The organism is Pedobacter sp. V48 (assembly GCF_000523515.1).
In the GTDB taxonomy this organism is placed as follows: Bacteria; Bacteroidota; Bacteroidia; order Sphingobacteriales; family Sphingobacteriaceae; genus Pedobacter.
Genome location: NZ_AWRU01000023.1, coordinates 230988 through 344199, shown reverse-complemented (window position 1 = coordinate 344199; position 113212 = coordinate 230988). Strand labels below are relative to the sequence as shown.

General features: G+C 39.5%; 108 protein-coding genes, 1 tRNA gene, 1 other RNA gene and 4 pseudogenes (1 of these 114 running past the window's edge). 65 read left to right on the top strand and 49 right to left on the bottom strand.

What is annotated here, in order from left to right; translation table 11 throughout:
* Positions 1-182 precede the first annotated feature (182 nt).
* Positions 183-2777, bottom strand: coding sequence for an ATP-dependent chaperone ClpB (clpB, locus tag N824_RS19165; protein WP_048906749.1), 2595 nt, complete (start codon positions 2775-2777; stop codon positions 183-185).
* A gap of 181 nt (positions 2778-2958) precedes the next feature.
* Here clpB and N824_RS19160 point away from each other — a divergent pair, with 181 nt between their 5' ends.
* The 4 genes from N824_RS19160 (at position 2959) to N824_RS19145 (ending at position 6000) form a co-directional block, all read left to right on the top strand.
* Complete coding sequence (locus N824_RS19160; protein ID WP_048906748.1) at positions 2959-3303, top strand: DUF1801 domain-containing protein; 345 nt, start codon at positions 2959-2961, stop codon at positions 3301-3303.
* A 313-nt stretch (positions 3304-3616) separates the two neighbouring features.
* Positions 3617-4519, top strand: a complete 903-nt coding sequence (locus tag N824_RS19155) for an MFS transporter (RefSeq protein WP_235207211.1) — start codon at positions 3617-3619, stop codon at positions 4517-4519.
* Between the two features lie 56 nt (positions 4520-4575).
* A complete protein-coding gene (locus tag N824_RS19150; RefSeq protein WP_048906747.1) occupies positions 4576-4878 on the top strand; it encodes a helix-turn-helix transcriptional regulator in 303 nt (100 codons plus the stop codon).
* 21 nt (positions 4879-4899) lie between these two features.
* Positions 4900-6000 carry an NADH:flavin oxidoreductase gene (locus tag N824_RS19145; protein WP_048906746.1) on the top strand — a complete coding sequence of 367 codons (1101 nt, stop codon included), beginning with the start codon at positions 4900-4902 and terminating at the stop codon, positions 5998-6000.
* Positions 6001-6192: 192 nt separating this feature from the next.
* Here N824_RS19145 and N824_RS19140 read toward each other — a convergent pair whose 3' ends face one another.
* Positions 6193-6591 carry an SRPBCC family protein gene (locus tag N824_RS19140; protein ID WP_048906745.1) on the bottom strand — a complete coding sequence of 133 codons (399 nt, stop codon included), beginning with the start codon at positions 6589-6591 and terminating at the stop codon, positions 6193-6195.
* Positions 6592-6598: 7 nt separating this feature from the next.
* Positions 6599-7258 (bottom strand): orotate phosphoribosyltransferase, encoded by a 660-nt coding sequence (gene pyrE, locus N824_RS19135; protein WP_048906744.1) that lies wholly within the window; start codon positions 7256-7258, stop codon positions 6599-6601.
* 336 nt (positions 7259-7594) lie between these two features.
* Between pyrE and N824_RS19130 the strand changes: the two genes are divergently transcribed.
* Positions 7595-8251, top strand: coding sequence for an NUDIX hydrolase (locus N824_RS19130; protein ID WP_048906743.1), 657 nt, complete (start codon positions 7595-7597; stop codon positions 8249-8251).
* Here N824_RS19130 and coaD read toward each other — a convergent pair.
* The 3 genes from coaD to N824_RS19115 are packed head-to-tail and all read right to left on the bottom strand — an operon-like array spanning position 8235 to position 10071.
* Complete coding sequence (gene coaD, locus N824_RS19125) at positions 8235-8696, bottom strand: pantetheine-phosphate adenylyltransferase (protein ID WP_048906742.1); 462 nt, start codon at positions 8694-8696, stop codon at positions 8235-8237. The genes N824_RS19130 and coaD overlap by 17 nt on opposite strands.
* 11 nt (positions 8697-8707) lie before the next feature.
* Positions 8708-9250 carry an RsmD family RNA methyltransferase gene (locus tag N824_RS19120; RefSeq protein ID WP_048906741.1) on the bottom strand — a complete coding sequence of 181 codons (543 nt, stop codon included), beginning with the start codon at positions 9248-9250 and terminating at the stop codon, positions 8708-8710.
* Entirely contained in the window at positions 9241-10071 is an 831-nt protein-coding gene (locus tag N824_RS19115; RefSeq protein WP_048906740.1) for a DUF3822 family protein, read from the bottom strand. The genes N824_RS19120 and N824_RS19115 overlap by 10 nt, the downstream gene beginning before the upstream one ends.
* A gap of 52 nt (positions 10072-10123) precedes the next feature.
* Here N824_RS19115 and N824_RS19110 point away from each other — a divergent pair, with 52 nt between their 5' ends.
* Genes N824_RS19110 through N824_RS19095 form a run of 4 tightly spaced genes read left to right on the top strand, consistent with a single transcriptional unit; the run spans position 10124 to position 14459 of the window.
* Entirely contained in the window at positions 10124-11560 is a 1437-nt protein-coding gene (locus N824_RS19110) for an ATP-dependent RecD-like DNA helicase (RefSeq protein WP_048906739.1), read from the top strand.
* A 22-nt stretch (positions 11561-11582) separates the two neighbouring features.
* The gene (locus N824_RS19105) at positions 11583-12269 is read left to right on the top strand and encodes an MCP four helix bundle domain-containing protein (RefSeq protein WP_048906738.1); all 687 of its coding nucleotides are present in this window, start codon (positions 11583-11585) and stop codon (positions 12267-12269) included.
* A gap of 60 nt (positions 12270-12329) precedes the next feature.
* Positions 12330-12740, top strand: coding sequence for a GtrA family protein (locus N824_RS19100; protein ID WP_048906778.1), 411 nt, complete (start codon positions 12330-12332; stop codon positions 12738-12740).
* A gap of 12 nt (positions 12741-12752) precedes the next feature.
* Positions 12753-14459, top strand: a complete 1707-nt coding sequence (locus tag N824_RS19095) for a glycosyltransferase family 39 protein (RefSeq protein WP_048906737.1) — start codon at positions 12753-12755, stop codon at positions 14457-14459.
* Positions 14460-14589: 130 nt separating this feature from the next.
* Here the strand turns inward: N824_RS19095 and N824_RS19090 are convergent, their stop codons facing one another.
* Positions 14590-14886 carry a Dabb family protein gene (locus tag N824_RS19090; RefSeq protein ID WP_048906736.1) on the bottom strand — a complete coding sequence of 99 codons (297 nt, stop codon included), beginning with the start codon at positions 14884-14886 and terminating at the stop codon, positions 14590-14592.
* Positions 14887-15192: 306 nt separating this feature from the next.
* Between N824_RS19090 and N824_RS19085 the strand changes: the two genes are divergently transcribed.
* The 8 genes from N824_RS19085 to N824_RS19050 are packed head-to-tail and all read left to right on the top strand — an operon-like array spanning position 15193 to position 23417.
* Positions 15193-16155, top strand: a complete 963-nt coding sequence (locus N824_RS19085) for an AAA family ATPase (protein ID WP_373419291.1) — start codon at positions 15193-15195, stop codon at positions 16153-16155.
* A 3-nt stretch (positions 16156-16158) separates the two neighbouring features.
* Positions 16159-17034, top strand: a complete 876-nt coding sequence (locus tag N824_RS19080; RefSeq protein ID WP_048906735.1) for a DUF58 domain-containing protein — start codon at positions 16159-16161, stop codon at positions 17032-17034.
* A gap of 4 nt (positions 17035-17038) precedes the next feature.
* Entirely contained in the window at positions 17039-18010 is a 972-nt protein-coding gene (locus N824_RS19075) for a BatD family protein (RefSeq protein ID WP_048906734.1), read from the top strand.
* Positions 17997-19001, top strand: coding sequence for a VWA domain-containing protein (locus N824_RS19070; protein ID WP_200869908.1), 1005 nt, complete (start codon positions 17997-17999; stop codon positions 18999-19001). Before N824_RS19075 ends, N824_RS19070 begins: the two co-directional genes overlap by 14 nt.
* Positions 19002-19004: 3 nt before the next feature.
* The gene (locus N824_RS19065; protein WP_048906733.1) at positions 19005-20042 is read left to right on the top strand and encodes a VWA domain-containing protein; all 1038 of its coding nucleotides are present in this window, start codon (positions 19005-19007) and stop codon (positions 20040-20042) included.
* Complete coding sequence (locus N824_RS19060) at positions 20042-20797, top strand: tetratricopeptide repeat protein (RefSeq protein ID WP_048906732.1); 756 nt, start codon at positions 20042-20044, stop codon at positions 20795-20797. Before N824_RS19065 ends, N824_RS19060 begins: the two co-directional genes overlap by 1 nt.
* A 27-nt stretch (positions 20798-20824) precedes the next feature.
* A complete protein-coding gene (locus N824_RS19055; protein WP_235207206.1) occupies positions 20825-22651 on the top strand; it encodes a BatD family protein in 1827 nt (608 codons plus the stop codon).
* 4 nt (positions 22652-22655) lie between these two features.
* Entirely contained in the window at positions 22656-23417 is a 762-nt protein-coding gene (locus N824_RS19050; RefSeq protein ID WP_235207204.1) for a tetratricopeptide repeat protein, read from the top strand.
* A 29-nt stretch (positions 23418-23446) separates the two neighbouring features.
* On the opposite strand, the gene N824_RS19045 is transcribed toward N824_RS19050, so the two are convergent.
* The gene (locus N824_RS19045; RefSeq protein WP_048906729.1) at positions 23447-23848 is read right to left on the bottom strand and encodes a c-type cytochrome; all 402 of its coding nucleotides are present in this window, start codon (positions 23846-23848) and stop codon (positions 23447-23449) included.
* A 121-nt stretch (positions 23849-23969) separates the two neighbouring features.
* Between N824_RS19045 and N824_RS19040 the strand changes: the two genes are divergently transcribed.
* The 3 genes and pseudogenes from N824_RS19040 to N824_RS19030 all read left to right on the top strand — a co-directional run bounded on the left by N824_RS19040 (position 23970) and on the right by N824_RS19030 (position 30830).
* A complete protein-coding gene (locus N824_RS19040) occupies positions 23970-25679 on the top strand; it encodes a glycoside hydrolase family 26 protein (RefSeq protein ID WP_048906728.1) in 1710 nt (569 codons plus the stop codon).
* Positions 25680-25789: 110 nt separating this feature from the next.
* Positions 25790-27067 (top strand): annotated as a pseudogene (locus N824_RS19035) (glycoside hydrolase family 2 TIM barrel-domain containing protein).
* Positions 27042-30830: a glycosyltransferase family 2 protein gene (locus N824_RS19030; RefSeq protein WP_048906726.1), complete on the top strand. Its 3789-nt coding sequence runs from the start codon at positions 27042-27044 to the stop codon at positions 30828-30830. Before N824_RS19035 ends, N824_RS19030 begins: the two are co-directional and overlap by 26 nt.
* Positions 30831-30878: 48 nt before the next feature.
* Here N824_RS19030 and ssrA read toward each other — a convergent pair.
* From ssrA to N824_RS19020, 3 genes are all read right to left on the bottom strand, one after another.
* Positions 30879-31245, bottom strand: a transfer-messenger RNA (tmRNA) gene (ssrA, locus tag N824_RS29240).
* 71 nt (positions 31246-31316) lie between these two features.
* Positions 31317-32519 (bottom strand): pyridoxal phosphate-dependent aminotransferase, encoded by a 1203-nt coding sequence (locus tag N824_RS19025; protein WP_048906725.1) that lies wholly within the window; start codon positions 32517-32519, stop codon positions 31317-31319.
* A 64-nt stretch (positions 32520-32583) separates the two neighbouring features.
* Complete coding sequence (locus tag N824_RS19020; protein ID WP_048906724.1) at positions 32584-32973, bottom strand: DUF1573 domain-containing protein; 390 nt, start codon at positions 32971-32973, stop codon at positions 32584-32586.
* 131 nt (positions 32974-33104) lie between these two features.
* Between N824_RS19020 and N824_RS19015 the strand changes: the two genes are divergently transcribed.
* The gene (locus N824_RS19015; protein WP_048906723.1) at positions 33105-35528 is read left to right on the top strand and encodes a thiamine pyrophosphate-dependent enzyme; all 2424 of its coding nucleotides are present in this window, start codon (positions 33105-33107) and stop codon (positions 35526-35528) included.
* Between the two features lie 130 nt (positions 35529-35658).
* Here N824_RS19015 and aroC read toward each other — a convergent pair whose 3' ends face one another.
* The 6 genes from aroC to N824_RS18985 form a co-directional block, all read right to left on the bottom strand.
* Positions 35659-36750, bottom strand: a complete 1092-nt coding sequence (gene aroC, locus N824_RS19010) for a chorismate synthase (protein ID WP_048906722.1) — start codon at positions 36748-36750, stop codon at positions 35659-35661.
* A gap of 24 nt (positions 36751-36774) precedes the next feature.
* Entirely contained in the window at positions 36775-38028 is a 1254-nt protein-coding gene (aroA, locus tag N824_RS19005; protein WP_048906721.1) for a 3-phosphoshikimate 1-carboxyvinyltransferase, read from the bottom strand.
* A 2-nt stretch (positions 38029-38030) separates the two neighbouring features.
* Positions 38031-39170, bottom strand: a complete 1140-nt coding sequence (locus N824_RS19000; RefSeq protein ID WP_048906720.1) for a chorismate mutase — start codon at positions 39168-39170, stop codon at positions 38031-38033.
* A gap of 54 nt (positions 39171-39224) precedes the next feature.
* On the bottom strand, positions 39225-40058 hold the full coding sequence (locus N824_RS18995) for a prephenate dehydratase (protein ID WP_048906719.1): 834 nt from the start codon (positions 40056-40058) through the stop codon (positions 39225-39227).
* Positions 40059-40355: 297 nt separating this feature from the next.
* Positions 40356-41435: a 3-dehydroquinate synthase gene (gene aroB, locus N824_RS18990; RefSeq protein ID WP_048906718.1), complete on the bottom strand. Its 1080-nt coding sequence runs from the start codon at positions 41433-41435 to the stop codon at positions 40356-40358.
* Positions 41435-41641 carry an RNA-binding S4 domain-containing protein gene (locus N824_RS18985; protein ID WP_048906717.1) on the bottom strand — a complete coding sequence of 69 codons (207 nt, stop codon included), beginning with the start codon at positions 41639-41641 and terminating at the stop codon, positions 41435-41437. The genes aroB and N824_RS18985 overlap by 1 nt, the downstream gene beginning before the upstream one ends.
* Positions 41642-41763: 122 nt before the next feature.
* Between N824_RS18985 and N824_RS18980 the strand changes: the two genes are divergently transcribed.
* Positions 41764-42948: a proline dehydrogenase family protein gene (locus N824_RS18980; protein ID WP_048906716.1), complete on the top strand. Its 1185-nt coding sequence runs from the start codon at positions 41764-41766 to the stop codon at positions 42946-42948.
* A gap of 116 nt (positions 42949-43064) precedes the next feature.
* Here the strand turns inward: N824_RS18980 and N824_RS18975 are convergent, their stop codons facing one another.
* The 5 genes from N824_RS18975 to N824_RS18955 all read right to left on the bottom strand — a co-directional run bounded on the left by N824_RS18975 (position 43065) and on the right by N824_RS18955 (position 46529).
* On the bottom strand, positions 43065-43289 hold the full coding sequence (locus N824_RS18975; protein ID WP_048906715.1) for a CDGSH iron-sulfur domain-containing protein: 225 nt from the start codon (positions 43287-43289) through the stop codon (positions 43065-43067).
* Positions 43290-43367: 78 nt separating this feature from the next.
* On the bottom strand, positions 43368-43868 hold the full coding sequence (locus N824_RS18970; protein WP_048906714.1) for a DinB family protein: 501 nt from the start codon (positions 43866-43868) through the stop codon (positions 43368-43370).
* A 75-nt stretch (positions 43869-43943) separates the two neighbouring features.
* A complete protein-coding gene (locus N824_RS18965; RefSeq protein WP_048906713.1) occupies positions 43944-44912 on the bottom strand; it encodes a glycosyltransferase family 2 protein in 969 nt (322 codons plus the stop codon).
* A 179-nt stretch (positions 44913-45091) separates the two neighbouring features.
* On the bottom strand, positions 45092-45868 hold the full coding sequence (locus N824_RS18960; RefSeq protein WP_235207203.1) for a type 1 glutamine amidotransferase domain-containing protein: 777 nt from the start codon (positions 45866-45868) through the stop codon (positions 45092-45094).
* A 94-nt stretch (positions 45869-45962) separates the two neighbouring features.
* A complete protein-coding gene (locus N824_RS18955; protein ID WP_048906712.1) occupies positions 45963-46529 on the bottom strand; it encodes a Crp/Fnr family transcriptional regulator in 567 nt (188 codons plus the stop codon).
* A 100-nt stretch (positions 46530-46629) separates the two neighbouring features.
* On the opposite strand from N824_RS18955, the gene N824_RS18950 reads away from it, so the two are divergent.
* From N824_RS18950 to N824_RS18935, 4 genes are all read left to right on the top strand, one after another.
* The gene (locus N824_RS18950) at positions 46630-47181 is read left to right on the top strand and encodes a hypothetical protein (protein ID WP_048906711.1); all 552 of its coding nucleotides are present in this window, start codon (positions 46630-46632) and stop codon (positions 47179-47181) included.
* A gap of 84 nt (positions 47182-47265) precedes the next feature.
* Complete coding sequence (locus N824_RS18945; protein WP_048906710.1) at positions 47266-48159, top strand: NAD(P)H-binding protein; 894 nt, start codon at positions 47266-47268, stop codon at positions 48157-48159.
* A 455-nt stretch (positions 48160-48614) separates the two neighbouring features.
* Positions 48615-49106 (top strand): AraC family transcriptional regulator, encoded by a 492-nt coding sequence (locus N824_RS18940; protein ID WP_084498393.1) that lies wholly within the window; start codon positions 48615-48617, stop codon positions 49104-49106.
* Positions 49107-49247: 141 nt separating this feature from the next.
* Positions 49248-49706 (top strand): MaoC family dehydratase, encoded by a 459-nt coding sequence (locus N824_RS18935; protein ID WP_048906709.1) that lies wholly within the window; start codon positions 49248-49250, stop codon positions 49704-49706.
* Positions 49707-49716: 10 nt separating this feature from the next.
* On the opposite strand, the gene N824_RS18930 is transcribed toward N824_RS18935, so the two are convergent.
* The 5 genes and pseudogenes from N824_RS18930 to N824_RS18910 all read right to left on the bottom strand — a co-directional run bounded on the left by N824_RS18930 (position 49717) and on the right by N824_RS18910 (position 53673).
* Positions 49717-51246 (bottom strand): FAD-dependent monooxygenase, encoded by a 1530-nt coding sequence (locus N824_RS18930; protein WP_048906708.1) that lies wholly within the window; start codon positions 51244-51246, stop codon positions 49717-49719.
* Positions 51247-51285: 39 nt separating this feature from the next.
* A pseudogene (locus tag N824_RS18925) lies at positions 51286-52104 on the bottom strand (helix-turn-helix domain-containing protein).
* Positions 52105-52210: 106 nt separating this feature from the next.
* Positions 52211-52549, bottom strand: a complete 339-nt coding sequence (locus N824_RS18920; RefSeq protein ID WP_048906706.1) for a hypothetical protein — start codon at positions 52547-52549, stop codon at positions 52211-52213.
* Positions 52550-52610: 61 nt separating this feature from the next.
* Positions 52611-53378, bottom strand: a complete 768-nt coding sequence (locus N824_RS18915) for a helix-turn-helix domain-containing protein (RefSeq protein ID WP_084498399.1) — start codon at positions 53376-53378, stop codon at positions 52611-52613.
* A 221-nt stretch (positions 53379-53599) separates the two neighbouring features.
* Positions 53600-53673: transfer RNA gene (locus N824_RS18910), tRNA-Ile, on the bottom strand.
* A 52-nt stretch (positions 53674-53725) separates the two neighbouring features.
* Between N824_RS18910 and N824_RS18905 the strand changes: the two genes are divergently transcribed.
* Positions 53726-54379 (top strand): HAD family phosphatase, encoded by a 654-nt coding sequence (locus tag N824_RS18905; protein ID WP_048906704.1) that lies wholly within the window; start codon positions 53726-53728, stop codon positions 54377-54379.
* A 13-nt stretch (positions 54380-54392) separates the two neighbouring features.
* The gene (locus N824_RS18900) at positions 54393-54713 is read left to right on the top strand and encodes a DUF962 domain-containing protein (protein ID WP_048906703.1); all 321 of its coding nucleotides are present in this window, start codon (positions 54393-54395) and stop codon (positions 54711-54713) included.
* A gap of 85 nt (positions 54714-54798) precedes the next feature.
* Here the strand turns inward: N824_RS18900 and N824_RS18895 are convergent, their stop codons facing one another.
* On the bottom strand, positions 54799-57321 hold the full coding sequence (locus N824_RS18895) for a beta-L-arabinofuranosidase domain-containing protein (protein WP_052334215.1): 2523 nt from the start codon (positions 57319-57321) through the stop codon (positions 54799-54801).
* 218 nt (positions 57322-57539) lie between these two features.
* On the opposite strand from N824_RS18895, the gene N824_RS18890 reads away from it, so the two are divergent.
* The gene (locus N824_RS18890) at positions 57540-59201 is read left to right on the top strand and encodes a glycoside hydrolase family protein (RefSeq protein WP_048906702.1); all 1662 of its coding nucleotides are present in this window, start codon (positions 57540-57542) and stop codon (positions 59199-59201) included.
* Between the two features lie 3 nt (positions 59202-59204).
* Here the strand turns inward: N824_RS18890 and N824_RS18885 are convergent, their stop codons facing one another.
* Entirely contained in the window at positions 59205-59489 is a 285-nt protein-coding gene (locus N824_RS18885; RefSeq protein WP_048906701.1) for a hypothetical protein, read from the bottom strand.
* 172 nt (positions 59490-59661) lie between these two features.
* On the opposite strand from N824_RS18885, the gene N824_RS18880 reads away from it, so the two are divergent.
* From N824_RS18880 to N824_RS34440, 6 genes are all read left to right on the top strand, one after another.
* Positions 59662-60492, top strand: coding sequence for an ATP-binding cassette domain-containing protein (locus tag N824_RS18880; RefSeq protein WP_048906700.1), 831 nt, complete (start codon positions 59662-59664; stop codon positions 60490-60492).
* A gap of 7 nt (positions 60493-60499) precedes the next feature.
* A complete protein-coding gene (locus tag N824_RS18875; RefSeq protein ID WP_048906699.1) occupies positions 60500-61279 on the top strand; it encodes a hypothetical protein in 780 nt (259 codons plus the stop codon).
* Position 61280: 1 nt separating this feature from the next.
* A complete protein-coding gene (locus N824_RS18870) occupies positions 61281-61658 on the top strand; it encodes a GntR family transcriptional regulator (RefSeq protein ID WP_048906698.1) in 378 nt (125 codons plus the stop codon).
* Positions 61659-61660: 2 nt separating this feature from the next.
* A complete protein-coding gene (locus N824_RS18865) occupies positions 61661-62386 on the top strand; it encodes a hypothetical protein (protein ID WP_048906697.1) in 726 nt (241 codons plus the stop codon).
* Positions 62387-62478: 92 nt separating this feature from the next.
* Positions 62479-64692: a PQQ-binding-like beta-propeller repeat protein gene (locus N824_RS18860; protein WP_052334213.1), complete on the top strand. Its 2214-nt coding sequence runs from the start codon at positions 62479-62481 to the stop codon at positions 64690-64692.
* Positions 64693-65087: 395 nt separating this feature from the next.
* On the top strand, positions 65088-65258 hold the full coding sequence (locus tag N824_RS34440) for a sigma factor-like helix-turn-helix DNA-binding protein (protein ID WP_235207202.1): 171 nt from the start codon (positions 65088-65090) through the stop codon (positions 65256-65258).
* A gap of 79 nt (positions 65259-65337) precedes the next feature.
* Here the strand turns inward: N824_RS34440 and N824_RS18855 are convergent, their stop codons facing one another.
* Entirely contained in the window at positions 65338-66576 is a 1239-nt protein-coding gene (locus tag N824_RS18855) for a HAMP domain-containing sensor histidine kinase (RefSeq protein WP_048906696.1), read from the bottom strand.
* Entirely contained in the window at positions 66576-67250 is a 675-nt protein-coding gene (locus N824_RS18850; protein ID WP_048906695.1) for a response regulator transcription factor, read from the bottom strand. The genes N824_RS18855 and N824_RS18850 overlap by 1 nt, the downstream gene beginning before the upstream one ends.
* Before the next feature lie 141 nt (positions 67251-67391).
* On the opposite strand from N824_RS18850, the gene N824_RS18845 reads away from it, so the two are divergent.
* The 5 genes and pseudogenes from N824_RS18845 (at position 67392) to N824_RS18825 (ending at position 74818) form a co-directional block, all read left to right on the top strand.
* Positions 67392-68492 carry a DUF4856 domain-containing protein gene (locus N824_RS18845; protein ID WP_048906694.1) on the top strand — a complete coding sequence of 367 codons (1101 nt, stop codon included), beginning with the start codon at positions 67392-67394 and terminating at the stop codon, positions 68490-68492.
* A 78-nt stretch (positions 68493-68570) separates the two neighbouring features.
* Positions 68571-69659, top strand: a complete 1089-nt coding sequence (locus N824_RS18840; protein WP_048906693.1) for an imelysin family protein — start codon at positions 68571-68573, stop codon at positions 69657-69659.
* Positions 69649-70998, top strand: a pseudogene (locus tag N824_RS18835) (HTTM domain-containing protein). Before N824_RS18840 ends, N824_RS18835 begins: the two are co-directional and overlap by 11 nt.
* Positions 70988-73411 carry a TonB-dependent receptor gene (locus tag N824_RS18830; protein ID WP_084498392.1) on the top strand — a complete coding sequence of 808 codons (2424 nt, stop codon included), beginning with the start codon at positions 70988-70990 and terminating at the stop codon, positions 73409-73411. The pseudogene N824_RS18835 and the gene N824_RS18830 overlap by 11 nt, the downstream one beginning before the upstream one ends.
* A 207-nt stretch (positions 73412-73618) precedes the next feature.
* On the top strand, positions 73619-74818 hold the full coding sequence (locus N824_RS18825; RefSeq protein ID WP_048906691.1) for an alpha/beta hydrolase-fold protein: 1200 nt from the start codon (positions 73619-73621) through the stop codon (positions 74816-74818).
* Positions 74819-74928: 110 nt separating this feature from the next.
* Here the strand turns inward: N824_RS18825 and N824_RS18820 are convergent, their stop codons facing one another.
* A complete protein-coding gene (locus N824_RS18820) occupies positions 74929-75288 on the bottom strand; it encodes a helix-turn-helix domain-containing protein (RefSeq protein ID WP_048906690.1) in 360 nt (119 codons plus the stop codon).
* 139 nt (positions 75289-75427) lie between these two features.
* On the opposite strand from N824_RS18820, the gene N824_RS18815 reads away from it, so the two are divergent.
* From N824_RS18815 to N824_RS38530, 4 genes are all read left to right on the top strand, one after another.
* Entirely contained in the window at positions 75428-75958 is a 531-nt protein-coding gene (locus N824_RS18815; RefSeq protein ID WP_048906689.1) for an NAD(P)H-dependent oxidoreductase, read from the top strand.
* A 143-nt stretch (positions 75959-76101) separates the two neighbouring features.
* Positions 76102-76260, top strand: coding sequence for an addiction module protein (locus N824_RS31390; RefSeq protein WP_161662338.1), 159 nt, complete (start codon positions 76102-76104; stop codon positions 76258-76260).
* On the top strand, positions 76260-76448 hold the full coding sequence (locus N824_RS18810; protein WP_048906688.1) for a hypothetical protein: 189 nt from the start codon (positions 76260-76262) through the stop codon (positions 76446-76448). The genes N824_RS31390 and N824_RS18810 overlap by 1 nt, the downstream gene beginning before the upstream one ends.
* Positions 76379-76558 (top strand): type II toxin-antitoxin system RelE/ParE family toxin, encoded by a 180-nt coding sequence (locus tag N824_RS38530; protein WP_084498391.1) that lies wholly within the window; start codon positions 76379-76381, stop codon positions 76556-76558. The genes N824_RS18810 and N824_RS38530 overlap by 70 nt, the downstream gene beginning before the upstream one ends.
* Positions 76559-76561: 3 nt before the next feature.
* Here N824_RS38530 and N824_RS18805 read toward each other — a convergent pair whose 3' ends face one another.
* From N824_RS18805 to N824_RS18790, 4 genes are read right to left on the bottom strand one after another with little or no spacing between them, the layout of a single operon-like run.
* On the bottom strand, positions 76562-76882 hold the full coding sequence (locus N824_RS18805; protein ID WP_048906687.1) for a MazG-like protein: 321 nt from the start codon (positions 76880-76882) through the stop codon (positions 76562-76564).
* Positions 76883-76898: 16 nt separating this feature from the next.
* Positions 76899-77231, bottom strand: a complete 333-nt coding sequence (locus N824_RS18800) for a nuclear transport factor 2 family protein (RefSeq protein ID WP_048906686.1) — start codon at positions 77229-77231, stop codon at positions 76899-76901.
* 9 nt (positions 77232-77240) lie between these two features.
* On the bottom strand, positions 77241-78158 hold the full coding sequence (locus N824_RS18795) for an AraC family transcriptional regulator (protein WP_048906685.1): 918 nt from the start codon (positions 78156-78158) through the stop codon (positions 77241-77243).
* A gap of 4 nt (positions 78159-78162) precedes the next feature.
* Positions 78163-78972, bottom strand: coding sequence for an SDR family oxidoreductase (locus tag N824_RS18790; protein WP_048906684.1), 810 nt, complete (start codon positions 78970-78972; stop codon positions 78163-78165).
* 247 nt (positions 78973-79219) lie between these two features.
* Between N824_RS18790 and N824_RS18785 the strand changes: the two genes are divergently transcribed.
* The 5 genes from N824_RS18785 (at position 79220) to N824_RS18765 (ending at position 84930) form a co-directional block, all read left to right on the top strand.
* Positions 79220-81604, top strand: a complete 2385-nt coding sequence (locus N824_RS18785; RefSeq protein WP_048906683.1) for an ABC transporter permease — start codon at positions 79220-79222, stop codon at positions 81602-81604.
* Between the two features lie 160 nt (positions 81605-81764).
* Entirely contained in the window at positions 81765-82046 is a 282-nt protein-coding gene (locus tag N824_RS18780; RefSeq protein WP_306413909.1) for a Fic family protein, read from the top strand.
* 193 nt (positions 82047-82239) lie between these two features.
* Complete coding sequence (locus tag N824_RS18775; RefSeq protein ID WP_048906681.1) at positions 82240-82590, top strand: hypothetical protein; 351 nt, start codon at positions 82240-82242, stop codon at positions 82588-82590.
* A gap of 93 nt (positions 82591-82683) precedes the next feature.
* Entirely contained in the window at positions 82684-82944 is a 261-nt protein-coding gene (locus tag N824_RS18770; RefSeq protein WP_048906680.1) for a hypothetical protein, read from the top strand.
* Positions 82945-83142: 198 nt separating this feature from the next.
* Positions 83143-84930, top strand: a complete 1788-nt coding sequence (locus N824_RS18765; RefSeq protein WP_048906679.1) for a kelch repeat-containing protein — start codon at positions 83143-83145, stop codon at positions 84928-84930.
* Between the two features lie 30 nt (positions 84931-84960).
* On the opposite strand, the pseudogene N824_RS18760 reads toward N824_RS18765, so the two are convergent.
* A pseudogene (locus tag N824_RS18760) lies at positions 84961-85221 on the bottom strand (hypothetical protein).
* A 322-nt stretch (positions 85222-85543) separates the two neighbouring features.
* On the opposite strand from N824_RS18760, the gene N824_RS18755 reads away from it, so the two are divergent.
* From N824_RS18755 to N824_RS18730, 6 genes are read left to right on the top strand one after another with little or no spacing between them, the layout of a single operon-like run.
* Positions 85544-86077, top strand: coding sequence for a YceI family protein (locus tag N824_RS18755; RefSeq protein WP_048906677.1), 534 nt, complete (start codon positions 85544-85546; stop codon positions 86075-86077).
* 11 nt (positions 86078-86088) lie between these two features.
* Positions 86089-86307, top strand: a complete 219-nt coding sequence (locus N824_RS18750; protein ID WP_048906676.1) for a 4-oxalocrotonate tautomerase family protein — start codon at positions 86089-86091, stop codon at positions 86305-86307.
* A gap of 4 nt (positions 86308-86311) precedes the next feature.
* Positions 86312-87046 carry an SDR family NAD(P)-dependent oxidoreductase gene (locus tag N824_RS18745; protein WP_048906675.1) on the top strand — a complete coding sequence of 245 codons (735 nt, stop codon included), beginning with the start codon at positions 86312-86314 and terminating at the stop codon, positions 87044-87046.
* A gap of 24 nt (positions 87047-87070) precedes the next feature.
* Positions 87071-87451 carry a nuclear transport factor 2 family protein gene (locus tag N824_RS18740; protein WP_048906674.1) on the top strand — a complete coding sequence of 127 codons (381 nt, stop codon included), beginning with the start codon at positions 87071-87073 and terminating at the stop codon, positions 87449-87451.
* A gap of 44 nt (positions 87452-87495) precedes the next feature.
* Positions 87496-88074, top strand: a complete 579-nt coding sequence (locus N824_RS18735) for a Crp/Fnr family transcriptional regulator (RefSeq protein ID WP_048906673.1) — start codon at positions 87496-87498, stop codon at positions 88072-88074.
* A gap of 11 nt (positions 88075-88085) precedes the next feature.
* Positions 88086-89168: a nitronate monooxygenase family protein gene (locus N824_RS18730; RefSeq protein ID WP_048906770.1), complete on the top strand. Its 1083-nt coding sequence runs from the start codon at positions 88086-88088 to the stop codon at positions 89166-89168.
* Here the strand turns inward: N824_RS18730 and N824_RS18725 are convergent, their stop codons facing one another.
* Positions 89169-90572: a PLP-dependent aminotransferase family protein gene (locus N824_RS18725; RefSeq protein ID WP_048906672.1), complete on the bottom strand. Its 1404-nt coding sequence runs from the start codon at positions 90570-90572 to the stop codon at positions 89169-89171. It abuts the gene before it with no gap.
* A 93-nt stretch (positions 90573-90665) separates the two neighbouring features.
* Here N824_RS18725 and N824_RS18720 point away from each other — a divergent pair, with 93 nt between their 5' ends.
* Together N824_RS18720 and N824_RS18715 are read left to right on the top strand one after the other, a co-directional pair.
* Positions 90666-91109, top strand: a complete 444-nt coding sequence (locus N824_RS18720; RefSeq protein WP_048906671.1) for a GNAT family N-acetyltransferase — start codon at positions 90666-90668, stop codon at positions 91107-91109.
* Between the two features lie 36 nt (positions 91110-91145).
* Entirely contained in the window at positions 91146-92612 is a 1467-nt protein-coding gene (locus N824_RS18715; RefSeq protein WP_048906670.1) for a WG repeat-containing protein, read from the top strand.
* On the opposite strand, the gene N824_RS18710 is transcribed toward N824_RS18715, so the two are convergent.
* Both N824_RS18710 and N824_RS18705 read right to left on the bottom strand, forming a co-directional pair.
* A complete protein-coding gene (locus N824_RS18710) occupies positions 92593-93162 on the bottom strand; it encodes a GNAT family N-acetyltransferase (RefSeq protein WP_048906669.1) in 570 nt (189 codons plus the stop codon). The two genes, N824_RS18715 and N824_RS18710, sit on opposite strands and share 20 nt — an antisense overlap.
* Before the next feature lie 188 nt (positions 93163-93350).
* Complete coding sequence (locus N824_RS18705) at positions 93351-94436, bottom strand: metallophosphoesterase (RefSeq protein WP_048906668.1); 1086 nt, start codon at positions 94434-94436, stop codon at positions 93351-93353.
* A 110-nt stretch (positions 94437-94546) separates the two neighbouring features.
* Here N824_RS18705 and N824_RS18700 point away from each other — a divergent pair, with 110 nt between their 5' ends.
* Positions 94547-95437, top strand: coding sequence for an SDR family NAD(P)-dependent oxidoreductase (locus tag N824_RS18700; protein ID WP_048906667.1), 891 nt, complete (start codon positions 94547-94549; stop codon positions 95435-95437).
* Positions 95438-95457: 20 nt separating this feature from the next.
* Positions 95458-96252 (top strand): AraC family transcriptional regulator, encoded by a 795-nt coding sequence (locus N824_RS18695; RefSeq protein WP_048906666.1) that lies wholly within the window; start codon positions 95458-95460, stop codon positions 96250-96252.
* Here the strand turns inward: N824_RS18695 and N824_RS18690 are convergent.
* The 5 genes from N824_RS18690 to N824_RS18670 are packed head-to-tail and all read right to left on the bottom strand — an operon-like array spanning position 96249 to position 98608.
* Complete coding sequence (locus N824_RS18690; RefSeq protein WP_048906665.1) at positions 96249-96827, bottom strand: YdeI family protein; 579 nt, start codon at positions 96825-96827, stop codon at positions 96249-96251. The genes N824_RS18695 and N824_RS18690 overlap by 4 nt on opposite strands.
* A gap of 22 nt (positions 96828-96849) precedes the next feature.
* Complete coding sequence (locus N824_RS18685) at positions 96850-97416, bottom strand: DUF4256 domain-containing protein (RefSeq protein ID WP_048906664.1); 567 nt, start codon at positions 97414-97416, stop codon at positions 96850-96852.
* Positions 97417-97420: 4 nt separating this feature from the next.
* Entirely contained in the window at positions 97421-97804 is a 384-nt protein-coding gene (locus N824_RS18680; RefSeq protein WP_048906663.1) for a DoxX family protein, read from the bottom strand.
* 6 nt (positions 97805-97810) lie between these two features.
* Positions 97811-98278: an SRPBCC domain-containing protein gene (locus N824_RS18675; protein ID WP_048906662.1), complete on the bottom strand. Its 468-nt coding sequence runs from the start codon at positions 98276-98278 to the stop codon at positions 97811-97813.
* A 6-nt stretch (positions 98279-98284) separates the two neighbouring features.
* Positions 98285-98608, bottom strand: a complete 324-nt coding sequence (locus N824_RS18670; RefSeq protein ID WP_048906661.1) for a helix-turn-helix transcriptional regulator — start codon at positions 98606-98608, stop codon at positions 98285-98287.
* A 72-nt stretch (positions 98609-98680) separates the two neighbouring features.
* Between N824_RS18670 and N824_RS18665 the strand changes: the two genes are divergently transcribed.
* Positions 98681-99313, top strand: coding sequence for a YdeI family protein (locus tag N824_RS18665; RefSeq protein WP_235207201.1), 633 nt, complete (start codon positions 98681-98683; stop codon positions 99311-99313).
* Positions 99314-99527: 214 nt separating this feature from the next.
* The gene (locus tag N824_RS18660) at positions 99528-100967 is read left to right on the top strand and encodes an amino acid permease (protein ID WP_048906660.1); all 1440 of its coding nucleotides are present in this window, start codon (positions 99528-99530) and stop codon (positions 100965-100967) included.
* 131 nt (positions 100968-101098) lie between these two features.
* Here N824_RS18660 and N824_RS18655 read toward each other — a convergent pair whose 3' ends face one another.
* Positions 101099-102337: an MFS transporter gene (locus N824_RS18655; RefSeq protein WP_048906659.1), complete on the bottom strand. Its 1239-nt coding sequence runs from the start codon at positions 102335-102337 to the stop codon at positions 101099-101101.
* A gap of 99 nt (positions 102338-102436) precedes the next feature.
* On the opposite strand from N824_RS18655, the gene N824_RS18650 reads away from it, so the two are divergent.
* The 4 genes from N824_RS18650 (at position 102437) to N824_RS18635 (ending at position 110088) form a co-directional block, all read left to right on the top strand.
* Complete coding sequence (locus N824_RS18650; protein ID WP_048906658.1) at positions 102437-103312, top strand: LysR substrate-binding domain-containing protein; 876 nt, start codon at positions 102437-102439, stop codon at positions 103310-103312.
* A gap of 95 nt (positions 103313-103407) precedes the next feature.
* Positions 103408-105501 (top strand): hypothetical protein, encoded by a 2094-nt coding sequence (locus N824_RS18645; RefSeq protein ID WP_048906657.1) that lies wholly within the window; start codon positions 103408-103410, stop codon positions 105499-105501.
* Between the two features lie 22 nt (positions 105502-105523).
* The gene (locus N824_RS18640; RefSeq protein ID WP_084498397.1) at positions 105524-107533 is read left to right on the top strand and encodes a beta-L-arabinofuranosidase domain-containing protein; all 2010 of its coding nucleotides are present in this window, start codon (positions 105524-105526) and stop codon (positions 107531-107533) included.
* Between the two features lie 107 nt (positions 107534-107640).
* The gene (locus N824_RS18635; protein WP_048906656.1) at positions 107641-110088 is read left to right on the top strand and encodes an outer membrane beta-barrel family protein; all 2448 of its coding nucleotides are present in this window, start codon (positions 107641-107643) and stop codon (positions 110086-110088) included.
* On the opposite strand, the gene N824_RS18630 is transcribed toward N824_RS18635, so the two are convergent.
* The 3 genes in view from N824_RS18630 to N824_RS18620 are tightly spaced (at most 16 nt apart) and all read right to left on the bottom strand, a layout consistent with a single transcriptional unit that may run on beyond the window.
* Positions 110089-110496: a response regulator gene (locus tag N824_RS18630; protein WP_048906655.1), complete on the bottom strand. Its 408-nt coding sequence runs from the start codon at positions 110494-110496 to the stop codon at positions 110089-110091.
* The gene (locus tag N824_RS18625; protein ID WP_048906654.1) at positions 110486-111565 is read right to left on the bottom strand and encodes a hybrid sensor histidine kinase/response regulator; all 1080 of its coding nucleotides are present in this window, start codon (positions 111563-111565) and stop codon (positions 110486-110488) included. Before N824_RS18625 ends, N824_RS18630 begins: the two co-directional genes overlap by 11 nt.
* 16 nt (positions 111566-111581) lie before the next feature.
* Positions 111582-113212, bottom strand: the 3' portion of a protein-coding gene (locus tag N824_RS18620) for a 7TM diverse intracellular signaling domain-containing protein (RefSeq protein ID WP_084498390.1). It continues 523 nt past the right edge of the window; the window shows 1631 of its 2154 coding nt (coding positions 524-2154); its start codon lies beyond the right edge, outside the window; its stop codon occupies positions 111582-111584.

The window sequence follows — 113212 nt, the reverse complement described above, 5'->3', positions numbered from 1 at the left end:
CTTCCGATCTTAGYAATATATCAACAAAGGGCTAGCTTAACAGCTAGCCCATATTTTTTTCCGGACAACAGTGAATTTATTTCAGGACCACGCGCTCGCTAGTCTGACTTTCTAATCCAGGATCCTGAAATAAACTCAGGATGACGATCGCTTTAATAACAATTCGTTTTCTAACTTACCTCTTATTTGTTGTTTAAAAAGACAAACTTGTGGTCGAACATATCCAGTTTAATTTTACTGTCTTTATCAATCTTTCCAGCAAGAATCTCTTTTGACAATTCATTTAATATACGTTTCTGAATTACTCGTTTTAACGGACGTGCACCAAACTGAGGATCATATCCTAATTCCGAAAGCCAATCCAATGCCTCAGGCGTTGCCTCTATCTCGATCCCCATTTCAGCGAGCGTATCTCGTACATGTTTAAACTGCAAGGTAACAATGTCTCTAAGTTCGTTGCGGTTGAGCGGTGTAAACATGATCAGCTCATCAATACGATTCAAAAACTCCGGCCTTATCGTTTGTTTTAGCAACTCAAATAACTCGCTTTTAGTTTTTGCAATCACCTCATCACGGTTCTCATCATTAAGATCTTTAAAGTTATCCTGTATTAAATGAGACCCAATGTTGGAAGTCATAATAATAATGGTGTTTTTAAAGTTCACCACGCGACCTTTATTGTCGGTTAACCTTCCATCGTCCAACACCTGTAGCAATATATTAAATACATCAGGATGCGCTTTTTCAATCTCATCCAGCAATACCACCGAATAAGGTTTTCTACGGACAGCTTCAGTTAGCTGACCACCTTCATCATATCCCACATATCCCGGAGGGGCTCCAATCAACCGTGAAACTGCATGGCGCTCCTGGTATTCACTCATATCTATCCTGGTCATGGCATTTTCGTCGTTAAACAGAAACTCTGCCAATGCTTTGGCTAATTCCGTTTTACCAACACCAGTTGTTCCAAGGAATATGAATGATCCAATTGGTTTGCGTTTATCCTGTAAACCAGCTCTTGAACGACGGATGGCGTCAGATATCGCCTCAATAGCCTCGTCTTGTCCGGCAACACGTTTATGCAACTCGTTTTCAAGATTCAGTAACTTATCACGTTCGCTTGAAATTAGCTTAGTAACCGGAATACCGGTCCACCTGCCTACTACACCTGCAATATCATCAGCCGTTACTTCTTCTTTAAGCATTCTGCTTTCGCTTTGCATGCTTTCCAATTGAGCTTTTAACTTTTCAACGCTATCCTGCGATTCTTTTATTTTACCATAACGGATTTCAGCTACTTTGCCATAATCGCCTGCACGCTCTGCCTGATCTGCTTCCAGTTTATAATTCTCTATCTGTTCCAGTTCATTGTTAATATTGTCGACCAGATCTTTCTCGCCTTGCCATTTTGCTTTAATCTCGTCACGTTCGGCCGACATATTGGCAATTTCTTCGCCCAGAGTTTTAACTTTTTTACTGTCATTCTCTCTTTTAATCGCCTCACGCTCTATTTCTAGCTGCATGATCTTTCTGTTCAACTCATCAACCTCTTCTGGCACACTATCCATTTCCAAACGTAATTTGGAAGCAGCTTCGTCCATTAAGTCGATGGCTTTATCTGGTAAAAACCGATCAGAAATATAACGTTGCGATAATTCTACTGCCGCAATAATGGCCTCATCTTTAATCCTTACCTTGTGGTGAGTTTCATACCTTTCCTTTAATCCACGAAGAATAGAAATTGCATCCTGGGTATCGGGCTCATCAACCATTACCTTTTGGAAACGGCGCTCAAGTGCCTTATCCTTTTCTAGATATTTTTGATATTCATCTAACGTAGTTGCACCAATTGCACGTAACTCCCCACGGGCAAGCGCAGGCTTAAGGATGTTTGCTGCATCCATAGCACCTTCACCGCCGCCGGCACCAACCAGGGTATGGATCTCATCTATGAATAAAATGATGTCGCCATCACTATGTGTAACCTCTTTAACAACGGCTTTTAGGCGTTCTTCGAATTCACCTTTATACTTCGCACCGGCAATTAATGCACCCATATCAAGCGAGTAAACAGTTTTTGTTTTCAGGTTTGTAGGAACATCGCCTTTAATAATCCTGAAAGCAATACCCTCTGCAATAGCGGTTTTACCTACACCAGGTTCACCAATCAATATCGGATTATTTTTGGTACGTCTGGAAAGGATTTGAATTACCCTCCGGATCTCTTCATCTCTACCAATAACCGGATCCAACTTGCCTGATTCAGCATATTCATTCAGGTTACGTGCATATTTATTAAGTGCATTGTATGTTGCTTCGGCATTCTGATCAGTAACATGACTATCGCCTCTTAAGGCAATAATTGCTTTTTTAAGGTCTTTTTCATTTACACCCTGATCTTTTAAAAGTTTTGATGTATTGTCGTTAACAGATAGAATACCTAACAAAAGATGTTCTACCGACACAAATTCATCTTTAAATTCTTTAAGGTATGATTGCGCTTTTTGCAAAGCAGAATTAGTACCTGATGTTAAATAAGGATTACTGCCACTAACTTTAGGAAATTTCTCTATCTGGCTATCTAAATGTTGAGTTAGAACATTAAGATTTACGTTTAATTTTTTTAAAACGTACGAAACTACGTTTTCATCAACAGTAAGCAAACCCTTTAATAGGTGTGCTGTTTCAATAGCCTGTTGCTGATTGCCTTGGGCTATTTCAGAAGCCTGTTGAATTGCTTCCTGGGCTTTTATAGTAAAGTTGTTGAAGTTCATGTCAGCAATTAAACAAAGCAAATGCCATCTTGGTTTTTAGTTGTTAATCGGAAATTTTGTCGGTACTTTTTGTTTTACACTGCATAATTGTCTGATAAATAGTATCTTAAGATGAAAAAATGTCTGAACCTAAGATTTATGATTTAATTTTCCGTCCTTTGTAATATCTACATTTTTCTAAATGCTGACTCCGCTAGACGATTTTTATTTGCAAAAAGAAGAGCCTTTAAGAGGTTGTTTGCTTGCGCTAAAAGATTATCTATTAGCTTTTGATAAAAACATTACCCCTGAATGGAAATATAAACTGCCGTTTTTTTACTATAAAGGAAAAATGTTTTGTTATTTATGGGTTCATAAAAAATACCTTAAACCTTATATAGGTATTGTAGAAAGCAAGCATATCGATCATCCTGATCTGATTATTGAAAAGAGGGCCAAAATGAAAATAATGTTGATAGATCCTAATGAGGATTTACCGATTGAAACGATGAACGATATATTAAAACAAGCGCTTGCCTGCTATTAAATGAAGGAATTTATACGATTATACTTAGATGCTTACCGAGGGTTATCTACTCCGGCATGGATGCTTGCCCTTGTTATGCTTATAAACAGGAGTGGAGCAATGGTTATTCCCTTTTTAGGAGTTTACATGATCAATCACCTTCATTTCTCTTTAGAAGATACCKRTATRRKGYTKARMTGCTTTGGTTTGGGAGCTGTTTCTGGAAACTTTTTAGGGGGTTGGCTTACCGATAAGGCCGGGCATTTTAAAGTTCAGCTGSTTRGTTTMMYTYTWMYTSTRCCWATKYNTTTTTCTTCTTCCGCAGTTAGATACTGTGGTTAAGCTTGCTGTAGGTGTTTTTACTTTAAGCCTTGTTTCTGAAACATTCAGACCTGCCAACTCTGTGTCTATTGCTTACTATTCAAAACCTGATAATATCATAAGGTCATTTTCACTAAACAGGATGGCTATGAACCTTGGGTTTTCAATTGGCCCCGCCTTAGGCGGTTTTTTAGCTGCCATATCTTATGCGTTTTTATTTTACGGTAATGCAATAGCAGCCCTTTTGTCGGCCACACTTTTTTTCATCTATTTCCGCAATCGTAAAGGCAACGAGAAGAAGAAAGACGAATTGGTAGAAGAAGAGGGAAACCAAGCCAATTTGTCGCCCTATAAGGATGTACCGTTTATGCTTTTCAGTGTACTTTCCTGCATTTTTGCCATTTGTTTTTTACAGTTGTTAAGTACACTCCCTTTGTATTACAGAAATGTTTACAAAATGACAGAGGCAGAGATAGGAATAATACTTGCCTTTAGCGGACTAGTTGTGTTTTCACTAGAGATGCTGGTAGTTCATATTGCCGAAAAGAGATTTACTGCCCGAACGATAATAGTAGCCGGTACAGTATTGTGTGCGGTATCATTCCTGGTATTGAATCTTGCTAAAGGTATTCCGGTACTTTACCTTTCTATGTTTATAATATGCCTGGCAGAGATCCTGGCTATGCCCTTTATGGCAACGGTTACGCTTCAAAGATCATCATTAAAAAAGAGAGGTGCATATATGGGTATTAATGCTTTATCCTTTTCTGTAGCTCATATATTTTCTCCTCTGGTAGGTACAAGAGTTGCTGCCCAATTTGGATTCGAAACTTTATGGTGGGGTACGGTTGCTGCACTAACCCTTGCTTCGATAGGCTTCTTCTTTGTAATGAAAAACATGAAGTTATCAGCATAATGTCATTCTTTTTTTGTTAATAGGAATATCGGGAAAAGTCGATATATCTTTGTGCTATGGATCAGCTAGAGATTTTTAAAGCACTATCAAATAAAACACGATTGCAGATTTTGCAGTGGCTTAAAGAGCCGGAAAAACATTTTCCACCACAGGAGCATGCCGCGTTTGATGAGGTAGGGGTTTGTGTTGGGCAAATACAACAGAAGGCAGGTTTAACCCAGTCTACCGTTTCAGAATACCTATCTATACTCCAAAAATCAGGACTGCTGGAATCAACCAGGCTTGGGCAATGGACTTATTACAAGCGTAATGAGGAAGCCTTTGCCGCACTAAGCAATATCATTAAATCAGAAATATAGCATTTATTAAAATACAATTATATGAGTACAGAAACTTTGTTCAGACCATTTAGTTTGAAATCATTAAATATAAAAAACAGAATCGTGATGGCACCGATGACACGTTCATTTTCGCCAGCAGGAGTACCAACAGCTGATGTTGCTGCATACTATTCGAGAAGGGCAGCCGGAGAGGTTGGCTTAATCCTTTCAGAAGGAACGGTTATTGATCGCGTTTCATCATCAAATGATGCCAATATTCCACATTTTTATGGCGATGCAGCTTTAGCAGGATGGAAAGAAGTTATCAATAGTGTTCACCATTCTGGTGGAAGCATGGGGCCGCAAATATGGCATATGGGCATAATGGATAACCATCATTCAGGATGGGTTCCTTCGGCACCTTTTGAAGGACCATCTGATTTAAACAGACCTGGATTTTCGAATGGTGTGGCCATGACTCAGGATGATATTGAAGCAGCAATTAAAGCTTATGGAAGTGCAGCGGTAGATGCTAAAAGGTTAGGTTTTGATTGTGTTGAACTTCATGGTGCTCATGGTTATTTAATTGATCAGTTTTTCTGGGAAGGTACTAATAATCGTACCGATAGCTATGGAGGTAAAACGTTGAATGAGCGTACCAAGTTTGCTGTAGAAGTAGTAAAAGAAGTGAGAAGACAGGTTGGTGAAGATTTTACGATAATTCTAAGGTTATCACAATGGAAACCGTCTGATTACAATTTACAAATGGCTAAAACACCACAGGAAATGGAACAATGGCTGCAACCTTTGGTTGATGCTGGAGTGGATATTTTTCACTGTTCGCAGCGCCGTTTCTGGGAGCCTGAATTTGATGGTTCTGATCTTAACTTTGCAGGCTGGGCTAAAAAAATTACAGGAAAAGCAACTATCACTGTGGGTTCTGTTGGTTTATCAGGGGAATTCCTTGCCGCATTTAAAGGCGAAAGCTCTGAGCCAAGTTCATTAGAAGAATTGCTAAGAAGAATGGATAGAGGAGACTTTGATTTAGTTGCTGTAGGCAGACCATTACTTGCTGATGCTAGATGGGTTCAGAAAATCCGTGATGAGCGCACTGCTGAATTAAAAGGATTTTCAAGAGAAGCATTAATGCAGTTATTGTAACACACATATACGAAGTCCTCACATAATTCACACTTTACACGCACATTCTTCATAAAAAGGTACCCGTTTGTGGGTTTGGTGTGAATGAGGTGTGTAGAATGTGTGAAGAAACATCATAAAAAAAGCTGGCCATATGGCCAGCTTTCGGACGATTATTAAGGGTATACTACTTACAACAAGTGCAAGTATGTATTATTTTAATACCTCTGTTAATCTTTGTGTCTGATGATCAGCAAGGTTTTGCAAAGGCTTCACAGCCAGCATTTTCATCATCATATTAAGATCTGCAGAGATAATATGTTTTGCAACAGTTCCGCCGTTACCATTATCAGTCACTGTCCATTTTAATTCAACATCAAAAGGAGGTTTTTCTGTTGGTATAGCAGTTAGTTCCTTGTTTTCTACGCGATCAGATATCTTGATTGCTAGTTTAGCCATGTTCTGGATGGTAAAGCTAGCGTCATCTGTTGTAGAAGACCAGTTGTAAATGTTCTCTGGCATTAATTGCTGATGATTGTTCATGTCAGCCAAAAATGTATATACCTTTTCAACCGGTAGGTTTAACTCTACGGAGCTTTCAATAACTGTCATTATGATTTTAAGTTAATTGTTCTAATTCTTTTCCCCAGTCGGCAGGGTTTCTACGCCATTTAGTAAGCAAATCAACATCATTTTGTGCAATGAAGCTGTGCTCAGCAGCATATTCTATTAGTGTATTATAGTTAGAAAGGGTAGAGAAACGACATTTTGCTTCTTTAAAGTTTTCTTCGGCCTGATCAAAACCATAGGTAAAGATTGCAACTAATCCTGCTACAGAAAGGCCTGCATTTCTTAAAGCATCAACAGCCTGAAGACTGCTCTTTCCTGTAGAAATCAAATCTTCTATAACAACAACACGTTGTCCTTCAACTATTTCTCCTTCAATTAAACTTCCGGTTCCATGCTCTTTTGCTTTCGATCTAACATAAGCGAAAGGTAAACCAAGTTCTTGAGCAACCAATGCACCTTGAGGTATACCAGCAGTTGCAACACCAGCTATTAAATCTACAGAACCATATTCTTCCTGTATTAATTGCGTAAGCTTTTGTCTGATATAAGTTCTAACAGAAGGATGGGAAAGTGTGATCCTATTGTCACAGTAAATAGGAGATTTCCAACCTGACGCCCATGTAAACGGGTTGTTAGGTTGTAATTTTATTGCTTTTATTTGTAATAAAAATTCAGCTACTTTTAATTCAATATCACTTTTATTATACATGTCTCAAAATTACGGAATTTCTGGCGTTTTGCTTGTAAGCGTAATAAACTTTTTATTTATCGCTTATTAGAAAAATGCTGAAAACTCTTGTTTAATTCAATCTAGAACTGGCAAATATCCGTAATAAAAATCAATGCTGAAAGTCTTTTCTGTGATCGCCTGTGAATCAGTAATATCTGAGATTTATTTTTTGTTTTTTCTATAAATGTAAGAGCCGTATGTTATAATTCTGTATTTTTAAACCTCGATTTTATTACGGTAATAACCGGATTAAAAACAACGCTTTAATAGTATTGCTGCGGAGAACTAAATGATAACGAAAACCACTACCTTCTGATGAAGAATTACAGGATTTATATTAACGATAATACTTTGTTTATTGCGGACTTGATGCCTAAACAGATAAAGAAAGTTCAACAGCTTGATAAGCAGGATTTTGATTTTGAACTCTTCTATAAGAATTTAGAAAAGGTATCTGGAAAAGACTACATTCTACTTGATCCGGATCCTAAACAATTATTCAAAAAGATTAAAAAAAGCTGTGAACTTATAAAAGCTGCTGGTGGTTTAGTGAAAAATGTGAAAGGCAATTATCTCTTTATTTTTAGAAATAAGAAGTGGGATTTGCCCAAAGGTAAGGTAGAAAAAGATGAGAAAATGAAGGAAGCCGCCCTTCGTGAGGTTGAAGAGGAGTGTGGGGTAAAGATTTTAACCAACGATGAAAAGCTATGTAAAACTTATCATGTTTATACGCTTGGGAGTAAATTGGTGCTTAAGAAAACCAACTGGTACAGCATGACAGTAAAGGGAGAGCCTAAACTGATCCCTCAAAAAGAAGAAGGAATAACTAAAGCGAGCTGGCTAAGCAAACTGGAGCTTAATCAGGTATTAAAGAATACCTACCCTTCAATTGTTCAGGTAATGGAAGTTGGGGGCCTTTTAGAAGATAATATTGTAGTAAAACCAGCTTTACATGCTATAAAAAAGATATAGCTTGTGGCGGTAAAAACTTACTTACATCACCGTTGTTGCGCAGAATATCGCGCACAATGGTTGAACTTATAGCCGAATATTCTGGCTTGCTCAGAATAATTATGGTTTCTACCTCGGGCATCATCGTCTGATTGATCTGCGCAATTGCTTTCTCGTATTCAAAATCAGAAACCGAACGTACACCTCTAACCATGTATTGAGCATTGATGAGTCTGCAGAAATCAACTGTAAGTCCTTCGTATAGTTCTACTTCTACTTTTGGCTCCTGTTCAAAAACCTTTCTTACAATTTCTTCGCGTTTATCGGCCGAGAGGAATCCTTGTTTGGAGCTGTTTAAGCCAATACCCACTACAATTTTATCAAATAAAGGTAAAGCGCGCTTTAAAATATCTACGTGAGCTATGGTAATCGGGTCAAATGAGCCAGGAAATAATGCAATCTTCATGGTTAAATATACTAATTGGAGGGCTTTTCAAAAAAACTAAATGAAGAGTTGCCGTATCTTCTGGTTTCGGTGTAACCTGGCTGATTGTTTAATTTTAATAGCGATGGATGTTCTACTATAAGCAAACCATTATCTGTTAACAGGTTATTTTTCATTACCAGTTCCGGAATTAATGGAATGGTTGACAAATCATAAGGTGGATCGGCAAAAATGATCTGATAGGATTTAGTGTGACTTTGCAGAAACTTAAATACATCGGCTTTTTGCACATCAATTTCATTTAGCTGATATTTGTCTATAACAGATTTTACCCAGTAAATGCAGCCAGAGTGTTTATCAACCGCTGTAACCTGTTTAATGCCTCTTGATGCAAATTCAAAGCTGATGTTTCCTGTTCCACAAAATAGATCAAGAACGGTACAGCTATCAAAATCATAAGTGTTATAAAGGATATTGAAAAGAGCCTCTTTGGCCATATCTGTTGTTGGCCTTACCGGCAAGCTTTCGGGTGCATTAAAGCGAATACCCTTTAATTTTCCACCAATTATCCGCATTGATCAAGGGCTAATAGACTGCTGTAATAATGAGCAGGCATGTCATCTAAAATTTTGTTGTCAACTTCATTACCGGTTGTCGGGATGAAATTGATGGTTTTGAAATACTTTTCAATGCATTTGTATTGACTATCTCCGTCGTTGATGATTCCACTAAGGTAGATGTCAGTTTTTGAGGTGTCTATATTAAGCTGATTGATAATGAAAAGCAGGTAGTAGTTAAATTCCTCAGCGTTTTCGATTTGAAAGTAGTTTTGGAATATCAGTTTACCACCATCGGTATATATTACATTAAATGAACCAACAGTAAAATCAAGTATCAGGCTCAGCTTTTCATTGTCTTTGGAAAGTGCTAAAACAGGTGCTGCATGATCAAATAGTCTGCAGTTTGACAGTGAAACATTTAAGGTTTCTTCTATAAACTTATTTAGTGTAAAGATGGATGTGAAACCAAAATTGGCAAAAGGTTGGGTATAAAGATTATTAGATTGTTCTTCTGTAAAGAATTTTGCGTAGTCGTTTAAATTCTGCTCATTGAACAGGTCGTTTGGTATGGCTATTGAATTTTCAGTATGTACCGAAGCCTTAATTTCTTTAAATGGTAAACTTAAATAGCTGTCTGTTCTTAGTTTTTCGGAAAGCGCCTTGCTTACATTCTGATATTCCTGCTGGTCGTAAACTGCCTTTAACTGATTGTTGCTCTTGTCTATAATGGCATACGAAAAACTATCGGTAGTAATTTTTATTAACAGGTTGCAGTTTGCCGCTGTATTCGGGTCAAACTCCGGATCAACTAATAATATGCTATTTTTGCTGTTCATATGAACAAAATTAATCCTTTTTTCTATAACATCACCATTGCATATTTGTTAAATGGATAAAGCGACCCTAATAGCCCAGTCTTATCAATTTACTCCTACTGCAGAACAGTTTACTTTTTGCAGTGAAATGGCTTCTTTTTTGTCACGTCAATTAGATGGTCAGTGTTTCATACTAAGAGGGTATGCGGGTACAGGTAAAACTACATCAGTAGCCGCACTGGTAAAGGCTTTACCTAAGTTTACTTTACGCGCCGTTTTGTTGGCTCCAACGGGAAGAGCTGCAAAGGTTATGAGCAACTATACTGGCAGAAAAGCATTAACCATCCATAAAAAGATCTATAGAAAAAGAACCGCAGTATCTACTGATATGTCATTCCAGCTGGCCCCAAACCTGGCAGAGCATACCTTATTTATCATTGATGAGGCTTCTATGATTGCAGACGAATGGAATACACAAACAGGCTCCTCATTTTTAAAAGACCTGATGGAGTTTGTGTATAACGGAAAAAATTGTGCAGTTGTTTTTGTGGGCGATACTGCCCAGTTGCCACCGGTTGGAAGTCTGGATAGTCCGGCATTAAATAAAGAATACATTGCTTCAAATTTTGGAATGGGGGTAACTGCTGTGGAGCTAAAAGAGGTTGTGCGCCAAGAAAAGAAATCAGGGATATTGGCCAATGCTACCATGCTCAGACAACTGATTAATGATGATAGTGAAACAGAAAAGGTTGAGCTGCCAAAGTTCATTACTAAAAACTATAAAGATATTTTTAGAATGACAGGCGTAAAACTGGTTGAAGGATTGGAATATGCCTATAACAAGTTCGGGATAGAGAATTCACTTGTAGTTTGCAGATCTAATAAGTCTGCGAATGTTTATAATCAGCAGATCAGAGCCAGACTATTGTACCGTGAAGAAGAGCTGACAGGAGGGGATCAGATCATGGTAGTTCGGAATAACTATTTCTGGTTACCGGAGAATGAGTCGGCCGCTTTTATTGCAAACGGAGACATGGCCAGGATACGCAGGGTAAGAGGTATTGAGGAGCGCTATGGTTTCCGGTTTTGCGAAGTTCAGTTGGAATTTCTTGATTTTCCGGAAGCAGGGGAGGTTACCTGCAAAGTTATATTGGATACGCTGACTGCAGAAACACCAAACCTTTCTTATGAACAAAGCAATAAGCTTTTTGAAGGTCTTAACCTTGATTATGATCATATAAGCAACAAAAGAGACCGTTTAAATAAAATTAAAGAAGATCCATATTATAATGCACTACAAATTAAATTCGCTTATGCGGTAACCTGCCATAAAGCTCAGGGTGGGCAATGGGATGCTGTGTTTGTAGATCAGGGTTATTTAACTGAAGAGATGATCGATATGGATTTTTTAAGATGGCTTTATACTGGGGTAACAAGAGCGAAAAAAGAATTATTTTTAGTAAATTTTGCACAAAACCTATTCTCTTCTCCTGCTGAAGAGCAATTTTAGATGCTAACCTGAACCTACTGATATGAGATTTGCTTACTCTATTAAACAAAAAATGAAAATTGCAATGCTGTTATTCTGTATAATGGCTTGTACCATCCTGATCAGGTTTCTGGAAGATAAAAGTGTAAAAAGCATGAATGAGTCATTTGTTTCTATGTATAACGACCGTCTTATTCCAGCTACAGACTTATTTTATGTTGCCGAGAATGCTTACGCAAAGAAATCTATGATTGAAGATTTTTTGAATACTTATGAGCAATCTTTTAATGCAGCTGTCTTTAAAGAACAGCTTGCTTCGTATAACAAGGCTATAGATTCTTTGATTAAAAAGTATGAGAAAACTTTTCTGGTTAAGCAGGAAAAGGAAAAGCTGATTGTTTTAAAAGATGGTCTTGAAAGTACCGGGAAGATTGAAGATCAAATTATGACATTTGCTGATAAAAGAGATATTTCAAGTGCCAGGAAACTTTATTCGCAAGAGGGAAGGGCTTCGTCAAAAGGCACAATTCAAAAATTATCTGAGTTAATGCGAATCCAGACCCAGGTTGGAGAGGAACTAATTAAAGATTCAGCATTTATGGTTTCGGGTAGTAAACTGTACTCGACCTTACAGGTTGCATTGGCTATTCTTATTGGTATTTTAATAGTTGGAATTGTTTTTACATCGAATGTTGTAAAGATCAATAATGATAAATTTAACCTTAATTAACCATTTATTACAGGCTTTTCATTACAGATTATTATGTTTGTTTCTGCAAAAAGTAACAACATGACACCAATAGCGGCCATTGAATTTAATAGTGCTTTCTTTTTCAAGTTTTTAAAATTCGGGTTGGTAGGTTTCTCAGGTCTTATTGTTGATTTTGGTATTACTTATCTCTGTAAAGAAAAACTAAAGATCCATAAGTATATATCCAATTCATTGGGTTTTATAGTAGCAACAGGATCAAACTATACACTTAACCGGTACTGGACTTTTGATAATCATAATCCTGCAAGCATTATTCAGTTTGGGAAGTTCTTTGTGATTTCATTAGTGGGATTGGCGATTAGTAATATAATTATTTACTTGCTAAACGATAAGTTGAAATGGAATTTTTATGTTGCCAAAGCCTGTGCAATAGTATTGGTTTCATTGTGGAACTTCTTTGCGAACTATCTTTACACATTTACCGGATAAACCCTACTGCTAATGCTGCAAACAAAAAAAAGTTCTGGACAGATATTGTTTATATTTCTGGGGGTATGGACTGTACTTAATATCATTCAGGCAGGTTTTGTAGAGGTTCATGCTGATGAGGCTTATTACTGGGTTTATTCCAGGTTTTTAGACTGGGGGTATTTTGACCATCCGCCAATGGTTGCGCTGTTTATTAAAATAGGCGATGCGCTGTTGCCTTCTACCTTTGGATTGAGGATGTTAACGGTTATTACAAGCACGCTCTCTGCTTATTTGCTGTGGCAAATTGTAGGTCGTTATGTCCAAAATATAAAGCTTTTTATTTTGCTGTTTTCAGCAATAGTGCTATTCCATGTTTATGGGTTTATCACTACACCAGATTCCCCTTTGTTCTTTTTTACGGTATTGTTCCTTTATGTGTATCAACGTTACGAAGCTGAAAATAAGATTAAGTGGGCCTTACTATTGGCCTTGGTTATAGCCTGCTTACTTTACAGTAAGTACCATGGGATACTGGTCTTGTTTTTTACCATATTATCTAATCTTAAATTATTAAAAAGGCCATCTTTTTGGCTTATTGTAGTCATATCTATAGTTGCTTATCTGCCGCACATATTGTGGCAGGTTCATAATAATTACCCGTCGTTTTATTATCATGTTATAGATCGTTCTGCGGCTATTTATAAGTTCAACTTTACTTCAGAATACTTCCTTGCACAGCTTGCACTTGCCGGCCCGCTTGTTGGTTGGTTTTTATATAAATCGGCAGTGGGTTTGAAATCCTCAGATACCTTTCTTAGGGCAGTTAAATTTAATTTTTACGGGATATTTATATTCTTTTTGTTTAGTACACTAAAGGGAAGAGTTGAGGCACACTGGACATTACCTGCAATGTTATGCCTGTTTATTCTGGCTTATATTGCTATAGCCAGAAAGCCTGTGCCTAAATGGTTTGAGAAACTTGCTATCGTTAATATTGCATTAATTGTTTTGGTGCGGCTGATACTGATCATCCCGATAGAGGCTTTAATGAAGGTAAATGTTGTTGCGTATTATTTTGGAACGGAGAAATGGGCTAAACAAATCCATAAAAAGGCGGGTGATTATCCTGTGATATTTTATAACTCATTTCAAACCCCATCGAGATATAATTATTATAACCGAAGCACAAAAGGCTTTAGCTATGATTCAAGATATTACAGGAAAAACCAGTACGATATATGGCCTTTGGAAGACAGCCTTAGAAACAAGAGGGTTTATTTTGTGATACCGGATAGCCATGGCGACCAGGTTAAACAAGATACTATTAACACAAGCAAAGGCGTGTTTTATGGATCATGGATAGATAAGGTAAGGATGTATCAGAAGGTATCTGTGAATCCGCTTGTAGTTCCAGGAGATTGGAAGCGCGGAGAGGTTAAGACTTTGAAATTGAAAATAACTAATCCTTACAATGAGCCTATTTCATTGGGCAATACTGGGGAAACCTGGAAATGTTACCTGGAATACGGGTTTAAAAAGGATGATTCGCTAAGTGAGTTTAAACCTGTTGTAACGGATCTGGAGCATGTTCACATTGGAGCGGGAGCGTCTGTAGAAATAGAGGGAGAGATAAAAACGCCAGTTCAGGCTGGGAAGTATAAAATGATCTTGTCTATAAGAACAGAGCCTTTTTTAGGAGGAAGAAACAGCAACATGATTGGTGTTGAAGTGAGATAATACACTCGTCATTCACTCGTAATTTATTTCAGAATCTCGTTAAGCAGATTTAATACTAGCATGAGCGGGATTCTGAAATAAATTAGAATGACGAATGATTAATAATTCAGCATAACGAATGCGCTTTGAATTACTGTGAGTCGTATATGATTACTTTTTCAAAAAGACTACGGAATTCATCTAGAAAGGCAGTGTGCAAGTGGTGTACCTGATAAACATCGTGTCCGGCAAGATCCTCAAATAAGATGCTAAGTGAAAAGGTATAAGTAATATCAACAACTGCGCGTTCAATAGGTGCAGGTGTGCCGATGTGTAGTGTTTTAACAGATTCAACATCCTTAAGTGTTTCTAGGCTTTTTCTGAAAGCAACTTTTTGTTCTTCGGTAGTGTCGGCTTTAAGCCAGAATAAAACGTGATGAGCTAGCATATGATATTTTTTTCGGTAAATATAAAAAAGAATCGGAGATAGGTCCTAGGATCTATCCCCGAAATCTAACTAGCGTGCACAATACAAACGGGATAAGATACTGAAACGCTACAGTGCCTATAAACTAAAATAAGGAGACTAAATGCGAGTTTTAACATATTTTAACAATAAACAGGTGTCTAGGGGCTTGCGAAAGGGTTAAGGTTTGTCTAATTTTCGCAGCGAAAATAAATGGTCTAAATGGAAGAAGTAAATAATACCACTGAAAGCTTGGCGTATGGCACTGATATCCGTGCGCTGAACGAAATGATACAAAAGGAAAGCGCATTTATCGATCTGCTTTTTATAGAGATGGATAAAGTGATTGTTGGCCAAAGATATATGGTAGAGCGCTTAATGATCGGTCTGCTTGCAGACGGACATATTTTGTTAGAGGGCGTACCCGGACTTGCAAAAACACTTGCAATCAATACCTTATCTAAAACTATTGATGCAGGCTTCAGCAGAATCCAGTTTACACCAGATCTTTTGCCAGCCGATTTGGTAGGTACTATGATCTATAATCAGAAAAAAGAAGAATTTATTGTTAGAAAAGGTCCTTTGTTCTCTAATTTCATCCTTGCTGATGAGATCAACAGGGCACCGGCAAAAGTGCAGAGTGCTTTATTAGAGGCTATGCAGGAGCGCCAGGTGACTATTGGAGACACTACTTTTGAATTACCTAAACCTTTCCTGGTTTTAGCAACCCAGAACCCAATAGAACAAGAAGGAACTTATCCATTGCCAGAGGCACAGGTTGATAGATTTATGCTTAAAGTAGTGATTGGCTATCCTAAAAAGGAAGATGAAAAGTTGATCATGAGAGCAAATATCGCTCCTCAGGGAATGCCAAAACCTAAGGCTATTCTTCATCCTGATGATATCATCAGAGCAAGAAAGGTTGTAAGGGAAGTGTATATGGATGAAAAGATAGAGCAATATATTATTGATATCGTTTTTGCTACCCGTTACCCAGATCAATATAAACTGGCAGATTATAAAAACCTGATCAGTTTTGGAGCCTCACCACGCGCAAGCATAAATCTTGCTTTAGCTTCAAAAGCCTATGCTTTTATAAAAAGGAGGGGATATGTGATTCCTGAAGATGTAAGAGCTGTTTGCCATGATGTTTTAAGACATAGAATAGGTTTAACCTATGAGGCTGAGGCGGAAGATATTAATACAGAAACTATCATTACAGGAATATTGAATGCAGTAGAAGTACCATAGCTTATGGATACCAAAGATCTCTTAAAAAAAGTAAGAAAGATTGAAATTAAAACCCGTGGGTTAAGTAATCAGATCTTCTCGGGAGAATATCAATCCGCATTTAAAGGTCGGGGTATGGCCTTTAGTGAAGTCAGGGAATACCAGATGGGTGACGAGATTCGTACCATCGACTGGAATGTTACTGCCCGATTTAACCATCCTTATGTAAAGGTGTTTGATGAAGAAAGGGAAATGACAGTGATGTTGCTTGTTGATGTTAGCGGGTCTAAAAATTTCGGAACGCAGACTCAGCAAAAACAGGAATTGGCCACCGAGGTATGTGCTGTACTGGCATTTTCTGCTATACAGAACAATGATAAGGTAGGTGTATTGTTTTTTAGCGATAAGGTAGAAAAGTTCATCCCCCCTAAAAAGGGAAGAAGTCATATTTTGATGATCATCAGGGAACTGATTGATTTTAAACCTCAGAACAGAGGCACAAATGTAGCTGAAGCTTTAAGATACTTTACCAGCGCTATTAACAAAAGATGCACTTCCTTTCTGATCTCTGATTTTATGAGTAATTCTTTTGAGAATGAGCTTAAAATAGCCAACAGAAAACACGATCTTATCGCACTTAGGTTATATGACTTACACGAGGAAGAATTTCCGAATCTAGGACTTATCCCTGTTAGGGATGAAGAAACCGGTGAGTATGAGTGGGTAAATACTGGAGATAAACGTGTTAGACAGGCTTATAAAGTAGCAGCATTAGAGAGAAATGGGAAATTAGAAGATCTTTTTAAGAGATCAGGAGTAGATTTTACGAAAATTGGAACCCATCAGTCATATATTAAACCATTAATGACATTATTTAAAAAACGCGAAGCCAGAAGGTAGGGATATGAAGCAATATTTTAATTTTAGCTGGTGTTTAATACTATGCCTGGCTTGCTTTACTTATAAAAGTAATGCTCAGGATATAAAGGTAGAGGCTAAACTAGATAAGTCGACCATTGTTTTGGGAGACCAAACAATTTTACGCTTAAGTGCCCAGTTGCCCATAAATGAGAAAATCAGTTTTCCTGCATTGGCAGATACCATTTCATCTAAAATACAGATTGTAGAGGTAGGAAAAACAGATACTATAGCTGATAAGACTAATCCTAAAGTAATTACAATTAGTCGCCAATATACAATCACTTCTTTTGACGCAGGATTGCAGGCCATTCCTGCTTTCTTATTCCAGGTAAACGCGCAAAGTTTTAAAACAGATCCTTTGCCCTTACAGGTTACTGCTGTTGCTGTTGATACTACAAAGGCTATTTATGATATTAAGCAGCCCCTTGCCGTAAAATATTCCTTTTTAGATTGGTTAAGGGATCATTGGCAATGGGTAGTATTGTCGTTCCTGATAATTTTACTGACTGCAGGCGTGATCTATTACCTATGGCAGAAAAGGAAGAACAAACCGGTTAAGGTGGAGATTAAGCCATTGGTACCTGCAGATGTAACCGCATTAAATAAACTTGCCGTTTTAAGAGATAAAAAATTATGGCAGCAGGATGAGGTTAAACAATACCATATTGAACTTACTGATATACTGAGAGAGTATCTGGAAAAACGCTATCATGTTAAGGCACTTGAGCAAACCTCTGAAGAGATTTTTGCAGGTTTAAGACATATGGAAATTACGGATCAAAACAGAGGCAAATTGCGTCAGATATTAATGCTGGCCGATCTTGTAAAGTTTGCTAAAGGGATACCTTTAAACGCAGAAAACGAGCAAAGTATCGAGAATGCAATCAGTTTTGTAACCAACACTAAAGAGATTAATCAATTACCCGATAATAAAGCGCAAAATGAAACTGTTTAGTGGAATCGAATTTGCTAACCCAGGGTTTTTCTGGTTATTACTGCTAGTACCTTTAATGATTGCCTGGTACATCTGGCGCAATAAGAAGCTTCAGGGTACAATGCGCATATCATCTGTTAAGGCCTTTATGGGTGTTAAGAAAAGCGGCTATGGTGTTTTAAGGCATTATAGCATCGCATTGAAATCATTAGCCCTTATTGCAATAATTATAGGATTGGCCAGACCCCAAAGTGCATTAAGCTGGCAAAATACAACAACAGAGGGAATAGATATTGTTATTGCTACCGATATTTCAGGAAGTATGCTTTCTGAAGATTTAAAGCCAAACAGGCTGGAGGCGGGAAAGAATATTGCAATAGACTTTATAAAAGACAGGCCGGATGACCGGATTGGTCTTGTGGTATTTAGTGGCGAAAGTTTTACGCAATGCCCGCTAACCATTGACCATGATGTATTAATTAACTTATTTAAAGGAATTAATAATGGAATGATTGAAGATGGTACAGCGATAGGAATGGGCCTTGCAACAGCTGTTAATCGCTTAAAAGATAGCGAGGCAAAAAGTAAGGTGGTTATTTTGCTTACGGATGGCTCTAACACGGGTGGTTCAATACCTCCGGTAACTGCTGCAGAAATTGCCAAACAAATGAACGTGCGGGTTTATACAGTTGGGGTGGGTACTAAAGGATATGCACCTTATCCGGTAAAAACACCTTTTGGTATACAGTATCAGCAAGTTCCTGTAACCATTGATGAAGGAACGCTTTCCAGTATCGCAAAAATTACCGGGGGTAAATACTTCCGTGCTACAAATAACGATAAGCTAAAAGAGATTTATCAGCAAATTGATCAATTGGAAAAAGCAAAGATCGCTGTTACCCAGTATCATAAGAAAACAGAGCGTTTTCTGCCTTTTGCATTGATTGCGCTGGCTCTTTTGCTGGTTGAATTTGGATTAAGAAATACATTGTTTAAAGGAGCTTTAACTTAATATATGTTACGTTTTGAACACATAGCGTTTTTATGGGGGCTAGCTGCCATTCCATTGTTTATCCTGATTTTTTTTCTGGTTCGCCGGTGGAAAAGAAAGGCGCTGGCCAGTCTTGGTGATAAAGCTACAGTCAGGAAAATGATCCCCGAGGTTTCTTTTACCAGACCGGGATTAAAGTTTATCTTTTTTACCGTTGCTTTTGCATCTTTAGTTATTGGTGCTGCCAATCCGCAGATTGGAACTAAGGTGGAAGAGGGTAAAAAGAGCGGCGCTGATTTAATGATCCTGCTTGATGTTTCCAATAGTATGCTTGCAGGAGATCTTTCTCCGAACCGACTTGAAAATGCGAAAAGAGCGATATCACAATTGATTGATAACCTGCATAACGACAGGATAGGGATTGTCATTTTTGCAGGAGAGGCCTATGTTCAGTTGCCCATAACAACTGACTATTCTGCTGCTAAGTTATTCCTGAATAACATTAGTACAGATATCGTTCCAACACAGGGAACTGCAATTGGTGCTGCAATTGATATGGGTATGAAATCTTTTGATTTTGTAAATGGAACAAGTAAAGCAATGGTATTGATGACCGATGGAGAGAATTTTGAGGATGATGCTATTGCCTCTGCAAAAAGAGCAACCGAAAAAAATGTTGCGATCCATGTTATTGGCCTCGGTTCTGTAGAAGGTGCTCCGGTTCCGATTTATCAGAATGGTAATCCTACAGGTTTTAGAAAAGATGAGAAGGGGCAGACGGTTATCACCAAGCTAAATGAGCAAATGTGTAAGGAGATTTCTGAAGCTGGTAACGGTGTTTATGTAAGGGCCTCGAATGCCAATAGTGGATTGGGAATTGTGATGAATCAGATCAGTAAAATGGAGCAAAAGACATTTGACAGTAAAGTGTTTAAGAATTATGAAGACAGGTTCCAGTTTTTCCTTGGATTTTCTTTAATACTATTGGTTATAGAATTCTTTATCTCAAGTAAGAAGAACCTGAAATTAAGTGAGTTGAATTTGTTTGAAGTAAGAAAATAATGAAGCAGTTTATCATCATCATATTTATATTATTACAAGGCACTTTGCTTTTTGCTCAGAAAGAGAAGAAGTATATCCATAAGGGGAATCAGCTGTATCAGGAAAAGAAATATGCTGAGGCCGAGGCAAGTTACAGGGAATCGGTAGATAAATCGAAGGCTTCTGTAGAGGGAAACTTTAATCTTGGTGATGCTTTGTATAAGCAGAAGAAATTTGATAATGCCGCTCAGAAGTTTACAGATATTGCATCCTCATCTGAGAATAAAGCAGTTAAGGCCAAGGCATATCATAATCTCGGCAATTCACTATTAGAGTCTAAAAAGCTGGAAGAAAGTATCGAAGCCTATAAAAAATCATTGATCAATAATCCTAAAGATGATGAGACAAGGTATAATCTCGCTTATGCTCAGGAAAAGTTGAAACAACAGCAGCAACAACAGAATAAGGATAAAAACAAGGATAAAAATAAGCAGGATCAGGATAAAAAGGATCAGGATAAGAAAGACCAAAACAAAGATCAAAATAAGGATAATAAGGATCAGCAAAATAAAGATCAGCAGAACAAGGACAAAGACAAGCAGGATCAGGATAAAAAGGATCAGAAAGATGGGCAACAGCCACAACCTGATAAATTATCGAAAGAAGATGCGGAACGAATGCTTGAAGCTTTAAAGAATGAGGAAAAGAACACGCAGGATAAGCTGAAAAATAAAAAAGCAAAGGGCGTAAAAGGCCGTATTGTTAAAGACTGGTAGACTGACTATTTTTGCGCTAAAATGAAAATGAAACACTATATATTGTCGGTATTACTGCTGTGTACAAGCGCGTTGTTTGCCAATGGAATAAAATCTGGTGCCCAAGATGTAAAAGTTACTGCAACGGTAAGTAAAAGTGTGGTGGGTACAGGAGAGGCATTTGAAATTAGTTTTTCTGTAAATGGCAATATAGAATCTTTTACCCCCCCAGCCCTTAATGGCTTTCAGGTTGTTGGGGGGCCAAATCAATCCTCAAGTTATTCATCTATTAATGGAAACACAACGGCCAGCATGTCTATTAGTTATGATCTTGTTGGGGTTAAAGAAGGTGAATATTTTATAGGACCAGCACTTGTTGTTGTTAATGGAAAACAGGTTAAATCAAATTCTGTTAAAATAAAAGTAGTAAAGGGCAAGGCCGTACCTCAAGGGAATCAACGAAATGCGGCACCTCAGGGAGACAAGGTTGCAGAAGGAAATAGTACAGATATTTCAAAACGATTATTCCTTAGAGCGGTTGCAAATAAAACCAATGTTTACATCGGTGAGCAGTTTTCTGTTTCTTATAAATTATACACCAATATTGATCTGGTAGACAATGCGCTCGATAAATTGCCGGATTTTAATGGTTTCTGGAGTCAGGAGATCAAAAATAACAGCCAAAATGTACAGTGGGAAATTGAAACTTATAATGGCGAAAAATATCATGTTGCAACCCTTAAACAGATTATTCTTTTTCCGGAGCGGTTTGGCAAGCTCACGCTTGATCCCCTGGCAATGACTTTTGTAGTAAGGCAAGCTGCACCTTCAAATGATCCTATTGAGCAGTTTTTTGGAGGTTCTTATAAGGATACAAAATACAAGATTAAAAGTACACCCATTACCATTAATGTGAAACCCTTGCCGGAAGCAGGCAAACCAGAAGGCTTTAATGGTGCTGTTGGAAACTTTTCAATTGGGGCTAACTTAGATAAATCATCAGTTAAAGCCAATGAAGCATTAAATTATACACTTAAAGTTACTGGATCTGGTAATTTAAAGTTGTTAAAGGCTCCGGAATTGACCCTTCCAGCGGATATAGAAAAGTATGATCCGAAGGTAAATGACGATATTAAAGAGACCATGGGCGGAGTTTCGGGTAGCAGAGAATATAGCTTCCTACTTATTCCAAGACACGAAGGGAATTATACCATTGAGCCATTAAAGTTTTCTTACTTTAATCCGGTTACAGGAAGATATGTGAGCCTCACATCCGGATCATTTCCCATAAAGGTTGCAAAAGGTGATCCAGGTTCAAATGTTACAGCTTATGCAACAGGCGGGCAGCAGGATGTTAAAATGCTGGCAAAAGACATTGCTTATATTAAAACTGGAAACCCTGGTTTAACAAAAGATGGAGAAGGTTTTTATGGCTCAGCTTTGTATTATGTGCTCCTTTGCACAGGTCCGGTTTTATTTTTAGCGGCATTTGGGTATAGGAAATGGTATAGAGAAAATAACAGTGATGTTGTGAAAGTTAAGGGAAGAAATGCCAATAAAATTGCAGCTAAACATCTGGCCAGTGCCCAGAAGCAATTGATCAGCGGAGATAAAAAAGTTTTTTATGAGGATGTTTACAGAGGGCTCTATGGCTATTTAAGTGATAAATTAAATATCTCTGCCGCGGATTTAAATAAAGAGAATATTAGGGAACAGCTTAAGTTAAGGACTGTTAATGAATCCATAATCGATCAATTGAAGGAAACGCTAGACCTTTGTGAAATGGCGAGATATGCACCTATTTCAGGTATATCTGAGCAAGAAGTATTTGATAAGGCGAAAACTATTATTAACGATATAGAAGACAATGCATAATCGCTTGAACCACTTTTTTTACAGTTTTATACTGCTGGTAATATCACCTTTGTTTTTATATGCCAATGGGAATCCGGACGCTCTGTTTGCGAAGGGTAACAATCAGTATGCGAAAGCACAATATAAAGAGGCTGCACAATTTTATCAGGAGGTACTAAATGAGGGGTATAAATCAGCTGAGGTATATTTCAACCTCGGTAATACCTATTATAAAATGGGAGAGATGGCTCCTGCTATTCTTTACTACGAAAAAGCATACAAGATTACGCCAGGTGATCAGGAAATAAGCTTAAATCTTCAGCTTGCTAACTTAAAGATTGCCGATAAAATAGAAGTAGTACCAGAATTTTTTCTGACGAAGTGGTGGAAATCTTTCTTTCTGTTTTTTTCTGCACAAGCATTATCTGTATCTGTGGTTGTATTTTTATTGCTGGGTTTTGCTTTATTGATTGTATACCTTTTTGCCATTTCGATTTCAATTAAGAAACCGGCTTTCTACGTTGGTATAACTCTACTTGTTCTGGGACTGTTATCCATTTTTATAGTAAGTACACAAAGCCGTTACCTTAATAGTAGTAGTCAGGCTATTGTATTTAATGGGACTGTGAATGTAAAAAGTGGTCCTGATGACAAATCAAAGACACTTTTTGTGATTCATGAAGGAACCAAGGTTACCATTAAGCAAAACGACGACAACTGGATTAAAGTAGAGTTGCCTAATGGAAACATTGGTTGGATTGAGGTTATTGCCGTAAAGGAAATTTAAACCTTTCTAAAATTAACAATTAATTCATTCTATTTTGTTTCCGGATGTTCCTTTCCATTATGGCAGGTAATGCATGAAATTGCTAAAAGTGCTTTTCCATCTTTGTCTTTGCTGCCAATTGGGTGAAAATATTTTTTGTTAATCTTCATCGTCATACGCATCATATCTCTGGCAGTTTCTTTTTCAGGTTTTTCATCGCTGGCAAAATCTAGTTTTTTAGGATCGTCTTTTCTTGCAGCGTGGCAGAAGTTACATTTTACCCCTAAGGCTGTTTTAAAGCCATCCATAACTTCTTTAAGCTGATCATGACTGATGTCTTTTGGAAGAACCTTTAGGTTTGTAGGCTTTTCGTCGGCCTGCGGCATAAATGCGCTTAGCATAACGACTGTACTTAACAATACAGATAATGTGATGGTTTTTTTGTAGGTCATTTTGAGAAGTTTGATAAACTAATATACTAAATATCAATTAAAATATATTCAGGTAGAAGGGTTGAGAAGTATAATCGTTACAAAGAATTATATTTACAACGGGATTATACAGTTAAATAAAATGAAACATAAAAAACGCCTCTACTATTCTACTATATTAATTTTACTTGTACTTATTGGTAGTTTTCTATATTTCAAGCCGGCAATCAAAACAATGGTTGTTAATGAATTTAGAGATAGGTCGTATGAGAAATTAGTTGGTGTATATGATGAAAAGAAAGAAGTTCCATCTGACGTCATAGACAACGTTAAACATATTTCGGTCAAATGGAAATCTTTTGCATTAAGCTCCAATAAGAAAGCTTTGCAAAATGCAATAGTAGAAAATAAGAACGTTCTAATCACTATTGAGACCTGGCCAAGTTTTAATGCCGAAAGCACCTCTGTTCTTGATGAGGTTCTGAAAGGCAGTTATGATAAGGAGATCAAAGCATTAGCGAATGTAGTGAACCTGAGTAAAGGATCTGTTTTTGTGCGATGGAACCCGGAAATGGAAGTGCCTGTAAAACAATACCCCTGGCAGTATCAATCCCCATCAACGTATATAGATGCATTTAACTACTTTTCGGGTCATTTAAAAAAAAATGCCCCCAAAGTTAAAATTGTTTGGGCTCCTACAGGATATCCCGGTGATTCAGAATTCTGGCCGGGAAAGAATAATGTTGATTTGATTAGTATTGTACTAGGTAGTGGTGGAGAAAAATTATCAAACATATATCCTTCGGATTTATCTGATTTAGATAATTTAAGATTTAAGCTTCATAGACTCCGATTTATGGATAAGCCAGTATTTATATTGTCTGCAGATGGAATGGGAAATGTTAAAAAAACAGATTCCATTCTTAAAAAGATTGAAGTAGAAAGAAGCCTATATAAAAATACCATTTATTCGACAGAAAACTTAAAAGAGCCATTTGTTAACACTCAAATCAGAAAGAATTTGGTCTTGGGTGTATTTGACCCTATGAAGAAATTAATAGATGAACCTGAAATAGGGGTAGAACACATATTTGTGGACTGGGGCGAAATACAACAAGGTGAATTTGTAAAGAAATTTAATGAGGTTATTGCAAGAAAACATGATGTTATTTTAACAATGGAACCTTGGAAAAGCAGCAGTAACATTGAAGATCCAAATGTACTGCAGAGCACATTAAGTGGAAAGTATGATAAAGAGATTTCTAAACTTTACAGTGTAATTTCTAGTGTTAAACAAACGGTATATCTGCGTTGGGCACATGAAATGGAAATTCCTATTCATCGTTATTCATGGCAGAGCCAGGATCCGGTGGTATACATAAGTTCATTCAGGTATTTTATGAATTTCTTAAAAGAGAAGCCTAAAAATATTCAAAGAGTTTGGGGTCCAGCGGGAGACCGAGGCTCGGCAGATTGGTACCCCGGTAACGATGTGGTTGATTATATCAGTATCGCAATATATGGTTTGCCAGATAAAAATATTACTGATGAAAATATGCAGGAGGCTTTTAGTAACATATTTCAACGTAAAAGTTATAGAATGAGATTCTTCAATAAACCGATATTTATAACTGAATTCGGCGTAAAGGGTTCAGAGAAATATCAGGATAAATGGTTAATAGATGCAGCGAAAACGATTCAGAACAACAAGCAGATTTTTGGTGTATGTTACTTTAATTTATACGACAATCCAAAAGCGTGGGGTCACATAAAAGCTCCTGATTGGAGCATAAGTAAAAACTCACTAAAGAAATTCAGTTCAGAATTGAAACAAAGTTTTACTTTAAAATAATTAAGTTTTAAGTGTTTGCAGGGATTTGTTATATTTAGCGTATTATACACTTGGGATGCTCTTAACTTTAAGAAAATATTGCTTTTTTTTTCTCTTTTTAAGTACGCTGTATGCTTGCTCAGACAACCGATCAAAACGATCTGGTAAAGTTTTTATTGAGCAGAAAGACGGTAGTTTYRSWWKAKYNTMGWRWWGGGAAACCCTTTGATATTAAAGGAGCCGCTGGTTCTGAACATTTAGACCTATTGTCTGAACTTGGCGGAAATACCATCAAGACATGGGATACCACCCACATCGATTCTATATTGAAAAAGGCAAACGAGGCAAACATTGCAGTCATCATTGGCTTACCAATACCTGAAAGCAAACATATGTACTTTTATAATGACGATGCAAAGGTCGCCAGCCAATTTAAAGCGATAAAAAAGTTAGTCAATAGGGTTAAAGATAATCCTTCAGTACTGATGTGGTGCGTGGGTAATGAGCTTGTCTTTCCACATAAGCCCTCTTATAATAAATTTTATGGGGCATTTAATGATATCGTTGATATGATCCATAGTGATGATCCAGATCATCCGGTTACAACTACAATGATAAACTTTCAGCGTAAAACGATCTTTAATCTTAAAATGCGTACCAATGTAGATATCATATCTTTCAATATTTTTGGGAAAATCGGATCATTAAGTCAAGAGTTAAAAGACTTTTCCTGGTTTTGGAAAGGCCCATATCTATTAACGGAATGGGGCATTGATGGGCCATGGGACGGGACAGCTGAAACAGCATGGGGTGCTAAAATAGAACAAACAAGCACAAAAAAAGCTGAGCAATATTATTCCAGATATAAGGAGCAAATGCCTTTAAATGACGGAAGAATGTTGGGCTCATTTATCTTTTACTGGGGACAGAAACAAGAGACCACGCACACCTGGTTTAGTATTTTTGATGATGCAGGAAACAAGACTGAGGTAGTASWTSCKRYCKWAGCKATMTSNAWMKKWWRMSMMYTKACYRYYNCAGCMCCAAAATTAAACTATATGCTGCTGAACAGTAAGGGCGCAAAAGATGATATATTTCTAAAGCCGAATGAGAAAAATACTGCAGAAGTATTAATGTTAAATGGTGATGCAAATGTTAAAAGAATTGTTTGGGAAATTTATCCTGAAGATTGGTATAAAATCAATAATGTAAATAACACTAAAAAACCTTTACTTATTAAGGGACTTATTGAGCAGACTCAGGATTTGAAGGTTATCTTTAATACTCCAATTAAAGAGGGGCCATATAGAATATTTGCAACAATATATGACGACAAAGGTTATGTGGCAACATGTAATACACCATTCTACGTATTAAAAACAGATGAAGATAGTAGAGCCAGTAATTAATCCAACGAGAAAACAGACTTTCACTTTGCGCCTGATGATTGTCATTGGCATGCTTTGCATGTTTTTGTTTCTTAGGGAACTGCTGTTGACTGATGCTGAAAGTATTCCATTGTATTGGATGTTGATGGCTACGCTAATTTTTATGTGCCTGAAGATAATGCATGAATGGATACATTACTTTTATATAACCGTACCAGATACCCCAAAAACGGAAAAGATATATACAGTAGATGTATTTACAACTTTTTGTGCGGGAGAGCCTTATGAGATGATTAATGAAACGTTAATCGCTATCAAAGCAATAAAATATCCTCACAATACCTTCTTATGTGATGAAGCTGATGATCCTTATTTAAGAAAAATATGCGAGGAACTCGGCGTAATTCATGTTACCAGAATAAAAAAAATCGATGCAAAGGCAGGGAACATCAATAATGCATTAAAACAATCTTCAGCAGAACTTTGCGTGGTATTAGATCCTGACCACGTACCTTTTCCAGATTTTCTGGATCCAATAGTAAGTCATTTTAACAACCCTGAGGTTGGGTTTGTACAAATAGTACAATCTTATAAAAACTATGACCAGAGTTTAATAGCTAAAGGAGCTGCTCAGCAGACATTTCAATTCTATGGCCCGATAATGATGACCATGAATAAATACGGAACTGTACTTGCAATTGGAGCAAATTGCACTTTTAGACGTTCCGCATTGGATTCTATCGGTGGGCACGCAGCCGGATTGGCAGAAGATATGCATACCGCAATGCAGTTACATGCGAAGGGATGGAAATCAGTATATGTTCCGGCAGTATTAGCAAGAGGTTTGGTTCCAAGTACTTTATCTGCATATTATAGCCAGCAATTAAAATGGTCGAGGGGCGTTTTTGAATTATTGGTTACTTCTTATCCAAAGTTGTTTTCGAATTTTACCTGGCAGCAGAAACTGCATTATGGTATTATACCAATGCATTACTTGTCGGGAGTCATTTTTCTTATTAATTTTTTAATACCAATATTTTCTTTGGTTTTTAATACCAGTCCAATAAACATTGTTTTCTTTAATTTCATAACAATTAGTTTTCCATTGGTTATGTCCATAATCCTGATAAGGCATTTTGTACAACGATGGGTAATGGAAGAAGAAGAGCGTGGATTTCATGTAGTTGGGGGATTGCTAATGATCGGTACATGGTGGATATTCATTATAGGGTTATTTTATACCATTTTACGTAAAAAGGTTCCTTATAACCCGACCCCTAAAGATGGAAGAGATGAAAATAACTGGGGTTTAAATATTCCAAATATAGCTGTAATTGCAATTTCGCTCTTTTCAATAATATTTGGATTGTATAAAGATTGGAACCCTTACAATTTAATTATGGCGGGGTTTGCGGCAATTAATTGCGTTATATTGTCGTTTACAATTGTAGCAAGCAGACAAAGCCAATTTAGGAAGTTAAAGCGGAAAGTTCCAGTGCTAAACTCCACGATGAGTTATGTTTCGGAATTTAAAGCGCGCTTCTGGAAACTTCGGAGAAAAATATATAGCGGAGTCAGAAGTACTGCTTTAATGATTACTACCCTTATTGTTTGTGGTGCAATCTATTTTGTGAATACACGCTCTGGTAATGAGATAAAACCAGTTCCTTATAATTATAACAAAGACATATTTATTTCAGGAATATTTGCTCCTGAGAAAAGCAATGGGTTAACCTCTTTGAAGCTTGTTAAGAAATATGAAGATCAGAGTAAATTACATTTTGGTATAGTTTCTCTTTATATTCCATGGGGAGACCATGCTGAATCCCAACTGCCCATTCCACTGATGGATTCAATTTATCAATCCAATGCTGTTCCGATGATTAGCTGGGAACCTTGGCAGAGTTTGTTTGATAAATTGAAAAATATTGAAGTGGGGCAAAGAGAAGAAAAAGTATTCTCACGCATCCTTAAAGGCGATTACGATGGTTATTTAAAAACTTTTTCTGAGCAAATAAAGTCGCTTAAACGCCCCGTTTTTATCCGGTTTGCCCACGAGGCAGACAATCCGCAATATCCATGGTCAGCTAAAGGTGGGAATAGTGCGGAAGACTTTAAAGCAGGCTGGAAGTATGTTCATGACTATTTTAGCAAAAATGGTGTTTATAATGCAGTATGGGTTTGGAATCCGTGGAAACCTGATGCCGTATCTGGTTATTTTCCCGGCAGGGAATATGTGGATTGGATAGGAGTTACTAATCTAAACTACGGCACCAGAAATGGTAGCAATAGTTGGTATAGTATGGAACAGCTTTATCAACCATTCCATAAAAATCCAGTGTTTAAAACTGATTTGCCTGTTATGCTTGCAGAAATGGGGTCGTTACCATCCGAAGGCAAACAGGATCAATGGTTTCAAAATGCATTTAAAAGTATTAGAAATAAATTTCCGGAAATTAAAGCCGCCGTATTTTTTAATAGCAGCTTTGACAGAAACACAGTGGATACTGCTATAGGTAAACCTTTAAATTGGAAAATTGAAGATTTTACCAAAGTAGGTGTCGCAATAAAAAAATATAATAAAAAGCGAAGCTGGATAGAGTATACAAAGGCTGTTGAAACTCCTGTCGACAAAATAGAGAATTCTTTAAATAGCAGAAATATTCAGATTTTACCAGAGATAAGAGGGGTTAATTATGCAAAAGGGCAGAACTGGTCTACCAATTATCATGCTTTAAAGAAGAAAGAAATTGTAGCTGATATTTTGGAAATGAAAAGAGTAGGATTTAATACCATCAAGTATTTTGGGCCTAGCGTATATGACCGAAATGTATTAAATGTTGCTGAAGATAATGGACTTAAAGTAGCCTATAGTTATTGGCTGCCAGATAACAGTGATTTTATTGCCGACAGAAAAGCTTTAAATAGTTATGCTGATAAAGTATTAAATACCGTTACAGAACTAAAGGGTAGAAAAGATATCATTTTATGGAATATAGCAAATACACCTCTGCGTAAACTGGAACATGATTACTATATGCCCGATCTGTTTTTCCCGAGAGAAGCATATATTTCCTGGCTGCATAAGTTAATAAAGGAGATAAAGAAAATAGATCCAAATAGGCCGGTTACGGTAGATCTGTATGCAAATAATAACTTGAGTAAGAATATAGCCACGCTTCATAGCCGGATTCCTGATATCGACTATTTCGGTCTGGTTGCAGATAAGTACTCTGATTCTGTTGCTATGACAGAAATAAAGAATTTTAAAGAACCATATTTCTTTAGCAGGGTAAATACTTCAGATTATTTAAAGAACAAGAATAACAAAGCCGGGGTATTTATAGCTAACTGGCAAGATGAAATGACTAATCAATTCGTCACATTTGATGGTCTTAAAGATTATTCGGGAAAGAATAAGTTTGAATTTTATGAGCTGTCAAATCTATGGACCGGTTCAAAATTACCTTCAAAGATGCCAATGATAAAGGTGTTGTCGCCTTCGGTAACCATATTTGCGAATATGCCTGTAACGTACCGCGCTTTGGTGCTTAATTCAAATGAGTGGAGTCTACCAAAGCCCGAAGCAAACTTGAGGTTTAAATGGAATCTTGTGAAAACTGATTCCTATGGGAATCTTGTTAATGTGATAGAACTGGGAGAAGGAAGTAGTATGACCTTAACTATTCCAGAGAATCCCTCAAGTTATAAACTATACCTCTACGCAATGAATGATAGTGAGGTCAAGATTGTAAGCACTAAACTTAATATTCCATTGAATTAGAGATAAAACATAAAAGGCTACCGTTACAGTAGCCTTTTATGTTTTAATAGGTGGACCCGAAGGGAGTCGAACCCTTGTCCAGTTGTGTGATAAATTATGCTTTCTTCATGCTTATTTTCCAATTAATTGTAGGGATCTGGCGGGCTGGAAACCGACCTAACCTTTCACCTTAGGTACTTTATCTCACAAATGTAGCGTACCTTACAAATGCCAGCTTCGTTATTTCGATGCTCCGGATTCTAACCTAACGATGCAGCAGCTAGAGGAACAAAAGCTTATCTAATTCTAAATTAGGCAGCTAAGGCGTAGTTATTTTCGCCAATTATAGTTTGAACGTTATCTTTTAAGTGCTCTCCGTACAACGCACTGCATGCTTACATACTCAGCGCCACCCTGTCAAATCCAGAACGAGCCCATTATATGTGCTGATGGTGTATGGTTAACTACTCCTTTCCAACCATCAACTTAGATACAAAAGTACTAAAATTATGCCATAGTTCTACCAGGATATTGTTTTAATGCAATATCCAGACAATCCATAGCACTGTTAAGGTCGGTAGTATTTAAAACATAAGCCATTCTAACCTCGTTTTTTCCATAACCTTCGGTCGAATAAAACCCGGTAGCAGGAGCCATCATAACGGTTGCACCATTATGAGTAAAGCTTTCCAGTATCCACTGGCAGAATTGATCAGCATCATCTATCGGTAATTTGGCAACTACATAAAAAGCACCACCGGGATTAGGGCAAAACACACCTTCTATAGCATTTAACCTTTTCACCAGTGTATCTCTTCTTAAGGTATATTCTTTGTTTACCTCTTCAAAATAGCTATCAGGTGTGTCAACTGCTGCGGTTCCGGCAATTTGTTCAACCATACCCGGACTTAATCTGGCCTGTGCAAATTTTAATGCCGATTGAATTACTTCTTTATTCTTAGTGATAATGCAACCTAACCTTGCACCACAAGCACTGTAGCGTTTAGAAACTGTATCTATTACCACTACATTTTCATCTATTCCATCCAGGTACAAAGGAGAGATAAATTCTCTGCCATCATAGCAAAACTCTCTGTATGCCTCGTCAGAAAACAAGAAAAGGTCATATTTTAAGCAAAGTGCTTTAAGGGCTTCAAGCTCTTCTCTTGAGTATAAATAACCGGTAGGATTATTAGGATTGCAAATAATAATACCCCTGGTTTTGTCGGTAATTAACTTTTCAAAATCAGCTATTGGAGGGAGTGCAAAACCATTTTCAATATGCGATAATATTGGTTTTACAACCACATTGCTCATGCAAGCAAACCCATTATAGTTGGCATAAAAAGGCTCAGGAACAATAATTTCGTCGCCTTCGTTAATACAGGTCTGCATGGCTATCGTGATAGCTTCAGATCCGCCTACAGTTACCAGAATATCTTCAGGGGTAATGTTGTACCCAAGTTTATTATAGTATTCAGCAAGTTTAGTTCTATAGGTCAGTGTGCCTTCAGAAGGAGTATAGGCCCAAACATTGAATGTAATATTTTTGATGGCATTTAACATCACTTCCGGCGTCGCTATGTCAGGTTGCCCAATATTTAAATGGTACACCTTTTTCCCGTCCCTCTTTGCCTGATCAGCAAATGGGGTTAATTTTCTAATTGGCGAAGCGGGCATTTGTATCCCTTTCTCTGAAATCCTTGGCATGGTACAAAAGTAAAAAACCTCGTTGATTAACGAGGTTTTTTATTAGAAATATCTTTATTGGATTCTATTTAGTGCTTCCAGCTACAGTTTCGCCTTTAATGTAAAGAACTTTAGTAGTCGTTTTAGCATTAGAAGTTATAGTAATGCTTTTGCTAAATGGAAGTGCTGCAGTAGGGTTATAAGTAACTTTGATAGTTCCTGTTTCTCCTTTTTTGATTGGAGTTTTAGTGTATTCAGGTACTGTACAACCACAAGTTGTTTCAACTTTGCTAAGGATCAATGGCTGATCGCCTATATTAGTGAATTTAAAATCTACAGAAGCAGGTTTGTTCAAAGGGATTTTTCCAAAGTCATAAGTCTCTTTGTCAAATTTAAACTCCGCTGGTTTAGATTGAGCATTTGAGGCAACACTTACTCCTAAAATTAATGTAAATAGTAATAATAACTTTTTCATCTTATGTGGGTTTTAAAACAAATTTAATGTTTTAAACGATAATTCAAAAAGTATTCCAATATATAAATTAACTCACACCGTTAAGTCATACTTTAGAATTTATGTATCTTTGCCCCATAACTGATTTGCTTATGACGCCAAATAGTAAACTTACAACGAACCCAATTGATGCTTCAGAGTTAAGTTTTGATGATTTCAAAACGATTGTTATTAACGACTATAAAATAGCTTACGAGAGTAGACAGGCTAGTTTATTAGGACGTAAAGAAGTGTTGACGGGTAAGGCGAAGTTTGGTATTTTTGGTGATGGAAAGGAGATTCCTCAGATAGCAATGGCCAAAGCTTTTAAAAATGGCGATTGGCGATCTGGATACTATAGAGATCAGACTTTTGCCTTTGCAACCGGAATTTGTACACTAAAAGAGTTTTTTGCTCAGTTATACGCAAATCCAAGTGTTGAGGCTGATCCGGCATCTGCAGGGCGACAAATGAATTGCCACTTTGCTACCCGTTCACTTAATGAAGACGGTAGCTGGAAAGACCTGACGGAGATGAAAAACTCTTCGTCTGATATTGCACCGACCGGTGGTCAAATGGCCCGTTTAGTAGGTTTGGCCTATGCCTCCAAATTATACAGGCAAAATCCCGACTTAAGTTATCTTAAAAATTTCTCGGTTAACGGCAATGAAGTCGCGTTTGGTACCATTGGTAATGCCTCTACTTCCGAGGGGGTGTTTTTTGAAGCAATTAATGCGGCCGGCGTTTTACAAATCCCAATGGCTATGTCTATCTGGGATGATGCTTATGGAATTTCAGTTCCTGCCAAGTATCAAACTACTAAAGAGGATATTTCAGAAATTCTAAAAGGATTTCAAAGAGATGAAGATGCAGCCGGCTACGAAATATTTAAAGTAAGAGGCTGGGATTATCCGGCACTGTGCGAAACCTATCAGCGTGCTATAGATGTATGCAGAACTGAACATGTTCCCGTTTTGATACATGTTACAGAGGTCACTCAACCACAAGGACACTCTACTTCCGGTTCTCATGAGCGTTATAAAGATAAAGATCGTCTGGAGTGGGAGCGTGAGTATGATTGCAACCTGCAGATGCGTAAGTGGATGCTTGAATCGGCTATTATTTCGGAAGAAGAAATAACTGAACTGGAAGCGACTGCAAAGAAACTTGTACGTGAAACCCAACGAGAGGCATGGAATGAATTCTTAGCTACCATTAAAGTAGAGAAGGAAGAGGTAATCGACATGATCAACAGAATTGCTAACGGCAATCCTACTATCACAAAAATTGCTTCGTTACTTGCTGGTACACCTGATGCATTGCGTAAGGAGGTTGTTTCTTCCGCAAGAAAAACATTACGTCTTAGCATAAATAACCCTTCTCCAGAGAGGGACAAACTGATAAACTGGTATAATAGCCAGGCCTCTTTAAACGAAGACAGGTACAATTCTAAGCTATTTACCGATGGTATAGAAAGTCCGTTATTGGTTAAACAGGTGGCTCCAGAATACACTGAGGAAAGTAAAATGGTAGACGGCCGTGAATTACTGAACGCTTGCTTTGACGCTAATTTTGCACGCGATGAGCGTTTAGTAGCCTTTGGTGAAGATTTAGGCGCAATAGGCGACGTAAATCAGGGATTTGCAGGCTTGCAAGCTAAGTATGGTGATTTAAGGATCACGGATACCGGCATTAGAGAAATGACAATTATTGGTCAGGGTATTGGTTTGGCTCTACGTGGTTTAAAACCAATTGCAGAGATTCAGTACCTTGATTATTTACTATATGCACTTAATATTTTAAGTGATGATCTGGCTAGCTTATCTTATAGGACTAAAGCCGGTCAAAAAGCGCCTGTTATCATCAGAACCCGCGGACATAGGTTAGAAGGCGTGTGGCATTCAGGATCTCCAATGTCTATGATTTTGGGCTCATTAAGAGGTTTGCATATATGCGTTCCGCGTAATATGACACAGGCTGCAGGTATTTACAATACTTTATTCAGATCTGATGAACCTGCTCTGGTTATTGAATGTCTGAATGGATACAGGTTAAAAGAAAAACTACCGGAAAATGTTGGCAAATACACTGTTCCTCTTGGAGAGGCAGAGATCATCAGAACAGGAACTGATGTTACCATTGTATCTTATGGAGCTACTTTAAGGGTTGTTGAAGAAGCAGCAGAAGAATTGGCCCAATTAGGAATTTCAGTTGAAATAATAGATCCTCAAACATTACTGCCTTTTGATACAAAACAGATTTGTGCAGAATCTTTAAAGAAAACAAATAAGTTATTAGTTGTTGATGAAGATGTTCCGGGTGGGGGTGCTGCTTTTATTTTACAGCAGGTACTGGAAGCGCAAAACGGTTATTACCATTTAGACGGACAGCCAAGAACGCTTACCGCTAAAGCTCATCGTCCGCCTTACGGATCAGATGGAGACTATTTTAGTAAGCCATCTGTTGATGATATTATTGAAACTGTGTATCAAATTATGCATGATAACAACGCATCAAAATATCCTTCTATATTCTAAAAATAACTAAAAACAGACTTGCCAGAGAAGATAACTCCTCAGAGTTATCTCAGACTCTGATCAGACTCAACTTAGACTCTCCTTAGACCATGATCTAAGGAGAGTCTAAATTAACTTTGTTGATTTTCTGTTATGCTAATTTGCTTGATCTGTTTCGAAGTAGATGATCGGCTAGCACTAATGCTGCCATTGCCTCAACAATTACAACCGCACGGGGCACAACACATGGATCGTGTCGGCCTTTTCCTTTAATTTCTGCGGCTTCGCCTGCAGCATTTATGGTTTGCTGATTGTGCATAATTGTTGCAACCGGTTTAAAGGCTACTGTGAAATTGATTTCCATTCCATTTGAAATACCACCCTGGATTCCGCCAGAGAAGTTGGTAAGCGTTTTAGGCTGACCTTCATTTGCTAAAAAGATATCGTTATGCTCTGATCCCCTCATTTCGCTTCCGCTAAATCCAGACCCATATTCAAAACCATGAACCGCATTAATGCTTAGCATGGCTTTGCCCAGATCTGCATGAAGTTTATCAAATACAGGTTCACCTAAGCCAACAGGACAGTTTTTAACAATACAATTGATTTTTCCGCCTACTGTATCACCATCCTTGCGAACGCCATCAATAAATTCGATCATTTGATTTGCGATAGCTGGATCTGCGCAGCGAACAATGTTTTCTTCGCGGATAGCTAGCAAATCAGCAATGTTTTTACTTTCAAGATTAGGGGCTTCGATTTTGCCTACTGAAGATACGTGAGCAAAAACTTCGATACCGTGGTGTTTTAACAACAACTTGGCAATCGCTCCCGCTGCAACGCGGGCAGCTGTTTCACGAGCTGAGGAGCGTCCGCCACCACGGTGATCACGAATGCCGTATTTAGCATCATAAGTATAATCAGCATGAGAGGGGCGATAAACATCAGTATTGTGACTATAATCTTTACTGCGCTGATCTTCGTTTGGAATAAGCATTGCAATTGGTGTACCTGTACTTTTTCCTTCAAATGTTCCTGAAAGAATCTGCACGGTATCGCTCTCTTTGCGTTGAGTAGTAATCTTAGATTGCCCTGGTTTGCGTTTATCTAACTCTGATTGTATAAAATCAAGATCGATGGGCAATTGTGCCGGACATCCATCTAGAATAACACCAATGGCCACACCATGTGATTCCCCAAAGGTAGTAATGCGAAATAATTGCCCGAATGTGTTGCCTGCCATTTTAGAATTATTTTATGTTTTTAATTAAATCTCTGTAACTGTAAATCCTGCTTTTACTAAATCTTTCCAGAAATCAGGATAAGATTTTTCTACAACATCCATTTCTTCCAGAACAACTTCGTTTACAACCAGACTTAGCGGCGCAAAAGCCATCGCCATTCTATGGTCTTCGTAAGTTGCAAAAGATACCCTTTCAGGGAAGCTGAGCTGGTCGCAGTTCAGTGTATAAATAAAGTTGTCTTCATTTAAAGTTACACCAATCTTTGAGAGTTCATTTTGTAAAGCCAAAACACGATCAGTTTCTTTGATCTTTAAGGTTTCCAGACCAGTGAATTTAAGGTTTTTTCTTAAAGCAGCTGCGCATACAATAATGGTTTGTGCTAAATCCGGACAATCTTTTAGATCAAGAATATCATCATTAAAATTTGTTTCAGTGGTTGTCAGGTTAATTCCTTTATCAGTTTTAGCTGTTTTTACCCCAAAGGCAGTCATAATTTCTCTGATACGACTATCGCCTTGCAGGCTTTTATCTTTTAGGTAAGGCAAACCGATCTGTGCATTTTGAGCAAGAGCAGCAATGCTATACCAATATGAAGCTGCACTCCAGTCGGGTTCTACTGCAAGTGTAGCCGGTTTAAAAGTTTGCGGCTTAATGGTGATGTTGTTTCCAGACCATTCATGCGCAATGCCAGCTTCCTGAAGCATGTCTAACGTCATTTTAACATAAGGAAGAGAGGTTAACTCACCCTCAATATGTAGCGTTAAACCTTGCGGTAAAGTAGGGGCAATCATCAATAAAGCTGAAATGTACTGACTACTTATATCACCTTTAATTTTAACAGTATCAGTGCTTTGCTTTAACGGACCATTGATGTTTAACGGAGGAAATCCAACTTGTTCAAGGTAAGTAATATCAGCACCGATGTTTTTTAATGCTTCAGCAAGAATACCAATGGGGCGTTGTTTCATTCTTTCTGTTCCTGTTAATAAAAAATTACCAGGTAGGGTAGAGAGCATGGCTGTTAAAAAACGCATTGCAGTACCCGCAGGGCCCACATCAACGGTTTGTTGATGTGGGTTATTTTGCGAGATATTATTTAATATACTGTTTAAAGTAACAGTATCAGCAGCATTAGACATATTATCAACCTTTACAGTCCCCTTACTCAACGAGCTGATAATTAATGCTCTGTTACACTCACTCTTAGAGCCTGTAAGTGTAATTTCTGTATCTATTTGTTTGTTTCCTTTAAAAGAAACAAGCGCATGTTTACTCATTATTAAGACTTAACTTCTGTGTGTGCTTCTGCTGCAATTCCTTTTTCAGCTTTGCCTGCGTTCATGATCTCAGTTTGTTTACGGATAGATTCACCGTGAACAAGTTCTAAAAATTTCTCAGTAAAGTTTAAGTCTAATTTTAGTGCTTTTGCAAATGAGATACCTTTTTTAATGATGGCATCCCAACGGTTAACCTGTAAAATTGTAACCTGGTTATCGCGTTTGTACTCACCGATTTTAGCAACGATAGACATACGCTCACCTAATTTTTGTAATAAGATGTCGTCAATTTTATCGATTTGCTTACGGAATTCAGCTAATTGATCAGAGATCGCTTCATTTTTAGTTTCTGGTTCGCGAACTGTCAAGCGGTCAACCAATTCAGCTAAAGCAGCTGGAGTTACTTGTTGCTTAGCATCAGTCCATGCAACAGAAGGGTCAACATGCGACTCGATCATTAAACCTTGCATATCTAAGTCTAATGCTTTTTGAGAGATGTAAGGAATTAACTCTCTGTTGCCACAGATGTGACTTGGATCGTTAATGATTGGTAACTCAGGACATAATGTTTTCAACTGGATAGCAAGTTCCCACATTGGTTCGTTACGGAACGAGCTTTTCTCGAATGAAGAGAAACCACGGTGAATTGCACCTAATTTAGTGATACCAGCGCCATTGATACGCTCTAAAGCACCAACCCATAGTTGTAAATCAGGGTTTACAGGGTTTTTAACTAATACCGGAATGTCAACACCTTTTAAAGCGTCAGCAATTTCCTGAACTGTGAATGGGTTTACTGTTGAACGTGCACCAATCCAAAGGATATCCACACCAGCAGCTAAAGCTTCTTCAACGTGTTTAGCATTTGCAACCTCTACAGCTGTTGGTAAACCAGTTTCTAATTTAGCTCTTTTTAACCACTCTAAACCTATACTTCCAATTCCTTCGAATTCTCCCGGACGAGTACGTGGTTTCCAGATACCTGCTCTTAAAACAGATACTTTTCCAGTAGCAGCCAATAAATGAGCTGTAGTTAATAATTGTTCTTCAGTTTCTGCACTACAAGGTCCTGAGATAATCAAAGGCTCGTTGTTGATGTTAAGCCAGGTGTTAAGCGGTTGAATGTTTAATTGTAATTTCATTGTTTTGGGGTTATATGTGTTAATATTTTATTTTAATTGGATTATTTATGCTAATTATACTTTATCGTTTTTCTGATACTCGCCCATGATAGTAAAGTTCACGGTGTATTTAAGGGCCTGGCGGACAGCCTTATCATAAGCTTCCATGTTTTTCCATTCCATATCTACATAGAAGTAATATTCATTTCTTTTTCCAAGCACAGGCATGCTTTGTATTTTACTTAAGTTAACCTGCTGGTCAGCAAAGATGTTTAATACTTTAACCAGGGCACCCACATGGTTACTTACCTGAAAGCAAATAGATGCTTTATTGATTGGAGTACCTTCTTCAGCCGTTCCTTTTTTAAGAATCAGAAAACGGGTAAAGTTTTTCTTGTTAGATTCAATTCTTCTTTCAATGATATTTAGTCCGTACAGTTCAGCCGCAAGCGTATTTGCTATAGCAACTGTATCTGTAAGCTGTTCTTCTTTAATACGCTTAGCACAAGCCGCAGTATCATTACTCTCTATGATTTGGATCTGTGGGTAATCTTCAAAGAAATCAACGCATTGGCGAATAGCAATAGGGTGGGAAGTAGCATATTTAACATCCTCAAACTTTACACCAGGCAGTGCCATCAGGTGAAGTTGAATAGCCAGGTAAACTTCGCCAACTACAGCGAAATTGTATTCACGTATTAAGGTATAGTTGGGTAGAAGACTTCCGGCTATTGAATTTTCAATTGCCATTACCACGAAGTCTGCACCATCGTTCTCTAAAACCTCGCATGTGTGTTTAAAGGAAGTACATTCAATGGTTTGAATGTCTTTTCCGAAAAACTTGAATGCGGCCTCTTCGTGAAATGAAGCTTTAATGCCTTGAATTGCTACTCTTGTTCCTTTTTTCATTAGAATATTTTCCCTTTTTAATGGTTATGAAATTATCATAACTGTTATTTTCTCTAAACGAAAAAAGTCCCGGCTTTAGACCGGGACTTTTCGTATACATTTATCTTATTAGATTCTAGTGCATATTAGTCCCGGCTCTTACTAAAGTAGTAGAAGTAACCAAACCAATATGTAGTGATATTTTTCAAAATTTTCTTTTCGTTTCGCCAAATGTACTAACAAAATTTAATTTGTCAATAGTTAATTTAAAAAAATTATTTATTGTTTGTAATAAGGTTCTTGTTGTGGTTCAAAATATTAGGCATTTTCTGAGTTGGAAGTTAAGGTGTTCAGGTAAGTAAAACTATCCAAAATGTCGGTTTTTGATACTCTACAGTTAAAATCACAGGCACCAATGCGGCTCAATAAAGAGAACATAATCTGTCCGTTTTCATTCTTTTTATCGCTTTGCATAAATTCTAATAACTGGTCAAAACTTTCTTCCTTAATGTGATATTTGGGATATAGCTTTAAGATATAGGTACTGATATCGTTAAGTTCGTCCTTACTAAGCGTGTTGTTTTTGGCAGATAAGTAGCCTTCGCAAATCATACCTATGGCTATTGCCTCGCCGTGTGTTAAAGGATTTTTGTCGTTTATTAAAGAATAGGTTTCAAACGCATGACCTATGGTATGCCCGTAGTTTAATATTTTTCTTAATCCTTTTTCATGAGGGTCTTCTGTTACAACCTCATTTTTTATCTCTACCGAACGGTAAATAGCACTTGCGGCTATTTGTTCGTAATCACTGTTCTGTAACTCTGCATAATAGTCTTTGTCTACAATTAAACCATGTTTAATCATTTCAGCAAAACCAGAAAGCAGTTCTCTTTTAGGCAAGGTGTTAAGGAAAGAAGTTTCAATAAATACAGCTTGAGGCAGGGTAAAGGTTCCAACCATATTTTTTACATTGTCCACATCAATACCAGTTTTACCACCCACCGATGCATCAACCTGCGAAAGAAGGGTAGTAGGAATATTAATAAAATCAATTCCACGTTTGTAAGTCGAAGCTACAAAGCCGCCCATATCAGTAATCACGCCTCCACCTAAATTTATCATCAGGCATTTGCGGTCCGCTTCAAAATCCAATAGCGTTTTCCAGATGCCGATACAAAAATCAATGTTTTTGTTCTCTTCGCCAGGATCTGTTTCAATCAGATCAAATCCTGTAAAATCTCCCAGCATTTCCTGGAACCGGGGTAAACACAATTCTGCGGTATTGCGATCTACAAATACAAAAATCTTGCTGTATTTGCTGCTTTCTATAATTTCTACCAGAGGGGCAAGATTCGTTTCAAAATGGATGGTGTGTCCGGCACTGTTTAATTTGTTCATTAAATGATTGTTATTTTCTGACCCATAAAATCAATTACATCTCCAACCCGCACCTTCAATCGCTTGCGGTAATCAACCTTGCCGTTATATTTTACAAGACCGTCTTCAACAACAGTTTGGGCTTCGCCACCGCTTTGTACAAGTGCAGTTGCTTTTAACAACTGAATAAGGGGAATGAATTCACCTTCTAATTTAAATTGTATCATTATAAGACAAACTTAGATAAAATTTTTTACTGCCGAAATTACAATTATTTATAGGGTGTTCTACCAGTGATAGCTGTGGAATTTATACTTTTGCAAACGATTTGACTAACTGACATTCACTAATGGAGACATTCCCCAAAAAATCATTGAATTTTGATGATACTGAAGTTGCTTTCCGCAACAAATCTAACTCTGAATTAAACGCCGCCTATTGGCTTTTTAAAATAATAAGCAGTAATTTCTTAACTAAAGTTGGCCCTCCGGTTACCAATTTCTTTTTAAACATTGGCTTACCAATTAAAGGTATTATTAAAGCTACCATTTTTAAACACTTTTGCGGAGGCGAAACCATTGCCGAATGCGCAGAAACAATTACGCAGCTTCATTCAGGTAAAGTAGGTACCATTCTGGATTATTCTGTTGAGGGTGAAGATGAAGAAACTGTTTTTGATTTTACCTGCGAAGAGATTATCAGAACAATAGATGAGGCTGCTAAAGACAAACGTATTCCAATTACCGTATTTAAGGTTACAGGTATTGGCCGTTTTGCTTTGCTTGAGAAGTTGGATGCAAAACAAGCATTAACACCAGCCGAAGAAGCTGAATATGAAAAAGTAAAGCAACGTTGTGAAAAGATCTGCAGAACTGCCTTTGATAAAAAGGTACCTGTAATGATTGATGCCGAAGAAACCTGGATCCAGAAAACAATTGATGAGCTTGCAGTAGAGATGATGCGCTTGTTTAATAAAGAAACCATTATTGTTTATAACACTTATCAGATGTATCGTCATGATAAACTTGCTGATTTAAAAGCGGATCACCTTATTGCAAAGGCTGCCGGTTATATTTTAGGCGTTAAAATGGTTAGAGGTGCTTACATGGAAAAGGAACGTAAAAGAGCAGAAGAAATGGGTTATCCATCGCCAATACAACCTACCAAAGAAGCATCTGATACTGATTATGACGAGTCATTAAGATATTGCATGGCTCATATTGATGAAATCGCTTTTGTTTGCGGAACTCATAACGAAGAAAGCTGCAGGTTATTAGCAGAGTTGCTTGATGAAAATAAGATCGCCCACAATCATCCTCATGTTTATTTTGCCCAGTTATTGGGAATGAGTGATAATTTAAGCTTTAACTTATCGGATGCTGGTTATAACGTAGCGAAATACGTGCCTTACGGACCGGTTAAAGCCGTGATGCCGTATCTATTCAGAAGAGCTCAGGAAAATACTTCAATAGCTGGACAAACGAGCCGCGAGCTTGGGTTAATTATGAAGGAAAAGAAAAGAAGAAGATTATAAGTCGTCATCTCGACAATAGGAGAGATCCCTTGACCATGAAGTAGCTGCATAGCAAATAGCGTAAGCAAGAGATCTCTCCTATCGTCGAGATGACGAGGTGGTTAATTAAATTTTAATTATACCTTTTTAGGAGGAAGATCAAAGGCTACAGCCTCATGTTCGAAATGACCATTATGAGAGCCATCACAAAATGGTTTATTTTTTGAAAGTCCACAGCGGCAAATTGATAGTGTAGTTCTACCCTGTAATCCGTACACTTCGCCATTCCTGTCAACGATTTCAAAATCGCCTTCTATCTTTACCGACCCGTTATTGTTAATTGTAAGCTTCGTTTTTGACATCTATTTTTAATTTTGGCCAAAGCTAAAACAAAGTAAACAGACCGGGCAAGATCATTTCAATTTAGAAACGTTCTCTGTTTAATCCATCGCTGGCATACCCATCTCAACCCACTCCTCTTTTGATGGGCCATATATTCCCGGAACCGGTAAACCCAGCATTCTCATAATTACGGTCATCTGACCACGGTGATGACTCTGATGCGAAGCCAATACCCTTAAAATTTTACCCTTCTCCCAGGCCTCGCCATACATGGGTACTTTTTCTGACAAAGACGAATCTGTCCATTTTAAATGAACTGCCCTGCTAAGTAACGTGCTGTAATTGTTGTAAACTTCTATCAAAGCATCTATGCTTTCCGGTGCTGGTTCATGTTCCAGGGTATCCTGCTCCAACAAACCTGCGCGGGTACCCATCTCAGTAATGGTTTGGGTTAAGTGCCAGGCAAGTCGTTGCAAGGAACGTACATTTTCATGGATCTTTTCTTTACTAGTTTCTGACGTAACTACGGAAAAAACCTTAGCAGTGCCTTCGGATTCGTATTTCCAGTCGGCCAGAAAATCATTAATACTACGGTACATTTAATTTTATATTGGTGATGAAAACGAATATAAGTATTGTCTGTACTATTGGGCAATTATGTTTGTAATTTTCTTTTACGAGACGGTATCTCTTAACAATTTGGCCTTGGCTGGGGCGTAATAATATTTAAACCAAAGCTTATCTCCTAAATAAAGTGTAAAGCCAAGTGGGAGCGAGAGTAAAACAAGCGCCTTACCCCATCCGGTTCCTATGCTATTATATTGATGCAAAAAGGATGCAGAATGCATACCATAACGGGAGAGCTGGGCGGCTCTTTTAAAAAAAAATACGGGCGAGCTGAAAAACCAATGTGGCAGGTCTTCATTCACTACATCAACATCACACATAATTAAGCCTTTGGCATTTCGGATTCTGTTTGCTTTGCCACTCAGATTACCAAAACCAGAGCCTGTTGGCATAAAATAAGTTAACACTACGGTATTGATGCAGATGTACTTGTATTGGCGACCCAACCTATTCCAGATATAGCTTTCGGGTACGAATTTATAGCCATCGGCCTCGGGATATGGATTCTTTTTCAGCAATGCAGTACGCATTAAGCCAAATTTATCGCCTTGTATTTTATATTTAAACTGAAATTCCCCTCCTGTAATGGTGATGTGATCAGCAGGAAATAAATCGCCGACAATCTGTTTTGTAGCCGAATCCTCTACCAAAGCGCATACACACCAATACTTATCTCTTACATCAGGCGAGAGGCTTTCCCACTCATCAACCAAAGTTTTAAGGCCATCATCGCAAAGGGCATCATCGGAATCAAGTATCGCACACATTTCGCCGCTTGCAAGCTTTACTCCCTGATTCACAGCAGAGGGCTTGCCTCCGTTGGGCTTTTGATAATAATTAATATTTAAAGGCGACTCACGCTGCCATGCCGATACGGTTTCTGCTGTATCATCTGTAGAACCATCATCAACAATAATCCACTCAAAATTTTTAAAGGACTGTTTGCTCAACGATTCATAACAACGATGAAGCGTTTCAGCACGATTATAGGCAGGAGTGATAATCGATATAAACATAGCTATGCTAATAAATTAAAATATGGTGGTTCGTATGGTTCTGATAAATGCTTGTTACGAGGTTATCGTAACGAGCTAATCCCTATATTATCAGTGAGTTGAAATTAGTAAAAAACTAATTGATATACAAGTAATATTAATGCAGCCATGCTCCTGCCATAGCTGCATTAATAAGAGATTTATTTTGAAAGTAATGCCAAAACCGCTTCACCAACTGCATGTGCAGACTGAGGGTTTTGTCCGGTAACCAATCGCTGATCAGTTACAACATGTTCTTGCCATGGAGCTGATTTTTCATAAATACCACCCCGCTCAATCAACTTATCTTCCAATAAAAAAGGAACAACTTTATCCAATTTAACGGCTACCTCTTCCTCATTGGTAAAGCCGTTCACTTTTTTGCCGGTTATCAGGTACTTGCCATCGCTCAATTTAATGTTCACAATCCCTGCAGGACCATGGCAAACTGCGCTTACAATACCGTTGTTTTCATATATTTTAGTGGCTATTGCCGAGATTTCTTCGTTATCTGGAAAATCCCAAACCGCTCCATGGCCACCTGCATAATAAATAGCTGCATATTCTTCAGGATTTACCTCGGCAGGTTTTAAGCTATGATTGATTTTATTGTGATAGTATTGGTCGTCCCAGAATTCCTTATTTACTGCGTCACTTAAGTCCAGGCCATCAATCGGAGGCTGACCTCCCTTTGGGCTAACAAAGTCTATTTCATAACCCGCATCTTTTAGTACTTTCCAGGCATGGGTTACTTCGCCCAGGTAATAACCTGTATGCTCACCGGTGCTTCCTTTTTTATCATGGCTGGTAACCACAAACAGAATTTTCTTTTTCATAGTAGTTGTTTTAATTGTTGACTGTGCCGCAGCCGACAAGGTCAGGGATATTAAAATGGCACATGCAGCAAGTGCCATCATTCCTTTTTTGATCAAATTCATTTTATATGAGATAAAATATAATGATGCAAAGTTGGAGCAATAATACAACAGCAAAAAGGATGCTAATCACAAAATAATTGTGATTACACGCACACTATGGACGGCTTAACCGACTTAGGGTTTCTCTTGATACTCCTAAATAAGATGCCAATAAAGTTTTAGGAAGGCGTTGGAGTAATTTTGGATTCAGTTTAAAAAGACGGTTATATCTTTCCTGAGGATTTTTATTGAGCAGCAGCAAGATACGTTGTTGCAATGCTACATACCCTACATTGGATTTTTTACGAAAGAAATTGGCAATGCTATGTAATTCGTTGCAGAGCTTTTCCTTATTATCTCTTGATAGAACAAGTAATTCACAATCTTCTATACAATCTACGGCTATTGTTGCCGGGGTGCAATTCATGTAAGCCTGAAAATCGGTGATCCACCAATCTTCCATAGCAAACTGAAGGATGTGTATCTTCCCGTCTTCATCTGTATGATAGGCTTTAAGTAATCCTTTTACTACCCAATACTCGTTATGGACTTCGCTGTCTTCCTGCACCAGAAATTGATGTTTCTTAAGCTTTTTACTGCTGAACATTGAAGAAACATATTCGAATTCGGCATCGGTTAACGGAGTGATTTTTTCTATATGTTGCTTTAAAGCGCTATTCATTATAAGAAGAGGTTTTGAAGGAAAACAAATCTATTTACTTTTTTTGAATTTCTGCTCTGGCATGAAAGTAGTACTATCATTTGTACTAAACTAAAAAGGAATGAATTTACCATCGTTTAAGCGGATCAATTTTAAAAAAGTAAAAACCGATATTCAGGGAAGTTTTAAACAACTTGCGGCAGGTGGCTTTAAGCAGATTTTTAATCAGATTGACCAGCTGAACATCAAAAAAGGTGTTGATGCCATGGGGATCGATAAGTTTACCAATCAATGCGCTTTACTGGCAGCAGGCTCTGGATTAATTACAGGAGTGGGTGGTGTTGGAACCATGCTTATTGGTACACCGCTGGATGTGATTAATATTATCACTCAGCAATTTAGGGTTACTCTGGCGATTTCTTACCACAATACGGGTAAATATAAAATCAGTTTTGACGACTTTTTTAAGATTGTCGCTTCATCTGTTAAGGCCGATGCCAAATTGGCCATCAGCAAAAATATTATGGAAGAGGTTGCGGAGAAAATCCTGATGAATTTAGGATCTAAATTAAGCCGACGTTTAGTGCCGGTTGCAGGTGGCGTTATTGGTGGGACCATAAATTATTTGTTTATTAAAGGTTTAGCAAACGAATTGAGGAAGAGGGGTACTTAAATCTGGCTACAACAACAGTAGATTCGGCTACATAGCCGTACTTTATCCTGCAGACCTTTGGAGTATCAATAAAATTATACTCCGATGAAAATAACAATCACAGGTTCGTTAGGTCACATTAGCAGGCCTCTAACCAAAACACTAGTAGAACAAGGTCACGAGGTTACCGTAATAAGTAGTAACCCGGACAAAAAAACCGAGATAGCGACTTTAGGTGCAATACCTGCTATTGGCACTTTAGAAGATGTTAACTTTTTAACAGAAACCTTTACCGGCGCCGATGCGGTGTACACCATGGTACCACCTAACAATTACTTTGACCATAGCCTCGATCTTCTTGCTTACTATCGTCAACTTGGACAAAATTATGCTGATGCTATTGAGAAATCTGGCGTAACGCGTGTGGTTAACCTGAGTACCATTGGCGCCCATTTAGAGAAAGGTTCAGGAATTCTGATTGGTGCACACAAAGTTGAAGGTATCTTTAATGGGTTGTCGCCAGAAGTAGCCATTACCCACATCCGTCCTACATCTTTCTTTTATAACCTGTACGGCTATACAGATATGATCAAAAACGCTGGCTTAATAGCGGCAAACTACGGTGCAGAAAGTATTATTCCATGGGTTTCGCCGATAGATATTGCCTCGGCAGTTGCAGCGGAATTAGTGACACCATTTGCCGGCAGAAAAGTACGCTATGTAGCCAGCGAAGAACTTACAGGCAACGAAACTGCACGTATCTTAGGTGCTGCTATAGGTAAGCCTGATTTGAAATGGATGATCATTTCTGATGAAGAAACGCAAAGCAGTTTGGAGTCAATTGGAATGAACCCTCGCATTGCAGGCGGCCTGGTTGAAATGTATGCAAGTTTGCACAACGGTTTGTTGGCAGAAGACTATAATTGCAATAAGCCGGCAGTTATGGGGAAAGTAAAACTGAGTGATTTTGCAAAAGAATTTGCCACCGCCTTTAACTAAAAATGATTAATTTGTGATATGGCTAGTACAGCACCGCACAGGTTTAAAACGATCAGCGAATTTCATAAGTTCAGGGAACTACCTAAGCCCGAACATCCGCTGATTAGCGTAATTAACGTAGAGGCTATATCCCGTTTGCAAGACAGTGAACCAGTTAGTCTGGTACTCGATTTTTACTGTATTGCACTAAAAAGAAATTTTAATGGTAAAATGAAATATGGCCASYWKNGCWWANTSAYTYWGWTKWANNCWTTMYSMMTWWYNTGYCGSCRGRMMAGKWYKYYANTGTWGMSNGYGAASAANTWACRRGMAAYKAAAMYRYWCGKNATSKNTASKTKMWRTYNCRTYSCSWKTNNNTTCTTYGSWRSMYMNCATWGSSYAGAAAAATAAAGGAATATGAATACTTTGATTATTCAGTACATGAGGCGCTGTTTCTATCTGAAAAAGAAGAGGAAATGATTGCCGCCATTATGTTAAACATTGAGCAGGAGTATCGTGCCAATATAGACAAGTTCAGTCAGGATCTTATTGCAGCTCAACTGGAGTTATTGCTGACCTATGCAGGAAGGTTTTACCACCGGCAGTTCCTTACCAGAAAAATAAGCAGCCATAAAACCCTGAACAAGCTGGAAGACTTACTTACCCTATATTTTAACAGCGATGATCTGATAAAAAGAGGTCTGCCTACTGTAGCTTACATTGCCGACACATTAAACGTATCGCCCAGTTATTTAAGCGGGTTACTTAAAACATTAACGGGTCAAAGTACCCAGCAACATATACATGAAAAGCTGATTGAAAAGGCAAAAGAAAGGTTATCTACCACAACTTTATCTGTAAGTGAAATTGCCTACGCCTTAGGTTTTGAACATTCGCAGTCATTTAGCAAGTTATTTAAAAAGAAAACTAATCTTTCGCCTTTAGAATTCAGAAATGCATTTATTTAACTAAATTATCCTGAAGAAAGCCAAACAGTAAAATATTCTTAGAAAGAAGTTTTGTTCAAATCAACTTATTGTTAACTTGGCACAATTGATGCTTTTGTCTAAGGTATAGAAATGGCTCTTAATTGATAAATAAATACATATATGTTAATAATCAATAGTTTTGAAGAATATAAATCGCATTTAGGCAAAGAGTTAGGTATTTCTAATTGGCATAAAATAGATCAGGAACAGATTAATAAATTCGCTGATGCAACATTGGATCATCAATGGATCCATGTTGATAAAGAAAAAGCGGAGAGTGAAGGCCCATTTAAGGCTACAATAGCACATGGGTACCTAACCTTATCATTAATTCCATACTTATGGAAACAGATTGCCGATGTTCGCAATATTAAAATGGAAATCAACTACGGTATTGAGTCTTTTAGGTTTGGCCAGGCTGTTTTAGTTGACAGTGAGGTACAACTAAAGGCTAAGCTTAATTCCATAGCAAACTTAAGAGGTGTTACCAAAGTTGTTATTGAGGCCACGCTTGTCATTAAAGATCAACCGAAACCGGCTTACACCGGGAATGTAGTATTCCTGTATCATTTTATATAACTTCTGATCTCTAAATTGCAACAAACCAATGATCGGCTGCCTTTCGGATTTCGCGTGGATCTGGATCGTTGTCAGCAGCCCAGGCGATAATCCCATCAGGCCGTATCAGCACAGCACTCAAGCCTAATTGTTCTTTTGCGCTACCTGAAATGTATTTTATTTGATCACCATATTCACTCACTAAAGATTGTATTGAAGCATTATTATTAAAATCGATCAGTATTCCATGGCCATCATGCATTAATTCGCCCATTTTTGTACCGTCTTCGAGCTCAAAGTTGGGAACACTGTGGCCTGCCAGCGGGTGGCTGCCCACAAGATTGTAATTTGTATTAACACCCCAAACCCGTCCTGCAATATAGGTGGCGCCATCTCGGGTATCCATAAGGTCGCGTATAATGGCATTCAGCGCGCGGGCATGAGAGTCGGGTTTCATAATCGAAACCTGGGCTCTTGACCAATCCAGCACCTGTGCGCCAATTGGGTATCGCTCGCTATAGTAGCTGTCCAACAAGGCTTCCGGGGCTTTTCCATTAATGGTTGCAGCAAGCTTCCAGCCTAGGTTCATGGCATCGCCTAGCCCAAGATTAAGTCCCTGGCCTCCCAAAGGCGAGTGAATATGTGCGGCATCACCCGCTAAAAATACCCGTCCGCTTCTATAACTTGTTGCCTGGCGTGCCCGGTCGGTCCATGTGGTTGCTGTGTGCAAGGCATTAATGGTAACATCGGTATTTGAGATGCGGCGTAACACCTCCTGCACTTGATCTAAAGTAAGCGGTTCGGCAGAGTTGTGAAATGCCCCGCTATCAAAATCCTGTATCAGTACATAACCTGGTTGTGATTGCATGTACATCCCTCGTGGTGTCACATTTCGTCCCGGGCTGAGTTTTTCTGGATCGACCAGGTCAACCCGGGTAGAGTAGCCGGTAAATTCTGGCTCTGTACCTGCAAATTCAAAACCACCAGCCTTGCGAACAACACTACGGCTTCCATCGCAACCTACGAGCCATTTACCCTGAAAAGATCGGTCGCCAGACTGAACAGTTACCACATCCGCAGTTTGACGAAAGCCGGTAATGACATGCCCGCGTCTGATCTCTACACCCAGGGATTCTGCACGGCGGACCAGCACCGTTTCAAGCTCCTGTATTTCAGAAATTAAACTGGTCTGAGTAGCGCTCGGCAAACGATACCTCCACTGTGAGGCGTCAACATTACCGTCAAGAAATGGGATGCCGGCAAAGTGCCCTCCCTGGCGACGTGGTTCCTCTGTTGCAGCCGACGTTTTATGTGGGTTTTTAACGCGTTTATGTAGCTCGAGGTCCTTTAATAGGTCTCGACGGTAAAGTGATTCAATAGTAGGCGTCGAAAGTCCCCTTATCCCGAAAGGCAGTTGTTTTAATGGAGAGTGCGGATCTTCCGCCTTTTCAAGTATTAGTACTGAGCATTTGGCTAGAGCCAGTTCACAGGCCAGGAACAGACCTACAGGCCCTGCGCCAGCAATGATTACATCGTAAATAGAATTGTTTTGTGTTTTCATAGTAAATATTAAAACACAAAATTCTGGAAAGCTGTTGCGTTAGGCTTGTATAAACGCGACAAAATCGCTGCTCACCCCTTGTTTCCCTTTCCTAGCTTTTCGCGCAAATGCTGCAGGGGTAGTGCCGCTGTAACGCTTGAATTCTCTGCTCAGGTGAGCTTGATCTGTATAACCCAGCTCATGAGCTAAACCCGCGAGGTTCGAATCCGGATAAAGCCACAAATGGTTACGTGCCTGCTCAAAGCGCATCAGACCCGACACATCTTTAACAGTATAGCCAKAAKMYWSMTTGAACTTCCTTTCCAGTGTACGGACAGTTGCATGAGCTGCCGCTGCCACCTGACTAACGGGCATAGTGCCCTTTGTCTTCCCCATAGCAACCCCCGCCTTGAATAGCATACTGTCAACAGCAATATGCGACCGTGTGTTAAGGAAATACTGTTTAACATGAGCAATCGCTTCATCTATATGCCCCGCTTCAATGAACTTGTTCAATGTGGATTGAAGCTGTGCTATAGGATGTTCAAATGTACGTACTCCATCTTTACCTGATGGGAGGCCAAGCAAATCGAACACCGCCCAGGGAAAGCACCTGATGCCAATAATTTCTAAACGGTTTTCTGCGTCAAAAAGAACTGGCTGATTGAGCAGACCCATCATAAATGGTGAGGGTAATGGCTGGAGGCCCCCATTGCGGGAAATGCTGCAGGGGCCTCCGAAATAAAAAATAATCTCAGCATAGCCATCAGGTTGCACCTCAAAGCTCGACTGGAATTCTCCAGATTCTCTTCTGTTGTACCAAAAGCACTTTATAGTGTCGCAGAGCGCTTCAGGCGATTCAAATTCTTGGTGAAACATCCTGAAAGATAGCAATATTAGATGTTCTTGTTGTGTTTTATTTATAGTAAGTGTAATTATGGAAGTAATCATGGGCCTGGTCTACAGTATGGCCAGACAAGCAAGATTACTTTAGTAGAGCAACAGGAATTTCCCGTACTTCTACTTTTCCCCCGTATAAAAGAACGGGGCATGATTTTGCAAGATCTAAAGCCGCTTCTATAGTTTTCGCCTGAAGAACAATATTGCTCACAACTTTAAGGTTATCGGAAAGAACCGTTTCTTTTTTTATCAACTTCTCTTTCCCGGTTACTGTGTAACTATCTCCTGGAAAAGCGAAGCTTAATACATAAACCTCATCTGCTTTCCATTGTTCAATTACTTTCTCCCACTGAGGGCCAGCGGATTTTGCTTGCTCTGTACCATAAGTATCAGGTACCCTTACTAATAAACTATACTGTTTCATATCTTTTTTTGATACAAATATCAGTCTACAGATTTATTGATAATTGTAAAAAATCATTGATTTACCAATACAAACCGGATTTAAAAAAATCTGTTGGTGTTTGGCCTGTGAAAAGTTTAAACTCTTTATTGAAATGCGATTGATCGTAATAACCGTTTTCAAGTGCTATCTGAATAAAGGATGAATGCTCTGGATTTTTTTTAATAATGGATTTTATTTTTATTATGGAAGAAAACTGCTTTGGTGTAGCACCAACCACCTTCCTGAATCGTTTCTCAAATGCATCATTACTGATATATAAGCTTTTAGCCAATTCGTTAATTTTACTGGCTCCATTACTTGAATAAATTTTAGCGATGGCATCCCCAACAAGCATATCGGGTTTATTATACAGGAGCTTTGAGTATAAAAAGCGCTCAACAATAGCAATTCTCGTAATGCTATTTTCTGCTTCGGCTAATCGCTCTTCTACAATTGAAATTTCGGACTGGGGAAAGAAATTGTCGAGCGAAATGCTTTCCTCAAACAACTCATGAACTGGTTGTTTAAAAAATGCCGATATACTTGTTTCTTCGAATTGTACAATTAAAGCTGCTGTTTGAGGTAGGTAATTGATAAGTCGGACAGATTTTCTTAAACCTGAAAATGTTGCGGCAGGTAAAATAGTTTTCCCTGCACCTGTGACGTAAGAAATTTGTCCTTTAAAACGGAAGGCGATAGCAAACGAAGTATCTGGCACAACCCTGTTAACCAACTCATCCTGGCTTTCAATGATTTTGTAAGCTTTGATAAATGACCGCAATAGGGCAGTCGGTGTGTACTCTTCCATTTTCATTCTTTAACCGGACAGTGATGCGCTTACGCCTTATCTTTCATAGGATGCCAGCATGTATACTTTCTTTGATTTTTGTGATGGACACTGATTTTTACATTATAGGTATCATCTGTTCACTTTCAAGGAGGCTTCCCGAAAACAAAGTTGATGACGGTAATCAGCATCAGAAAAAACAAAAGACCGGCTACAAATTTCTTTGTAAGACGGTCTTTTAGTGGGCCCAGCTGGGCTCGAACCAGCGACCAAAAGATTATGAGTCTTCTACTCTAACCAACTGAGCTATAGGCCCTGAAAATCTTATTAGATTTTGCGAGTGCAATGTTACATATTTGTATCCAATTATGGAAACAGTTTTAGCACAAAAAATAAAAAATATTATTTTCGATTATGGTAATGTTATATTCGAAATAGACTTTGTAAGGACTCAAAATGCTCTTTTACAATTAGGTATAACCGATGTTCAGCAATTCTTTGCCCATAAAAATCATAATGAAATTTTTAATGATTTTGAGACCGGATCTATCTCTCCGGCCCAGTTTCGCAGTAAAATACGCGAAGCAGCCAACAATCCTGGGCTGGCCGACGAACAAATTGACAGCGCTTGGAACAGTTTGTTGATTGGAGTTCCATCTCCGGCAGTACACGACACACTGCTTAAAGTAAAAGAAAAATACCGCACTTTTCTACTTAGCAACAATAACGAAATTCACTACAATTGGATTGTAGATTACCTGAAACGAGAATTTAATGTTGAGGATAATAACCACCTGTTTGAAAAAACATATTACTCTCAGCAAATGTTCCTTCGCAAACCAAATGTTGAGATATTTGAACAGGTCATCAAAGAAAACAACCTTATACCAGAGGAAACCTTGTTTATTGATGATAGCCCACAGCATCTTGTTGGAGCTAAGCTGGCAGGACTTAATACATTGTTAATGGATAAACACCCTAAAGATCTGGAGCAATTTTTAACTGATCATCATATCTTATAGTTAAATTTGTGGCATGACTGAAAAAAGATATAAATCTCTTAAGGAATTTTATCCTTTCTACCTGAGCGAACATAGTAACCTTACGAGTCGGATATTGCATTTTATTGGAAGCCTGCTTGCTGTATTGCTATTGTTTACGGCAGTATTGTTTCACGACTTACGCTTTATGATTGGCATTCCGATAGTTGGATACGGCTTTGCCTGGGTAGGTCATTTCTTTTTCGAAAAAAACAAACCTGCTACTTTTCAATATCCAGCCTATAGTTTGGCCTGTGATTTTATTTTATTCTGGGACTTGCTAACTGGGAGTCAGCCCTTTAAAGTGAAGCAGTAACATTCGCCATCTCTCCGATAGGAGAGATGGCGAGTTACGAATGAAAAATGTTATGAATGACGAGATAGGCTTTTTTGCGTATGTATTACTTTACTTCTTTCACCAGCAAGTTGTCAATGCTTGCCAGCGAATCGAATGCCCTAACGCCAATCATCCCACTTTTAAATTCTGAATCTTTTACAGCTATCAATGGCTTTTCCGATCCGTTAAAGTATACTTTAATATCGCTGCCTTTGGCTTCTATTTTAACCTTGTACGACTTTCCGATTTCTAATTTTTGCTGTTCTGACGCAAGAGCTACCCATTTCTGATCAGATGATTTGCCCAATTGGATCGTGCCTGTTTCTGCATCAATTCCCAAGTAATACCCCTTATACATATCTGCACCAAGCGCCGCGTCTGTCACTCTAAAAACCAGACCGGCATTTCCTTTTGAGTTTAGCTGTACGGTTGCCTCGTAGCTCAGGTCCTTGAACATGGTACTGCTCGCCATCGCTTTTGAACCATGTATTCCATATCCCCAGGAACCTTTATTAGATGCAGCATGGATTGCTCCATCTTTAATAAACCAGCTGCCGCCATATAACAACCAGTCTTTAACAGTGGCATTGTCAAAGTTTTCTTTAAACAGCTTGCGTGGGCTTTCGGGTGTGCCAATTACAGGGAAATTACTGATCCTGATGTTCTCGCTTCCAAAAGGGGTCAGGGTTATTTCTTCAGTTTGTTCCGATGAAGCAACCGGACTTCTGGGTACCTCAAAGGCATGCATCTTATTATAAGCCATGGACCATGAAGGTATTTTCTTTGCCGAAACCTTGAGTTTAACAGGTGTAGTGGCCTGAATAAACGGATTTTCCGGCATTGCCGTATTTTGAACTTTTATGGAACCGGCTAAATTCTTACGGTCTACTATCAGCCCATAGTTCCAGGGCGAAGCAGAGGACACCTCATAGTCAAAAAAGCCTTCTACAGGATGTTTTTTACGGATACTGTATTTAGCATCCATCTGTAATCCATATACCAATGGGCCGCGTTCTACAGTAACCGATTGGTTTACCTGATCTGATACTTTTACCTCCATAGGGAAATTAAGTACCACCTCGTCGTTGCTGTTCCATGGTCTGTTGATGGTATAAATCTGACCGGTTTTAACATTCGACAATGTCTTGCCGTTAACCGCTATTTGTGGATTTTTACACCATTCGGGTATTCTTAATTTCAACGGGAAAGTGGTAGCCTTCGCAAGTTCTATTTTAATTCTGATCTGCTCTTCAAAAGGGTAATTGGTTACTACATTCAATTTAACCGGAACGGCATCAGCTACAAATGCATTCAGCTCAATCGGTGCATAGGCAATTACAGCCAAACCCTTATCAGGGGTTGCTGCCCAGCTGTTTTTTACAAAATATGGCCAGCCCATGTGCATGTTGTACCTGCAGCAGCCCATGCCAGAGTACGGACTTAGAAGTATTCCTCCATCGTAATCTTCATCAAAACCGGAGTTACCATGCTTACACACCACCTGATTGGGCTGGGTATAATATAAATGAGATTTAATGTCTCTGCTAAATTGCGATGGCAAGGTATTAAAAGCAATTTTCTCCAGCCTGTCGCCAATCTGTGCATCATGAACAATTCTGGCTGTAGTTTCCAGACTTTGCATCCATTCTACCACGGTACAAGTCTCCGTTCCCTGAAAGGAACTTCTGCCAGCCAGGAATTCTGTTCCGGATGCAATGCCGGATGCCTGTCCATGGTCCCTCATCAAATTGCTGATTCCTTTTTCAGTTGCATCTCTGTAAAATGGAGTGTTGTTCAACTGCGAGTAAATTGCCGGAAGTTTAAGCGCCTGACCAACACTGACGCTGTGTTTGGTATGAAAATCATCTCCATAATAGTAGAACTGATTATTTGTATAGATATCTGCCCATGGATAGGCCTGTGATTTTAGTTTTTCTGTTAAGGTTAACAGAGACCTTTCGCCAGTTCTGTTGTATAACCACAATACCAATTCTATGTTGTCGCCGGTTCTTGATTTGCTCCATTCGGTTAATGGTTTTTTATCCAGGTTCTCCAGCTGATACTTAAAATATTTGGTAAAAAAGCCAAGCACCCGTTCATCGCCTGTAGCCTCATAATAACTTTGTATGGCATACATCATTGGCATTCTTGGCCACCAGTCGTTCATTTTTGCAGGGCCAAATGCTCCGTTGGCCTGCTGATGATCTAATGTCCAGTTTATCCACTTCTGTGATTTTGCTTTTAATTCAGGATTATCCAATGTATAAGCCAGGGCTATAAGTCCTTTTACGTAATAAGGAACACGTTCCCAACCTTCGCCATTGCCGCCCAGCCAATCAGATTCAGGGCCAAGGTTAGATGCTTCGGGATAAAGCTCTTCGGCATGTCCGGTTGCGCCATCTTTTTGCAATTCCAATTGTTTCAATAACCAGCCTTTGGCTTTTATACTGCCTAGCGGAAGTTGTATATATGTATCGGCAGTTAGGGGAGCACGGTTGTATACATATTGCTTTTCAGGGCTGTTTTGTGCAAAGAGCAATGACGGGATCGAAGCAAATGCTAAGATGAGTGATTTCTTAACGTTCATGTTTATAAATGGCTTTGTGTGTTTAAAGAACAAGTTTATTATAAAATATTTACTGTTTCAGCTCTTATCTGTAAATTGATACAATCTGAAGAATTTTTGAAACGTATAGGCGAGTATTATCACTGAATGTTAATATTACTTAATGAATGGATAAGAAATCAAAATTACGGGTTTCAGAATGTGCTTTATTTGTTACCGAATTTAGTTGATCTCACGAAATGAAAAAGTACCTGTTTATTCCCCTCATCCTTTGTGTTTTCTTTTTAACACCCTGCACGCTTATTGCCCAAATCACGGAAAGGCCAAGGCCTGTTGAATGGGATCAGCTGGTAGAAGGCGGGCGGTTTAAAGACCGTTTGTTACCTATGCCAAAAGGCAAGCTAAGCAGTGATACCTGGGGTGCCCAAGGTGTATTGCCCCGCTATGTGGATAATGGTATTGAAGACCGCATAAGGTCTTATTGGGGAGGGAAAATAATTTTAGGATCAGATAAACTATATCATCTTTATGTAGCCGGCTGGCTCGAAAGTTCAGCAAAAGGCCATGGCGAATGGCCTAATTCTATTGTTTACCATACAGTAAGCAATAACTCAATAGGCCCTTTTGTGGTAAAAGACACTATAGGACCGGGCCATAACCCTGAAGTTTTTCAGATCAAAGACGGAAGGTATGTGATTTACATTATTGATGGATATTACATTTCAAATAGCTTAAACGGGCCATGGGAATTAAGGCATTTTGATTTTGAAAAAAGAGACCGTCCGATTATCGAAGGCCTGTCTAATTTAACCTTTGCGCAAAGAGAAGATGGTTCTTACCTGATGGTGTGCAGAGGAGGAGGGGTGTGGATCAGCAAAACAGGAATTTCTGCTTATAATCAAATTACCGACAGAAGGGTATACCCGAATGTAAAGGGTGAGTTTGAGGATCCGGTAGTGTGGCGCGACAATGTTCAATATCATCTAATTGTTAACGACTGGCTTGGAAGGATTGCCTTTTACCAGCGCTCAAAAGATGGGGTTAACTGGGTTACAGATCCGGGAGAAGCTTATACCATTGGAGTTGCAAAACATGAAGATGGACAAGTAGAAGACTGGTATAAATTTGAGCGTATTAAAGTATTTCAGGATAATTATGGAAGGGCTATCCAGGCGAACTTTGCAGTAATAGATACTTCAAAAGCAGATGATAAAGCGAGTGACCGTCATAGTTCCAAAAACATCAGCGTTCCGTTGAATCCGGGTGTTTTATTAACCATGCTGAATAAGGAGTTGCCAACAGCTAAAACTAGGATAATCAGTGTTAAAATTGCCGCTGAAAAAGGGTTTAACCCGCAAACTGATGTAGATGTTAAATCCCTGCGTTTTGGAGCTTCGTCTGAGGTTAACTTTGGCAGAGGCAGCAAGGTTTTGAGCGTGCAAAAATCAAATAAAGACCTGATTGTAAACTTTGAGGCCAAAGGCAGTGGCATTACAAAAGAAGAATTTGCACCTAAGCTAATCGGAAAATCTACTGCAGGTAAGCTGCTTTATGGCTATACCCGAGTGCCGTGGTTAAACTATAATGAGGCTATTCTTTCGGCCCGTAAACCGGTATTTAGTGCAGAAAATAATAAAACGGATCTAAAGATAGCAGTAGAGAATTTTGGTCAGGTGGTTTCGAAAAAGAGCGTTTTGGAGGTTACTTGTTTAATTGGTAACGAGAAGAAAACTTTGGATACTGCTGGGGTTCCTGTACTACAGCCATATGGTAAAACAGAAGTTAGCCTGCTTACAGATCAGGTATTTGAAAAAGGGAAGGAATATGCGTTTGCAATAACTGTGCGAACCAACAACACACAAGTTTCGTTGTTCGAATTTAAAGCGGTTCCACTTAAATAGGTATTAGAATGTTTCTTTAGTCTTCAGGTCTGTAATCTGAAGGCTATCGAAATAGCCTATTCCTGCTATAGTCAACCTGATCCCCATAATCTTACCAATTGATTTGTGGTATTGCGTTTTAAATACTTCTTTGGAATTGATAACCAATTTAACCTGCTTGTTTTCAATTCTAAGCTTTAAATCAGCGCCGCCACTCAGGTCATGTCCAAGTGCCTTGAGATCGTATTTATCACCGTCATCTGTTTTGCAATTGGATTTTACTCCGTTATTACCATTCCGGAGACGCACGACAGAAATCTTGATTTTGTAGAGCCGGAGTAAAATCCGGCCTAGGCGCCTTCTAAGGCCTTGTGATCCAATTGTTAAAAATATTTTGTGAATTAATTTGGAAATGTAAATACTATATCTACATTTGTACTGTACTACATAAGTATTACAGTGATACCTTACTCACAACGCTATGATCGAATTAACAAACCTTAGTTTCGGATACAGGAAAAAAGAACTTCTGTTTTGGAATCTGAACCTTAATCTGGAGACCGGCCATATTTATGGCTTGTTAGGAAAAAATGGGGCAGGTAAATCAACTTTACTTAAAAACATTGCAGGTCTGGTATTCCCAACCGAGGGTACCTGCAAGGTTAATGGCCTTAGTGCCGCTAAGCGACTTCCTTCTTTTTTACAGGAATTGTTTTTTATTCCTGAAGAGATGGAACTGCCATCGCTTTCAGGGAACGAATATGTTCGTCGTACGGCTCATTTTTATCCAAAATTTGATCACGCACAATTCTATAAAGTACTTGCGGAATTCAATGTGAATCCCGATGATAATTTAAACCAATTGTCTTTTGGTCAGCAGAAAAAAGTAATGATCACTTTTGGTCTGGCCACCAACACCTCATTGCTGATTATGGACGAGCCGACAAACGGGCTTGATATTCCTTCAAAAGTTCAGTTCAGAAGAATCATGGCTTCTTCAATTACAGAAGATCGTTGTATGATTATATCTACCCACCAGGTAAGAGATCTGGACAGTCTGATTGACACCTTACTTGTCCTTCACAAAAAAGAAATTGTGCTGAACAAGAGCCTGGATGATATTGGCGACCGCTTACTTTTTACGACTTCGGGTAACGCCAATAAAGAGGGGATATTATATACCGCGTCTAACGCTATCGGCAATAATACCATTAGCATCAACAACCAGCGGCACAACAATAAGGTTGATATGGAGCTGCTCTTTAATGCAATAATTGATGATCACACTGCTGTAATTGAATCTTTAAAATAACGCTATCATGAACGAAACTTTCAACTTTACCCGCTTTCTTAACCTGTTTAAGAAACATACCGCCGAGCAATACAAAACGTATTTAATGTCCACAGGCGTATTAATTGGAGTGTTAATCTTAGTCCTGGGTTTTATAAGTTATAGTACCAAGGGGCATATGGGGCCTGTTATCCAAGCAGCTATGTTTGTAAATTTCCTGTTTTTTTCGGGAACTATTTTTACCAGCCTGATCTTTACCGATCTGGGCGACAGAAAAAAATCAATTCCCGCGTTATCGCTCCCTGCTTCTCATTTCGAAAAATACCTGGTTGCCTGGCTATACTCATTTGTGATATTTCAACTGGTTTTTTTGGGCTGTTTTTATGCTATTGATTACCTGGTGATCACTATCGGAAATGCAAACTCACCGGATAAAATAGAGGTTGTAAACGTATTTTCTACTGATAGAAAAGTGTGGGTATCATTTTTAGTATTCGCTATATTACACTCCATCTGTTTTTTTGGTGCAGTATTTTTTGAGAAGCTCCATTTTATAAAAACGGTATTCAGTTTTTTCATCTTTATTGCGATGCTGTGCCTGTTAAACCCGGTTTTACTTCATACTATATTTCAGGAGGAGATTGATAATGGGATTCCCTTTAACATGGTCGGTCTTATTATCAATAAAGAATATATATATATTGAGCCAACAAAAACAAGCTTTATTATTGCAGCAACAGTAGCCATTTTGATTTCAGTAATCCTTTGGATAAGTACTTATTTCAGGCTAAAAGAAAAACAAGTGTAAGATGGAATTTAGAGAGAATGAAGCGATATACATGCAGATTGCAGGCTATGTAACTGAAAATATCATGCTGGAAAAATGGTTGCCGGAAGAAAAACTGCCTTCGGTACGTGAGCTGGCTGCCGATCTGCAGGTGAATCCGTTAACAGTTGTAAGGGCATATGAGTTTCTGCAAGGTAAAGAAGTAATTGCCAATAAAAGGGGCATCGGTTTCTTTATTGCTGTGGATGCAGTACAGAAAGTAAAGAATTACAGCAAGGAGCGTTTTCTGGGGCAGGAGCTACCAGAGTTATTCAAAAGCATGTATTTGCTTGGCATTAGCGTAGAAGATATTGCAGAGCGATTTGAGATTTTTAAAGCACAAAACTACCAAACTAAATAGTTATGAAAACCAGCACAATGTTTATACTAGCAGCAGTGGTTGCCACATTTATTGGCCTTACAGCCTATAATTTTAGCCTTAAGGCATCGTTTTTAAAAGGAGACTATAAAAATCCGTTTTATGGTTTAACGTTTAGCTCTGTTAAAGATGTAAACGAAGTCGAATTGCAATCGGCCAACCGAATTACCATCCGCATTGAGAAGGGCAAAACCCCGGGCCTATGGTTAAGAGACAGACTTAAGGGAAACTTGGTATGGACAAAAAATGGAAATACCATAAAAATTGACCTGACAAAGGCAGCTAAAGATGGCGGTTTTCAGATTTGGGACAATGAATTGATCCTGATCATGCCAAGTACTGTTAAGCTAACCAGTCGTGCCTATCACAGAAATAAGGAAGAAGAAAAAAAAGCCCATATTTCCGGCAACATCAATATTTCCGGTTTCGAGCAAGATGCGATGCAGTTGGATCTGGGTAAATACACCACCGCATTTTTAGACAAATTAAAGGTGGGCAAATTAAATGCTGTAATAGGCAATAAGGACAATGGGAATGCCAGCCTGGTTATTTCTTCGGCAAACCAGATCGATACGGCGGCGTTTGATATTCCTGGTGAGGGAAGTCTTGACCTGATGGATCCTAACATTACCAAAACACATTATACCATTTCCGATAAGGCAACGGTTTCTTTAAACGGCAAAGCCTTACAAGCCATTAAAACAGAATAAGTGTTGATGCCATAATAATATTACCATAATCCGGAAACGGTAGCCATTATATTTTCAGATAATTTAATAAATTAACAGAAAATATTATCTGTATGACTATTAGTAAAAAGCATCTTTTGGGATTGCTGACTGTTTCCGGATTACTTTTGGCTTATAAAAGTGATAAAATTGGATCAAATATCGCTTTTGATTTTGCTTCAACAGCCAGGTTTGCTGATACTATCGGTAAATACAGAGACTGGAAAGTTACCGGAGGTAATGGTGAAAATATAAAATATTCGAAGCTTAAACAGATCAATACCAGTAATGTAAGCCAGCTAAAGGTTGCTTGGGTATATCATTCAGAGCAAAATGACAATACCAAATTCGGGTCGATTCAGTGCAATCCCATCATCGTTAATAATATACTCTATGGGGTATCGCCAAGGCTAAAGGTCTTTGCAATAGATGCGGCTACGGGAAAAGAAAAATGGAATTTCGATCCGGCCGATTCTACCATAAATAAAACATGGCACCGCAATAGTGTAAACATGAACAGGGGTGTGGCTTATTGGCAGGAAGGGGCTGATAAGCGAATTATCTATACTGTGGGGCCAATTGCTTTTGCAATAAATGCAGTTAGCGGCAAACTGATCTCTAGTTTTGGTAAAGACGGTGGGATAGACCTGAGGAAAGGGCTAGGAAGAGAAGAAAGCAAGGTTTTTGTAGCGCCTACTTCTCCCGTTATGGTTTATAAAAACCTGTTCTTTTTAAGCGGTTATGTAGGTGAGGAAACGCCTGGATACATCCGCGCATTTGATGTAAAAACAGGAAAGCAGAAATGGGTTTTCCATACCATTCCTATGCCGGGAGAGCCGGGATATGAAACCTGGGAAGACAAAACTGCCTATAAACGCATGGGTTCCACAAATAGTTGGTCGGGCTTTAGTCTGGATGAAAAGAGAGGAATGTTGTTTGCTGGAACGGGCAACCCGAGCAATGATTTTTATGGTGGCGACCGACTGGGCAAAGGACTTTATGCCAACTGTGTACTGGCTTTAGATGCCCTTACCGGGAAATTGAAGTGGCATTTTCAAACTGTACACCATGATGTATGGGATATGGATATTTCCAGTCCACCGATATTGACTACAACAACCCGTCAGGGTAAAAAGATAGATGCCGTAGTGCAGACTACTAAAACCGGGCTTATTTTCGTTTTCGAAAGGGCTACTGGTAAGCCGCTTTTTCCTATTGTGGAAAAGAAGATGATTACAAATACACCAATTATTGGTGAGAAACTCTGGCCAACCCAGCCCTTCCCTGTTTTGCCTAAGCCTTTTGCCAGACAGATTTTAACAGAGAGCGACCTTAATACTTTGGTTAGTGATTCATCCCAACAGGACATTAAAAAACGCTTTAAAACATATCGCTCGCAGGGAATATATACCCCGCCAACAAAAGAAGGAACGATTATTTTTCCGGGGTATGACGGTGGAGGTGAGTGGGGAGGCCCTGCCTTTGACCCAGAATCAAATATCCTATACGTAAATGCCAATGAAATGGCCTGGGTACTGAATCTTGTGGAGAATGAGCCGCCTGTAACTACTGCGCAAACGAATCTGGAAGCAGGAGCGGCCCTGTATAATAAACATTGCATGGTTTGTCATGGCCCGGAGCGTTTGGGAGCAGGTGATTATCCGTCAATAGTTGGTGTTGAAAAGAAATATAACCTTACGCAGTTTACCGAGCTGTTGTCTACAGGCAGACGGATGATGCCGGGATTTAATCACCTGAGTAAAGAAGAAAAAAACGCAATAGGTTCTTTTATTCTTGATCTTAAAGCGGAACAAGCAAGACCGTATACCGGAAAATCGGAAACCAAAACTGCAAAGGCAGCAAAGCCTTCTTATGGATCTACAGGGTATAATAAATTCCTGACCAAGGAAGGTTATCCGGCAATCAGTCCGCCATGGGGAACTTTAAATGCCATCAACCTGAATACCGGAAAGTATGTGTGGAAAGTTCCATTTGGTGAATTTGAAGAGCTGAAAAAGAAAGGAGTGCCCACTACCGGGCGCGAGAACTACGGGGGACCGGTGGTTACGGCAGGAGGACTTATCTTTATTGGTGCAACAGCGGATGGTAAATTCAGGGCGATAGATAAGAAAACAGGTAAAATACTTTTCGAAACAGATTTACCTGCACCGGGTGTAGCCACACCGGCAGTATATGAGGCTGATGGTAAGCAATATGTGGTGATTGCCTGCGGAGGATCGAAATGGGGAGGCAAGTCTAGCGATGCATACGTGGCGTTTACACTTTAGTAAATGTTAATCTACTGTTAAATATTTTATATTGCTTTACTGTAAGGGATTAAAGATATTTATGAACGCTTACAGTAACTTTTCCGATCTGGAACTGACTGTTTCATTGAAACAGGGGGATGAACGTATATTGAGGCAGGTTTTGAGTAGGCTGTATATTTTCTGTTTAGGTTCTTAAAAAACAGGGAAGGGACTGAAGAAATTGTTCACGATGCTTTGTTAAATGTTTAGGTTGACCACGACAGGTTAAATGAGGACCTATCGGTTTTGCCATATCTGTATACCATTACCAGGAGGCTGGCACTAAATGCCCTAAGGGATCGGGCTACTTCGCAAAGGGCTATTGACAGGCTTTGGACTGATATGAAAAGACGAGCAATGAAACGGAAGAGGCTGTGCTGTTGAGCGACCTGAGGCAATTTACGGAAAGTGCATTGGCGCATTTGCCGCCACAGCAGCAGCTGATCTTTAGAATGTGCAGGTACCAGGGGCTTAGCTATGATGAAATTGCAGAGCAGGTGCATTTGTCGAGGAATACGGTGACGATTCATTGGTTGCAGCACTGAAGACTTTGAGGACGTATTTTAACCAGTCGGATGTGGCATATTTTATATTGATTAGCGTAGGGATTGGTTGCGGGGTGGGTTAAAAAGCAATGCGAAACTTGTGCATATTGTTTTCATACTGATAAGTAATCTGCCATTTATTAATATTGCAAATCTGCTTTACAATTGATAATCCAAGTCCATTGCCTTTGTACCCGGCAGTTCCTTTGCCAAATCTGGTAAACAGCTTAGATTCAGGGAAAGAAAGCGGATCTCCTTCATTACTAATCACCAGTGAATGTTCATTCAGGTTAAAAACTATTTTGGAGCCGGCATCGGTATAAGAAAGGGCATTTGTTAGCAAATTAGAAATCAAAACGTCCATCAGGAATGAGCTGGCATATACTGCCTTAGACTCGATATGCTGTTCCACCTGCAAACCTTTATGCTGAAACAGGTCTTCCATTAAATCATAATTGCGTTTCAGAATGTTCTCTAATGACACCCATTGCACGTCTGTAAATGCATTATTCTCCAGCTTGGCCAATAACAGCAATCCCTTATTTACTTTACTAAGGCGTATTGTTGCTTCTTTTGCATCGTTAAGTAACCGGGCAATGTCTACTGTTAATGGCTGCTGACTAATACTTTCCAATCTCGTTTTCAGGATACTTAGAGGCGTTTGAATTTCATGTGAGGCATTCTCAGTAAATTCCTTTAATGCGGTATATTCCCTTTTCCCCCTGGCCGCTAAATCAATAAGTACATTGTTCATTTCCTTAAATTCAGTAACGTCGGTAAGCGTTAGCTGTAATTCTTCTTTTGAACTTACAGAGTACCCCTTCATCCGTTTCAGGTTTATTAAAAATGGTTTCCAGATTCTGCTGCTGATGAAATAGTTGACCAAAGTACCAAGTACAATTAACAGCGCTGCTATGGACAGGAAAATGTAGAGGATGGTTTTAGAATAATTGTCCCAGCCAATATAGGTAGTCATAACCCTGATGCGGTAGGGCTGACCATTGATCTTTTTGCTCTCTGAGAAGTAATAGTACCCTTCCGTTACTTTTTGGAGCCGATCATAAATGAGGGTGTCTTTAAAAACTTTAGGCAGTTTCATCAGGCTTTCATCACCCTTGGTGATGATTACCAATGGGAAAGCTACCGTTCGCCCCATATGGATTTCTTCGGCCACCATATCGGTCTGTAATTCCAGCTGCTCCTCTATTTCTTTAGATATTTCATGCCTCAGAAAAAGGAACAACATACAGCCGGTAACCCCTAATACCAATGCACTAAGTCCAAAATGATAATAACTAATTTTTGATAAGAGCTTCACTAGTAGGTAAACTTATAGCCCATTCCATATACTGTTTTGATATAGTCTTTACCGGAAATGTTGCAGAGTTTTTTTCTCAGATTCTTCATGTGTACATATACCGTGTCGAAATTATCACTCTGGTCGAAATGATCGCCCCAGAGGTGTTCCACTATTGATGCTTTGCTCACCACACGGTTCTTATTGATGACAAAATAAATGAGCATGTCGTATTCTTTTCTGGTAAGGCTTACCTCACTGTTTTTGAAGAAGAATGATTTAGAAGATGGGTGCATGGTAAAATCATCGAATGTGATTTGTTCGGCGCCTTTTAATGTTTTTCTGCGGTATATGGCATTCACGCGAGCGTTCAGTTCTTCGAGGTAAAAAGGTTTTGTGAGGTAATCGTCGGCGCCAAGATTTAGCCCGTTTAGTTTGTCCTGAAGCGAATCTTTTGCCGAAAGAATAAGGATTCCGGTTTCGAGGTGACTTTTTCTGATGTCTTCTATGAGATCTATTCCGCTTCCATCGGGCAGGGTTATGTCGAGCACCACCACATCATACATGTAGTCCCTTAGTTTCTGCTCTGCCTGACCAAAAGTTATGGCCTGTTCGCATATGCAATCGAGTGAGCTGAAATAGGTTTCCATTTCTTCCAATAGCACTGGTTCATCTTCTACAAACAACACCTTCATAAATATTTTTCAAATTAATTTTGATTTTTTAAGACTCTTTAGAAATTCTTTAGAATTGGCTTTAATATTTGCAGCAAGATTAACACTTATTTAGACTTAATACAAACAATATAGTAATAAATTATATAATCAAATAGAAAAATGAAAATTCAATACTTTAAGAGTTCAGTATTCATTGCCCTTGCAGTTGCGGGTCTTACTTCATGTAAGAAAGATAAGGTTCAGGATGACGTCATTCCTCCTTATGAAGTGCCAACAACTTATAATTTCGCAGGAGCAAATTACACTGCCTCATCTCAAAGGGTGAAAATGGCATTAGAGCTAAACTCTTACCTTGGAACTGCATTAAATGCTACCATTACTTCAGCAAAAGCAAATGATTATTTTAACAATACTAATAATCCATTTACAACTGATGCAACTCTAAACGCATCTGGTGTTAAACTGGCTGACAAAACTGCTGATGCTGCAACTTTCACAGAATATTTTGTAGAGCAAGCTGCAAACAGTACTAAAAATGGTGTTGAAGCTACAAACGGTACTGCAGGTTATGTAATTAAAGGTACTTCAAAAAGATTGGTAAGTGCAACCGGTTTAGAGTACAATCAGGCGGTGGCTAAAGGTATGATGGGTGCATTGTTCTTTAAAGAGGCCATTAATATCCTTAACAGCGTAGCTGATGCTAATAATGTTACTGTAACTAATGGCACAACTGCGATGCAACGCAACTGGGATGAAGCCTTTGGTTATTTAGGCGTACCTGTTGATTACAATCCGGACAAAACCTATGCTAACACTGATGCGATCAGACCATTATTATGGGGTGGTTATCTTGCAGAACGCGGTAAAGGAATTGAAGCAGGTAAAGTAATTTTTAATGCTTTCTTAAAAGGCCGTGCTGCAATTGGAGCAAAAGATTATGTAGTTGTAAAAGAGCAGATCACTATTATCCAGGCTAAATGGGAGCAATTGGTTGCTGCTGCAGCGCTTGCTTACACTACAATACCTACTAATTCAGTAAGTGTTGGTGACCTGCCGACTCAGCTCCATGCTTTATCTGAAGGTTTTGGATTTATTTCATGCTTCAAATATCGCCCTGCAAACAGTAAATTAACGGAAGCAAACTACCAGAAGCTTAAGGCAACTATCGGTACTAATTTCTATACTTTAATCAATGAGGCTAATTTTACCAAATTGGTTGAGGCGCAAAATATATTGAAAACAACCTACGGTTTAAACTAAACAGCAGTTTTGTTTTACTAAAGCTCCTGGCACTTTTGCGCCAGGAGCTTTCATTGTTAATACATTAAGTTAAAGAATATGAATATCAATCGAATCAAATACGGCATGGGAGCCACGATACTGGCACTTACAGTTTTCATCATTGCCTGCTCCAAAAAATCAGGCACAGACAATGGCCCAAAAGCAGATGGTTTTGATAAAGCCGGTATGCTAACGAACTATGCTGACAATTTGATCATTCCCGCATATATGGGGCTGCAGGACCAGATTACTCAGCTGGAAACCGCTGCAAATACGTTTCTTACTACTCCGAATGCGGGTAACCAACAAACTTTAAAAACTGCATTTAAGACTGCATATCTACAATATGAGCAGGTATCAGTGAATCAGTTTGGCCCTTCAGAGCGGGTTTTACTTAATAATTTTCTGAATACTTTTCCTGCAGATAACGCGGTAATTGACGGAAACATTACCCGTGGAACTTATGATCTGACGCAAAATTCCACCATCGATCAGCAGGGTTTCCCTTCGCTTGATTATGTGTTGTTTGCCCAGGATGCATTGGCCAAATTCAGTGGTAGCAGTGCTGCTAACCGTAAAAAATATGTACAGGATCTGCTTGCGCGAATGAAAACGCTTACAAGTGGTGTAGTCACTACCTGGAAAAATACATACAGGGCAGAATTTGTACAAAATACGCGTTCGGATGCCAGTAGTCCTATTGCTTTTTTGATCAACCAGTTCGCCTTTGAAATGGATCAGATGAAGGGACCCCGTATTGGATGGCCTTTTGGTAAACAGTCGGGAGGAGTTCAATATCCGGATAAAACAGAAGGTTATCATGCCGGGATATCTGTTTCACTGGCGGTAGCAAACTTAACCAACCTTAAAAAGATGTTTAGCGGAAACAACAGTGGTAAGGGGATGTCTGATTACCTGGTGGCTTTAAATAAGAAACCATTAAGTGACGATGTGCTTAAACAGTTTGATTTGGCTATAGCAAAATTGAATGCCGTATCTGATCCGTTCTCAACTGCTTTGGTTAGTCAGAAAACAGAAATCGAAGCGGCTTACCGTGAAATACAGATACTATTGACACTGATCAAGACAGACGTAGCTTCGGCAACAGGCGTGCGTATTACCTACCAGGATACGGATGGTGATTAATCATCATCTTCAAAAGCCTGTACCTATTGCACCACTGGTTATTTTCAGGGTGCTTTTTGGGTTAATGATGTTTGCCGGAATTATGCGTTTCTGGCTCAATGGCTGGATAATGGATTTGTATGTCACGCCCCGGTTTTACTTTAGTTACTGGGGATTTGAGTGGGTGCATCCACTTGGAGATACGGGGATGCACCTGCTTTTTTTGCTGGCTGGAGTTTCGGCTCTGGGAATGGCGGCAGGCTTTCTCTATCGCATTACAGCGGGGGCCTTTTTCCTGAGCTTTACCTATATTGAGTTGATTGATGCGACCAATTATCTCAATCACTATTACTTTATTAGTCTGGTTGGATTTTTAATGATCTGGCTGCCTGCAAACCGGTATTTTTCCATTGATGTAAAAATATGGCCTGATTTAAAGCGTGATATGGTTCCATTATGGACCATTGGTATCATCCGTTTGCAAATTGCGGTAGTTTACTTTTTTGCAGGGCTTGCCAAACTCAGTCCTGACTGGCTGCTGGGCGCTACACCCATGAAAATCTGGCTGCCCGCCAAAAGCCATTTGCCGCTGATCGGCAGCCTGATGTACAAAAGCTGGGTTGCTTACTTGTTCAGCTGGTTTGGTGCGGTATACGATCTTTTTATCGCTTTCTTTTTAGTTAGCCAGAAGACCCGTCCCATAGCCTATGTTTTTGTGATCGGCTTMYRTTKRKYMWSWRYTWWRTTCWKWCMRRKTWTWKKKANTGWTNCSNCKWMYRYMRWGATCAWNTKCAGYTTTATTTTCTTCAGCTCTTCCGCTCAGCAAAAGTTACTGAATCGGATTAAAGGCCCGGGGAAATCTAGTTCCAACAATAGCTTTTATAAGTTGCCTGTGCGCGTAAACATGATGTTTATGTGTGCTTTAGGCCTCTATTTTGCTATTCAATTAGTTGTTCCCTTACGGTTTTTAGCTTATCCTGGCCAGTTGTTCTGGTATGAAGAGGGTTATCGTTTTTCGTGGCGCGTAATGCTGATGGAAAAATCGGGCAATACTTTTTTTTACGTTAAAGAACCTTCTACCGGAAAAACTTATGAAGTCAATAACAATGAATTTCTTACTCCTTTACAAGATAAGATGATGAGTACCCAACCGGACCTGATCTTACGCTATGCGCATTACCTGGCATCGGTATATGAGCAGCGAGGACTTAAAGATCCGGCCGTTTATGCAGAATCTTATGTGGCACTCAACGGAGCACGTTCAGGCCCATTTACTAACCCCACTATTGATCTATCCAGGCAACCACTTAGCTGGCGCCATTATACCTGGATATTACCCCCCGTTAAAAATGAAAAATAACACCTTTGGTAAAATATTTCTTGTTCTACTACTAAATCTTTGCTTTTTTAATGCATTTGCACAAAGCTATACCATCAGTGGTCACGTTCAGTTCAACGATCAAGCTGCCGGTGGTGCCACTGTGAGTCTTGTTCCCGGAGGTTTGAAGGCCGCTTGTGATGAACAGGGTAATTTTGAGTTTAAAACAGTAGCAACCGGAGAATATGAGCTGCGCATCCGCTTTCTGGGTGCAAAGAACTACAGTAAAAAGATTGGTGTAAATGGCAATGTTACCCTTGACATTGTTTTAACAGATGCAGATACCAGACAACTGGATGAAGTGAACGTACAGGACAGTGCTGAAAGAATGGCATCCGGCAATTTAAGGCAGGTTGAAGGGACTGCTATTTATGCCGGCAAAAAGACAGAAGTAGTTAACGTTGGCAGCTTGAATGCGAATCTGGCAACCAACAACACCCGACAGATCTATAGCCGCGTGGCGGGGATCAATATTATTGAGTACGACGGTGGCGGTCTGCAACTTGGTATAGGGGGACGTGGATTAAATCCAAGCCGTGTATCGAATTTTAACACACGCCAAAATGGCTATGACATTAGTGCTGATGCGTTAGGCTATCCGGAAAGTTATTATACGCCACCGGCTGAAGCACTGGACAGGATAGAAATTATACGAGGTGCAGCCAGTCTGCAGTATGGGACGCAATTCGGCGGTCTGATAAATTTCCAGCTAAAAAAAGGCCCTGCAGATAAGCCGATGGAAGTTACCAGTCGTCAAACCGCAGGTTCCTATGGATTTTTTAATTCCTTTAACAGTATTGGCGGCACGATAAAAAAGCTGAATTATTATGCTTACTACCAATACAAACGTGGTGATGGCTGGCGTCCAAACAGTGGTTTTAACCAAAATGGCGCTTATTTGCATTTAGATTATCAGTTTACACCAAAGCTCAAAGTAACCGGGGAATATACTTACATGCACTATCTGGCGCAGTTGCCGGGCGGCTTAACTGATGATGAGTTTGAAGCCAACCCAAGCCAATCTAACAGGGCCCGAAACTGGTTCAAGGTAGATTGGAATCTGGCTAGCGTTACTCTTGATTATGAATTCAATGATCATACTAAAATTAACTGGCGCAGTTATTATCTACATGGTAGCAGACAGGCACTGGGTATATTAAGTTATATCAACAGGCCAGACCCGGGAGTTCAGCGTGATTTACTTGATGATACCTTTAAGAATTATGGCTCGGAGATACGTTTACTGCATCAGTATAAATTAGTAAACAATCAGCCCAGTACTTTTTTAGGGGGTGTGAGGGTTTATAAGGGATTGACCCTGCGCAATCAAGGTAATGCAGATGATGGCAGCGGCCCAACGTTTAAATACAGAGGGGACTTCCCGAGTGGTTCAGGATATGAGTTTCCGGGAACAAATGTGGCGGTTTTTACCGAGAATATCTTTCAGCTGACTGAAAAATGGAGCGTTACTCCGGGCGCGAGGTTCGAGTTTATTTCTACTAAAGCAGATGGGTATTATGCTACTAAATCAAGTCCTTATGATGACTTTTACTACATCCAGAATTTCGAGAAGAAAACAAATAACCGGGCGTTCGTATTTTTCGGTTTGGGGACTTCTTATAAGCCGATGCAAGGCATTGAGCTGTATGCCAATGCTTCACAAAACTATCGTAGTGTGAATTTTAACGATATTAGAGTTGTCAATCCGAATGCCCGCGTCGATTCTACTCTGTCAGATGAAAAGGGGTATACCATTGATGGCGGTATAAGAGGTAATGTGAACTCCTGGATGCGGTACGACCTGAGCTTGTTTTATCTGAAATACAATAAACGCATTGGTTCAGTAAACACAAAAAGCGCTGATAATCTGGAGAACTATCGCCTTAGGAAAAACATAGGCGACAGTCGCAATATAGGGTTTGAGAGTTTGATAGAAGGGGACTTGTTGAAAGCATTTAGTAAAGGAACCAGTAAATATAAACTTAGCGTTTATACCAATTTTGCATTGATAGATGCGAGATATATTACCAGTTTAGACCCATCGGTGCGAAAGGATAATCTGGTTGAATTTGTTCCGCCTATTTTATTTCGTACGGGTATTTCTTTTGGCAACAAACGCTTTGATGTTGCTTACCAGTTTTCTCATGTTGGTAAACAATATTCTGATGCGACTAATGCTGAAAGATCTGACCGGGCAATTGATGGGGTAGTACCTGCATATCAGGTAATGGATCTTAGTGCAACCTACAGATGGAAGTTGTTTACCTTATCTGGAAGTATCAATAACCTGCTGGATGAAAAGTATTTTACGCGCAGGGCAGATGGTTATCCGGGGCCGGGTATTTTGCCGTCTGATAACAGGACGTTTTATTTGACGCTGCAGGTTAAGTTGTAAAGAGGGGGTGTAGAGGGGCCGCCACCGTCATCTCCTTTGGTTAATCAAAGGAGATGACGGGAAGAATGACGAAGTGGGTTAGGAAGAAGAAGTGTTATATTTATAGGAAAATAGCGTTCTGTAGCTTCATTCTTCAATTGGTCACATATTTTCGGGGTTTCGTCACATTTGTTTAAGGCATGTTTTCTCATATACTATTATTGCGGTATGAGAACGCTAATTTTAACCATCGGACTGTCTGTAAGTTCAACATTTTTCTTAGTCGCCCAAACTAAGAAGTTACTGATTTTAGGCTTTCGGGACAGCATCTATTCCAAGATACTGGGCGAAAAGCGAGAGATTCTTGTCCATCTTCCGGATACTCCAGCGGACGAATTTGCACCGGACCAGAAGTATCCTGTTATTTATGTGCTTGACGCTGGCTCATACTTTCAAACGATAGCCGCAATTTCCGAAAGCAAAGGCGGAGGCAGTGGGAACTTTTCAAGTCCAAAGGTCATCGTTGTAGGTATAGTCAATACCGACCGGATGAGAGATTTGAGTCCTACACACTGGCCGAACCCTCCTCTTGTTCCTGCTGGCATGGCAGCCAGTTCCGGTGGTGGCGAAAAGTTTCTTGGGTTTATTGAAAAAGAACTTATTCCACATATAGATTCCATTTGCCCTGCAGCTCCGCATCGCACCATAATAGGTCATTCGCTTGGGGGGTTGGCTGCTATCAATGCTTTACTGAATCATAAGGGATTGTTCCAGAACCATGTTGTGCTCGACCCGACCACCTGGTGGGAAAAGGAAAGCTGGATCAATTCCGTAAAAAGCAAACTTACCCTTGCAGATTATTCTAATACGAGTGTTTTTCTTGCTATTGCGCATTCAGTGGACAAAAGCTTGTCGATAGAGGCGCTAAAAACGGATACGAATCTCAGAACCCTGCCTATGCGTTCAGAGTTGAATTTTGATCAGTACATTAAATCGATAATAGGTGCGCATCCATTGATTTACCAATCGAAATATTATCCTGATTATGATCATGGAGGTGTTGCTTTGCCTGGCATTATTGATGCCATGGGTTTTATTTATAATTTTTATGGGATCAGTTTTCCTTTCCCGGGGTTCTTTGCTCCAGATTACAGTGAGGATGGAAAACTGGCAGCGCATTACGAGATGGTTGGCAAGAGATTAGGGTATAAAGTTGCTCCTCCGGGGGAGTTGATAAATGCGGTGGCTCATGAACTGATGGGGTCTAAGCAATTTGACAGAGCAAAGAAGTATCTTGATTTGAATTTGAAAAATTATCCGAATAGTTATAAATCTTATGAGGCAATGGGTGATTATTATAAGAATTTGGGCAAGAAGGAGTTGTCAGAAGGTTTTTATAAAAAGGCTGGGGGGATGAAAGGGAGGTAAAGGATATTGCATTAGTTCGTACTCGACGTTAGGAGAGATTTACGAAGCAAATTGACGGCATAAACAAGAGATCTCTCCTATCGAGATGACGAGGAAGAATGACGAGTGTGCTAGGATGTTGGGGTGGTTTCCAGAACGGTTTTTAATTGGGGAGCGAACTCCAATCCCCATTTATCAACGGCAGAGATTAGCGGGAGAAGGGATTTTCCGGTTTCGGTGAGGTGGTATTCAACACGCAAAGGAACTTCAGCATAGCTTGTTTTTCCAATCATTCCATGAAATTCCAATTCCTTTAGTTGTTGCTGTAATACGCGTCTGGTGATACCCGTTATAGCATTTAACAGATCTCTGGGACGGGTTTTTCCTTTTGAAATTTCATCGAGTATACAAAATTTCCATTTAGAACCTACAACTTCCATGGCTACAATAAGGCCGCAATTATAATCGATGGGAATTTTTCGCTGATACATATGATTTTCTTTAAAATTCAAAAGTACTAAACTGATGGTTTAAGTCAATAGGGATTAATTAACCCCATATTTCAGCAGCGCTTTATAAGCTTGATCTTTGTATCGCAAATTTAAACGCATAACTCTTAATAATTATAGCATGAAGACTTTGGTGATTGTGATACATCCGGATCTCGAAAATTCGGTAATCAACAAGCGATGGATTGAAGAATTAAATAAATACCCTGAAAAGTATACCATACATGATCTGCACGCCCTTTATCCGGATGAGCAAATTGATGTTGCGCATGAACAGGAACTGGTTGCAGCACACGATAAAATCATATTTCAGTTTCCTTTTTACTGGTTTAATTGTCCGCCATTTTTAAAAAGATGGCTGGATCTGGTATTAACCCATGGTTGGGCATATGGCAAAGGCAGCGGGTACAAGCTAGCCGGTAAGAAAGTAGCTTTGAGTATTGCTGCGGGTATAAATGAAGAGGATTACCGTTCTGGAGGAAGGTATAAATATACACTGAAGCAACTCACCGCTCCGTTTGAGATAACGTTTGATTATATCAAGGCAGATTACAAACCACTTTTTGCTTTTTACGGAGCGGAGCATGATGCAACTGAAGCAAGAATTGAAGAGAGTACTAAAGATTATATTTCTTTTTTGGGGGAAATGTAAAAAAGTGCTGTTGCTTGACCTTAAGTCTGATACTGTGTGTTTTTGATTAATAACTCAGCAACTATGGCCGCTACAGCAATTAGGGACAGACTATATATTATATCCGGTATGCCGATGAAAAGAAGGTGAAAGCAATATATACAATGGTTGAAGAAGAAATTAATGAGCAGATCAATTTATGGGAAGACAAAGATTTTCTAAAGGAAATTGATATGCGTCTTGATGAGTATGAGTCAGGCAAGGTTAAAACTTCGACTTGGGAAGTGGTAAAACAGAAGGCTAAATTGGCAGTGAAGGGTTAATGAGCTATAATAATAGTTTCCATCCTGCTGCTGAAAAGGAGTACATAGAAGCTTATCAATGGTATGAAGAGCACTTAGAAGGGTTGGGCAATCGTTTAGTTGGTCAGTTGAAAGACAGATTAAACTCATTTCCAAAAACCCACAGCACTATCAAATTAAAAAGCGTAACTGTAGGGGAAGTAAAGTAGACGTTTTTCCATATATTATTGTGTATAAGATTTATCAGAAAACCAACGATATTTTAATCCTAGCTGTATTTCACCCAAGTAGGAAGCCGGGCAAAAAATATCGTAAATAGGATTTATTTCAGGAGGTTTTCCGTTTTTGTAAGGAAATTGCCCAGGGCTTCTTTAATGTCAATATCCATACGGTCGGCTAAAACGATGAGCCACCAGATGCTTTCGCCTAGTTTGTGTTCCAGTTCGGTATCAGTATCGGCTTTTGGCCAGCGCTGTTGTTGCGACATGGTATGGCGGCCAACCAATCCTGCATCGGTTAAAAACGCTAAGGCATCTTCTTCTACATTCCATTCGGTACCGTGGTGAGAAAGCTCAAGTTCGTGGTATTTTTTTCTAAGCGCTAAAGCGCGTTCTATGATTTGGTCGAAACTATTGTTGTCCATTTTCTTTTGAGTTTTTTTAAATTAAATCTGCTTTTACGGTTGCTATCTTTCCATCTTTAAATGTCATGTCGAATATGCCACCGGTTTTTCTCTCTGGAAATTCCCCTGTAAATTCTACCTCCAGATGCGCTTCGTTATTATTGATGTCCAGTTTTATCAATCGGGTGTGTGTATTGTAGCCGATAAAATAGCTTGTAAAATAATCTTTGATGCCAGCGTGTCCAATAAATTTTCTGCCAACGGAAGGATCGTCCAAAATAGCATCCGGGTTATATTTCTGCAGGTATTTATTTGTATCGAAAGCATTGCTCAGACTAATCCAGTCTGATATAAATGATTTGATGTCCATTGCGGTTTTTTAATTGAATGAGGCTCTGAATTCTAGAGGGGTGATATTGGTTTTCTTTTTAAAGATTTTACTGAACGATTGGGGATGCTCGAAGCCTAATTGATAGGCTATTTCTGCTACTGTTAAATGGGATGTCGACAGAAATTCCTTTGCTTTTTCAATCAGTTTTTCGTGTATATGCTGCTGGGCATTTTGTCCGGTAAGGGAGCGGAGCATGTCGCTAAGATATCTTGGCGAAACATTTAGGTGCTGAGCGAGGTATTCCACGCTAAGTAATCCGTTGTCCAATGGTTCCTCTTTGTCGAAATAACTGCTCAATACCTCTTCCATTTTTACCAGCAAATCATTGTTTACCGCTTTACGGGTAATGAATTGCCGTTTATAAAAGCGATTGCTGTAATTCAGCAATACCTCGATATAAGAAATCATGAGGTCCTGGCTGAAATCGTCAATAGTACCGTTTAATTCTTGCTGAATGTTATCCAGAACGCCCAAAATAGTTGTCTTTTCTTTATCAGACAGGTGCAATGCCTCATTGGCTTCGTAAGAGAAAAATCCGTACGATTTTATGTTCTTGCATAAGGGGTAATTTCGGATAAAATCGGGGTGGACAAGCAATGAAAAACCTTCGTACTCTTTATCGTCGCCGATAATTGAGAGCAGTTGATTAGGAGCGGTAAATATCATACCACCCTCATCAAAATCATAATATCCCTGACCATAGCCGAATACTCCTTTCAATGTCTTTTTGAAAGATATTTTGTAGAAATTGAACACAAAAGAACTTTTAATATAGGCTTCGTTCATTACCATTGTGGAATTGTCTACAAGGCTGATCAACGGATGCAGGGGTTTAGGTAAGCCCAGCATCCGGTGCAGTTCTGAAATTGAATTTATCCTTAAAAGGTTGTCTGCTTCTTTCTTCATTGTGCTAATTTACTAATTCTCCAAACACCATTTTGTTCATCTCTTTTACTGCTGCCTCGGCACCAATTTCGAGACGTCTTGCATATAATTGATTGGCAAATTCTCCGGCAACGTATCTTAGTTGATCTTTACCATCGGTAGCAGCTTCGTATACCACTTTGGCAATTAGCTCTACAGGCTCAAAGTTGTCGGGACTCATCAGGTCAAATAATTTACCCAATCCTTCTTCGTAAGCAGGGTGGTGAGCAACAGCTAAAGAATCTCCTGCAAAATTGGTTTTAATTCCGCCGGGTGCGATGGTTTTGATGCCAATGTTGTAAAGGCCTAATTCAAATGACATGCTTTCGCTCCAACCTTCCAAAGCCCATTTTGTAGCGTGATAAATACAATCTAGAGGGAAAGTTACGAGGCCGCCAATAGAAGTAGTGGTCAGGAATAATCCGCTTTTCTTTTCTCTGAAATACGGTACAAAAGCCTGGGTAACGCGGATCACTCCCAACAGGTTGGTGTCAATTTGTTTCACAAGCTGCTCATCTGAGATCGCTTCCAGCGCACCTACCAATCCATATCCGGCGTTGTTTAATACCACATCGATATTGTGTTTTGCTATTGCTTCTTTTACTGTGTTGTGAATTTGTTCTACATTGGTAACGTCTAATGATAGCAAGGTTACATTTTCCAGTGTATTCAATTCTGTTTCTTTGTCGGGATTGCGCATTGTGGCGATAACGTTCCAGCCGTTACTTTGAAATAGTTTGGCGGCGGCTTTTCCTAAGCCTGAAGATGCTCCTGTAATAAAAACTGTCTTTTTCATTTTGTCATTATTTAAATGTGATGTACAAAAGTCAGCAGAAGTTGGGTGGTGGATGTGGCCATATTGAGGAATGTAGTAGCCAAAATGACGGAGGTACGGTGGAGAGTAGGTGTTGTTTGATTTCGGACAGTGGTGTTCATATTCGCACAAGTGATTTGCCGTGAAATTGGCGTTTGCGGCTTAAAAAAGGATTTTTTACCTTATGGCTATGTTGTTGTAATGCTGATTTTGATTAAAAAATATAGCTATGCTGAAAAATTACTTCAAGATCGCGTTCCGGAATTTGAAGCGCAATAAATCATACGCACTTACCAATGTGCTTGGCCTGGCACTGGGGATCGCCTCTGCTGTTCTGATATTTGCTTTGGTGATGTATCACCTGAGTTTTGATGGTTACCATTCTAAAGCGGATCGGGTTTACCGGATCACTACGGAATTTCATGGGGAGGAGCTCACTTACAACACGGGCGTAACCTCGCCGCTTGCGGAGACCTTTAGAAGTGATTATCCGCTTGCGGAAAAGGTTGCAAGTGTGGCGGCTATTCCCGATAGGGTTATTGCTATTCCTTCGGCCAATGGGACAGAAGCAAAGTTTGAGGAGCCTGTAGCTTTTGCTGAGCCGGAGTTTCTTGATATCCTTGACTTACCATTGGTCCGCGGAAACAAGCAATCGGCATTGCGTGTGCCCAATACAGCCTTGATTACGGAAAGAATTGCTAAGAAATATTTTGGCGGGGCAGATCCTATTGGAAAGACCTTCCGTGTAGATAATATATTTAGTGTGACAGTTGCAGGGATTCTAAAAGATCTGCCTGTTAATACCGATCGACCTGAGGAAATTTACGTGCCTTTTGAGCATTTGAAACAGCACAGTCCGTGGATGGTTGAGAAGGACTGGTGGTTTAGTGTGAGCAGAAGTCTGCAGTGTTTTATCCTGGTTAAACCGGGTGTAACGCCTGTCAGAATAAAAGAGGCACTTATTGCCATGTCCAACAGTCATTATAATGCGAAAGATGCCAAGTATTTTCAATTCAGGGCGCAGCCGCTTTCAGATATCCACTTTAATCCTAATCTTAATGGTCCGGTTGAGAAGAGGAATCTCTGGGCATTGTCTTTAATCGGCGTTTTCCTGATCATCACCGCTTGTGTGAATTTTATTAACCTGGCTACTGCGCAGGCACTGAAACGTTCTATTGAAATTGGGATTAAGAAAGTTCTGGGGGTTCAACGCTGGCAGTTGTTCTGGCAGTTTATGGTAGAGACTGCGGCTATTACGATGCTGGCTATGGTATTGGCTTTAATTATGGCTGAGTTAAGTTTGCCTTATGTAAACCAGCTTTTTGATGTGCAGGTGAAACTTCATCTTTTCAGCGATGTTTATATGCTACTGTTTTTGCTGGCTTTGTTTCTTGTGATGATTTTGCTTTCGGGCTCTTATCCGGCTTTGATCCTCGCCGGTCTGCAACCTGTGCTGGCTTTGAAGGGTAAATTGTCTCAAAAGGATGCGGGTGGTATTTCTATGAGGAGGGGTTTGGTGGTTATGCAGTTTGCCATTTGTCAGTTACTGATTATCGGTACGCTTGTGGTGGCTGGTCAGGTGCGTTATTCGAGACAGGCTGATATGGGTTTCCGCAGGGATGCTGTGGTGATGCTTCCGGTTCCAAATAATGAGGTTGCTAAACTGAGTTCGCTTAAAGCCGAACTTTCGGGAATAAAGGGGGTGGAAAGCCTGACGTTTTGTGGTGATGCACCGGCCTCTGAATTCGCGCCGAGTACTAGTATTCAGTTTGGTTCCCGGCCGAAGTCGGAGGAGTTTGGGATATCAACCAAAGCGGGAGATGCGAATTATGCCTCGATGTTCAATTTGCAAATCCTTGCCGGACGTAACCTGATGCCTTCGGATACTGTGCGTGAGTTTCTGGTTAATGAAACTACTGTGAGGAAGCTGGGTTTGGCCAAAAATCAGGAGGCTATTGGGCAAACTGCAGTCATGAATGGTTATAAGGGCACAGTGGTAGGAGTGGTTAAGGATTTCCATAATAAGTCTTTCCACCAGGGTATTGATGCGCTTTATATTACCACTTTGCGCGATAATTATGGCGCTTGTGCGGTAAAAGTGGATATGGCGAATATGAACGCTACTCTTGGTGCTATGAAGGACGTATGGGCTAAGGTGTACCCGAATAATGTGTATAAGTATGATTTTTTGGATGACAGGATTGCTAAGTTTTATGATCGCGACCGGATTATATTAAATCTGATACAGGTTTTTGCCGGTATTGCGATATTGATCGGTTGTTTGGGTTTGTACGGATTGATATCTTTTATGGCTGCTCAAAAAACCAGGGAAGTAGGTGTGCGCAAGGTATTGGGCGCCAGTGTGCAGAGCATAGTATGGCTTTTTGGTAAGGAGTTTACCCGTTTGCTGCTGATTGCTTTTGTAGTTGCTGCGCCTCTGGGCTGGTGGGTGATGAATAACTGGCTCGAGAATTTCCCTTACCGGATCAGTATTGGGGCAGGGATTTTTATGCTGGCAATTTTGGTAAACATGACTGTGGCGGTTTTGACTGTCGGGTACAGGTCTGTGAAGGCTGCAATGATGAATCCGGCGACGAGTTTGAGGTCGCAGTAACTTGGATAGCAGCAACAGTATATTGATATGTGTCGCGATACTATGAAGAAAGTAATAGCAAGTCCAGTTCACGATGAAATTTTAATAGCCTTAAAAAAATCCCTAATGAAGATGCAATTGAGTTTATCGTTCAGGCGGCCGAAGAAATTGGCTATAACAGATATACTTTATTAACCTTCATGCGATGCTAGCGAATAACTTATTGCCTGATCCTCAGGCTCAGGGAAGACTTCGCTCTATCCCAGGTGGGATTAGCAGGTCGGCTTATACGCCGTTGGGAATTCCTCAGCTGATTGAGGAACTATTTGATATTTTGCTGGAAAAAGTCAGGCAAATAGAGAACCCTTTTGAACCATCATTTTTCATGATGGTTCATTTACCATATTTAGAACCATTTGATGACGTAAACAAACGTGTTTCGCGGCTTGCCGCAAATCATTGAAGGGAATACAAATTTAGAAGGTAGCAGAGAGGGCCAGGGTGTTTATCGCAGGATAAAGCACAAGAGAAGGAATGGTATGTATGCTGATTGGCTGTGGCACAGGTTTGTGAATGCTAAAAAAATGTTTTTTTATGATTTAATTTTGAAATATTACTAAAAATATTAGTAAATTTGTTTATTCAATTTTACTGATATGGGCAACAGACCTCAACGAGAACATAAACCGTTATTTGAATATTCAGGTAAGTATGAGCAAACGGTTAGAACAATAGATTTGATCAGAAAAATATTTAATAATGCGCTTAAGCAAAGGCTATGGGTATTTGAGCCATCGGTGAAAAGATGGTTCAGTCCTGAAGAGTTCATGGAAATGTATGAACGGTATGACAATCTGGATCCGAAATGGATTGAGAAGATCGAAGTCCGTGATCCGATGGAGGGACTGGAAGCTGCAGATACGCAAGTGGAAAGTATACTTGCAAGAAAGGCGATCTTGACGAAGAAGATTATAGACTACGAAAGGTTTAAGCAGAAAAGCAAATAATTTGGGCTTGATATTTTCTCGTTCATTCTTGGTTTTGCCCGCTTAAGTGACTAATTTGATGTTAAAGATGTTCAAATCAGTAACTTTGCGTATATGCAAGAGAAATTACCTGTAAAAAGAATGAACCGGCTAACCTGGTTGCTATCTGTGATCATAGGTATTATCTTTTACATCATCATTTCGCATGGCTCCCGTCCGCAGGACATTTATCCATTTACCGGTTTTACCATATTTGGGATACTGATGATCAGCCACATTGATGTGCTCGTCATGGTTATTTTAGCCAGGCATTTTGATGTGAAATCGAACCGGTTTATGTGGTATAGGTGCCTGCTGGGTGATCACTTATTTTAGGGCTAACAACGAAAATGATGACAGATTGAAGTATCTGAATAGTCTTCAGAGCTGGGGTTATTTTAAAAACTCACTTACAGAAGTTGATCCTGACTTTTGGGAGGGTGAGCTTTTTGAGGATATTGAAGAATAAGAAGTTATGATTTTCCTATTAAATATATACCTTCGTCACCTTATTTAAATTTTCGCAATCATATTATGAAGTTTTACTGTCTGGCTATTTTTATGGCCCTATTTTTCTTTTCGTGCAAAAAGAAAGACTTACCTGGAGATTCATCGCTACCATCAATAGATTTATCGATTACTAACACAGGGAGTTTAGTGAACTTTAACGCTGAGCTGAGAAACTTATCATTGGATCACATAAAAGAAACTGGTTTTATCTGGAGTACAGACTCGGAACCTGTAATGTCATCAGCAGGCGTTTATTCCTATAGTTCTGCAACCCCATTATTGAAATTAAATTATGAATTAAAGGGTTTCAGTAAAGATTCGACCTATTATGTGAAAGCATTTTATGTTGACGACTCAAACAACTATCATTTCAGTACAAAAGCATCTTTTGTGGCTACAGGTACAAAAGTTCCCCTACTGAAAATACCCGAAAAGCTTTATACCTGGGGTGATACCGTAACATTAACTCTGGATAAATCTGCGCCCGCTAAATTGGATGATTTCAGTATTTTGATTGAACCTGATATTGTGTGTAAGCCAATTAAAGTAACAGGTAATAATATCAACTTCATTATTCCTGAAAGCATAATGGGAAGATATAGTTCATTGTATGTAAGTGTTTATGGGCAAAAAAGTAATCCGGTTGGCCTGAGCTTAAACTTCCCTGAAATAACACCTACAGAGGATCTTGAACTATCAGATGAGAGGTTGAAGATATTCGGTAAATATTTTAACCCTACTCTTGACCGAAACATCGTTAAGATAGGGGATTTACAGTTAGAAGTAGTGTCGGCAACTACAACGGAACTTGTTGTTAAAGCAGATAATCTAAACCTTTCTGAATCAGGTAAGCTTACTGTGCAGACAGGTAAAGATCTGATTGCAGTGTCTAAAGAAGATTACTTTGCTTATAAATATTTTAAATCAAGAATAGATTTTCCAGGTGCAGCGCGTTCGGAAGCCGTGTCATTTTTTCTGGAAGGGAATATATATTGCGGATTGGGTAGGGGTAAAGAAAGTAACCTAGGATTGAACGACTGGTGGAAATATAACATCGCCACTAGTGTATGGACAAAAATGGCCGATTGCCCTGTGTCTGCGTGGGTTACGACTAGTTTTTCTGCTGGTGATAAAGGATACATTGGTTTGGGAATCTTGAATGGAAATTATTCTAATGATTTTTATTGCTATTCACCAGCTTCCAATACCTGGAAAATAGTGGCCTCATTTCCGGGTTATTATACCTCGCGTGGCAGCACTTTTAGCACCAAAGAAGCGGGCTATTTGGTTGGAGGCGATGTTAAAAATGGAAGGTCTTCGGAGGTGTGGAAATATACTCCAGGCACAAATGCCTGGAGCAGACTCCCTGATTTTCCCGGTGTGGCAACAAGCTTTTCAAATACTTTCATAATAGGTAATAAGGGTTACTACATAGGTGGTATTGGTTTGGGACTGGACTACCTTCGTAAAGATGCCTGGTCTTTTGACTTTTCAAGTCAAACTTGGAAAAGAATCGCAGATATTCCTTACGAAGCTGGAAGCTGTCTTGGATTCTCATTTGGCTTACAAGGCAAGGGATATATTGGGAGCGGAACGACGAATATCCGTTATACCGGAGATCTGAGCGACTATGTGTATGAATACAATCCTGCAACCGACAGTTGGAAAAAAATAGATAAAATATTTGGACCGGTGAAATATCTACCTGGTTATACCTCTAATGGAGACACAGGATATATAATTTGTGGAAATGCTTATGAGTTTAGCTATCATGGCGGATCACAAAAATTCTTACAATTTAAACCTCGGTAGGTTTAGAAGGCTACCGGGTGAATATCTGGTTTAATATACCGACTTCCAGATCTYMRRTRTAHTCTGGTGGTTCCCGTCCATTTGTCTGATGACAAGGCAAAGGTGTTCTTCTCTCTGAGGGTAATACTTGTCAATGATTTGCTGAGTTTGCTGAATTAACTGTCCAAGGTGCTGTTCAAAATCAATGTTTTTAACATCTAAAATAACCTGATTCATTCTTGCTGAAATTGTGCATTCGAAGGTAAATTCTCTTTTGAGCGCTTTTACTACTTTTGACCTCAGTTTTTTCATTGAATTCTGATTTTGGGTTATTAGAAAGGGTTTCCCCATTAATTATTATCAGTCTAAACGTTAGCTGCCTGCAATAATTGTGCAGGAAAATGTCATTATTTTATTCTCCTGTTTTTATTTGGCAACATTCTAAATTAGCAAAAATAGTATAAGGGCCAACCTTTTCTGGGTTGTTTTATTGTAACAAATTTGGGTGATACGAGGTGGCTCTCTTATAGTGATCTGGATCACATAAAACAAGCTTTATTTTAATGGTGATGTAGGTCACACAACTTCCGGGCAAATCCTTTAGAACTTTGATGTACAATTAAAAACAAAAGTTATGAAAACTCAAAAATTTGAAATCTTAGCTGCCCAAAGTAATATTGATTGGGTAGGCAAAAAAGTAACCGGAGCACACAATGGTACCATTGGTATTAAAGAAGGTGAAATTATTCTGAACGACGGTAAACTGGAAGGTGGTAAATTCATTATCGACACCGCATCTATCAAAATACTGGATGTTACTGATCCTGGAACGAACGCACAATTTGCCGGTCACCTGGCTTCTGATGATTTCTTTGCTATTGAAAAATATCCTGAAGCAACATTGGAAATTACCTCGGTTTCTGGTAATGATATTGAAGCTGACCTGACCATTAAAGGCATTACTCACCCAATCAATTTTGATGCAGCAATAGCGGTAAATGGCGATAATTTAAGCGCTACGACCAAGCTGTTAGTTGACCGTACTAAATACGAAATGAAGTTCCGCTCTGGTAATTTCTTTCAGAATTTGGGCGATACCCTCATCTACAATGATTTTGAATTGTCTATTGATGTAACCGCTAAAGCTGTACAACCAGTATTAGCCTAAAATATAAAGCCATGCCATACATTAAAATTGAACTAACCCGCGAAGGAGTTAGTCGCGAACAAAAACAAGCCCTGATTAAAGGGGTTACAGATCTGATGACAGATGTATTGAATAAAGACCCTCAGCTAACCCATGTGGTGATTCAGGAAATAGAACTTGATGATTGGGGTTTTGCAGGTGAACAGGTATCTGTATTAAGAGAAAAAGGTATAACAGCCGATAAGAAATAAGGCAATGAAAAAGCAAACCATAATAGTTACCGGTGCCTCCTCCGGAATCGGTAAAGAAATAGCCCGCCACTTTTTGAAAAATGGCGATAATGTAGTGATCAATTCATCAACCCCAGAAAAACTGGACCAGGTTTACCAGGAGCTTGGCGGTGGTGAGAACCTGGCTATGGTGGCAGGCAATGTAAAAGATAAAAGTACTGGTGAGCAGCTTTTGGCAATTGCCCTTGAGAAATTTGGTGCTGTTGATGTACTGGTAAACAATGCCGGTATTTATGAGACTAAACCATTTCTGGAAGTGGATGAGGCTTATCTGGACCGCTTTTTAAATACCAACCTGAAGGGTACTTTTTTTACTACGCAGGCGATTATTCCACAAATGTTGAAACAGCAGGGTGGGGTGGTGATCAATATCGGTACTCCGCTGGTAAACCATGCACTTGGTGGTGGCCCATCAACCGCGCCAATGACCTCTAAAGGAGGGATACACGCGCTTACCCTACAGCTTGCCGCGGAATTTGGGAAACATAACATCAGGGTGAACACTGTTGCTCCGGGTGTGATCCGTACACCTATGCATGGTGATGATGCGGATCAAAGTGCAGGATTGCATTTGCTGAACCGTGTTGGTGAGGTGGAAGACATTGCACAAATGGTATATTTAGTTGCCAGAAGTAATTTTATAACCGGCGCAATCATCAATGTAGATGGTGGTATGGCTGCGGGGCATCATCTGAATTAATTTGACCTATAAAAACTAAAGAAAATGAAAACTACTAAAGAAGATTCATTGGCAATTACCCAGGCACTTGAAGATTATTATTTTAAAGGGATTTATGAAGGTGATACGGATAAGCTGCGGAAGGTTTTAAACCCGGGTACTTTGTTGTTTGCCGATATAAAAGGGCAGCCTTATTTTAAAACGCTTGACCAGTACCTTGATGGTGTGGCCAACAGGCAAAGTCCCAAAGATTCTGGTAAGCCCTTTAAGGGAACGGTGATATCGGTAGAGGTGATCAACACGATTGCTGTAGCCAAGGTGCACGTTAAAATGTATGAGTTTAATTATGACGAGCTGCTATCGTTCCATAAGATTGATAACCGCTGGATGATGGTGAACAAAATGTTTACAGACGTAAGCGAATAGATTTAAATCTTTAACTTTAAAGTGTACAATGAAATATAGCTGATATGCCATCGGAAGCCAAGGAAATTTTAAAAACTCATATTGATAAATTGGTTGTTCTAACTGATGAGCAGTTTGATTATTTCTTCTCACATTTTAAAAAACTTAGCTTCAAAAAAGGACAGGCCATTATAATGGAGGGCGATGAAGTAGATTGTGAATACTTTGTGGTTTCGGGTTGTTTAAAGGCTTTCTTTATCAACGATGACCTGAAAATGTTTATCCTGCAATTTGCCATGCCTACCTGGTGGGCTTCTGATTTTAACGCCTTATATAACCATACCAAAGCCACTGTTAATGTGGACTGCATTAGCGATGCGGAAGTGCTTTGCCTGAGCAATAGTGACCGGGAAAAGCTATGTAATGAGATCCATAAGGTAGAGCATTTTTTTAGGTGGCGGACGAACAGGGGCTATGTGGCTGTTCAGAAAAGGTTGTTGTCCTTTATGAATAATGATGTGCGGTATAGGTATGAGGAGCTTTTGAAGCTGTATCCGGAGCTTTATAATATGGTGCCTAAGAAACTGATTGCGGCCTATTTGGGTGTTTCGAGAGAGACACTGAGCCGGTTGTACAATGATTAATGAATTTTAAGATGATGTGGTACGAAACAAGAGCATCGAAAATATTAGGGATTGATTATCCCATTTTACAAGGACCATTTGGAGGGAACCTCTCTTCAGTTGCGCTGGTATCGACAGTGTCTAACGCTGGTGGGCTAGGTGGCTATGGGGCTTATACATTGAGTCCGCAGGAAATTATCGAGGTAGACCTGCAGATTAAGGCTGCAACGAATAAGCCTTATAATATCAATTTATGGGTTTCGGATACGGATGCCGTAGATGGGACTGTTTCTGATGAGCAGTTTAAACAGGCTCAGGCTTTGTTTAAGCCTTATTTTGATGAGGTGGGGGTTGCTTTGCCTGAAAAGCCTGCGCCATTTAAATCGCGTTTTGAAAATCAGCTGGAGGTAATATTGCATCAAAAGCCACCTGTATTTAGTTTTATGTTTGGTTTGCTGGACGAGGATGTTTTGGAGCAGTGCAGAAGGCTTGGGATTGTTACCGTAGGGGCGGCTACGACATTGGATGAGGCTATCGCATTGGAGGCAACCGGTGTTGATCTGATCATTGCCTCTGGTTTTGAAGCGGGTGGGCATCGTCCTTCTTTTTTGGCCTCGGCTGAATCGTCTGTGACTGGAACGTTTGTGTTGCTTCAATTGATTAAGGAAAAGGTGAAAACTCCGGTTATTGCTGCGGGTGGTATTGCCAATGGAAGGGGGGTTGCTGCAGCGCTTGCACTTGGTGCTGATGCGGCTCAGATCGGTACTGCTTTTCTGGCTACTGAGGAATCGAACGCGACGGCCATCCATAGGGAAATGCTGTTCTCGGATCAGGCTAAGTATACTACTTTGTCGCGTGCTTATACCGGAAGGTTGGGAAGGGGAATAATCAGCAGGCTTGCAAAGGATATGGTCCATAAAGCGCATGGCTTTTTGCCTTTTCCGCTGCAGACGCAATTTATGTCGCATTTGAGAAAGGGTGCCATAGAGCAGGAGAAATGGGACTTGATTTTGTTCTGGGGTGGACAGATAGCACCCATATTGAAACACAGGAAAGCAGGGGTACTGATGCATTCTATACTGGAGGAGACGACGGCGTATTTTGATCAGTTATGATCATGCCAGTCTGCCAAGTAATTTTAATTTTTGTTTGAGGGTTTCAGACCAGGGTAGGCCTAAGGAAAGCCTCATGCAGTTTTCAAACTGATTTTGGAGGGTAAACATCCTGCCGGGAGAAATGCTGATGTTCTGTTTCAGCGCCCTTTCGAACAAGATTGTGGTACTGATTCGTTTATTAAATTCTACCCATAAGGCAAGCCCACCTTGCGGTCGGCTGGTTTTGGTTCCCTCCGGGAAATATTCGGCTATGGTATCTATATATTGCTGATAGTTGTACTGCAAGGTTTGACGCAGTTTGCGCAGGTGATTTTCATATCGGCCGGTTTTTAGAAAGTTGGCTACTGCTTCTTGTGTAATGGTGGTTGAGGATATGGCATGAACTAGTTTGAGTTTAAGGATCTGCTCTTTGTATTTGCCGGGTGCGATCCAGCCTACGCGATAGCCTGGTGCCAGGGTTTTGGAAATAGAGCTGCACCATAATACTGTTCCCCCGGTATCAAAGGACTTGCAGCATTTAGGGCGCTGGGCACCAAAATACAGGTCGCCATAGATGTCGTCTTCTATAAGCGGCACGCCGTGTTTGGCCAACAGTGCAACAACTTCTTTTTTATGTTCATCGGGCATGCAGCTGCCCAAGGGTGTGTTGAAGTTTGGAACCAGGAGGCAGAGGTTGATTCTGGAGACTACTTTTTTTAAGGCATCGATTTCGATTCCTGTGATGGGATGGGTAGGCAGTTCGATTACTTTTAGCCCCAAACTGCGGGCCAATTGCAGGATGCCGGAGTAACAGGGGCTTTCCATTGCGATGGTATCACCAGGCTTTGATAAGGCCATCATGCAAAAGGATAGCGCATTCATTCCGCCTGCTGTGGTGACCAGGTCGTTTTCATCAAAATTCCCTCCCCAAGTTAAGGAACGTGTTGCAATCATTCGACGTAACTTCTCGTTGCCTTGTAAGGGCTCATATGCGGTGCCACTGTGGCTGAGTGAGCGGGTGGCGAGGATGATTTCTTTATTTAGCTTAGCTAAGGGCAATAGCTGATCTGCGGGTGCGCCTATGGAAAAAAGCGTAAGGTCTGTGTTGCCCGTGTTGGCGTAGATTTTACGAATCAATTCTTCCGGTTCCTGATTGCCATTGATTAATGAAGGGCTGCTCACCTGCGCAAGTGGAAGCTTTTTGTAGGGCAGGCGACTTACAAAATAGCCGGACTGTGGTTTTGATTGGATGAGCGATTGTGCCTCCAGTTCGAGGAATACTCTTTTTGCGGTGTTCATGCTAATGCCATGTTCTGTGCATAGTATTCTGACAGATGGGAGGCGGTCGCCCTCTTTTAAAACTCCGTTTTTAATGAGCGTGGCAATATTGTTTGATAATTCTGTATACAGGAAGTTGCGCTTCATGAGGTAAAGATAACTGTGTCTGTTCAAATATAAAAAACTGTAACTGTGTTCATTTAATGCCGCCAGCTACTTTTGTGTTAAAAATCAGATAGTATGTTAGAAGTTATTGTTAAAACAGGTAAAGAGAATATGGATGTAAAGACGGTACACCGATTCTTAAGTGAGGATTCTTATTGGGCTAAAGGTATTTCGTATGAACTGGTAGACCGATCGTTAGCGAATTCTTTTTGTGTTGGTGCTTTTGTAGGAAGAGCGCAGGTTGGATTTGGCAGGGTGATTACGGATTATTATACTTTTGGGTGGTTCGCCGATTTTATGGTGTTGCCTGAATTTCGTGGAAATGGGATATCGAAGCTGATGCTGACTCATATTTTTGAGCAACCGTGGTCGAAAAGGTTGAGGAGAAAAATGTTGAATACCAGTGATGCGCATGGTTTGTATCGACAATTTGAATTTAACGATCTGGCTAATCCTGGCTTTATACTGGAAGTTTATAATCCGGAGGCTCATTTGCAATATAAAGGAGAAGATGCTTAACTTTAGTGCAGCTACATCATCCTTAAAAAACATTTAATGCGATCAAATTACGCTAAATTTCTGCTTCTGCTGTTGTTACCGGCATGCTTTTCCTACGCCTTTGCGCAAAAAGACAAAAAATATATGGCTCAGGTTCGCCTCAATGGCAAATGCGGCTTTATTGATGCCTCTGGCAATGAAGTGGTTCCGCTTGTTTATGACGATGCGGGTTTGTGGAACAATAACCTTGTACCGGTAAACATTGGAAAATACACCCCTAAATCATATCCGGTAGTGGAAATGTCTACTGCACAAAGTGAAAATGTGAACGTTGAGGTTATAGACAACTCTGAAAAGGCAGGCAAATGGGGCTTTTGCAATACAGCGGGGAAATTGGTAATTGCTGTTCAATTTACAAATGTGAGTTTCTTTAACGAGGGAATGGCTGGAGTGGAGGTAAATGACAAATGGGGCTTTATTAATACGAGTGGAAAAATGGTGGTTGAGGCGGTGTATGATACAGTGGGCTATTTTTCGCAAGGACTTGCTGTTGTAGCAAAAAATGGAAGCTATGGCTATGTGAATTTAAAGGGCGAAGAGGTAATAAGGCTTCAATATTTAGGTGCTGAGGCTTTTGAAAAAGGGTTAGCAAAGGTGTTTGAGAAATATGATTCGAAAAAGAGCGATAAAAAAAGTATTGGCAGGCTCATTAACCAACAGGGAAAAATGGTTACGGATGCTAAGTATGATATTGAATCGAATTTCGGGAATGGGTTGGCGAGTTTTTCATTTGCTGAAGCAAAAGCTGAAGATAGTTTTACATATGGGCTTATTACGACAACGGGGCAGGTAGTAGCACCACCAACTTATAAGGAGATTTCGGCATTTAGTAATGGCCTGGCCCTGGTGATGGTTTACAAAATACACGAGTTTTATAATGAGTATGTTCCGCATTACGGCTATATAGATTCGAAAGGAAAAGAGGTGGTAAAACCTATCCTTGCCAAGGGAGTGGACTTTGGTTACGGCATGGCACCGGTTGCAAGATTTGACAGCAAGGATGACGGACAATCGGAATATGCCCTGATTAATACCAAAGGAGAACAGTTACTCGGCTTTAATTGGAATAGTTTGGATATTCTGGATAGCAAACATCTTTTGGCAAGTTCCATAAAAAACCCGTATGAAAAAGTTATAATTGATACTAAAGGGAAGCAGATACTTGCACTTGGTGATAACGGATTTGCAAGCTTGGGCAATGGTTTGTTTTTTGTGAAGAATGTAGACTATGAGCCAATTGCTTTTATTGGTTTGGACAAAAAACCATTGATTGATCTGAGTAAAAATAAAAAGACAAGATTTATTTCGTACCAGCATGGCTTACTCCGTTTTGGTGATCTGGATGGTGATTATAACGAAGTGAGCGCTATAAAAGTTGGCCTGATGGATTTAAAAGGTACGGTGGTTGTGAAACCCAAGTATAACGAAATATTTGATTTTGAGGCTACGGACAACTCTTTGTAAGTGCTTGGTTTTGTGTGATCTCATAAAAATCCTGAACCGGATCGAAAGGGTTTTTGTAGCGGAATTGCGCTTTCTTTAGCACTTTCTTTGCGGCAATGTTATCACGGTTGACTACAGCGCCTATGTTGGAAATGCCTTGTGACAGGATCTGGTCTACGATGGGCGGAAGGATGTCTGTCATGAGATAACATCCGCTGGCAAAACTGCTGAGGTAAAATTCGATGAAGAATGGATAGTGGTCGATCTGGTAATGTTCCTGTGCTACCTGAGGGGAAATGAGATCGATGATGCCTACGACTTTGCTGAGTTTTTTATCGGTAATGAAATGAAGGTAGTTTCGCCCGGCATGGGCATTCATGAGCATGGTTTGCAGGAATAGTTCTGCTTCCTGAAATGTACTTAATCGTTTATTGGGGACGAATTTTAAAGTATGATCATCGGATAGGATGCAAAATACTTCTTTTGAGATTTGACCAAAACGTTCCAGGTCTTCGGGCCGGAAAGGGTGGATCAGGTAGTTTTCATTTTCAAAGGTAATGGGCTTGAACATAGGCTGGCCAAAAATAAAAAACTAATTCAAATTCTATGAATTGGGTGGGTTCTATTTTTGAAAATGTGGTAAGAATTTAAGAAGGTCTTGTATATACAAGTTGTTTTTTTATCTTTGTCGGTGAGAGCGTTAATACGGGGGTAGATCGAGAGGTCTGCCTCCATTAATAATAGTATCATATGATACTATCAGCCAAGCAGGTTATCCAGCGTTGTTTCTTCAAGTACCAGATGCTGTGGTACGCCGTTAATATCTTTTTTCCATTCTATAAGTCTGATCTTGCCGTCTTTTATTTCTATACCGGTAATGTCGCCATCGTTAAAACAACAGCAACCTGCGTTGAAATAAGTGTTTTTGGAATTTTCAAGCCTGGGAGAGGTGTTGCCACTGATTTTTCCTGCCAGTAGTTCAGCTTCCAGTTTCTGAATGATTGCTTTGTCACCTTTTTTCTTAGCCTCGTTGAGCCTAATGTATGTACGTTCCAAGTGGGTGAGTGAATTGAATACAGGCTGGTGGGTGTGGCCGGTAATTAAAGCCAGGTTGGTTTGCTTGGCGGTCCAGTCGTACATGATCTGGTTGTGTTCGGACTTGAGCTGGTTATCAAAGGCAGGTGTATTGGGGTTGATGCGGAGGAAAGATTGAACCGGCCCCCAGATATTGGAGACGAACCATTTGCTGAACCAGTTTCCATCGCTTTGCATATCGCCTTGATGGCCATGGGTAATAAAAATATTGAGTTGCTGGTCTTTAACGGCAAGGGTAAAAATGATACCCTCATAAATTCGAACCTTTGTACCGAAGATATTTTTAAGCATAAAACCTGCAAGAGGATCGTTGTCCCAGTACAGGTCGTGGTTACCAAAAAGCTTGATGTAGGCATTACGGTCCAGAAAACGTTTTTCTGCTTCGAAGTTTGCTTTGTTGTGTTTGATGACATCCAGGAGCATGTTTTTCCAAAGCTCTTCGCTGTCGCCCATGTTGCAGTATAGGAAGTCGTGTTCGTTGTAATAGCGGAGCGCGGCCAGGTAGTTTTCTTCGCAAAGGGTGAAGTCGTCCTGATGACTTCGGTTTCCTTTGTGCTGGTCTGAGAACAGGATGATGCGGTGTTTTGTGCCCAGATCGATGAGTTGCCCTCGTTTGCCGGGGCGCTGTATGATGTCCTGGTATAGCGCCGATAGTGCTTTGTGTACACGAATACTATCTGGCCTTGATGCGTATTTATTGGCAAGCCTGATGATCAGCGGAGAAAATAGCTTTTGTAATAATTTGCGCATATACTAAAGATAAGGTTTACTGAGCTTTTTAACAAAGCAGTTTGAGCTTTTGAACAAAACGCTGCGCTGAATTGGACTGTACCTTTGAGTTGTATTTAAAAATTAAGACAATGGCAAAAGTATGGTTTATTACAGGCAGTTCCAGAGGACTGGGACGGAGCCTGACAGAAGCAGTGTTGAATAGCGGCGATAAGGTTGCTGCAACGGCACGCGATATTACCCAATTGAATGATTTGGTAACACGATTTGCTGATCAGATACTTCCTATAGCGCTGGATGTAACCGATTATGGGCAAGTTTATGCGTCTGTTGATGGGGCAGCAAAACATTTTGGACGTATTGATGTGCTGGTGAACAATGCAGGATTTGGCATCATCGGCGCTGCCGAAGCTTATACAGATGAGCAGGTGCGCAGTCAGCTGGAAACAAATCTGTACGCACCAATTGAAATTACCCGAGCGGTTTTACCTTACATGCGCAACCAGGGTGAGGGACGTATATTGCAAATAAGCTCGATAGGCGGAAGAGTGGGTAATGCTGGTTTAACCATGTACCAGGCAGCAAAATTTGGTTTAGGTGGCTTTACTGAGGCTTTGGCTAAGGAAGTAGCCCCATTTGGAATATATGTGACCAGTGTAGAGCCGGGTGGTTTTAGAACCGATTGGGCAGGCGCATCTATGACCTATGCAAATGAGATTGAGGGTTATGAAATGGTTAATCAGCGGACAGCACTATTTAAAGGCGGGAAATTTGTCCCTGTGGGAGATCCTGAAAAAGCGGCAAAAGTGATGGTTGAACTGGCTTCGCACCCTGCGCCACCGGTGCATTTGGTACTAGGCAGTGAGGCGATAGGCATGCTGAACAATGCTAATGAGGTGAGGCAAGTGGAAATGGAAGAATGGATGGGGGTGAGTTTATCGACAGATCATGATGATTCTGAGAACTTTCTTGCTAGTGCCGACGGGAAGTGGTACATCAGTGACGTTAAAAGAAAACAGTAAAATGCTTAATTTTATGACCTATGACTAATTCGCCCATCGCTTACTCTTGCTATTTTACCCGCAACAGGCAGGGGGAGCAATTTGTTCCTGAGCATGTGTTTAGTTACCAGATATCTGGCACGCTGACAATAAGCGACGGCATTACTGAGCATGTTTTCAATGAGGGTGATTTTCGATTCATCAGACGAAATCAGTTACTTAAGTTTGTGAAACAACCTCCTCCGGGCGGGGTTTTTAAATCTGTTTCCATTTATCTGGATCAGGCGGCTTTAAGCGATTTTAGTATGGAGTATGACTATAAAGCGGAGGGTAATAGAAACAGGGTTGTTGAAAAAGTGAAGCAGTTGGAAGGTTTTGGGCTTTATCAGAGTTTTATGAATTCGCTGTTGCCGTATGTTGAGGCTGATCAGTTGATTAATGCTGATCTTCAGAAATTGAAACAGCGCGAGGCGATTATGATTCTGCTGCAGACGAACCCTGAATTAAAGGATGTACTGTTTGATTTTAGTGAGCCTGGTAAAATAGATCTGGAAGCTTTTATGAATAAAAACTTCCATTTTAATGTACAGTTAAAACGCTTTGCCTACCTTACAGGGCGTAGTTTGGCTACTTTTAAACGCGACTTTTCGCAGGTTTTTAATGCTACACCAAGCAGGTGGCTGCTGCAAAGGAGGTTGCAGGAGGCCTATTACCTAATTAAAGAGAAAGGCCGGGCACCATCAGATGTGTATCTGGAAATTGGATTTGAAGACCTTTCACATTTCTCATTTGCATTTAAAAAGATGTATGGATTGCCGCCATCAAGAATTTACTAATCATCTAATCCTTTTCCATTGAGAATTAAGGGTATGCATTTTTCGACCCTTGCTTCTCTGGTTTTGGATTGTTTGGCTGAAGTGAAATAGAGGTGGTAACCTCTTTGTCGGCCCGGGGTTAGTGCTTCAAAAGCTGTTTTTAGTGCAGGAATGTAATCCAGCTTGTGCTGAAATTCGGCGGGGAATACGAGTTCCGTATGCGTTTTGAAATCGACTTTTAAGCCGGCTTTTTCTACTTCAATGGCCTGCTGGATATAGGATTTTAGCACGGCTTCCTGTTCAACTAATTGAAGCGCGTTGGTGAATCGGATCTGGCGACCCGATTGCACATTCTTTGTTTGCTGAACCAGGATGCCATTGGCATCATTTAACAAAGAGCCTTTGAAAAACAGCAGGGCACAGTATTCTTTAAATACATGTATTAACACGATGTTGCCGTTCTGGTAAGTGTAACAGGGGCAGCCCCATTTTAATTCTTCGGTAAGACCGCAACTGAGCACGATTATTCTTAACCGCTCTATTTCTTCCTGCCATTTTTTTTCGTTACTGAAATAAAAATCAACTTTAGGATTCATTCTGTTAGTTTTTTGTGAAAAATTAGACCCTTAGTGCGCCACGGAAACCTCTGGCGGCATAGTAAGATTCTGCACCGTTGTGATACAGGAACACGGTTCCGTAGCGATAATCGCCAAAAAGTGCTCCTCCGAGTTTTCTGATGTCGGCAGGTGTTTTTAACCAGCTCGATGTTTTGGTGTCGAACTTTCCGAATTGCTGCAGTTCGCGGTATTGTTCCTCCGTTAATATTTCTATACCCATATCGTCAGCCACATCCATTGCGCTGTTTTGTGGTTTATGCTCTTTCCTTGCATCGAGTGCTGCGCGGTCGTAACAAAGGCTTCTGCGTCCTTTAGGGGTTTCGGATGCACAATCGTAAAAGATATATTCGTTTGTGCTTTTATCGTAACCGACAACATCAGGTTCGCCGCCGGTTACTTCCATGTCATCTAGCGACCATAGTTTTTGAGGACTAGCATCGAGCTTTGCCTGTACTTTGGCCCATTCTATATCGTTGTGGCGGTTCATGTTTTTCTCGAAGCGGTTTTTGAGCGTTTTAACTAGTTCTTCGCGTTGTTCTAGTGATAACTCTTTTTTGATGTTTTTCATACTTTTATAAGTTAGCTGTGGTGGTTTTTCTATCTGAGGGTCTGAAATACCAAGATACAAAAGTGAGGATTAGTAACAATATTGGTCCAAAAAAATCTTTGCCAGCATCGCCGTTGGCTAAGTGAGAGCATACTGCGCCCGACATGGCAAAGAAAAAGCCTGCATAAGCCCATTCTTTTATTAGGGGGGATTTTGGAACGAGTACTGCTATAACTCCTAATATTTTCCAGACACCAAGGATGGTTAGGATGTAGATTGGATAACCTAAATTTTTCATCATGGTTGCTTCGTCTTCCATTTTGATTAATTGTACTATTCCGGTTGATAACATTCCTAATGAGAGCCAGATTGTGGCGATCCAATAGATGATTTTATTGCGCTTTGTCATGGTGTGTTATTTTAGTTTATTTACGATGTTTTGTAATCTGTTGTGCGCCATGTTGATGCCCTGAGCAAAAGGTAGCTGCAGTACCTGGTCTCTGATTTCGGTTGATTTATATACAATATGCATGGTGAGCTTGCTGGTATCGCTGGTAAGTTTTTCGAATTGCAGGAACTCCAGCTGGGCATCGAAAGGGGCGTTGTCCATTTCAAATGTCCGCGTGATTTTCTGGTTTGGGATAAACTCGTGGATGACCCCAGTGGCATGGAATACAATGTTTCCTTTAGGATCGCTGGTTTGGAAATGGTAACTGCCATATTTTTTGTTTTCCAGTTTAAGCACTTTTGTGCCCATCCATTGTTCTACGATCTCGGGCTCTATATAGGCTTTGAAGAGCAGTTCTAATGGCAAATCAAATTCCCTTGTGATTTTGAGCTCCTGTTTGCCATTTTCGGCATCGATTTTTGTTTTTTGTTCCATAGGGTTCTATTTTTTTGATTCGTAGTTTTTCATTATGGTTTCCAATTTGTTGAATCGGTCGTCCCACATTTGGCGGAATGGTTCGATGAAGTCGGCTACGTCTTTCATTTTTTTTGCGTTTATGTAATAGTAAATTTCTCTGCCATTTTGTTTTTGTTCGAGCAATTCGCACTCGGTTAGTATTTGCAGGTGCTTTGAAACTGTGGGCCTTGCGGTATCGAAGTTGGAGGCTATTGAACCTGCAGTCATTGACTGTGTGGCTACCAATAGCAGTATAGCCCTTCTGGTTGGGTCGGCTATGGCTTGAAATACATCTCTTCTTAAATTCATCGTGTAGCTATTTGACTACAAATATATGTGTAGCTATTTAACTACGCAAATTTTTTTTGATATTTTTTTAAAATGGTGTTTTTGCATGTAATTGGTGTGGAGGGAATTATGTATTTTGGTGGCATGCAGAAAAAGGAAATAGAAACTTTTTGCCCGGCAAGTAGAGCGGAGTGGAGGCAGTGGTTAAAAGAAAATCATAGCTCAAGCCATTCTGTTTGGCTTATTCAGTATAAACAAAAATCGACCAAGCCGAGTATACCCTGGAGCGATTCGGTAGATGAGGCGCTTTGTTTTGGCTGGATTGACAGTACCAGGAAAACGATTGACGAGGAGAGTTTTATACAGTTTTTTACTAAGCGCAAACCAAACAGCAACTGGTCGAAGATCAATAAAGCAAAGGTTGAGCGCTTAATTGCAGAAGGATTGATGGCGGAAGCGGGTTTAAAATGTATTGAGGTGGCAAAGAAAAATGGTTCGTGGTCTATCCTGGATGCGGTTGAGGAATTGATTGTTCCGGAAGATCTGGAGGAGGCATTCCTTTTGCAGCCAGGTTCTGCAGATTATTTTAATGGTTTGAGTAAGTCTGTTAAAAAGATGATACTGCAATGGGTTACGCTTGCCAAAAGGCCCGAAACCAGAGAGAAAAGAATTACTGAAGTGGCAGAGCTGGCTGCCCAGAAATTGAGACCCAAGCAGTTTAGATAAGCTCAAAAGTGCGTGTTTTTGGAGTTTTTTAACCTCAAAATTAGCATTTCGATTAGCCAAAAATGGTTTCTGATTTCCTGTTGAGGGTGGTATTTTTGCACCATGATGCCAAGGAAACTATTTGCGCTTTTAATCGTTCAAATGAATATAAGTTCCCACCTTTGTTGAAATTTTGAGGGATACTCATATTGTAATTGAATAAATACCATAAATATTGAAACAAGCTAGCGAAAAGCCTGAGGAGCAAAAACTAAAAAGAGGATTGCAAAACAGGCATATTCAGTTGATCGCCCTTGGCGGAGCCATAGGAACAGGATTATTTTTAGGCATTGGTCCGGCAGCGGTATTGGCTGGGCCGTCAGTAATTTTAGGCTATGCACTGGCCGGTATTATTGCCTTTTTTATTATGCGTCAGTTGGGCGAAATGGTGGTGGAAGAACCTGTTTCGGGTAGTTTTAGTCACTTTGCTTATAAGTACTGGGGATCTTTTGCCGGCTTTGCTTCTGGCTGGAATTATTGGGTGTTGTATATCCTGGTAAGCATGTCGGAATTAACTGCCATTGGTATTTACGTACATTTTTGGTGGCCTGAAATTCCGTTGTGGTCGTCGAGCCTTTTCTTTTTTATCGCAATTAATGCCTTGAACCTCACTTCTGTGAAGGTGTATGGTGAGGTGGAATTTTGGTTTTCGATCATAAAGGTAGTAGCTATTATTGCCATGATCATTTTTGGTATTTATCTGCTTGTTAGCGGGAGCGGAGGTGAGCAGGCAAGTGTTCAAAACTTATGGAATGATGGTGGCTTTTTTGCGAAAGGTTGGTTTAGTGGAGATGGGAAAGGGAGCTTTCAGGGACTGTTTGCTGCCATTGCATTGATCATGTTTTCTTTTGGTGGACTGGAATTAATTGGGATAACGGCAGCAGAGGCAGAGCAGCCTGAAAAAACAATTCCAAAGGCTACCAATCAGGTGATTTACAGGATACTGATTTTTTATGTGGGTGCACTTGTGATCTTGTTTTCCTTATCCCCATGGAAAAATATTACTACGGATAGTAGTCCTTTTGTAATGGTTTTTGAGAGTTTAAAGGGCTTTCAGTTTACGCTTTTAGGCAAGACTATTTACTTTACGAGTGTGATTGCCAATGTGCTTAATGTTATCGTATTGACGGCTGCCTTGTCTGTTTATAACAGTTGTGTTTACAGCAACAGCAGGATGTTGTTTGGATTGGCAGAGCAAGGGAATGCGCCGTCTTTTTTATCGAAACTGAACAAGAACTCGGTACCTATAAATGCGATTTTGATATCGAGTTTGTTTGCCGCGATATGTATTATAATTAATAAACTAATGCCGGAGAGGGCATTGGAGATTTTGATGTCGCTGGTGGTGTCGTCTTTGATTATCAATTGGTTGATGATCAGTATTACGCATTTGAAATTTAGAAGGAGTAAAGAAGCGGATGGGGTTAAAACCAAGTTCCCATCGTTTATTTATCCATTATCGAACTATATATGCCTGGTATTTCTGGTAGGTATTTTAGCGATTATGTGGATAACGGGATTGAAGATGTCGGTTGAGTTAATTCCGGGATGGATTTTACTATTGTATGTTTGCTACCTATTGGTAAGAAAAAAGAAAAGCGGAGATAAATCCTAAGATTTAACCCCGCCATCTAAATTAACGCTCTCATAAATATAAACGAAGAAAAGAGCAAAAGGTTTAAACGTTTCTGTGTTTTTTTGGAGGTATGACAGTAATATGATATTGTGAGAAGTTGATTTCTCACTTTACCTTAAATGGAGCAGGGTTTGGAAGGAAAGTTGTCGGCCAGTTCGTTTGTTTTGGTAAACAACGAACATCGCGGTAGCACAAAGGCCGATTACTCCTGCCAGACAAACTGCTAATCGCGGACCAAAAGCTTGTGCTGTCCACCCGATAAGTAAGCTGCCAATTGGGATCATGCCCTGGTATGCCATGATGTAATAGCTGATGGCACGGGCCCTCATTTCGGGGATGGTATGTGTTTGTATGTAGGTGTTTATGGCAGATGTTTGTGCCATCATACCTATTCCGCCAAAGGCCATGAATACAAGGGCTAAGGATAGTATGCCCGAGTAAGCCAGTAGGATTAAACTAACCCCGAATATGGTGCTTGCCAGAACTACGATTCTTTTTAGTGGTTTGGCAGATCTTAAATTGGCTAAATACATGGCGCTAATGACAGACCCTAATCCGGCAGCGCTCTCGAACCAGCTAAACGTTCCTGCATCGCCATGAAAAAGATCTTTGGCGAAGATGGGCATGAGCGTGTTAAATGGGATTACGAACAGACTACTGATGCCTATCATCAGGATCATGCTGCTCAATTCTCTGTCGCCGGATACGTATTTGAAGCCTTCTTCCAGTTCGATCCAGATGCTTTTCTCTGATCGTTCGACAACGCTGAGGTTCAGTTTCATTAAGAATAAACACACGAGAACGGGGATATAGCTTAAGAAGTTTCCGATGAAACAAAAGTCTTCACCAAAGGTACTGAGGATTACCCCGGCAATAGCAGGCCCCACGATGCGTGCAAGGTTTGCCATGGTAGAGTTTAGTGCAATTGCGTTGGGAAGGTCTTCTTTATGATCGACCATTTCAACCATTAAGGATTGTCGGCAGGTTACATCAAAAGCATTTATAATACCTTGTGCCAGACTTAAAAAGATGATGGCAGGTATGTTGTAAAATTTGAAAAAGATGATTGCGGCAAGTGCTCCGGCCTGCATCATTGATATTACCTGGGTAATGACAAGGATTTTATAACGGTTGTGCCTGTCGATTAAACTGCCTGCATAAGGCGATAGTATGAGTGATGGGATAAGACTGGCAAAAGCCACAAGACCTAATAAAAGTGCTGAGCCTGTTAGTCGGTATACCAACCAGCTGACAGCAGTTTTTTGCATCCATGTTCCTATTAAAGAGATACTTTGGCCATAGAAGAAAAGTTTAAAGTTGCGGTATTTTAATGATCTAAATATATTCATGTGTAGTAGATGTCTTGAAGACGTTACAAATTTCGGAATAAGTTATTGAGTTGTAAAATTGATTGTTTTAATGATATTGATTAGTTTTAACGATTGATTATGGAACTTAGACAACTCAATTATTTTGTAAAAGCGGCTGAACGTCTTCATTTTACTGAGGCTGCGGCTGAATCGTTTGTAACGCAATCGACCTTATCACAACAGATAAAGCAATTGGAAGAGGAGCTGGGTATGTGGTTGTTTGACAGGATAGGTAAACATGTTAGGCTGACGGAAGCTGGCGGGGTTTTTCTAATTCATGCAAAACAGATATTGCTTGATGTGCAAAAATCTAAAGCGGCGATATCTGAATTGAATAATCTGGCGGCGGGCGATTTGAAGATTGGGGTTACTTATGCCTTTAGTTCTATGGTATTGCCGGCATTGGCTCCTTTTTCATCAAAGTACCCGGGGATTAAAATATTTATTGAATATGGTACACCGGAATCGCTGGAGATTAAGTTGAAGGCCGCGGAACTGGATATTATTCTGAGTTTCCATGAAGAGTCTGATAACCAGGGACTGGACATGCAGCCTTTGTTTTCTTCTAAAATTGTGATGGTGGTTTCGCGCAAGCATCCATTGGCATCTTTAAAGAAGATAACAGTGGCAGAGCTTGGTGCGTTGGAACTTATTTTACCTGGCAAGGGCTTTAGTTCGAGAGATTATGTAAATGAGCTTTTTGGTAAACGCAAGATCGTACCGAAGATTAAGATTGAAATGAATGAGGTAAACTCATTGCTGACGCTGGTGGAGAGTACATCTTGGGTTACGATTTTAAATGAAAAGGCCATCATTAGCTGGGACACGCTGATTGCTATTCCTATTGCCGGGAAGGAACGTTACAAGCGAGCATTTATATTAAGGCAAAAGGGAATTTATCAAAAGAAGGCCGCTAATTTATTTATTGAAGAGTTGAGCAAGATACTCTGGTAAATTGATACGCATTGGTGAAATATTGAGACGGATTGATTACTTAATCAGGCTCATATTGCCTTACTTTGTTTTATAACCATATATAAATTAAGAAGATGCGTAAACAATTAATAACAGCTGTACTCTTTTATTTGTGCAATGTAAGTTTGGGTTTAGCTCAGGTTTCTCAAGTAAACACTCAGAAGTTTGACCGTAAATCGGGGGTGACTGCAACATACAGTCAAAGTATTTTGAAAATAACCTGGCCCGCAGGAAGTAATAATTACGGACAGGTTGACCTTAACATGGAGAAGGGAAAACCGTTGTTTAGTCGCCTGCTTATTGGTGAGGCAAAAAAGGCTAAACTGGTTTCGACAGATCTTGATCCAAGCTTTTTGCTTACCATTGGTAAAAGGGATTTGATATCGCAAAATGGTTGGAACATCTTTTTTGATAAGGTTCCTCAGAAAAAATATAAGACCTATAATGTAGAGCTGGAAAAATCGGCTGCGACGGTAAAAACGATAGGCAGCAGAACGGTGGTGACCATTTCTTCGTTAAAGGCTGACCGTTTTTCTGGTGATCTGGAGATTACTTTTTACAACGGGAGTCCGATGTTTAACATCGCGGCAGTGATGGCTACTAAAATAGATTCGACGGCTATTGTATACGATGCGGGTTTAATTAACAGATCGGAGAGCTGGAAAAACATAGCTTGGATAAATACAGGAGATAGTTTGCAGAAGGCAAATGCGGTTAGTACTGATAGTTCAAAAAACATAGCTGTAAAATACCGTACCATAGCTGCAAAGGGAAAAGAAGGCGTTTTGGCAATATTCCCAGCACCTCATCAATACTTTTATCCTTTGGATGAGGCCTTTAACCTGAGGTTTACCTGGTATGGGAATAACTACAGGAAAATGACCGATGGATATGGTATTGGTATTCGTCAGGATTTAGAGGGCGACAGAAGGTTTGTGCCCTGGTTTAATGCACCGCCTGATACTAAACAGCGCTTAAATTTCTTTTGCCTGCTTAGTGCGGCGGATGAAGGCGCCGCCTTTACCGAGGTGAAGAAGTTTACAAATAATGATACGTATGTTAAATTGCCTGGGTATAAAACAATGTCGAGCCATTTTCATAATGAGTTTATTATGAAAGTGGTATTGGCAAATAAGCCAATTCCTGAAGTTCCAGATTTTGTTAAGGTGTTTAAGAATACGGGGATAGACATTGTGCATTTGGCAGAGTTTCATTATACGGCGCATCCTAAAGGACCGGATGAAACAAGATTGAAAGAATTGGATGCGCTTTTTGAGCAATGTAAAAGACTGTCGGACAATAAACTTCTTTTGTTGCCAGGTGAAGAACCCAATGAGTTTTTTGGAGGTCACTGGTTAGCGCTTTTCCCTAAGCCTGTGTATTGGATCATGTCGCGCAAGAAAGAAGCTCCATTTACTGAAAATCACCCTAAATATGGTAAGATATATCATATTGGCGATAAGGAGGATATGCTGAAACTGCTTGAGGAGGAGAAAGGATTGGCCTGGACAGCGCATGCCCGTACAAAGGGTTCTGTTAATGCACCTGATGTGTACAAAGATGAGGCGTTTTTTAAATCAGATCGTTTTATGGGGGCAGCGTGGAAGGCAATGCCTGCGGATTTGTCGCAACCAAGACTCGGGAATCGGGTATTGGATTTGATGGACGACATGAACAACTGGAACTTGAAAAAGAGGGTGATTACTGAAGCGGATCTTTTTACGATAACACCGGAAAATGAGATGTATGCACACTTAAATGTAAACTACCTGATGATGGATGCTTTGCCTGAGTTTAACAAAGGCTGGCAACCGGTATTGGATGTGATGCAGCAGGGTAAGTTTTTTGCAAGTACAGGAGAGGTGTTGATTCCTGAACTGACTATAAACGGAAAGCGCTCAGGTGAAACAATAGCGTTGGATAAGTCGGGTTTTGCAAATGTGAAGCTTAAACTAAACTGGACCTTTCCAATGAATTTTGTAGAGATTATATCGGGTGATGGCAGTAAGGTGTACAGAGAGCAGGTAGATCTTACCAAAACGAAGGCCTTTGGGTCTGAGCTGTTGCAGTTTAAAACTAAACTGAATAACAGAACCTGGGTAAGGGTAGAAGCATGGGATATAGCAGCAAATGGAGCTTTCAGCCAAACTTTTTATATTAAACATTAAACCAAAACGACAATACACACACATGCGAATTAATAATTTGTTTTATACACTATGTATAGGTGGGATAACCATGTTAACTGGTTTTGCACTTGATACAAATGCACAGGTTAGTGCCAATCAAAATCCTTATAAAGAATTGCCTTTAGGAGCAATTAAACCACAAGGCTGGTTAAGGGAGATGTTGATCAGACAGAAGGAGGGGGCAACGGGCAATCTGGATAAGCTTTATCCGGTTGTGATGAACGAGAGAAACGGATGGCTTGGCGGAGATGGTGATCAATGGGAGAGAGGGCCATATTGGATAGATGGGCTTTTGCCGCTCGCTTACCTTTTGGATGATAAAGCCCTTATTGCCAAAACAAAGCCTTGGGTAGAATGGGCAATTAAAAGTCAGCAGCCCGATGGGTATTTTGGCCCCACTAAAGACTATAATTATGAGCGCGGTATGCAGCGCGATAACAGTAAAGACTGGTGGCCAAAAATGGTAATGCTAAAGGTACTTAAACAGTACTATTCGGCTACAGGCGATAAAAGAGTGATCACATTGATGACCAATTACTTTAAGTATCAACTAAAAGAATTGCCATCTAAACCGCTTGATCACTGGTCTTTTTGGGCGCGTTATCGTGGAGGTGATAACCTTCAGGTGATTTACTGGTTATATGATATTACCGGTGATAAGTTCCTTTTGGATCTTGGAGAACTAGTGCATAAACAGACTTTTGATTATACTACTGCTTTTCTAAATACAGATATGTTATCCACATTTGGAAGCATTCATTGTGTTAACCTGGCTCAGGGCGTAAAGGAACCTATTATTTATTATCAGCAGCATCGTGATAATAAATATCTGGAAGCAACCGATAAAGGTCTAAAAGATATTCGCATACAAAATGGGGTGGCTCATGGGTTATATGGTGGTGATGAAGATTTGCATGGAAACAATCCAACACAAGGATCGGAACTTTGCAGTGCGGTAGAGATGATGTTTAGTTTGGAAAGTATGCTGGAAATTACCGGCAAAATTGATTATGCTGATCACCTTGAAAAGATTGCATTTAATGCTTTACCTGCACAGGTTTCGGATGATTTTATGGACCGTCAGTACTATCAACAGGCCAACCAGGTTATGGTTACCAGACATACCCGTAATTTTAATCAGGATCATAGTGGAACGGATCTGTGTTATGGTTTACTTACCGGGTATCCGTGCTGCACCTCTAATATGCACCAGGGATGGCCAAAGTTTGCACAAAATCTCTGGTATCAGACGGCAGATAAAGGGATAGCCGCCCTGGTATATTCTCCAAGTGAGGTTAAAACCACAGTGGGTAACGGCGTGGAGGTGAACTTTAAAGAGGAAACAAATTATCCTTTTGAGGAGCAGATCAAGTTTACGCTTAGCATGGCTAAAAAAGTAAAATCGGCTACTTTTCCTTTTCATCTTCGTATACCTGAATGGTGCAAAAAAGGATCGGTAAAAATTAATGGACAGGTATTTAAAGAAGCTGCAGGCAATCAGATCGTTAACATAGAACGTGAATGGAAGTCGGGCGATGTGATTGAATTGGAATTGCCAATGCACGTTTATAAAAACAACTGGTATGAAAATTCAGTGTCTGTAGAACGTGGTCCAATTACGTATGCTTTAAAAATGAAGGAAGAAGTGACCCGGGTTAAGAACGATAAAGATCCAATAGAATATGGCAATTATTATGATGAGATAAGGTCATCTTCGCCATGGAACTATGGATTGATTGAAACGCCGGACAACAAACTCGCTGAGCAGTATAAGGTGGAGAAAACCGGGGTGGTTTCCAATTATCCATGGAACCTTAAGAATTCACCAATTGCTATTAAAACAAAGGGCAAAAGAATTCCTTCGTGGCAGCTGTATAATGAAATGACGGGACCAATTCCGTATAGCTTTGTATATGGTATGGAAACCTCTTTGGAAGAAGAAATTACGCTGGTGCCTTATGGCTGTACCAGTTTGAGGATTTCGCAGTTTCCAATGGTTCAGAGGAAGTAGTGTTAAACAGTGTTAAAACCACCGTTAAACATTGTTAAAAAACATTTTCTGGTTGTTCAATAATTTACCTTCGGCAGCATAACGATCTTAAATCAATATCTGCTCTTATGAAAAGAACAATTAGAAAATGTTTTTTTTTAATTCTTTCCTCACCATTGTTTATCTCTGATGCATATACTCAAAGCGATGGGAAAATTAGAGGTAAGGTAACTGATACCGCAAGCAAACCTATAGCATATACTGCAGTTAGTCTTTTAAACGCTGATTCGACAGTAGTTAAAGGATCTTTAACTACTGAAAATGGAGAATTTACATTCCTCAATATTCCTTATGGCAAGTATTTGATAGTAGTAGAGGCTATGGGCTATAAAAAGTCGATTAGTGGTCCAGTTGCTATTATTGGGGCCAATAAAGATCATCTAATTGAAAGTAGACTATTTTTGGCTGATGCGCTACAATTGAATACAGTTAGCATCACCGCTAGAAAACCATTGCTTGAGAGGAAGAGTGATAAAGTTATTTTGAACGTTGCCAATAGCATACTGGCAGCAGGGAATTCAGCCCTTGATATACTTTCCAGAGCTCCAGGGGTAATGGTTGATAACGAAGGAAACATAAGCTTAAAGGGTAAAAGAGGGGTAAGCATAATGCTAAATGGGAAACTCACACATTTGTCTACCGAACAGCTGACTGCATTATTGAGATCAACCACTGGTAATTCGATTGAAAGCATAGAGATGATGAGTAATCCTTCTGCTAAGTATGATGCATCGGGAAGTGCAGGTATTATTAATATTAAACTTAAAAAGAATCAGGGTGATGGCACAAATGGTACTATTACCACTGGTGGTGGCTATGGTAAATATTATAAGTATAGTGGTGGCCTGATGCTCAATCACCGTGTAAATAAGGTAAATGTATTTGGAGAGTATAACTACTCAGAAAATAAGGATTTTCAGGATTTAAATGTTAATAGAAGTAATACCGCAGGAGCGGAGCAAACCTTTTTCGATCAAAAGGGTAGAGAAGTTTATCTTCATACAGACAATAGCTATAGAGCAGGGATAGATTATTATTTAAATGACAAAAGTGTACTGGGCTTTTCGATGAATGGGTCATTTAAGAACATCAATATAGCAAGCGAAAATAGAACCTCAATGGGGAGTGCAATTTTTACTCAGGATTCTTCTGTTGTGGCTATTAACCCCGGCAAGAGCCGGTATGCCGACCAAGCTTATAATCTTAATTATAAAATCGCAATAGACACTGTAGGACAAGAGTTAAACGCTGATATAGATTATGCTCATTTTTACAGTAATAATAAGACCGTCTATAATAATTATTTTTATAGTACTTCAGGTAATCTGCTTAAAGCACCGCTGATTTATAGAAATGCTACCCCCTCTAACGTTAAGATTCTTGTGGGTAAAGTTGATTATACAATTCCTTTAGCCTCTAAATTGAAATTGGAGATGGGTGTTAAAGGCAGTTACGTACGAACGGATAATGACTTTCAATTTGAAAACCTGGATAACAACACCTGGAATAATGATACATCGAGAAGTAATAAGTTCATTTATAAAGAGCAGGTTAGTGCTGCTTACGCCAATATACATAAGGAATATAAGTCTACAACAATTCAGGTGGGGTTAAGAGCTGAATTTACCCATTCGGAAGGTAATTCGTTAACAACGAGATCGGTGGTAAAAAGAAACTATCTGGATTTATTTCCCAGTATCTTTATCAATCAGACACTTAGTCCCAATCATGAAATCGGGGTTTCCTATAGCAAAAGAATAGATAGGCCAGATTACCAGTCATTAAACCCTTTTCTGTACTTTTCTGACCTGTACACCTATAATCAGGGGAACCCTTTATTAAATCCGCAGTATACAAATTCGTTTGAGTTTTCTTACGGCTACAAAAAGATAGTAGATGCAACAATTGGATATAGCGCAACGCGCGATGTGATTACAACAACCCTACTAACCGATAGCGTAAAGAAAACATTGCTTATAAAAGATCAGAATCTGGCGAGCGAAAACATTTTGAATCTAAATGTTAGTGCTCCGTTAACAATTGCCAAATGGTGGAATACGACTAATGAAGTGACTTTGTATCATACCAATTATAGCACCCCGGAATTAATGGGAGTGCCTTTTAAAAGTAGTAAGCTCACCTGGTTGGCAAACATTACGCAAAGTTTTCAGCTGAACCCTACACTTAACGCTGAACTTACGGCAAGTTATCAGTCGGCACAGATTTATGGAACTTATAAAGTAAGGCCCATATATGGTATTGATCTGGGGTTAAGCAAGTCCTTTGTAGACAATAAAATGAACCTTAAATTTGCAGCGACAGATATTTTTAATCAGCGCAAGGCAAACATTAGCAGTGTAATAGTGCAACAGGATTATAAGGTTTATCAAAAGTCTGAAACCAGAGTATTCAGATTGACTTTTACTTATAACTTTGGGAGTAAACTGATAAAGGCTGTCAGAGAACGAGCAAAAGGTTCATCCGCAGAACAAAACAGAGTGAAATCGGGGAATTAATCAGACGAGATACTTTTGTAATAGCTTTTCCAACTCCTGAGGAAAGAGTGGTTTCTTTAGGAGTTTAATTACATATGGATTAGCCTCAGCCTTTTTAATATCTCCAAAATCAAGAGTTGATGAAAGTATTGCGATTAAGCATTTATCTTTTACAACTGCCGGGAATTTCTTGTAGATTTCTAAAAATTCAAATCCGTCCATCTCAGGCATTTGTATGTCCAGCAAAATAAAATCGGGTAGATTTGCTACATCGTCGATATGTTTGTTTAAATAAGACAGACCCTCTTCGCCAGAGTGACATAGAATAGTCTCATCAAACAATTTAGAGATTGAAATGATTTTTGAGTTTATTTTAAGATCCACCTCATTATCATCCACCAGCATTACTTTTTTGTACTTACTTAACATTAGGGATTGTAATTTTAAAAGTTGTTCCTTCTGCAGTATTTGAACTTACAGATATCTTTCCATTAATCTTGTTGAGCGCTTCTTTAACAATAAATAAACCTAAACCACTACCATGATTGGTCTTGCTTTTAAAGAACTGTGTGAAAATCTTTTCCAGATGTTCATTTAATATGCCCATCCCATTATCAGCAATGGTAATTTCTACTGCTGTCGGGCTGACATTAACATTGATATCTACTTTTTTATTTTTCTCATCTTCTTTTTGATATTTGATAGCATTAGATATCAGATTACCCAATATCACTTCTATTCTGAAAACGTCTCCATAAAAAGGAATATCCTGTTTAATATTTACATGGAAATGGGTATCTCTATCACTATAAGAATAAAGTTCAATCAGTTCATTTATAAGGGTTGAAAAATTTACAGGTGTATGTTTGGCAACAGTTTTATTGTTTTTATAATATTGTAGTGTTTTTTGGATATAGTAATCCAATTTATTAGAGCAGGTTTCTATTAAGCCCCAGTATTCGCCACTAGAATTAAAAAGGCCTTCCATTTTTACCAGGTTTACTATACCCATTGCCGAAACAAGGGGAGCTCTTAATTCATGAGAAATACTGTAGATGAACCTATTTAATTCATCATTGGTTTTCTCTAACTCGATAATTTTATTTCTTAAGTCTATTTTGGCTTTGTAAGCGTCGTAAGCATTCTTTATGGAATTATGAAGTTCCAAGTCATTCCAGGGCTTAGTGATGTATCTATAAATGTCGCCGTGATTAATGGCATCTGCCAATGCTTCTATATCAGTATAACCAGTTAGTAAGATTCTTATCGGGTCTGGATAAGTTTCAATAATACTTTTGAAAAATTCCACACCTGTAGTTTGCGGCATCTTTTGATCCGCTATAATTACATGAACAGAAACATTTTCCAATATGGTTAAGCCCTCGGCAGCTGAAAGAGCAGTATAGATCTCATATTGTCTTCTAAAGCCTGCTTTAAAAGCGTGTAAATTGTTTTCTTCGTCATCAATATAAAGAACCCGTACTGTTGGCGCATTCATAAATAAAGTGTTAATTTCAGTTTATAGGCAAGGTAATAATAAATTCGGTACCTTGATTCACTTTTGTTACAACTTCAATATTTCCATGATGATTTTCTATAATCCTAAAAACTATAGATAGACCTAGTCCTGTTCCCTCGCCAACATCTTTAGTAGTAAAGAATGGCTCAAATATTTTTTGTTTAACTTCCTCTGGCATACCAGTTCCAGTATCCTTTATGCTGATTTTTACGTGATTACCATCCTGCCATGATCTTACTGTCAGAATGCCAGGTTCATCTTTAGCGTCTTTGATTTTAATAGCATGTATTGCATTGGAGATCAGATTCATGAAAACCTGATTGATTTTTCCAGGCAGACATTCTACTTTGGGGATATCTCCAAAATCCTTTATTACGTTAAGATGATCAGGGAATGTATTTTTTACAAGAACAAGGGTAGAAGCAAGGCCTTCATTCAGGTCAACCGGCTTCGTGTCATTTTCATCAAGCCTGCTAAAGTTCTTTAAGCTTTTTATAATTTCAGCAGTTCTCTTCGCGCCTTCAGAAATTCCTGATAGCAAGGATTTGATCTCATCCCTTACAAAATTTATATCAATTTGTTTTCTAAACGAATCTATTTTAGTGAGCTGAGGCTCAAGTTCTTCATTGAAGTTCAGTTTCTCGTACATCATGATTAGACTGTCCATGTCAAGAATATCCAATTCCAGAGGCTTGATATTCGAGGTAACGAAGTTAATCGGATTGTTGATCTCATGCGCTATGCCGGCTGTAAGCTGACCTAATCCTGCCATTTTCTCTGAATCTACGAGCTGGCTTTGCGCTTCTTTTAAGTCGCTTAAAGTAATCTCAAGGGTTTGGTAAGACTCCTGTAATTCAAGTGTCCGTTCATTCACCTTTTTCTCCAATTCTATATTTTGTTGCAATATCAGTTGCTCATTTTCAAGCGATATGCGAAGTGCTTCGGCCTGTGAGTCTTCCTTCTCCTTTTTAAAGATATTGATCTTGTCTGCAAGTGCAAAGGACAGTAAGATCACTTCAAGAGCAGAGCCAAAAGGCATCATATTGTAAGTGATCGTATTGTAAGGTAAAATATTGTAGTCTTTAAGCACAAAAATACAAAGGCCAAACAAGAACATGCTCCATGCAATCAGAAAGAATTTTGCCGGACGATAACCTTTTCTGTAAACTAAAACTGCGTTTAAAAGCATAAACAAGGCTACCGACATGGCGGCCATTTGAAGCAGCTGATAAGATACGTTCATGTTTCCCAAAAACATCTGTATAAATGCGATGAAGTATAGCAGATAGAAAACCTTTGAGAATTTATGGAATTTTGGGAGGATTTCCTTAGTGTGGAGGAATTTTTTCATAAACTCCAATCCCGTTAAAGCAGCCAGCGGTGTCAGTATGTAAACAGCATGGAACGAGATCCATACATTGTTTGGCCATAGATACTTAAAAGGAAAGCCCTGAAAATTTGCCTGAAGCAAACCAATAAATAAAATGTTGATGATGTAATACAGGTAAGTGCTGTCCTTTGTGGAAATATAGAGGAACAAATTATAAGTGAACATAACTACCAATACGCCGGCAAAAATTCCAAATATCAAAAAGGAATCTGCATTCTTGGCAGTAATTATCTTGC

Excerpts from the sequence above, each read along its gene's own strand:
- clpB (WP_048906749.1), bottom strand. The coding sequence starts at position 2,777 with ATGAACTTCAACAACTTTACTATAAAAGCCCAGGAAGCAATTCAACAG.
- N824_RS19160 (WP_048906748.1), top strand. The coding sequence starts at position 2,959 with ATGCTGACTCCGCTAGACGATTTTTATTTGCAAAAAGAAGAGCCTTTA.
- N824_RS19150 (WP_048906747.1), top strand. The coding sequence starts at position 4,576 with ATGGATCAGCTAGAGATTTTTAAAGCACTATCAAATAAAACACGATTG.
- N824_RS19145 (WP_048906746.1), top strand. The coding sequence starts at position 4,900 with ATGAGTACAGAAACTTTGTTCAGACCATTTAGTTTGAAATCATTAAAT.
- N824_RS19140 (WP_048906745.1), bottom strand. The coding sequence starts at position 6,591 with ATGACAGTTATTGAAAGCTCCGTAGAGTTAAACCTACCGGTTGAAAAG.
- pyrE (WP_048906744.1), bottom strand. The coding sequence starts at position 7,258 with ATGTATAATAAAAGTGATATTGAATTAAAAGTAGCTGAATTTTTATTA.
- N824_RS19130 (WP_048906743.1), top strand. The coding sequence starts at position 7,595 with ATGAAGAATTACAGGATTTATATTAACGATAATACTTTGTTTATTGCG.
- coaD (WP_048906742.1), bottom strand. The coding sequence starts at position 8,696 with ATGAAGATTGCATTATTTCCTGGCTCATTTGACCCGATTACCATAGCT.
- N824_RS19120 (WP_048906741.1), bottom strand. The coding sequence starts at position 9,250 with ATGCGGATAATTGGTGGAAAATTAAAGGGTATTCGCTTTAATGCACCC.
- N824_RS19115 (WP_048906740.1), bottom strand. The coding sequence starts at position 10,071 with ATGAACAGCAAAAATAGCATATTATTAGTTGATCCGGAGTTTGACCCG.
- N824_RS19110 (WP_048906739.1), top strand. The coding sequence starts at position 10,124 with ATGGATAAAGCGACCCTAATAGCCCAGTCTTATCAATTTACTCCTACT.
- N824_RS19105 (WP_048906738.1), top strand. The coding sequence starts at position 11,583 with ATGAGATTTGCTTACTCTATTAAACAAAAAATGAAAATTGCAATGCTG.
- N824_RS19100 (WP_048906778.1), top strand. The coding sequence starts at position 12,330 with ATGACACCAATAGCGGCCATTGAATTTAATAGTGCTTTCTTTTTCAAG.
- N824_RS19095 (WP_048906737.1), top strand. The coding sequence starts at position 12,753 with ATGCTGCAAACAAAAAAAAGTTCTGGACAGATATTGTTTATATTTCTG.
- N824_RS19090 (WP_048906736.1), bottom strand. The coding sequence starts at position 14,886 with ATGCTAGCTCATCACGTTTTATTCTGGCTTAAAGCCGACACTACCGAA.
- N824_RS19085 (WP_373419291.1), top strand. The coding sequence starts at position 15,193 with ATGATACAAAAGGAAAGCGCATTTATCGATCTGCTTTTTATAGAGATG.
- N824_RS19080 (WP_048906735.1), top strand. The coding sequence starts at position 16,159 with ATGGATACCAAAGATCTCTTAAAAAAAGTAAGAAAGATTGAAATTAAA.
- N824_RS19075 (WP_048906734.1), top strand. The coding sequence starts at position 17,039 with ATGAAGCAATATTTTAATTTTAGCTGGTGTTTAATACTATGCCTGGCT.
- N824_RS19070 (WP_200869908.1), top strand. The coding sequence starts at position 17,997 with ATGAAACTGTTTAGTGGAATCGAATTTGCTAACCCAGGGTTTTTCTGG.
- N824_RS19065 (WP_048906733.1), top strand. The coding sequence starts at position 19,005 with ATGTTACGTTTTGAACACATAGCGTTTTTATGGGGGCTAGCTGCCATT.
- N824_RS19060 (WP_048906732.1), top strand. The coding sequence starts at position 20,042 with ATGAAGCAGTTTATCATCATCATATTTATATTATTACAAGGCACTTTG.
- N824_RS19055 (WP_235207206.1), top strand. The coding sequence starts at position 20,825 with ATGAAACACTATATATTGTCGGTATTACTGCTGTGTACAAGCGCGTTG.
- N824_RS19045 (WP_048906729.1), bottom strand. The coding sequence starts at position 23,848 with ATGACCTACAAAAAAACCATCACATTATCTGTATTGTTAAGTACAGTC.
- N824_RS19040 (WP_048906728.1), top strand. The coding sequence starts at position 23,970 with ATGAAACATAAAAAACGCCTCTACTATTCTACTATATTAATTTTACTT.
- N824_RS19030 (WP_048906726.1), top strand. The coding sequence starts at position 27,042 with ATGAAGATAGTAGAGCCAGTAATTAATCCAACGAGAAAACAGACTTTC.
- N824_RS19025 (WP_048906725.1), bottom strand. The coding sequence starts at position 32,519 with ATGCCAAGGATTTCAGAGAAAGGGATACAAATGCCCGCTTCGCCAATT.
- N824_RS19020 (WP_048906724.1), bottom strand. The coding sequence starts at position 32,973 with ATGAAAAAGTTATTATTACTATTTACATTAATTTTAGGAGTAAGTGTT.
- N824_RS19015 (WP_048906723.1), top strand. The coding sequence starts at position 33,105 with ATGACGCCAAATAGTAAACTTACAACGAACCCAATTGATGCTTCAGAG.
- aroC (WP_048906722.1), bottom strand. The coding sequence starts at position 36,750 with ATGGCAGGCAACACATTCGGGCAATTATTTCGCATTACTACCTTTGGG.
- aroA (WP_048906721.1), bottom strand. The coding sequence starts at position 38,028 with ATGAGTAAACATGCGCTTGTTTCTTTTAAAGGAAACAAACAAATAGAT.
- N824_RS19000 (WP_048906720.1), bottom strand. The coding sequence starts at position 39,170 with ATGAAATTACAATTAAACATTCAACCGCTTAACACCTGGCTTAACATC.
- N824_RS18995 (WP_048906719.1), bottom strand. The coding sequence starts at position 40,058 with ATGAAAAAAGGAACAAGAGTAGCAATTCAAGGCATTAAAGCTTCATTT.
- aroB (WP_048906718.1), bottom strand. The coding sequence starts at position 41,435 with ATGAACAAATTAAACAGTGCCGGACACACCATCCATTTTGAAACGAAT.
- N824_RS18985 (WP_048906717.1), bottom strand. The coding sequence starts at position 41,641 with ATGATACAATTTAAATTAGAAGGTGAATTCATTCCCCTTATTCAGTTG.
- N824_RS18980 (WP_048906716.1), top strand. The coding sequence starts at position 41,764 with ATGGAGACATTCCCCAAAAAATCATTGAATTTTGATGATACTGAAGTT.
- N824_RS18975 (WP_048906715.1), bottom strand. The coding sequence starts at position 43,289 with ATGTCAAAAACGAAGCTTACAATTAACAATAACGGGTCGGTAAAGATA.
- N824_RS18970 (WP_048906714.1), bottom strand. The coding sequence starts at position 43,868 with ATGTACCGTAGTATTAATGATTTTCTGGCCGACTGGAAATACGAATCC.
- N824_RS18965 (WP_048906713.1), bottom strand. The coding sequence starts at position 44,912 with ATGTTTATATCGATTATCACTCCTGCCTATAATCGTGCTGAAACGCTT.
- N824_RS18960 (WP_235207203.1), bottom strand. The coding sequence starts at position 45,868 with ATGAATTTGATCAAAAAAGGAATGATGGCACTTGCTGCATGTGCCATT.
- N824_RS18955 (WP_048906712.1), bottom strand. The coding sequence starts at position 46,529 with ATGAATAGCGCTTTAAAGCAACATATAGAAAAAATCACTCCGTTAACC.
- N824_RS18950 (WP_048906711.1), top strand. The coding sequence starts at position 46,630 with ATGAATTTACCATCGTTTAAGCGGATCAATTTTAAAAAAGTAAAAACC.
- N824_RS18945 (WP_048906710.1), top strand. The coding sequence starts at position 47,266 with ATGAAAATAACAATCACAGGTTCGTTAGGTCACATTAGCAGGCCTCTA.
- N824_RS18940 (WP_084498393.1), top strand. The coding sequence starts at position 48,615 with ATGATTGCCGCCATTATGTTAAACATTGAGCAGGAGTATCGTGCCAAT.
- N824_RS18935 (WP_048906709.1), top strand. The coding sequence starts at position 49,248 with ATGTTAATAATCAATAGTTTTGAAGAATATAAATCGCATTTAGGCAAA.
- N824_RS18930 (WP_048906708.1), bottom strand. The coding sequence starts at position 51,246 with ATGAAAACACAAAACAATTCTATTTACGATGTAATCATTGCTGGCGCA.
- N824_RS18920 (WP_048906706.1), bottom strand. The coding sequence starts at position 52,549 with ATGAAACAGTATAGTTTATTAGTAAGGGTACCTGATACTTATGGTACA.
- N824_RS18915 (WP_084498399.1), bottom strand. The coding sequence starts at position 53,378 with ATGGAAGAGTACACACCGACTGCCCTATTGCGGTCATTTATCAAAGCT.
- N824_RS18905 (WP_048906704.1), top strand. The coding sequence starts at position 53,726 with ATGGAAACAGTTTTAGCACAAAAAATAAAAAATATTATTTTCGATTAT.
- N824_RS18900 (WP_048906703.1), top strand. The coding sequence starts at position 54,393 with ATGACTGAAAAAAGATATAAATCTCTTAAGGAATTTTATCCTTTCTAC.
- N824_RS18895 (WP_052334215.1), bottom strand. The coding sequence starts at position 57,321 with ATGAACGTTAAGAAATCACTCATCTTAGCATTTGCTTCGATCCCGTCA.
- N824_RS18890 (WP_048906702.1), top strand. The coding sequence starts at position 57,540 with ATGAAAAAGTACCTGTTTATTCCCCTCATCCTTTGTGTTTTCTTTTTA.
- N824_RS18880 (WP_048906700.1), top strand. The coding sequence starts at position 59,662 with ATGATCGAATTAACAAACCTTAGTTTCGGATACAGGAAAAAAGAACTT.
- N824_RS18875 (WP_048906699.1), top strand. The coding sequence starts at position 60,500 with ATGAACGAAACTTTCAACTTTACCCGCTTTCTTAACCTGTTTAAGAAA.
- N824_RS18870 (WP_048906698.1), top strand. The coding sequence starts at position 61,281 with ATGGAATTTAGAGAGAATGAAGCGATATACATGCAGATTGCAGGCTAT.
- N824_RS18865 (WP_048906697.1), top strand. The coding sequence starts at position 61,661 with ATGAAAACCAGCACAATGTTTATACTAGCAGCAGTGGTTGCCACATTT.
- N824_RS18860 (WP_052334213.1), top strand. The coding sequence starts at position 62,479 with ATGACTATTAGTAAAAAGCATCTTTTGGGATTGCTGACTGTTTCCGGA.
- N824_RS18850 (WP_048906695.1), bottom strand. The coding sequence starts at position 67,250 with ATGAAGGTGTTGTTTGTAGAAGATGAACCAGTGCTATTGGAAGAAATG.
- N824_RS18845 (WP_048906694.1), top strand. The coding sequence starts at position 67,392 with ATGAAAATTCAATACTTTAAGAGTTCAGTATTCATTGCCCTTGCAGTT.
- N824_RS18840 (WP_048906693.1), top strand. The coding sequence starts at position 68,571 with ATGAATATCAATCGAATCAAATACGGCATGGGAGCCACGATACTGGCA.
- N824_RS18830 (WP_084498392.1), top strand. The coding sequence starts at position 70,988 with ATGAAAAATAACACCTTTGGTAAAATATTTCTTGTTCTACTACTAAAT.
- N824_RS18825 (WP_048906691.1), top strand. The coding sequence starts at position 73,619 with ATGAGAACGCTAATTTTAACCATCGGACTGTCTGTAAGTTCAACATTT.
- N824_RS18820 (WP_048906690.1), bottom strand. The coding sequence starts at position 75,288 with ATGTATCAGCGAAAAATTCCCATCGATTATAATTGCGGCCTTATTGTA.
- N824_RS18815 (WP_048906689.1), top strand. The coding sequence starts at position 75,428 with ATGAAGACTTTGGTGATTGTGATACATCCGGATCTCGAAAATTCGGTA.
- N824_RS31390 (WP_161662338.1), top strand. The coding sequence starts at position 76,102 with ATGGTTGAAGAAGAAATTAATGAGCAGATCAATTTATGGGAAGACAAA.
- N824_RS18810 (WP_048906688.1), top strand. The coding sequence starts at position 76,260 with ATGAGCTATAATAATAGTTTCCATCCTGCTGCTGAAAAGGAGTACATA.
- N824_RS18805 (WP_048906687.1), bottom strand. The coding sequence starts at position 76,882 with ATGGACAACAATAGTTTCGACCAAATCATAGAACGCGCTTTAGCGCTT.
- N824_RS18800 (WP_048906686.1), bottom strand. The coding sequence starts at position 77,231 with ATGGACATCAAATCATTTATATCAGACTGGATTAGTCTGAGCAATGCT.
- N824_RS18795 (WP_048906685.1), bottom strand. The coding sequence starts at position 78,158 with ATGAAGAAAGAAGCAGACAACCTTTTAAGGATAAATTCAATTTCAGAA.
- N824_RS18790 (WP_048906684.1), bottom strand. The coding sequence starts at position 78,972 with ATGAAAAAGACAGTTTTTATTACAGGAGCATCTTCAGGCTTAGGAAAA.
- N824_RS18785 (WP_048906683.1), top strand. The coding sequence starts at position 79,220 with ATGCTGAAAAATTACTTCAAGATCGCGTTCCGGAATTTGAAGCGCAAT.
- N824_RS18775 (WP_048906681.1), top strand. The coding sequence starts at position 82,240 with ATGGGCAACAGACCTCAACGAGAACATAAACCGTTATTTGAATATTCA.
- N824_RS18770 (WP_048906680.1), top strand. The coding sequence starts at position 82,684 with ATGCAAGAGAAATTACCTGTAAAAAGAATGAACCGGCTAACCTGGTTG.
- N824_RS18765 (WP_048906679.1), top strand. The coding sequence starts at position 83,143 with ATGAAGTTTTACTGTCTGGCTATTTTTATGGCCCTATTTTTCTTTTCG.
- N824_RS18755 (WP_048906677.1), top strand. The coding sequence starts at position 85,544 with ATGAAAACTCAAAAATTTGAAATCTTAGCTGCCCAAAGTAATATTGAT.
- N824_RS18750 (WP_048906676.1), top strand. The coding sequence starts at position 86,089 with ATGCCATACATTAAAATTGAACTAACCCGCGAAGGAGTTAGTCGCGAA.
- N824_RS18745 (WP_048906675.1), top strand. The coding sequence starts at position 86,312 with ATGAAAAAGCAAACCATAATAGTTACCGGTGCCTCCTCCGGAATCGGT.
- N824_RS18740 (WP_048906674.1), top strand. The coding sequence starts at position 87,071 with ATGAAAACTACTAAAGAAGATTCATTGGCAATTACCCAGGCACTTGAA.
- N824_RS18735 (WP_048906673.1), top strand. The coding sequence starts at position 87,496 with ATGCCATCGGAAGCCAAGGAAATTTTAAAAACTCATATTGATAAATTG.
- N824_RS18730 (WP_048906770.1), top strand. The coding sequence starts at position 88,086 with ATGATGTGGTACGAAACAAGAGCATCGAAAATATTAGGGATTGATTAT.
- N824_RS18725 (WP_048906672.1), bottom strand. The coding sequence starts at position 90,572 with ATGAAGCGCAACTTCCTGTATACAGAATTATCAAACAATATTGCCACG.
- N824_RS18720 (WP_048906671.1), top strand. The coding sequence starts at position 90,666 with ATGTTAGAAGTTATTGTTAAAACAGGTAAAGAGAATATGGATGTAAAG.
- N824_RS18715 (WP_048906670.1), top strand. The coding sequence starts at position 91,146 with ATGCGATCAAATTACGCTAAATTTCTGCTTCTGCTGTTGTTACCGGCA.
- N824_RS18710 (WP_048906669.1), bottom strand. The coding sequence starts at position 93,162 with ATGTTCAAGCCCATTACCTTTGAAAATGAAAACTACCTGATCCACCCT.
- N824_RS18705 (WP_048906668.1), bottom strand. The coding sequence starts at position 94,436 with ATGCGCAAATTATTACAAAAGCTATTTTCTCCGCTGATCATCAGGCTT.
- N824_RS18700 (WP_048906667.1), top strand. The coding sequence starts at position 94,547 with ATGGCAAAAGTATGGTTTATTACAGGCAGTTCCAGAGGACTGGGACGG.
- N824_RS18695 (WP_048906666.1), top strand. The coding sequence starts at position 95,458 with ATGACTAATTCGCCCATCGCTTACTCTTGCTATTTTACCCGCAACAGG.
- N824_RS18690 (WP_048906665.1), bottom strand. The coding sequence starts at position 96,827 with ATGAATCCTAAAGTTGATTTTTATTTCAGTAACGAAAAAAAATGGCAG.
- N824_RS18685 (WP_048906664.1), bottom strand. The coding sequence starts at position 97,416 with ATGAAAAACATCAAAAAAGAGTTATCACTAGAACAACGCGAAGAACTA.
- N824_RS18680 (WP_048906663.1), bottom strand. The coding sequence starts at position 97,804 with ATGACAAAGCGCAATAAAATCATCTATTGGATCGCCACAATCTGGCTC.
- N824_RS18675 (WP_048906662.1), bottom strand. The coding sequence starts at position 98,278 with ATGGAACAAAAAACAAAAATCGATGCCGAAAATGGCAAACAGGAGCTC.
- N824_RS18670 (WP_048906661.1), bottom strand. The coding sequence starts at position 98,608 with ATGAATTTAAGAAGAGATGTATTTCAAGCCATAGCCGACCCAACCAGA.
- N824_RS18665 (WP_235207201.1), top strand. The coding sequence starts at position 98,681 with ATGGTGTTTTTGCATGTAATTGGTGTGGAGGGAATTATGTATTTTGGT.
- N824_RS18655 (WP_048906659.1), bottom strand. The coding sequence starts at position 102,337 with ATGAATATATTTAGATCATTAAAATACCGCAACTTTAAACTTTTCTTC.
- N824_RS18650 (WP_048906658.1), top strand. The coding sequence starts at position 102,437 with ATGGAACTTAGACAACTCAATTATTTTGTAAAAGCGGCTGAACGTCTT.
- N824_RS18645 (WP_048906657.1), top strand. The coding sequence starts at position 103,408 with ATGCGTAAACAATTAATAACAGCTGTACTCTTTTATTTGTGCAATGTA.
- N824_RS18640 (WP_084498397.1), top strand. The coding sequence starts at position 105,524 with ATGCGAATTAATAATTTGTTTTATACACTATGTATAGGTGGGATAACC.
- N824_RS18635 (WP_048906656.1), top strand. The coding sequence starts at position 107,641 with ATGAAAAGAACAATTAGAAAATGTTTTTTTTTAATTCTTTCCTCACCA.
- N824_RS18630 (WP_048906655.1), bottom strand. The coding sequence starts at position 110,496 with ATGTTAAGTAAGTACAAAAAAGTAATGCTGGTGGATGATAATGAGGTG.
- N824_RS18625 (WP_048906654.1), bottom strand. The coding sequence starts at position 111,565 with ATGAATGCGCCAACAGTACGGGTTCTTTATATTGATGACGAAGAAAAC.